The sequence below is a fragment of the Candidatus Nitrospira bockiana genome (assembly GCF_965152565.1).
Window position 1 is genome coordinate 3,382,998 of sequence record NZ_OZ224215.1, and the last position, 112,999, is coordinate 3,495,996.

Below are 112,999 nucleotides of genomic sequence, written 5' to 3' on the forward strand. Positions count from 1 at the left end.
GAGCGCCTTGCCGGCCTCGGGGCTGTTGGGATAGCCGTCGACGACCTGGCGCCAGACGGACGAAGCGCGATTGCGGTCCTTGAGGGCGAGATACGCGAACCCCTTCTTCAGCAAGGCGGCCGGCACCTTGTCGCTATGCGGATAGGCGGTCTTGACCCGATCGAATGCTTCGATCGCGCGGGCGTAATCCTTTTTGCCGTACAGACACTCGCCCAACCAATACTGGGCGTTGGCGGCGAGGTCCGACGTCGGATAGTCGGCGAGAAATTGCGTGAAGCCCTGCAAGGCGGCGTCGAAATCGCCGTGCTTGAACGTCGCGATGTGCCGGTCGTACACCTCTCTTGCTCGGACGTCCCGTGGCGACTGGCTGTGAGCACCCGGATCCGGCGGCGCGGGCTGTGGAACCGTGGACGGAATGCTGGCAGGCGCTGGAGCGGCCAAGGCGTCGCCGGGCCCCGACTGGGGGCGCGATTCCTCAACGGATCGCGGCGGCGCCTCCCGGGTGCTCCTCAACTGCAGGACGGCCTGATTCAGCGTGGCGAGTTGCGCATCCAGCCCGTGCAGGTTCTTCATCATTTCATCCAACCGTCGATCCTGCTCCTCCACCCGGCTGATCACCTGCCCGCTCACCGTTTCGAGCGCCTTGGCGACCGACGCAACACTCTTGTTCACATCGTTCAGATGCGCGGTCGTCGTTTTCGCGTCATTTTCCACCTTGGCCGTCAGCGCATCGGTCCGGCCCGAGACTTTGTTGCTGAGGTCGGCGAGGCGTTGTTCTTCCTGCACGAACTTCTCGCCCAACCCGGTCAAAGCCTTCTTGTAGTCGGCCAAGGCCTTACCATACTGAGCCATCTGCTCGGTGAGGGTGCGGCCTTGGGCCTCCAGTTGCTGGATGCGCCCTTCTCCGGCCGTCAGCGCCTTGTCCTGCTCATCCAGGCGTCCGCCCAGCGTCTTCACCATGGAAGCGACCGTGCCGTTCATGGCTTCGAGGCGGGCGTTCAGGCCGTCGATTCGGCTGGTGAGCCTCCCCACTTCCTCGTGGAGACGGTCCCGCTCGGCTTTGGCGGTGGACGCCTGATCACTTTGAGCCTTTTCCACGCCTGCAACGCGACGGGCCAGTTGATGCTCGACATCGTCGACCCGGCTGCGGAGGACGGCCAATTGGTGAGAATCCTTGTCCAAGCCCCCGCGTAGGGCGGGCAGTTCCTCCTCGCGCAATGCGGAGATCTCCTGGCTCAGGCGCGCACGCGTCTCACTGACGAGCTTGTCGATGTCCAGCTTGGCTTGTTTGACGGTCTGCTGCAGCTCTCGATCGCGCTGATCGAGCTGTTTGATCTGTTTCCCGAGATCCCCTTTGACCTGATTCAATTCGGCCTGTTGCGCCAAACATCCGGACAGCAGGAAACAGAGGAGCCCACCGATGAGCAGGCCAGGTCGACGACCCTGCGGCCGGTGAGGGCTGTGGCATCGGCTCACTGTCTCCCTCCTTCCTTTTCAAGGACCATGGATTACTGGGCTCGAACGGCCAGATGGCCGCGGCGGTTCTTCTGGTAGCACGCCTCATCACGCTCTTTGCAGAACGGCCGCTCCTTGCCATACGAGACCACGGTCAACTGCTGGGGGCTCACCCCCAACTCGACGAGGTATTTCTGCACGGCCTTGGCCCGCTTCTCACCCAGCACGAGGTTATAGGCGAGGGTCCCGCGCTCGTCGCAATGCCCTTCGATCATGATCATCTTACCGGGGTTGGCTTTCAGCCATTCCGCATCGAGCATCAGGGTCTGCTTGCCTTCATCGGTGATCTGCCAGCTGTCGAACCCGAAGAACACGTCTTCCAATCCCGCGGCCGCGGTGGCGATCTGCTCACGCTGCATCTCTTCGATCCGCCGGCGGCTCGCGTCGGCCGGTTCGGTCTTTGCGACCAGCATGTCGCCCGGCACCCGCTGCTCATCCGAGCCCTTGCTCGTCATCGGCGCGTGCGGCGGCTCGCTCGTCGACAACGAGGGAACCGGGGTCGCGGGCGAAGACTCGAGGCCCGAGGGCTCGAGGCCAGAAGGCTCGAGGTCCGGCGGCCGGTCCATCATGCGGGCTGAAGGCTCGCTGGATCGGGGTGCCGGGGACCCGACGGAGCCCGCATTCGGACTCGTCGCCCCCGACGGCGGGCTCGGACGCGAGGCGACCGTCTCTTTCTTGGCGCCCGGCTCGAACGACTTCGACCCGGATGTCGCCTGGATGGATTTGCTGCAGGCCGCAGCCGACAACAGCAGGAACCCGAGCACTCCGGTCACGAAGAACAGGGGATAGCGTCTGTACATAGGGGGCTCCTTCTTGCAAGTAATACTATCAGGGCCTCCACCGCCGTAGACCATACTACAGCGGCGACCAGCTTGGACTTGTATGGGAGACGCCGCCGGAAGTCAACCGTTCTGCGTCGGTCCCATCGCTGTTGATGATGTAGATGTGGCTTTTCCCTTCCGCCGTCGAGCTGAAGACGAGGTGGCGCCCGTCCGGCGACCACGACGGCGAGTCATCGACCCCGGGGCCGGAGGTGACGCGCACCCGTTTTTGCCCATCCGGGGTGATCAAGCAGAGTTTGTATTGATGCTGCTCGGTACGGCAGACGTAGGCGATCCATTGGCCGCGCGGGGACCATGCCGGCGCCGCATTGTAATCCCCCTCGAACGTCAGGCGCCGGACATTGGAGCCGTCCGCGCTCATGATGTAGAGCTGCGGGCCGCCGCCGCGGTCGGAAGCAAAGACGATTTCCCGACCGTTCGGCGACCACGACGGCGACAGGTCGCCCGAGGGATGCACCGTCAGGCGCTGCAAGCTTTTCGTGTTCGTTTCCATTTTGTAGATCTCGGAGTTGCCGTCCTGGCTGGTCGCGAACGCGAGCCAATTCCCGTCCGGCGACAACGAGGGGGTGATGTTCAAGCCCGGGAGCGCGACCAGCGTCCAGCGTCGGCCGGTGGCCAATTCCACCATGTCGATATGTTGCTTGGTCCGGTCCCGATAGGAGGTGAAGATCAGGTAGCGCCGGTCCAGCGACCAGCGCGGCATCAGATTCAGAAAGCCGTCGGCCGTCACCTGTCTGGGCCCGTACCCATCGTAGTCCATCACATAGAGCTCGCGGCTGCCGTTCTGTTCGGAGACGAACGCGATCTTGGTGCGGGCGATCCCTTGCTCGCCGGTGTACCGAAAGACCAGCTCATCGGCCAGGCGGTGCGCCATTTGGCGGATGACCGAGGGCGAGCCGACATAGCGGCGATCAGCGACGACGTCCCCGGTCCCGCCGTCATAGACGAAGCCGTCCAGGAGCAGATCAGGATTGCGCATCGAGAGCTTACCCCAGACGAGCACGGAGATCCCCTGATCGGACGCCAGGCGGAACAACTTCTTGTCGACAGCATCCCGGCCGGCGCTTCCATTCAGCTTGATGCCGAGCTTGGGCAGATCGGCGACGGCAAAGACGAGCGAGCGCCGGAGATCGGCGCGCAGCACTTCCGCCGCCTTGTCCCCCATCGTCTCCGGTTCACGTCCCTCTCGAAACCCCAGCACCCCGATTGGGATCTTTTGGAAGTCCGGCCGTGTCGCTTCCAAGAACACGTCTTCAGCTCCGGACTCCAAAATTCCGACCAGCGCACCGAAACAGACCAGATAACTCGCCAACACGATGATCCGCATACTCAACTCACTGATTCGCCAACTGTAAAACTGAAATGCGCGTCGAGGTATGCCTGCCCCATGTCCGACGGAAACGCCGGCAGCGGGTTGGCGGCGAGCACGGCGCGCTTCGCGGCCAGATCATAGTATTCGTTCCCCGAGCTCTGCTCGACGGCGATATCGCTGACGCGTCCGCTTCGTTCCAATCGAAAACGAATCACGACCTGGAGCGCGCGCCCCGCACTCTCCACCTGAGGGGCCACCCATTGATTACTGATGCGCTTTTGGACGAGCGCCAGGTAGGGGTTGCCCGCATTGACGCCAGGCAACTGCAAGCTCGTGACGGGCCCCTTTGTCGCCGGCGGCTTGGCCGCGACCTGCGGCTCGGGAGGCAGCAACCGTTGCGCCGGAGCCGGGGGCGGCGGAGGGGGTTGGGCGAGCTTCTGAAGTTGCTGCGCCAGCTCCTCGCTGACCGAAGCGCGCGGCGGAGCAACACGAGAGCGGGCCGGATCGGGCGCTGCCGGGGCTGGGATCGAAGGCTGAGGCACATCCAGCGCCTTGATGAGCTTCTGCACCTCTTCGTCGGTCCGGGTAGCCGCCTCAGGGGAGCCGGTGGGAAGCGGCTTGACCTCGCCGAGCTTCGGGACGTCCGGGAGGTTGAATCCGCGCAACACATCGCGGTTCAGCGCGGGGCGCGACGGGGGAGGCGGAGGCATGGGATGAACGCTATTCGGTTGGGATGAGCGGACGGCGGGGGGTGGAACCACCGCGGCAGGCGGCATCGGCTCGCGAACCGGAGGGGTCGATGGAGTGGCCGGCGGTGCGATCGTTTCCTTGACCTTTGGTATCGGCCTCGTCGGTGCAAGAATCGGTGCCGGCGGGGGAAGCCGGACGGGCTCGGGAACCGGCTTCTCCTTGGCGACCTGAGGCGTAGGTCTCGGCGCTGCCACAGAGTCGACCGGACTCGACCGTGTCGGTTCCACCGGCTTGGGTGCGGGCGCCTCGACCTTTGGCGTAGGCAAGGTGACGAGCGACACCTGGTAGCTGGCGAGCGGCCGCTCAGATTTGGACATGCGAAGCCCGCTAAGCGAGAGGAGGAAGACCACGTGAAGCACGAGCGAAACGGCGACCATCCACCGCATCGAAGCCGGGAGGCGAGAAGGCGAGCCGAACGACAGGATCTGCGACGTGTCGGCGGCCATCAATGCCTCCGATCGTTCACCGGCTCTTCGGTGACGCGCTCGTGCGCGGGCGCGTCCGTCACCATGCCGAGCTTTTCGATCCCCGACCGCTTCACCCCGTCCATCACCTGAACGACCGTTCCATACGGCACATCGCGGTCCGCGCGCAGATAAACGGAGACGTCCGCATTGCGCTCCCGGATCGATTTCAGCCGCTCTTCCAGATAGGCGAGCGGCACGGGATCCTTGTCCACATAGACCTTCTGATCGCGCTCGACCGTCAGAACGACCCGTTCTTCGGGCTTGATCGTGTTGCTGGAGGAGGTCGGGAGATTGATGTCCATGCCGCGGTACAGCATCGGCGCGGTCACCATGAAGATGATCAAGAGGACGAGAACGATGTCCACCAGCGGGATAACGTTGATCTCGGCTAAGAAACGGCGCCGGCGACTCTCAAACATCATCCCCGGATCCCGACCTGCTTCAGCCGCCCCTGCACGTAATTCAACAACTCAATGCTGAAGGCGTCGACGCGTGAAGCGGACTTGCGGATCCGGGCTAAGTAATAATTATACGCGATGACGGCGGGGATTGCGGTAAAGAGCCCGGCGGCCGTTGCAATGAGCGCCTCGGCAACGCCGGGGGCAACGGCGGCGATGCTGGCCGTCCCTTGCTTGCCGATCTCGCGGAATGCGTCGATGATCCCGAGCACGGTGCCAAGAAGACCAATGAAGGGCGTAATGTTGCCGGTCGTCGCGAGAAAGGGGAGATAGGCCTCCTGCCGTGAGATCTGTTCCTGGATCGTATGAGACACGACCCGGTCGAGGTATTGCCGATCGGGTGGGTCGTACTCCGCGGCCGAAGCGAAACTTTCCGGGCTGTCGCGCTCCGGTGCGACCCGATCCATGACGGTCGCGAAGACCGCGGCGCAGGCGCTCGCCGGGTGGCGTTTGGCATGCCGGCGGAGCTCCTCCTTCTCCTGCGATCGGCCATAGGCTTGAAGAAAGCGCTGATCCTCCTTGTCGCTGAGGCGGAATACGCGCCACTTATAAAGGATGATGCTCCAGGAGACGACGGAGAAAATCAAGAGAGCGAGGAGAACGACTTTCGACACTGCTCCAAGTGAACCGATAAGACCCATCGGACCGGCTTGGAACATCATAGGCGGTTAGCGGAACGCCTCCCGAGGGATGGCCATAACACCTTCATGCTGTGACACGATCGGAGGAAAGTGGCGGGGCCGACGGGACTTGAACCCGCGACCTCCAGATTGACAATCTGGCGTCCTAACCAAGCTGAACGACGGCCCCCCGTTTCATGAGGCAAGGATGATATCCGTGCAGGATCTGCAGCGAACTCGAGGCGACAGAACTCGGCTCTCCCTGACTCCACACTTCTCTTGCCTGGTAGGCGGAACAGGGATCGAACCTGTGACCTCTGCCTTGTAAGGGCAGCGCTCTCCCAACTGAGCTATCCGCCCAAGAATTCCTTAAGGCTGGTAAGCGTTTGCGGATACTATCAACTCCGCCCCCCCTTGTCAACAATCGTTCCGCCTCGTCGCCTCGTCACGTCACGCGCGGTCCCTCTGGGGCCCCGGTTCGCCGGCTCTTTCGAGGAAAGTATGCCGTGTGCAACCGCTTGAGGCGCGCCTGCTCCACCCGAGTATAGATTTGGGTAGTGGAAATCTTGCTGTGGCCCAGCATCGCCTGGACCGCGCGGAGATCGGCCCCATGCTCGAGCAGGTGTGTCGCGAACGAATGTCTCAGCATGTGCGGCGAAATCGGTTTCCGGACGCCGACTGATCGCGCCCGAGCGCGAAGGATCGTCCAAAAAGCCTGGCGCGTCATCTTCGTCCCCCGCCGGGTGATGAAGAGATGCGGCGAAGGCCGTCCTCTGAGCAGGGCGGGACGTGCCTGCTCGAGATACTCCTGAATCTTCCGCCTCGCATGATCGCCGATCGGTACGACTCGTTGCTTGTCACCCTTCCCCGTGGTGAGGACATAGCCGGCTGCGAGGTTGATGTGCCGCAACTCGAGGCCAACCAACTCGGACACCCGCAACCCGGTCGCGTACAGCAACTCGAGCATCGCGGCATCCCGCACCGCTTCCGGCTTCGTCCCGAGGCCCGCCTCGAGCAGTGCCGTCACCTCCCGCTCGGTCAGCGTCTTCGGCAACCGCTGCCATTGCCTCGGCGATTGCACGGCCAGCATCGGGTCTTCGGCGACTATGCCCTCCCGGGCGAGGAACCGGCAGAAGCCTCGGAGCGCGGCCATGCTCCTCGCCACGGAGGCAGGCGAGAGCCGCGACCGAGTCAGGTGATCGAGAAAGTCGCGGACCCGCGGGCGCGTCAATCCGGCCGCGTGCTCCACTCTTCGCTCGTCCAGGAACTGCTGGAGCCTCACCAGATCTCTCCGATAGGCCGCCACGGTATTGTCCGCCGCGCCACCTTCCAGCCGAAGCGTGGCCAAGAACCGATCGACGAGGCCGTCGAGCGGCCGACTCAAGGCATCGTACGGTCTATCGGCAGTGCGGTCGTTCACGCCATGCGCCCCCTGTCACTTTGGGGCGGGACTATACCATGAACTGCCGCATTGCGAGCACGGCGCCTGCCTTGACACCCCAAACGATCGTCTCCTATAGTGACTCTGTCCATGCTCGCCTGTGCTTACCGTTCCTTCACAAATCGTTTGCTCCCTCGATCGGCTCATTTGGTTTCCGGCATCCCAATCATTCGGAGGCGGCGCGCCGTTGGAGCAGCCGGAGCAGCGTGGCTCCTGCTGATCACGCTGTTGCTCCCACTGGCTCCCGGCGCCTGGGCTGTTGAAGCGGCCGAGGCCGGGAGGCAGTCCCCGGACAGCCCCCGATCATCGCTCGAACATGCCAAGGCATTGATCGAAACACACCAGGAAGGCGGGGCCATCCTCGCGCTCAAGAAGTTCCTCGCGTCGAGCCCTCGTCCGGACGAGGTGGATGACGCCTATTTGCTCATGGCGGCGGCCCTGATGGGGAAGAAGGACTATGAGGAGGCGCTCTCCTACCTCCATCAGCTCCTCGCCGAATTCCCGTCGTCCGAATTGACCGCTCGGGGACGCCTGATGATCGGCGCCGCCCACCTGGCCCTGGGAAAGCCCGACGCGGCGTTGTCGTCGCTTATCGAGGCCAAAAACACGATCGAGGAGCCGGAGTCCAAGCGGCAGGCCGTCAGAATGATCGCGGAGCTCTATGCGCAGAAGTCGGACTGGCTGCGGGCGATCCAGGCGTGGCTCGAAGAGCTCGCTTTATCCCCGCCCGACCAGCGCGCCGACTCCCGTGACCGGATCAAGGACGCGATCTTCGAGAAATTGGATCGCAAGGGACTCATGCGCATCCGCGAGATCTATCCGGCCGAATTTCCCGGCGACCTGGCGCTGATGCGCCTGATCGAGATGCAAAACGCCCAGGGCGAAGAGCACCTCGCCGAACGGAACATCCGGCTCTTCCTCGGTCGATTCCCGAATCATGAGTTCGCGCCGATCGCCCAGGACATGCTCACGGCGTTTGAGAACAAGCTGAAGGCCTCTCAGTTCCTTTTCGCCGCCGTCCTGCCCCTGTCCGGCAAGCTCCAAGCGTTCGGGATGGAAGCGCTGAATGGGATCCAAATTGCGATCGACAAGGCGCGCGATCACCTCGGCCTCAATGCCGTGGCGCTGCAGGTGATCGACAGCGAAACCGACAAGGCCGCCCTGAAGCTGGAGCTGGCCGACCTGCTCGAGGAGCGCCGCCCGCTCGCGGTGATCGGTCCGCTCCTGTCCAAGAATCTGCACGCGATCGCTCCGCTCTCGGAGCAGCACGTGACACCGTTCATCACGCCCTCGGCCAGTCTCTCGGACGTCCGCCGGCTCGGCCCGTACCTGTTCAGCACGGCGATGACCCAGCCGTTGCAGGCGCAACGATTGGCCGAGCATGCGATGACTCAGCTCGGCTACAAGCGTTTTTGCATCCTATATCCCGACACGCCATATGGGCATGAGTTGGCCGACCTGTTCGCCATGGAAGTGAAGAAGCGCGGGGGCGAGTTGATTGCCGTGGAAGCGTACAAGGAAACGGACACGGACTTCGCGAAACCGATTACCCGCCTCAAGGAAGCGGACTTGAAAAAATACGGCCAAGCGGTCACGACAAAGGCCACCAGACACGGGAAGCCCGTCACGAAGGTCCAATATACGCCCGGCTTCGATGCGCTGTTCCTGCCGGCCGACTTCAACCAGGTGGCCCTCATCGCCCCGCAGTTGCTGTTTTACGACGTGAAGGTGCCCTTGCTCGGAGGCAACACCTGGAACTCGCCGATGCTCACGAAGCTGGCGGACCGATCGGTGGACGGCGGCACGTTCGTGGATGGCTTTTTCATCGACAGCCCCGACCTGGCGGTCCGAGAGTTCGTCGATCGGTATCGAAAGAAATATCAGACCGACCCTTCTCCGTTTGCTGCACAGGCCTATGACGCGGCGCGAATCGTCGTGGAGGCGATCCGTAAGGGGGCGACGAGCGGGCGGGCCGTCTACGAGCAGCTCGTGCACAGCCGTGATTTTCCGACTCTCACCGGACCCGCTGGGTTCGGCCCGGGTGGGGCGCTCGAGCGGCGGCTCTATGTGATCCATATCAAGAACGGACGGCTCGTGCAGTTGAATTAGTGGGGTTCGTATGGATGGCTTGTCGCAAATCCTGTACACCGTGTCGTATCTCGCCCTGCCGCTGATGCTCGCCATCGTGGCCCACGAGTATGCGCATGGCTGGGTGGCCGACCGATTCGGAGACACGACGGCGCGGCTCCAGGGCCGGCTGACGATGAATCCCTTGGCGCACATCGATATCTTCGGCACGATCATCTTCCCGGCCTTGTGTCTGCTTGCCGGAGGATTTCTGCTCGCATGGGCCAAACCCGTCCCCATCAACAGCAGCCAACTTCGTCGCCCACGTCGCGACATGGCGATGGTGGCGGCGGCCGGGCCGGCCATGAATCTCATGATCGCGATTGCGAGCGCCCTCCTGTTTGCCGTGCTCTTCTACGTGGATCGGTCGTTGCCGGCGCAGATGAACGACGGCAATCCTGCGGGCTGGCAGGACGGGCTCGGCATGTTCCTGGTGCCGCTCGCCGTCATGGCGAAATACTCCGTGATGATCAATGTGGTGCTGATGGTCTTCAATCTCATCCCGATCCCGCCGCTCGACGGGGGCCGAATCCTGACCAGCCTGCTCCCCGCGCGATCGGCGATGGCCCTCATGCGGCTCGAACCCTACGGGATGCTGATCCTGGTGGGCCTCATCGTGTTCGACCCGCAACTGCACGTGATCCACGCCATCACCGGGACGCTGGTCGATGCGGTGGCCGGGACGATTTTCTCGACCGTCTTGGAGTAGAATCACGACATGCCGAAGCAGCGTGTGTTGAGCGGAATGCAGCCGAGCGGGCTTCTGCACCTGGGAAACCTGCTCGGGGCTCTGGAGAACTGGAAGGCCCTTCAGGACCAGTACGAATGCTTCTTCTTCGTGGCCGATTGGCACGCGCTGTCGACGAACTACGCCGATACCGCCCGGATTCGCGAGTTCACGCGTGAGATGGTCATCGATTGGCTGGCCGCCGGCATCGATCCCGAGCGCTCGACGGTGTTCGTCCAGTCGTCGAATCCCGACCACGCCGTCCTGCACCTGCTGCTCTCGATGATCACGCCGATCCCGTGGCTGGAGCGCAACCCCACCTATAAGGAAAAGCAGGAACAGATCGCGGACCGCGATCTTTCGACCTATGGCTTCCTGGGCTACCCTGTCCTGCAGGCCGCCGACATCCTGATCTATAAGGCAGATTTTGTGCCGGTCGGCAAGGACCAGCTCCCGCACTTGGAGTTGACGCGCGAGCTCGCCCGCCGCTTCAACAGCATCTATCGACCGCTCTTCCCGGAGCCCCAGGAGCTCCTGACGAGCTATCCGAAGGTCGTGGGTACGGACGGCCGGAAGATGAGCAAGAGTTACGGCAACACGATCAACCTGTCCGACTCCGAGCCGGTTGTCCGCCAAAAGCTCAAAACGATGGTCACCGACCCGGCGCGGGTGCGACGGACGGATCCCGGAAACCCTGACATCTGCCCGGTGTTTGATTTCCACAAGATCTATTCCCAACCGCCCGTGATCGAACGGATCAACCGGGAGTGCCGCACCGCCGAGATCGGCTGTATCGACTGTAAGAAACTGGTGGCCGATGCGATGGTGGCCGCGCTGTCTCCGATTTGGGACGCCAGGAAGGATTTCAGCAATGATCCCAAGCGCGTCGAGGAAATTCTCGACGCCGGCAGCCACCGCGCGAAGAAGGAAAGTCACCAGGTCTTGGAAGAAGTCAAAGAGGCCATGAAGATGTGACGACTATCTCCTTCGACATCCGGGACCACCCGACCGTACGGAGCGCATTCGGTCGCCATCGCCCGGACGGAACGAACCTCGACGGACCCATTTCGCCCTTTCGGCCCGCTTCTGAGTATCCAAAAGTCGTCTTGACAACCCCTCCTACCCTGAGTACGATGCCCTTCGTCTGCCGGTCGCAACTGTCGGCCGGCTTTTTTGTTTGTAGTGTAACGACTTCCGAGGTTCGTCGCGAAAGAGGAAGGCAACGATGGCTATTCGTATCGGCATCAACGGGTTCGGCCGCATCGGGCGAAACGTGTTGCGGGCTTCGCTCGGTGATCCGGACCTTCAGTTCGTGGCGGTCAACGACCTGACCGACGCCAAAACCCTCGCCCACCTTCTCAAGTACGACTCCGTCCACGGTCCCTTATCCGTCCCCGTCCAAGCCGGTGAGGACGAGATCGTCGTCGACGGCAAGCCGATCAAGATCCTGGCCAAGAAAGATCCGAAGGAATTGCCCTGGAAGGACCTCGGCGTCGATTTGGTCATCGAATCGACCGGACGGTTCACCGATCGTGAAGGGGCGAGCAAACATCTCTCCGCAGGCGCCAAGCGCGTCATCATCTCGGCGCCCGCCAAAGACCCGGACGTCACGATCGTCCTCGGCGTCAACGAAACCATGTACGATCCCGCGTCCCATCAAATCGTCTCGAATGCCTCCTGTACGACGAACTGCTTGGCCCCCGTCGCGAAAGTATTGATGGAGTCGGTTGGGATCAAGCATGGGATTATGACGACCATCCACTCCTATACGAACGACCAACAGCTCCTCGACCTCCCCCACAAGGATTTGCGGCGCGCGCGGGCGGCCGCGCTTTCGATGATTCCGACGTCGACGGGGGCCGCCAAGGCGATTCACCTGGTCCTCCCAGAGCTCAAGGGAAAGCTCGACGGCAGCGCGATCCGCGTCCCCACCCCGAACGTGTCGCTCGTCGATCTGACCGTGGAAACCGAACGGGACTGCGACATTGCGGCCGTCAATGCGGCCTTCCGCCGGGCCGCCGACGGCCCCTTGAAGGGCATCCTCAAATACTGTGAAGAGCCGATCGTCTCCTCCGATGAGAATGGTGACCCCCATTCGGCGGTGCTCGACTCGCTGCTGACCACCGTGCTGGATCGCCGGATGGTGAAGGTCATGGCCTGGTACGACAACGAGTGGGGATATTCATGCCGCGTGCGCGATCTCGCTAAGTACATCGCCGCGAAGTCTTGACGCTCTCACCCCGCGCCGATCGTCCGCTGCACCTTCTCGGACAGGGGCTCGGGTCCATGGTCGAGGAGGTCCCGCATGAACCTGAACAAGATGACGATCGACGCGATCAACCTGCACAATAAGCGTGTCATCATTCGGGTGGATTTCAACGTCCCGCTCGACGACGCGCACCAGATCACCGACGATACACGGATCCGGTCGGCCCTCCCCACGATCAACCACGCCGTCGATGAAGGCGCCAAAGTCATTCTCTGCTCCCATCTCGGACGTCCGAAGGGCAAGTTCGATCCCAATTTCAGTCTCGCGCCGGTTGCCAAGCGACTCCAGCGTCTCCTCGGCAAGGACGTGACGTTCGCGCCCGATTGCATCGGGCCGGTCGTCGAGACCCTGGTGGACAAGATGAAGCCCGGCGACGTGTTGCTGTTGGAGAATTTGCGCTTTCACCCGGGAGAGGAAAAAAACGACGAAGCCTTCTCGAAGGCCTTGGCCTCGCTCGCCGATGTCTATATCAACGACGCGTTCGGCACCGCCCATCGGTCCCACGCTTCGACGGTCGGCATCCCGAAATACGTGCCGGTGTCCGGCGCCGGCTACCTGATGAAGAAGGAGATCGAGTATCTGGAGGGCGCCGTCGCCAACCCCATGCGGCCGTTCGTCGCGATCCTCGGCGGCGGAAAGGTGTCGGGCAAGATCGGGGTCATCGAGAACCTGGGGAAGAAGGTGGACAAAGTCATCATCGGGGGCGGCATGGCCTTCACCTTCATCAAGGCCCTGGGCCTTGAAATCGGGAACTCGCTCGTGGAAGACCAAATGCTCGACTTCGCCAAGGGCGTCCAGGAACACGCCTTTTCTCGCGGAATCAAGTTTTACCTGCCAGTGGATTGTGTTGTGGCCGCCAGTCCGGAACCCGGTGCGGAGACCAAGATCGTCCCCGTCCAGGAAATTCCCAAGGGCTGGTACGGAATGGACATCGGGCCGGCCTCCGTCAAGCTGTTCAGTGAAGCCATTCAGAACGCCAAAACCATTCTTTGGAACGGGCCGATGGGCGTCTTTGAAAACGACGCCTATGCGCGAGGCACGATCTCGATCGCACACGCCGTCTCGAATGCGTATGCGTTGACGATCGTAGGCGGCGGCGATACGGCGCTGGCCGTACATCGCGCCGGAGAATCCGAGAACATGTCTTTCATCTCGACGGGGGGCGGAGCCACTCTCCAATTACTGGAAGGGAAGGAACTCCCCGGGCTGGCCGCGCTTCCCAACCGTCCGGCTTGACGGCCGTCCATATCCCGAGCAGGAGCCCCGGTGCGCCGCCCGCTCATCGTCGCGAATTGGAAGATGAACAAGACCTCGGCCGAAGCCGAGGGTTATATCCGGCGCCTCGCCTCCTTGATCCACCCGGATTCTATCGATCTGGTCCTGGCTCCGCCCTTCACCGCTTTGTCCACCGCCGCTGCCGCTGTGCCGAACAGCGGTTTTGAGCTGGCCGGGCAGGATGTCTTCTGGGAAGACAAGGGCGCGTATACCGGCGAAGTGTCTCCGGTGATGTTGAAGGAAATCGGCTGCGCCTATGTCCTCGTCGGGCATTCGGAGCGACGGCAGTGGTTCGGCGAGACGGACACCTGGGTGAACAAGAAGGTGGCGGCGGCGATCCGACACGGGCTCAAACCCATCCTCTGTCTCGGGGAACACTTGGCCGATCGAGAACAGGGCTTGACGGCCGCCGTCGTCAGCGGGCAACTCAAAAAGGGCCTCAGCGGTGTGACGACGGATGACCTGACCGCCATTGCGATCGCGTATGAACCGATCTGGGCGATCGGCACCGGCCGTGCTGCAACCCCGGACCAAGCCGAAGAGGTCCACCGTCTGCTCCGGGCACAGGTCTCGGTGCAGTGGGGCCAGGAGGCGGGCAACCGCATGAGAATTCTCTATGGTGGGAGCGTGACTCCGGACAACGCGGGTCGTTTTCTGGCGTCCCGTGAGATAGACGGGCTTTTGGTCGGAGGGGCTTGTCTCGATCCTGACTGCTTTGCTACAATCGCTCGCTCAGCCGAGCAGTTGGTGGTTCAACAAGGATAGGCCGGCATGTATACGCTCGCGGTCGTCATTCACGTCATCGTCTGCTTTCTCATGATCGCCTCGATCTTACTGCAAGCCGGAAAGGGTGCAGAGATAGGAGCGGCGTTCGGAGGGTCGAGTCAGACGGTCTTCGGCAGCCGCGGGCCCGGGACGTTCCTGAGTAAGGTCACGATCGCCGCGGCCGTCATCTTCATGATGACCTCGCTGGGGTTGGCCATCCTGTCGAAGGAGCGGACCTTCTCTTCGACGGTCATCGATCTCAACAAGAAAGAATCCGCTCCGGCCGCCCAGCCGGACGCGTCCAAGGAATCCACCCAACCGGCCGGGAACTCCGAGTCTACCCCCGCTCCTCGATAGGCATCCTTCCGACGGCAGCCTGGCGATCCACGGTGGGCCTGCTAAATGCGGGTGAGCCAGTCTGTATGGCGCGGATCCTCACCGCGTACGGCGGCGAAGAAGGCCTCCTGAAGCTGTTTGGTGATCGGCCCGGCGGCACCGGTCCCGATAGTCCTCCCGTCGATCTCACGGACCGGCGTCACCTCGGCCGCCGTCCCCGTCAGGAATACCTCATCAGCCACGTAGAGGTCGTCACGCGTGAACCGTTCCTCGACGACGGGCATCTTGCGCTCTCGGGCAAGTTGCATGACGCTGTCACGGGTAATCCCTTCGAGGATCGACGTCAGCGGCGTCGTCTTGATATGGCCGCGCCGCACCAAGAAGACATTCTCTCCCGTGCCTTCCGCCACATAGCCGTCAGGGTCCAACAAGAGCGCCTCGTCGTATCCCAACGCCTTCACCTCGCTTTTGGCCAGGATGGAATTGACGTACTGGCCGGACAGTTTCGCGCGCGTCATCGCCACGTTTACGTGGTGCCGTGTAAACGTGGAGATCTTGGCCTTGATGCCCTTGGTCAGCGCCTCTTCGCCTAAGTAGGTCCCCCAGCGCCAGGCGGCAATGGCCAGTCGAATGGGATTCTCCCCCGGATACAAGCCCATCACCCCATAGCCGATGTAGACGAGCGGGCGGATGTAGCAGGCGTCCAAGCGATTGACCCGGACCGTCTCGACGATGGCGTCGGCGACCTGCTTCTCATCGTACGGAATGCGAAGCATGCTGATATGCGCCGATTCGAAGAGGCGCTCGACGTGCTCACGAAGGCGGAAAATGGCCGACCCTTGGCGTCCGCTGTAGCACCGAATCCCTTCGAAGGCCGCGAGCCCATAGTGGAGGGAATGGGTCAAGACATGGACGTTCGCCTCAGCCCAGTCCACAAAGGTGCCATCCATCCAGATTTTTTGACTCGGTTCCAAATCACGCTCCTGTCGCGGTGATAAGTGAACCGACTATAGCAGCGGCTCGAAAAGGCCGTCAAGCCGCGCGCCGGTGACGGCCACGCTGACGGCTTGTCATTAAGCAAAATCCGGCGACGGAAAAGTTGATACCAAAAGACTACAAAGAGGCTCCTTCGCGACTCGTCCTCGCGTTCCAATCACGCGTCCCCGCTGGCAAACCCTCCGAGCCCGACGCGCGCTTTCCGCAACGGCCGACGACGGCTTTCTTGTCACCTCTGTCGCCACTGAAAGCGCATCACACGGGAGCCTATCACTTTTCAACTAGTATCGCTTGAAAATGGATTCTGGCACGCCCCCTGCTGCAGCTTCGTGAATCTACCCTAGGAGAAATGTGTGCCCTCATGACCCTGCGCAGACAACGCTTCGATTCTTCTCTCCTGTTCCTGAAATCGAGGCGCTCCAACCAAGAAGGAGTTGGCTATGCGGAAGCTTGATGGTTCCTTCAGGCCGGCAATACATCGCACAACAGTCAATGGAGGCGGTACAGCTCTAGCGGCGGCTTTTCTGACTGCGTTCCTTTCCGGCCTGATACTGATTCCCAACAGTGAAGCCGGGTGGGATTTTTCGGTTTCTGGCTTTGGCGGATACTCTTCTCCGTACAAAACGGACTTCCACTCCAAAGGCCCGCTGACAGACGTCACTGCGCTTGATATCTCTCTCGACAATTCGGCTGTATATGGAGGCAAGGTGACCGCTTGGACGACCGCAATGCGCCGAGGTCTCTGGGGCCTGGATATCGGAGCCGAAATCGACGTCACGCGCTTTTCGCCGAACATAAAGGAGCAGACAGCCGAGGCGCGGGGCTTCCTGCTCGGAGGCGTGCTTCCGCCTCGTGCCGTCGCAGCGACCGATATTTCAGCGACGATCATAGGCATTAACCTTCTAGCTCGAAAGCCCTTCGGTGTCTCGCGAAACTTCCCCATGGGACGCTGGTATCCTTACCTCGGCATTGGTGGCGGCGTGCAAATTGCTCACGCCACAGGAGCCAGATTGGATGACACCGATACCTCGCCTGTCATCCAAGTACCGGCAGGCGTAAAGCTCTTCATAACACGCCGCATCGGAGTATTTGCGGAGTATAAATACACACGAGCGACTCACACGTTTATGGATCAGAGCGGATTTTCTCGAGAGCTCACGATAGCGAGCAATAATTTCATCGGGGGCATTGCTTTTCACTTCAATTGAGCCGCAATTGAGCCGCGAGATTCAGGAAGGAGATGATCGCTCACTTCAGCCGTCTGCTACAAATGTCCGAGCACATTTCGCGAACGCCGTCCGCTCGGCGAGTCCCCTCAGCTTGACTCTGGCTCGAGCCTCATGTTAAAAAGCTCAGCTTCTCAGGGGGGATCATCATGTACGCGATCGTCGAGACCGGTGGCAAACAGTACCGGGTGCAGCCCGGCGGCATTGTTCGAGTCGAGAAACTGCCGGGTGAGGTGGGCAGCACCCTGGAAATCACCCGGGTGCGCCTTGTACAGGACGCCAACAACGGACTGCTCATCGGTCGGCCGTGGGTCGAGCGCGCGCGTGTGACAGCGGAGATCTTGAAGCAGGGTCGGACCCGCTCGATGCGGGTGTTCAAGAAGAAGCGCCGCAAGAACTACCGGCGCACCAAGGGACATCGACAGGACTTCACCGATGTCCGTATCACCGACATCCTCACAAGCTAGTCAGCATGGTAGGCTGCGTGCTCGATCTCACCCGGAACATGGCTAAGCGGTCACAGAGAGGGTCTATCGATGGCAACGAATAAAGGCGGCGGGTCGAGCCGCAACGGTCGAGACAGCAATCCACAGTATCGTGGCATCAAGGCGTACGGCGGTGAACGGGTCCGGGCCGGCAGCATTCTCGTCCGGCAACGTGGGACGCAATTTCATCCGGGGTTCAACGTCGGTCAAGGGCGCGACTACACGCTGTTCGCGCTGATCAACGGCGTCGTCACGTACGAAGGCCGCCCTGACCGTCGCAAGGTCAGCGTGTATCCAGCGTCCTGATCCTCTCTCGGTCTTCCTCTCAATTCGCCTCCTCAGAGCAACCCCCGTAGCCTGCGGGAGTGACGCCCTATGTTCGTCGATCAGGTTCGCATTTTCGTGAAGGCCGGGGCAGGCGGCGACGGGGCATGCAGCTTCCGCCGGGAAAAATATGTGCCGCGCGGCGGCCCCGACGGCGGCGACGGCGGGCACGGCGGCAACATCATCGTCGCCGCCTCCCGGCAACTCACGACCCTGCTCGATCTCCGCTATCAGCAACACTACACCGCGAAGTCGGGAGGACGAGGCGAAGGATCCAACCGGCATGGAAAGACGGCCCCTGATGTCGTGATCAAGGTGCCGGTGGGGACGATCGTCTACGACGATGAGACCGGCCAGCAGCTCACCGATCTCACCCAGGACGGACAATCCCACGTGGTCGCACTCGGCGGGCGAGGGGGGCGCGGGAATTCCCACTTCGCCACGTCAACGAATCGAGTTCCGACGCATTTCGAACACGGCACCCCCGGTGAAGAACGGTGGCTCCGTCTCGAGCTCAAACTGCTCGCCGACGTCGGCCTCGTCGGCTTCCCGAATGCCGGCAAGTCGACCTTTGTCGCCGCCGTGTCCGCTGCCCGCCCGAAAATCGCCGACTACCCCTTTACCACCCTGACGCCCAACCTCGGCGTCGTCTCCTGGGACGACGACCGCAGCTTCGTCATAGCCGACATCCCCGGGTTGATCGAAGGTGCACACGAAGGCAAAGGGTTGGGATTTCAGTTCCTCCGTCACATCGAACGCACGTTGTTTCTGTTGCACCTGATCGATATCTCCGAATGGGCCGGCGAGGATCCGATCATGAGTTTTGAGGTGATGCGGAAAGAGCTGGAAGCGTATAATGCCGCCCTGGTTCGAAAGCCGTTTGCGGTGGTCGGCACGAAGGTCGATATTAAAGGGGACGGGACCCGGTTGGCAGCCCTCCGTGCGTACTGCCGCGGGCGGCAGATCCGGTTCTTTCCTGTTTCGGCGGTGACCCGGGAAGGCCTCACCGGGCTCATTCAATTCGTCGGCAAGCAGATCGACACGATGAGGATGCGGTGCGAGACGAGCTCCTGACGCAGGCGAAGCGAATCGTGGTGAAGATCGGGAGCAGCCTGCTCGCATCCCGGGAATCGGGGCTGCAGCTCGACCGGATCGAGCAGCTCGCCGCTGATCTCGCCGGCCTTCGCCTGGCCGGCCGCGAAGTCGTGCTGGTGAGCTCCGGCGCCATCCTCTCCGGGATGAGCAAGCTCGGAGTGGCGACGTACCCCAAAAGTCTGCCGCTGAAGCAGGCGGCGGCGGCGGTCGGGCAAAGCCGCCTGATGTGGGCCTATGAGAAGGCGTTCGAGCGATTGGGCCTGAAGGTCGCCCAGATCCTCCTGACCCATCAGGACCTCGCCGATCGGCGGCGTTTCTTGAATGCCCGGCACACGCTCACCGCGCTGTTGGACTTCGGCGTGATCCCCATCGTGAACGAGAACGACACGGTTTCGGTCGAAGAAATCCGGTTCGGGGACAACGATACCTTGGCGGGTCAAGTCGCGCATTTGGTCGATGCCGACCTCCTCATCATCCTCTCGGATGTGGACGGCGTGTTCACGGAGGACCCGCGCAAGCACCCGGGTGCCCGGTTGATCCCGCTGATCGCGGAAGTGAACGCCGACATCGAGCGACGGGCGGGAGGGGCGAGCAGGGGGACCGGCGGGATGGCGACCAAGATTCAAGCGGCAAAGAAGGTGGCGGCCTACGGCGTGGCGACACTGATCATGAACGGAGAGACGCCCGGGCTGTTGCCGGGGATCTTCGAAGGACGTGAGGCGGGAACGCTGATCCTCCCCGGCGGGCGCCGGTTGCCGAGCCGCAAACATTGGATCGCGCATACCCTGCGACCCAAAGGCCAGTTGACCCTGGACGAGGGGGCCGTGGAGGCGCTGACTACGCGCGGCAAGAGCCTGCTCCCCTCCGGGATCGTCGCCGTCACCGGTGACTTCGACCCCGGCGACGCGGTCACGTGCCTGGACCCAAACGGCAAGGAGTTCGCCAAGGGCCTGGTCAACTTCTCGTCGTCCCGTCTGATGCAGATCAAGGGTCTCAAGACGGCCGACATCAAGAAACTCCTCGGTGACCAAGAGTACGACGAGGCGATTCATCGCGACAATCTGGTGTTGCTTTCGGCATAGCCCGCAGGGAACGATCGAACGCAACATCGCCCCCGGTCGGCTTCTCGATCACTGATCACTCACATTCGGCACGGACGCTATGCGGATCGGTCTGTTCGGCGGCACGTTCAATCCCATCCATCGCTGTCATCTCGAAGCGGCCGGAGAGACGAGAAACCGATTACGGCTCGATCGAGTCCTCTTCATTCCCACCGGAGACCCGCCGCACAAGCCGACCGCCTCGCTGGTCCCTGCCAGCCATCGGTTGCAGATGGTCAAGCTCGCGATCGCCGGTCAGCCGGCCTTCGGCGTCTCGGAAGTCGAGATCCGGCGGCCCTCCAAGTCTTATTCGATCGACACGATCCATGAGCTCCAGAAAGAGCTCGGTCCCGACGCCGAGCTGTTCTTCATCATCGGGCTCGATGCGTTTCTCGATCTGCCGACCTGGAAGCAAGCACCGGACCTCCTTCGCGCGTGCCACTTCGTGGTGCTGTCCCGCCCCGGCGCACAGTTCGCCTCGCTCTTGAAGATGTCGTTACTGCCCGCGATCGACCGCGCCCCGCTGATCGCCCTGGACACGCAACGGGCGCTTCAAGTGGACGTGTCGTTGCCGTCGGGAACCCGTCTGATTCTTCTGTGGATCCCACCGTGCCCGGTCTCGGCCTCCGAGATCCGATCCCACCTGGCGCGCGGCAGGGCGATCTCAAACCTGTTGCCGGCCCCTGTTGAATCCTATATAATGCAGCACAATCTCTATCGGTAGGAGGAGGCCAATCGTTTCGGAGTCGAAGGCGAAGGCCTTGGCCATTGCTCAGGCGTCGCTGGATAAAAAGGCCGACGACGTCCTCGTCCTCCACGTCGCACCCCTCACCTCGATCGCCGATTATCTGGTTTTGTGCTCCGCGGATTCCGACCGCCAAGTGCGGGCCGTCGCGGACCATGTCGAGAAGATGCTTTCCGACCATAAGATCAGGCCGCTGAGCGTGGAAGGCCTCTCGACGTCGCAGTGGGTCGTGCTGGATTACGCCGATGTGGTGGTGCACGTCTTCAGGACCGACGTCCGTCAGCACTACGCCTTGGAAAAGCTCTGGAGCGACGCCAAATCCCTTCGCATCCCCTCGGAGCGCGTGGCCCTGATCACGCCCCCCGCTGTCAGAAAGAGAGCAGCACGCCGCGCTAGCAAAGGTCGCTGATGCTTCGGCTGCTGTTCACGCTGTTCCTCATCGTCGTCGCCACCCTCGTCTACGGCTATTTCCGTGAGTTGAACCCCGGGACCATCACCATTCGTTTGAGCCCAACGGCGGTCTTCGATCTCAGCCCGGTCTCGCTCATCCTCATCTCGATGGCGATCGGGGCGCTGATCGTCATCCTGATGGTCGGCGTGCGGGAGACGCGCCATCTCATCCTGACGTGGCAGAGCAGCCGGCACCTGCGCCGCAAAGAGAAAGTCGACAGCCTCCATCGAGAAGCCGTGCAAGCCTTCGTGTCGAAACGGACCGCCGAGGCCATCGGACTCTTCCAGAAGGCTCTGGCGCTCGATCCCAATCACATCGACTCGCTGCTCTGGCTCGGGAACGTCTATCGCGCCGAGCAGAACTTTTCCGAAGCCATCCGGCTCCACCGGAAGGCGCGCACGATCGACGAAAGCCACCTGGAGGTGCTCTTTGCGCTGGCGAAGGACCTGGAAGGCGCCAAGCGGTTCGAAGAGGCGCTGCAAACCTTGCGGGAAATCCTGCGGCTGGACCCGGCCAACCTGACCGCGTTGATTCGAAAGCGCGAGCTCTATATGCGGCTGGAGCAATGGTCCGATGCGCTGGAGATTCAACACCGGCTCATGAAATCGCACCTGCCCGAGCCGGACCAGCGGGCGGAGGCGTCCGTGCTCGTCGGGATTACCTATGAAGTGGGACGCCAACTGCTCGAGCGCGGCCATCCGGAAAAGGCCCGTCGGTACTTTCGCGGCGCGATCAAGCGGGACAAAACCTTCCTGCCGGCCTACATCGGCTTGGGGGAGATCCTCATCCACGAGGGCAAAACCAAGAACGCCGCCGAGATCCTGGAAAAGGTCTACGCGAAGACGGGCAACATCATCCTGCTGCACCGGCTCGAAGAGCTGTACCTGGAGCTGGGGGAGCCGTCGGAGATCATCCGCGTCTACCAAGAGGCCATCCAGCGGCAACCCGGCGATCCGACCCTGAAGTTTTATCTGGGGAAGCTCTATTACCGGCTCGAAATGGTCGATGAGGCCTTCGACCTCCTGTCGACGCTCGAAGCGCCACAGGACCAGATGTCCGATTTCCACAAGATCATGGCCAATCTCTATCTGAGGAAGCATCGGATGGAGGAGGCGGTGGACGAACTGAAAAAGGCGCTGGGCTTTCGAAAACGCGTCGTCGTGCCGTACGTGTGCACGCAGTGCCGCCAGGAAACGGCCGAATGGTCTGGCCGTTGCCACGGGTGCGGCGCGTGGAACACCTATGTGGCGCTGCCGTGGGTCGACGCGAGCGCGGCCCGCGACGCCGGCGGGATGGTTGCAGCTCGCTCGGTTCCGTACCAGGGCCTCGCGTCGCCGTTTGAAACCGTCTGAGCCCCGAGCGGAACCGTACACCATCTGACGAACGGGAGTGACAGCGATATGAACGAGTTTCAGAGTCTTGCCGATAAGGCGCTTCGCGATGAGCTTCTCTCGCGGAGCGAGTGCCGCACCGTGCTGGAGGCGCCGGAGGAGCGACTCCTGGATCTGCTCCATGCCGCGTTCCGCGTCCGCGAACGGTACTTCGGCCGAAAAGTCCGCTTGCAGATGTTGATGAACGCCAAAAGCGGAGCGTGCCAGGAGGACTGCCACTACTGTTCCCAGTCGGCCATTTCCACCGCCGACATTCCTCAGTACGGGCTCCTGCCAAAGGCGCAGATGGTGGAAGGCGCACGACGTGCGGCGTCGGCGAAGGCGCAGCGGTACTGTATCGTGATCAGCGGCCGCAGTCCGCTCGACCGCGAGGTGGCCGAGATCGCCGAGGCCGTGCGGGTGATCAAGCAGGAGATTCCGATTCAGATCTGCTGCTCCTTGGGCCTGTTGGACGAGGGCCAAGCCAAACGATTGAAGGCGGCCGGCGTCGACCGCATCAACCATAACCTCAACACCAGCGAAGCCTACCACGACTCGATTTGCACGACGCACACCTTCCATGACCGTCTGGCGACGATTCGGCACGCCCGCTCCGCGGGGCTCGAAATCTGCTCGGGAGGGGTCATCGGCATGGGAGAAGGCAACGATGATGTGATCAATTTGGCGCTCGCGCTACGGGAGGTCAAGCCGGATTCGATTCCCGTGAACATGCTTCATCCGGTCGCGGGCACTCCCCTCCAACACCGCCAAGACCTGACGCCCCAGCGTTGCTTGAAGGTCCTCTGTCTGTTCCGGTTCCTGCATCCTCGGACGGAAATCCGCGTGGCGGGGGGGCGCGAATTCAATCTTCGGTCACTCCAACCGCTCGCGCTCTACGCGGCCGATTCCCTCTTCGTCGGCGGTTACCTCACCACCCCGGGCCAACCGGCTCCTGATGCCTGGCGCATGATCGAGGACCTTGGCTTCGAGGTCGTGGTCGACAATGGCTCGAGCGATCCGGACGAGGCCGCCGCCGTTCCCTCGCCGCTGCCCGTCCTGAAGGTCGAATAACCGCCAACTGCCTGGATTTCTCTACGTCATCGAGCCTCCTCGTCACAGACGCGACCGGGCCGATTACTCGTAACGGAGCCCCTCGGCGATGCTCTGGCGAGAGGCCCAGCGTGCCGGGATATACCCGGCCACGATGGCCGCGGCCAGCCCCAGCATCACGGCCTGCGCGAGAATCGAGAATTGCATGGAGAATTGGATCGTCCAGCCGAACGACTGTTTGTTGATGACGGTGATCAACAGGAAGGCCAGGGCGAGCCCGCCGACGAGGCCGAGCAGCGCTCCTAAGAGCCCGAGATACCCGGATTCCCAGAGCATCACCTGCCGAATATAGGCGGAGGTCGTCCCCATGGCGCGAAGCAAGGCGAATTCGCGGCGGCGCTGCAAGACCGACATGACGAGCGTATTGGCAATCCCGAGCAGGGCGATGACGATCGCGATCAACTCCAGAGCATAGGTGACGGCAAAGGTGCGATCGAAGATCGACATGATCTCGTGTCGGAGCTCGCGATTGCTCAAGACGACGAGCTGGAGGCCGCGCTCGTCTTCCCCGCTCCAGCCCACGATGTGCTCCTCGATGCGTCGGCGGACGGAGGCGAGGTCGGCGGACGGTTCGAGGTAGACCGGGGCGACGGTGAACGCCCGGTCCATCCAGACGCGCTGGTACAGGCTGCGGTCCATGACGATCTTTCCCCCGTCGGTCGCATAGTCGTAAAAGATGCCGAAAATCGGAAAGCCGCGGTCACCGGCAGGCGTCGCGAGCGTCACGGACCCGCCTGCGTGCAGCCCGAGCCGTTGCCCCAACACTTCGGAGATGATCACCCCGTCTTGCGCGACCGTCCGTTGGAGAATGTCCTCGGCGCGGCCGTTCGTGAAGAGATAGCGGCTTCGTTCCGCGTGGAGGGGCAAATCCCTTGAGACGAGCGACACCGGCCGGTCCCCAACTTGGACGCTCACGTCCCGATAGGTATCGACCGCCGCGACGCCGGGGACGGACGCGAGGACCTCGGCGAGCTCGGCCGGAAGGCGCTTGGCCAGTTGCCCCGATTCATGGGCATGCAGCCACGTGGCGGGAGCGACGATCAGGTCCGCCATCACGGTCTGATCGATCCACACTTGCACGGTGTCGCGAAAGCTTCCCACCATGGTTCCGACACCGACCATGATCGCCATCCCGACCATCATGGCTGAGATCGTCACGGCGTTTCGTCCGACCGCACGCCCGATTTGATCGGCCGCCAGGCGGGCGAGAAAGACCGCTCGCCTGGCGCCCCCGAAGCCGTTGCCGCTGCCGATTGCGAGCAGGAATCGGCTGAATCCATGGAGGCAGAGGGGGATCAGGCACGCGAGCCCCAGCAACAGCGCCAACGCCGCGGCGTAGCCGAAGAGCGGGATCCCATCGATCGGACCCGGCAGCGAGCATGCCCAGGCGGCGAAGAGCAGCACGAGGCCGACGGCCGCCAGCGGCCTGGCACGCCATCGTTGCACGACTTCATAATCGCCTGGGACGAGCGCGCGGGCGGGAGCGGTCCGGGCGGCGTCCAGGCTCGGCATCAACCCGCCGAGCACAGAGACGAAGACACCAAGCAGGGCGCCTTCCCACCAAACCCATCCCGGGGCATCGAGGACGAAGCCGAGCAACGACCGGTCGGCCTGGACCGCGTCGACGCTCACGTAGAGATCGGAAATCGTCCGGCCGAGCCGCGAGACGAGCGATCGGGCCAAAACAAGGCCGGCTACGCTCCCCGTGAGCCCGCCAGCCAAACCCAGCACCGCCGCCTCACCGACAAAGAGAAGCCCTACGCGGCGCCGTGAGAACCCCATGGCCGAAAGCATGCCGATTTCGCGGCGGCGCTGCACGACGGCGAAGGCCACGGTATTGTAGACGAGAAATAGACCGACGAGCAGGCTGACCGAGCTCAGAACCGTCAAGTTCAGTTGAAACGCCTGCACCATCCGCTCGACCTGCTCGGTGCGCGTCGACGGTCGCATGACGACCACGCCGGAGGGCAGCCGGGCTTGAAGGTCCGCACGAACCGACTCCACGGAGCGCCCCGCTCTCGTCACCACGTCGATGCGGTCCACACGTCCCACCAGGTCGAACAGCCATTGGGCCGCCGCGATATCCATGACCGCGAGCCTCTCCCAAGCCGAAGACCGCCCGGTGTCGGCTCCAACGATTCCCGCGATCGTGAGGCGATAGCGCCGGGCGCCCGCCACGATGTCGACTTCGGCCCCCGAATGGAGTCCCCAATCGGCGGCCAGTCGAGCGCCGATGAACACAGCCGTCGGGTCCAGCAGCGTGTTCAGACCAAGCGGACGATCACCGTCGCCGGCGAATCGGAGACGCTTCACGTCGGAGGCGTCGAGGAGATCGAGCGCGAGGATGGTCAAGACGCGGTGACTGGGCCGCACCGATTCACTGAGCACGCTTCCGCTCACCTGGAGCACCGGAGTCGCCGTCATCACGTCCGGATGCTGCCTCACGATCCGGATCAGCGCCTCGTCGAGCCCCAGCTCTCCTCCGGCGATCTGCAAGGTCGCTCGCCCCGCGACCGTCTCGACGGATTGCTCGAAGACGCGCAGCACCTCGACGTTCGCCGTACGCACGGCGACCGCGACTGCGACGCCGAGAGCGATGCCGACCACCGTGAGGGCGGTCCGGCCCGGCCGTGCGGAGGCGTGCCGCCGAATCAGCTCGAAATAGACGGGCCTCATAGTCAGCAGTGTTGAAGCGTGGTGTCAGCCGCGACCGAGCCGCACACGGCATCCTACTTACAACGCAATATTCAGGACGGAATGTTGCCGGTGGAGGTGTTTACAGGAAGCAGCGCGGTTTGTTAGACTGTAGCCGATGCCACGCTCACGGACGATGTCCAGATCCAGCGGAACGTCGAAAATGGACAAGGGAAGCCTCGCTCCGAGAGGCAACTCGACCCATACGCTGACGCCTCGACAAAAGGAAATTCTTCGGCTCGTGGCCCAGGGCCTGACCAACCGGGAAATCGCCGGGCACTTGGATATCAGCGTGCGCACGGTGGAGGTGCATCGCTTCAACTTGATGCGGCGGCTGCGCGTGCGCAATGTCGCACAACTTCTCCGCCAAGCGCTTCTCATGCGGCTCTTGCCGAAGAACTTCTCGACGAAGTAATCACAGCTCCTTCAGCTTTCCCCGACACGCTTCCACCGATCCATACCCCTTTTCACCGAGCATCGCGGACAGTTCCCGTTCGATCCGATCGAAGGCCCGGAGCCCTTCCTCCATCAAGACCGTGCCCACTTGCACCGCCGAGGCCCCGCACAGGAAATGCTCGAAGACGTCGGTTCCCGTCATCACCCCGCCCACTCCGATGATCGGCAGACGGCCGGCGAACAGTTTCCAGAATGCGCGCACGTTCGCCAAGGCGACGGGCTTGATGAGGGCGCCGCCCAAGCCGCCGAACCCGCCCTTCGGCTTGATCACGACCGTTTCCTTGTCCGGATCGACGATCAGACCGTTGCCCACCGAATTGATCAGCGACAAGAATTGCAGGTCCACCCGCTCGAGGACGCGCGCCATCGCGTCATGGTGGGCGGGGTCGAAGTAGGGCGGGAGCTTCACGCCCAGCGGGACGGACACGACCTCGCGGACGCGCTGGAGCAATCGCTCCGATGCCTCCAAGTCATAGCCGATCTGCGGTTTCCCCGGAATGTTCGGACAGGAGAGGTTGACCTCGACGAGATCAGGCCCGCTCTCGTTGATCGCGCGAGCGATGGTCACGAAATCCGCTTCGCACAACCCCGCCACGCTGGCGATCACCGGCTTTCCGTATCGCTTCAACTCGGGGATCAACTTGGCATAGGCGGCGTACCCCAGGTTGGGCAGGCCCATGGAATTGATCGAGCCGAGCGGAAAGCTGTGGTAGCGGGGCTCCGGATTGCCGGATCGCGCCTCCACCGTCATCGACTTCGTCACGATGGCGCCGGCTCGAGATGCCCCCAGCTCGTGAAGCTCCGTCTCGGTGACGCACCGGGCGCCGGCGGCGTTCATGATGCAGGACGGGAACCGAACGCCGGCGATGCTCGTGGAGAGGATGGACATGACGCACCGTATACCATACGGGCCCGCAGCGTCACAAGCAAGCCGCGAGTTTCCTCCTTGACAGCGGAGGTAGGGTCCCGTACATAGGCAGCATTCCTTTCTCTCGTCCCGAGGCGGCATGGATTGGATCGCGCTCATCCGTCGCGTGGGATATACAATTCTTCCCGGTGCATGCCGCCGCTGCGGTCGTTCGCTCGGGGACGATCCGGTCCCATTTTTTTGCCGCTCGTGTTGGGTCGGGGTCCAACGGATCACGCACCCGTGCTGCCCGTGCTGCGGTCGGCCGTTCGCCTCGCCGGAAGCCCTACGCCACAGCCCGACCCACCGCTGCCGTTCGTGCCGCGAGCGGCGCCCTTCTTACAGTCGCGCCTGGTCGGTGTGCCCGTACGCGCCGCCGCTACAGGATGCGATCGGCCTCTTCAAATATCACCGCAAGGTATCGCTGGCGGCGGCGCTCGGCGATCTCCTGTGTGAAGGGCTGGCGGAACTCGCGTCCCCCGATGCGATCATCCCGGTCCCGCTCCACGAACGCCGCTTGCGCGAGCGCGAATACAACCAGGCCTTGCTCCTCGCCGATTACATCGCCCGACGCCTCCGGGTGCCCGTCTCGTACGACAACCTCATCAGAACGCGTGAAACCGCGGCGCAAACGGAGCTGAGCCGGGCCGAGCGACTGAAAAACCTCCGCAGGGCCTTTACCGTCGAGCGGCCGGATGAAGTCGCCGGCAAGCGGCTCCTGGTCGTCGATGACGTGTTTACGACGGGCACGACGGCGAATGAATGTGCCAAAGCGTTACGGAAGGCCGGGTCGGCCGAGGTCGAGGTCGTCACGCTGGCTCGGACGGTATAGGGAGGGAGCGATGAGCCGATGAGGCCGAAAGTGGCCGGTTGTGCGACCCGGATCCTGGCTGCTGAAACCGATCGTTCCTCTGGGAGGAGAGCCATGCCGATCTACGAATACCGATGTACGGAGTGTCGAAAGCGATCCAGCATCCTCGTCCTGAGCCTGGCGAGCCAGCCGGCCCCGACCTGCCAACACTGCGGCAGTGCCAAGGTCCAACGATTGATGTCGCGATTTGCCGCCCCGAAATCCGAAGAGGCGAGGTTGGAGTCCCTGGCGGATCCGAGCCATTTCGGGGATCTCGATGAGAACGATCCGCAAAGCATGGCTCGCTTCATGAAAAAGATGGGCAAGGAGCTTGGGGAAGACTTGGGCGAGGATTTCGACGAGGCCCTCGGCGAGGCGCAGGGAGAGATGGCTGAATCGGATGCCACTGACATGGACTGACAGGGATTGTCATAACAAAATATTGACATTTCCTTCGCCTTTGCTACGATAAGGGCCTCGTGGAGCCTTCTCTTGCGCAAAGCACCCAGCCGATCGATGCCGAGAGCGACCGACGAACTGTTGACCGCTGCCGAAACCTGCCGCTACCTCAAAGTGACCTCGCGCACGCTCTATCGGTATATCCAGGAACGCCGGATGCCGGCCTTCAAACTCGGAAAGGAATGGCGGTTCGTGCGTTCGGACCTCGATCGGTGGCTGAGGCAGGGCGCGGTCTCACGAGGCAGACGGAAATGAGCCGGAGGGCCCGCCATGTTTGCAGGTGAATATCTCTGCAGGGTGGATGAAAAGGGACGCTTCCTCGTTCCTTCGCCGATACGGGAACGGTTGGAGCAGGAGGGCAACAGCGTCGTCTTCCTCAAGGGGACCGAGCAGTCCCTCTGGATGTACTCGGCGGCGGAATGGGAAAAGGTGCTGGAGCGAAGCAAGTCGAAGCTGGACGAGGATCAGAGCCGCTTGTTCATGCATTTCGTCGTGTCGGAAGTCGGCACCTCGGATGTGGACAAGACGGGACGCGTCCTGATTCCCGGCCGCCTGCGAAAGCACGTGCCGATGGATGACGACCTCGAGATCGTCTTGGTCGGCCTGTACCACCGGGTCGAAGTCTGGAATCCTGCCGAGTGGCGACGGTATCTCAGCCGGACCGAAGACAAGTACGAGCAGAACCTGAACAAAATTCTCAACCTTCTCTGATCCGAGTGCGCCGCTCCCCTCGTAAACGTCACACGCCGATTTCGCTCCGCCTCGTTTCCTACCGTGCCGCCGAATCGTCTCCGCCCTCCGGGATGTCCGTCCCGTTTCAGCCGGCTGACGCTCCGCGCCGTCGCGCTCGCACCAAGGTCCCGGCACCGATGCTTCTGGTCCCCGGCTCGACCCGGCCCGCGATCGTGACGGACTCCAGCTTGACCATGCACCTGCCCCTTCCGCCCAGCATCAACCATCAGTATGCGACGGTAAACGGACGGCGTGTCCTCTCGGCCGCCGGTCGCCGGTACAAGCTGGAAGTCGCTCGGCAACTGATGGTGGCCCTCTCGCAGTCGCCGGCTCGTGACGCCCTCTTGGCCACTTTCCGGTCCAAGTACCTGGCCCTTTCTCTACGCTGCCGCTTCGGCGCCCCCCTTCGCCGTGATCTGGACGGCGGGCTGAAGATCACTCAGGACGCGGTGTGTGAAGCGCTCGGTTTGAACGACAATCGGGTGTTCGAAGTCCACCTCTACAAGGATTTCAGCTCGACGTCCCCGTCCATGGAGCTGACGCTCAGCACGGCGCTCGCCGCCGAGCACGCCTGATCCACATCCGCGCCTCCCGGGCCGTCTCAAGATCTTTCTCCGATCGACCGATACACAGACAACCCCTGTCCCGATCCGAGCTATGACCCTGAAACGGATTTCAGTCGAGCAGGTCTGCCTCGGCATGTACATCGCCGCGCTGGATCGGCCCTGGTACCGAACACCATTCTGGCGGCATCGCTTTCTCCTACGCTCGGAGCGGCAGATCCAGAAGCTCAGGCGAAGCCGGGTCCGTGAAGTCACGATCGACCTCTCCAAGGGGCGCGACATCGAATCCTCTCCCGCACCGGCCACGTCTGCCGAGACACGGCGCCCGTCCCGCTCCCTCGTGCCTCGCCTGCCCGTAGCACCGCAGATGCCCTCGTTGCTCGACGAATTGACCGTGGCTCGAAGCGCACATCACCGGCTCACCGAGTCGGTTCGGGCGGTCTTCAGTCACCTCGAGGCCTCGGGGATCGTCGATCGTGAGCAGATCCAGGAAGCGGCCCGCGAGCTCGTCATCGTCACCCGCAGTTTGAATGCGTCCGCGTTGCTGATGGCCGTCAGCCGCCCGTCGGCGGTCGAGCCGTCCTTGAGCGACCATGCATTGACGGTGTCCAGTCTTGCCATGGTGCTCGGACACGGCCTCGGATACGACTTCATGAGCCTGCACCTCTTGGCGACTGGGGCGCTCTTGCACGACGTCGGGCTCTTGCAACTACCCCCGCTCCTTCGCTCGAGCGGCGCCGACGTGCCGGACAGGGACCGCGCGACCTTTGAGAGCCACCCGCGGCTGGGGGCGCTCGCACTCGAAACCCACGGCGATTTTCCCCCATCGGTCATCCGCATGGTCTCGGAACACCATGTGACACCGGACGGGCACGGCTATCCCAAGGAGTATTCGTGGGAGGCGACATCCGAAGCCGGCCGCGTGATCTCGGTCGTCGATCGGTACGATGAGCTGGTAAAGGGCGGAGGGCAGACGACCTCCTTCCCGCATCTGGTCCTGACCCGGCTGTGCCGAGACGCGCGCGCCAACCGGCTCGATCCACGTCTGGTCGCGCTGTTCATCACATGCGTCGGTCTCTACCCCGTCTCGACGCTGGTCGAGCTGAATACCGGAGAACGGGGCATCGTATCGGGTTTGTCGTCGAGCAATCTCGTCCGTCCGATCGTGACCCTGCTCCAAGATGCCTATGGAATCCGTTACACGCGGCCGATCCGCATCGATTTGGCTTCAGATGGCGATCGGACGATTGCACGCGTATTGGACCCGGAGAGCGAGGGGGTCGAACTCGAGGCGTTCGCCGGCAACGGCGGAGCATCGCCCCACGGCCTTCTGCCCGCGTCGTGACCGGTACGGAGCCGATGGAATCGAAGACGGCTACTCGCGCCGAAGGGCTTCGATGGGATTGAGGCGGGCGGCCTTGTTTGCCGGGTAGAGGCCGAAGAACAGGCCGACGGCGAGCGAAAAGGCGAAGGCGACCAGGATGGAATTGGGGGTAATGATCGTCGGCCAGCCGGCCAACGCCGTCGTGGTGCGGGCGCCGAGGACGCCGAACGCGATCCCCACGATCCCACCGACCAGGCCGAGCGTCATCGCTTCGATCAGGAACTGCATCAGAATATGACGGCGCTTGGCGCCGACGGCCATCCGGACCCCGATCTCCCGGGTCCGTTCCGTCACCGACACCAGCAGGATATTCATGATCCCGATCCCTCCGACCAGGAGCGAAATCGAGGCGATCGCAAACATCATCACCGTCAATGTCTCGCTGGCCCCCTCCTGCACCTTGCCGATGTCGACCTGGGTCCGAATCGTGAAATCGTCGGGTTGGTGCGGTTGGAGCCGGTGACGCATCCGCAGCATCTCGCGGATCTGCTCGGCCGCCTCCGGGAGATCCTCCGGACTGTTGGCAGACGCAAAGATCGCGCCGACCGTTCCCAAGAACTGAGTGCCCAACACCTTCCGCTCCGCCGTCGTAAAGGGGATGAAGACGACGTCGTCCTGGTCTGAGCCCTGTGCCGATTGCCCCTTCGGCGCCAGCACGCCCACGACGCGGAACGGAACGTTCTTGATGCGGATCGTCGAGCCCACCGGCTCCTCGCCCCGGTCGTACAGATTCTCTACGACCGTCTGGCCGATCACGGCGACGCGGGCCGCCGTGTCGAGGTCCGTCTGCGTAAGAGGCCCACCGACAGTGAACGCCCAATCTCGGATCGTCAAATAGCTCGGTGAGATGCCGTTGACCGGCCCGTTCCAGTTCCGATTGCCGTTGATGATCTGCATGACATCCCGCTTGGCCCAGCCCGTATCGGTGAGGAGCGGGATCCGCTTCTTCAGCTCCACGGCATCGCTGACCGTCAACGTCACCGCGCCCCCCTGACCGCCCCGCACCCCGCCGACGGTCGTCGCCCCCGGGAAGACGATGATGAGATTCGTCCCCATGCTGGCGACCTGGGCACGGACCGCCTCCTTCGCCCCTTGGCCGATGCTCACCATCGCGATGACCGCCCCGACCCCGATGATGATGCCGAGCATGGTGAGGCCGGCGCGCAGTCGGTTACGGCCGAGCACGCGAAAGGCCGTGAGCATCGTCATCGAAATGAACGTGATCATGCCGGGCCTACCCGAGCCGGAGATCCCGTGCGGCGGTCCGAAATCAATTGCCCGTCCTTGACGAGCAACTCGCGCGAGGCATAGGCCGCGATGTCCGCTTCATGGGTGACGACGAGGACCGTCAGCCCTTCATGCCGATTCAGGTCCGTCAAGACGTCCATGATCTCTCGGCTCGATTCGGTGTCGAGGTTGCCGGTCGGCTCATCCGCGAGCAGGAGCGCCGGGGTGGCCACGAGGGCCCGGGCGATGGCGACCCGCTGCTGCTGGCCGCCCGAGAGCTGAGAAGGACCATGCAGTTCGCGTCCGGCCAGCCCGACTCGCCGCAGCGCCTCCGCGGCCCGTACCCGCTGCTCGCGGAGCGGGAGACCGCGATAGAGGAGCGGAAGTTGGACGTTCTCCAAGGCACTGGTCCGGGGAATCAGATTGAAGTTCTGAAACACGAAGCCCACCTGACGATTCCGGATCTCGGCGAGCTCATCCTGGCTGGCCGTCGCGACCTCGCGTCCGTCGAGCCAGTACCGCCCTTTCGTCGGCGTATCGAGACAGCCGAGGATATTCATGAGCGTGGACTTCCCCGAGCCCGACGAGCCCATGATCGCCACGAACTCGCCTCGGTCGATCGTCAGCGTGACGCCGCGGAGCGCCTGCACCTCCACCGACCCAACACGGTAGATCTTCCACAGGTCTTGGCAGGCAATCAGAGGAGGCATGGACCGCCGCTCAGGTGACGATTCGGTCTGGAGGCTGTGGTCGGACGAAGGTGGTCACGAGACGACTTCAGATCTTGGGCGTTCCCTCGATCTCCGCCTCATGTGCGGAGCTTAGAGACCTCGGTCACGGCGCCGTTGCCCGGACCCGGCGCCGAAACCGGGAGGGAGATTGTCCGGCTTGCGGCTTCCCCGAGGCATCTCGATTCCCGTAATTACCGGATCGGATTCATGCAGGGCGTCCGTCACGATCTCTGTCCAACTCCCATCGGAGATGCCCACCTGGACGGGGATCGGCTCCGGGTCACCGGAGCTCCCCAGTCTCCAGACGCGTTTCTGGTCGTCGCCGTGCGCCCTCCCCGTGGCAGGCAGCACCGGACTCGTGCCGGTAGCCTCCCCCCGCTCCGATCTGGGAGTAAAACGCAGGGCGGCATTGGGCACCTTCAGCGCGTCATCCTTTTGCGCCACGATGATCGTGACGTTGGCCGTCATGCCGGGCTTCAGTCGGAGGTCGCTGTTGTCGACGCCGATGACAACGTCGTAGGTGACGACGTTCTGTACGTTGATCGGTGCATTGCGAACTTGCTTGACCTTGCCTCGGAACTCGACCCCTGGATACGCATCGACCGTGAACACCGCTTCCTTGCCGGCCGTCATGCCGCCGATGTCCGACTCGCTGACGTTCGCGTCCACTTGCATCTGCGTCAGGTCTTCGGCGATCAAGAAGAGGGTCGGGATCGAGAAGCTGGCCGAAAGCCGCTGCCCCACCTCCACTTGCCTGGAGATCACCGTGCCGTCGACCGGCGAGCGGATGACCGTGTACGTAAGATCGAGCTCGGCCGCCTCCAAGGCCGCCTCGCTCTGCTTCACCGCCGCCTCGGCCACCGCCAACTGTGCGATCGCCCCCTCGTGCGCGGTCAGCGCCGTGTCGACCTCCGCCTGAGAGACGAACTGTTGCTTCACCAGCGATTGCACCCGATCCAGCTCACGTTTGCGTTGCGCCAAATCCACCTTGGCTTTGATCAGCGCCGCCTTGGCATTCGCCAGGTTGGCGGCCGCCTGATCTCGTCTCGCCCGGTACGGAAAGGGGTCGATCCGCGCCACCACCTGCCCCTTCTTGACCAATGAGTTGAAGTCGGCGTGGAGGCTTTCGATCATCCCCGAGACCTGGCTGCCGACCTGGACGGTGGTGACGGGGTTGATCGTGCCGGTGGCGGTGACCGTGGAGACGATCGGGCCGCGTTCGATCGGAACGGTCCGATACCGAATCGGCGGCTTCCGTTCGCCGCTGAAAAATACGTACCCTCCGATGGCAAGGGCCACGGCCAGCACGCTGGCAATCCATATGAACTTACGCATTCGAACGAGGGTCCTGTCGGCTGCCGCCAAACGACATTCTACGAGGTTTGGAAGGAGTCCAGCAAGGTCGCGTCGGAACGAGGCGGGAGGACGAGGGCCTGCGCCGGGATGAGGGCAGGATGAGGAGAAGGGACGAACGTCGCCTTCAGCCGTGGCGGCTTGAGACGGAGGGCTACTGCGCCACCGTGATCCGGTCCTTCAAGAGGTCGAAGGTGGACTTCGGCATGACGTTCTTGGCCACCAATTCGCCTTTGACCTTGTACGGTCGGTTCGCGACCACCCGATCCGCCATGTCCTTGGTCAAGCCCAAAAACAGGACCATGTCGCTGGCCGACGCGGTGTTCACATTGACCGCGGAGAGGGCGGGAGAGGCGGGCGGCTGGGGCATGGACGCCGAGGGCCCCGCCGGAGCTGCGTCCGAGGCGGCCGGGGGCGGAGTTGAGGGGGCCTTCGGTGAGGACGGCGGCGTCGGTAAGGCGATCGCGCGCTCGCGCTCCTTCAGCTCCTTTTGATAGCGCGCGACGGTCGCCTTCAGCGTTTCGTTGTGCTTCTTGACGTCCTCGTACTCCTGCTTGAGGATCCGGTGTTGGGCGGTCAGATCCTTGACCTTTTGCTCCAGTTCCTTGGTCCGCGTATCGATGCTGGAGCGCTCCTTCTCCCGACTCTCCTTGATCCGCTGCAGCTCGGCGGCCACGAACTCCGTGTCCGCCGTGAGCTTGGCGTTGGCATCTTTGAGGCTCTTCACCTGTTGCTCGAGCGCGCTCTTCTGCGTTCGAATCTTCTCCAAGTCGGCGGCGGTGGCCTCTTTTTCCGCCACCGCCGCCAAATACTTGTCCTTGCCGACGCATCCGGTGGTCGCAAGAGCCGCAATCATCAGGCCGATCCCGCCGATCCCGAGCACCCGTTTCATCTCGTCCCTCCGCCTCTCCTGTTCACGATGATATCCGGTGTGGACACGACTCGAGCGAGGAATGACTGATGTGTAGTCCATGATCCCCCTTTTGTCAATAGCGTGGGACACAGCGCGCGACCGCGGTGGACTGGCGCGCGCATCTTGACTGGCCTACCGGAGTCTGTGATCATGCCGCCGCCTCATGGGGGAAGACGATGGCGGAACAGAGCGGAAGCTGGGGCCTTGAACTGGCGGCGATCCTCGGGCTCATCGAGGGTCTCACGGAGTTCCTCCCCGTCAGCTCGACCGGGCACCTCATCATCGCCGGCCACCTCCTCGGCTTCACCGGCGCCATTGCCGATACGTTCGAAGTCGCCATCCAGCTCGGTTCGATCCTCGCGATCGTCGTCTACGAACGCCGAAAGATCCTCGGCCTGCTGATCCAGGCTCGTAAGGAACAGGCGGCGCTGCGCGAGTTCGCACGGGGGCGACGGCCGGGACTCGGCGTGACCGAGCGGCTGGGCGCGGTGCTGGCGTATTCCATGCACGAGCATCGCAGCCTCTGGTTCTTGATCGGGCTGGGCCTCGCCTTTCTTCCGGCGGCCGCAGTCGGCTTTGTTGCGCACGACTGGATCGAACGGTACCTCTTTACCCCGGCCACGGTCGCCATAGCGCTGATCGCCGGCGGCTTGATCATCGTGTGGGTGGAACGCTCACGCCGACCCTTGCGGGTCACGGAGTTGGATCAGGTCGGCCTCAAGACCGCCTTCTTGATCGGGATCGCTCAATGCTGCGCGCTGTTTCCCGGAATTTCCCGGTCCGGGGCCACGATCGTGGGCGGTCTGATGGTCGGGCTGGATCGCCGGGTGGCTACGGAATACTCGTTCTTCCTGGCCCTGCCGACGATGATCGTCGCCACGCTCTACCAGATGCTGAAATCGGCCAGTCTGTTCACCCGCGAGGATCTGTTCGCCTTGGCGATCGGTTTACTCGTCTCCTTCGTCGTCGCCTGGGCGGTCATCGCCGCGTTCCTGGCCTTCGTCAAACGCCACACGTTGCGCGGCTTTGCCTACTACCGAATCGCCCTCGGCCTCATCGTGCTGCTGCTGTTTCAGTGAGGGAAACTCGAGCACATCAGGCGACAGAAGACCTGCGCCGTTCGTGCCGTCAGTCCGCTTGGTTGTTTCCGGCCGGCGGACAATGGCCCAACCGAGCCTCACGAGCGAGCCTGAGCTAAGGGGAAAGGATGAGCGACCTGGCTTCCGATACCGTCAAGGTGTTCGATACCTGGGTGACGGGGAAAAATGGGACCCTGCATTTCGACGTGATGACGACCGACGAGGAGACGGCGCTGCGGCTGGCCAAGGAGTATGTGAGGAACCTCGGCGAATCCGAAGGCTTGGTCACGACCAAGGCATGCCGGTTTTGCCACAGCGAGCCTCTGGTGTTCTTCTCAGCCGAGCAGCAACGGGAGCTCAAGGAGCGAGGGGGATTCATCGTGCGGATGCCGGTCTAGTCCGTACGGCCGCTCTGTTCGTTCCACCGACGGATTGTTCGTCACCGAGCCGACCAGCCGAGGCGACGGACGAAGGAATGATTCGAGCTACCGGTCTTGTTGTAACACGGGCTCGGCGTGGGGTTCTTTCTTGTCCAGCGCGAAGTGGAGAACGAGGAAGAAGACACCGACGCTGATCGCGGCGTCGGCGACGTTGAACGCCGGCCAGTGGTAGCCGTTGATGTAGAAGTCCAAGAAATCGATGACCTCGCCGAACCGGACGCGGTCCAAGAGGTTTCCGACCGCCCCCCCGAGGATCCCGGCAATACTCAGCTGGCCCACCCAGTCGTCCTCGCGGAGCCGAAAGAAGATCATGCCCAGCAGGCCCAACGCAAACAGCGAGGTCAGGCCGAAGAAGACCAGCCGAAACGCATGTCCGCTCGAGGCCAACAGCCCAAACGCGGCGCCCGGGTTCCGGATATAGGTCAGGCTGAAGAATTCCGGGATAATCGGGATGGACTCGTGCAAGCGCATGCTTTGCATGATCTGCACCTTGCTCAGCTGGTCGAGCACCACCGTCGAGATGCTGACCAGCGCAAGGATCAGATATCGACCACTCCCGTTCATCCCCCGATCGCCTCAATACATCGGTCGCACAGCGTCGGATGGTCCGGCCGGCGTCCGACCGATTCGCGGTAATTCCAACAGCGCTCGCACTTGCGGCCTTCCGCCGGCTTGACGTCCACCGTGACGTCCGGCCCGGCTCCTTGCCTCACCGTCACCTGGGACACGATGAACAGGCCGGGCAACTCGGCTTGATACGATTGTAACAAGGCCAGCTTCGCCCCGTCAGCCTGCAAGACCACCTGCGCTTCCAACGACGAACCGATCACCTTGTCGCGGCGTGTGCCTTCGAGCGCCGACTGCACGGTTTCACGAACCGCCAGCAACTGGTCCCATCGTTCGGTCAAGCCGCTGTCCACCCACCGGCCCTCGGCCTTCGGCATCGCCGTGAGATGGACGCTGTCGACCCCCGCGCGGGCGGATTCGGGCAGCAGGCGCCAGATCTCCTCGGCGGTGAAGCTCAGAATCGGCGCCATCACTTTCGTCAAGGCGAGGAGCACTTCGAGGAGCACGGTCTGCGAGCTGCGCCTGAGCGGCGAATCCTTGTGAAACGTGTAGAGACGGTCTTTGAGGATATCGAGATACACGGCGCTCATATCGACCGCGCAGAAGTTGTTGAGGGCGTGGAAGATCGTATGGAACTCGAAGTCTTCGTAGGCCTTCGTCACCCGAGGGATGACATCCGCCAACCGCGTCAACGCCCAGCGGTCGAGCTCCGGCAAGCGCTCGTAGGCGACGGTGTGCCTGCCGGGGTCGAAGTCGTAGAGGTTGCTCAGGAGGAACCGGCAGGTGTTTCGGATCTTCCGATAGGCCTCGATCAGGTGGTTCAAAATCTCGTGGGAGATGCGCAAGTCCTCGCGATAGTCCTGCGCCGCCACCCACAGCCGCAAGATTTCGGCCCCCGACTGCTTGATGACATCCTGCGGCGCGACGACGTTGCCCGCGGACTTCGACATCTTCTTGCCCTGCCCATCCACGACGAACCCGTGCGTGAGCACCGCCCGGTACGGGGCTCGGCCGTCGGTGGTCACGCCGGCCAGCAAGGCGCTGTGGAACCACCCGCGGTGTTGGTCGGAGCCTTCCAGATACAGCCCGGCCGGCCACCACCCGCGCGGTTTCAAGACCGCGGCGAAGCTCACGCCCGATTCGAACCACACGTCCAGGATGTCTCGCTCCTTCTCGAAGGCCGCGGCCCCGCATTGTCGGCAGACGGTCCCTGGGGGGAGCAGGTCTCCGGCGGACCGCTCGAACCAGACGTCGGCGCCGTGGACGGCGATGAGATCGGCGATGCGGCCGATGATGACCGGGTCCGCCAGCACCGCCCGACACACCGTACAGGTGAACCCAGGGATCGGCACCCCCCAGACCCGCTGCCGGGACAGACACCAATCGGGCCGATTGGCGATCATGCCGCCGATGCGATCCTTCCCCCAGGCAGGAATCCACCGCACCGCGTGCTCGATCTGGTCGAGCGATCGCCGGCGCAGGTCGTTCGTCTCCATCGAGACGAACCACTGCTCGGTCGCTCGGAAGATGACCGGGTTCTTACAACGCCAGCAGTGAGGATAGGCGTGCGAGATGGTGAGGGGATCCTTGTTGACCAGGACCCCCAGTTCTCTGAGCCGTGCGACGATCTTCGGGTTCGCCTTGAGCACGTGCTGCCCGGCGAATTCGGGCACCTGGTCGGTGAACCGGCCCTGGTCGTCCACCGGGGCCACCACGTCCAGCCGGCGGGCTTCGGGAAGCGAGGGATTGGCGGTCATGGCAAGGACATAGTCCTCTTGGCCATGCCCGGGCGCAATGTGCACACACCCGGTCCCTTGTTCCAGCGTGACGAAATCGCCGAGCAGAATCGGAGAGAGTCCATCGGACAGCGGCCGCTTGCACACGAACTTCTTGTCGCTCGGGGACAAGCGTGCGCCTTTCACCGTGCCCCCCTCGATCAGCGTATAGGCAAACCCACACGCTTTTGCTACGGACGCCAGCAACGATTCAGCGACGATATACAGCTCGTTGCCGACGCGCGCAAAGGCGTAATCATAGTCCGGATGGACGGCGACGGCCTGATTCGCGGGAAGGGTCCACGGCGTCGTCGTCCAAATGACGATCGAGACCCCCGTCACACCGGCATCGGGCTTAAGGGGAAGGCCCCAGCCGGCCAGTTCTTCGAGGCTGGCCTGGATGGGAAACTTCACGTAGATGGACGGCGAGGTATGATCGTCATACTCGACCTCGGCCTCCGCGAGCGCCGTCTGGTCGTAGGTGCACCACAGCACGGGCTTCAGGCCCTTGTAGACCCCGCCCGCCTCGACGAACTTGCCGAATTCCCGGACGATGGTGGCCTCGTAGGACGGATGCATCGTGAGATACGGATGCTCCCACTCGCCCAAGACGCCCAACCGCCTGAATTCATCGCGCTGAATCCCGACGTACTTTTCGGCATACTCGGCGCAGAGCTTGCGGATGGCGAGCGTGTCGAGCTGCGCCTTCCTGTCGCCCAGCTCCTTCATCACCTGATGCTCGATCGGGAGACCGTGGCAATCCCAGCCGGGCATGTAGGGCGCATGGTACCCCGCCATGGTCTTCGACTTGACGATGATGTCTTTGAGAATCTTATTGAGGGCGTGGCCGATGTGAATGCGGCCGTTGGCGTACGGCGGGCCGTCGTGCAGCACGTACAGCGGCCGGTGCTCTCGCCGTCCCATCTCTTGGATGCGTTCGTAGAGCCGCTGCGCGGCCCACCACGCCAGGAGCTCCGGCTCCCGCTGCGGCAGATTCGCCTTCATCGGAAAGTCGGTGCGCGGAAGGTTGAGCGTCGATTTGTAATCCATCTCGGGCTCTCCGCCGTCAGCGGCTCGGGGCAGGCACGCCGATCTCGCGCTGGCGCTGAGTGCTGACGGCTGGCCGCTGATCGCCGGGACCTTAGCTGATCGCCATCATCCGGTCCAACGCGATCTTCGCCCACGCCTTCTCGTCTTCGGGGACGACGATGTGATTGACCACGTGGCCTTCGGCCAGGTTTTCCATCGCCCAGCAGAGGTGGGGGGCGTCAATGCGGAACATGGTCGCACATTGGCACACGGTGGAGGAGAGGAAAAAGACCTTCTTGTCCGGTTGCTCGCGCTTGAGTCGATTGACAAGATTCAGCTCCGTCCCGACGGCCCAAACGGTCCCGGGCGCCGCCGCGCTCACGGTCTTGATGATGAACTCCGTCGACCCAACCAAGTCCGCCTTGTTGACCACATCTTCATGGCACTCCGGGTGGACGATCACCCTCCCCGCCGGATACTGCTTGCGGAAGTAATCCACGTGGGCCGGCTGGAACATTTGATGGACGCTGCAATGCCCCTTCCAGAGGATCAGCCGGGCCCGGCGAATCGCGTCCGCCGTCTGGCCGCCGTTTGGCATATAGGGGTCCCAGACGATCATCTGTTCGCGGGGCACCCCCATCCTGTTGGCGGTGTTCCGGCCGAGGTGTTCATCGGGAAAGAAGAGGATCTTCTCCCGGCGTGCCCAGCACCATTCCATGACGGCACGGGCGTTCGACGAGGTGCAGGTGATGCCGCCGCGTTCGCCGCAAAAGGCCTTGAGCACGGCGGCCGAATTCACGTACACGGCCGGCATGACGACTTCTTCGACCGGCAACAGGCGCCCCAAGGCTTCCCAGCAGTGTTCGACCTGCTCGATGGCCGCCATGTCGGCCATCGAGCAGCCGGCCGCGAGGTCCGGCAGGATCACGGTCTGGTTGGATCGGCTCAGGATATCGGCCGTTTCGGCCATGAAGTGGACGCCGCAAAAGACGATGAAGGGGCGCTCGGCATGCTGCGCGGCCAATTTGGCGAGCATCAGGGAATCGCCGCGGAAATCGGCATGCTCGATGACCTCGTCACGTTGGTAATTGTGGCCGAGCACCAGGACCCGCTTCCCCAAGGTGCGCTTGGCCGCAGTCGTCCGGGCAAACAACTCCCCGGCCGGAAGCGTTTGGTATTCGGCTAAGGGCAGTTGCGCCGGGACCAGGGCGTTCACGTCGGCTCCATTCTGAGGTCGTTTCGCTCGTCTCGTGTCTTGCCCATCCAACGGTATTCGGCCGCTGTGGGCAGCGAGAAAATGGGTTGTATTCTACGATAGGCATCGTGGGACAATCAATGAAGCTTCCGGCCCATTCCCCTTTTGCACTACGCTTGACAGGGGCGAAATCCCAATTGACAAGATAAAAAAACCGGGTGTACGATCCGCGCGATAGCTAGGGGAGCCTTTCGGCTGAGAGTCCGTACGGACAACCCTCAGAACCTGACCTGGGTAATGCCAGCGTAGGGAAGCGGACAGAGAGTAGAACGTCAACTTGAGCCGCACCCGAATCTGGTGCGGCTTTTTTGTTTGTAAGCCTGCGCGATTGCAGATCGGAGGATGTTATGAGTCATTCGACGGCCCTGAACGGCGGGAACGATGCGACGAAGGGAAACGGGCCCCGTCCGGACCAGACCAGGACGGTGACCGCCACTCCCTTCCCCGGTTCACGGAAGGTCTATGTCGAGGGGACCCGCCCGGGCGTTCGAGTGGCGATGCGGGAGATCTCGTTGACGCCCACCAAGCCGGCCAACGGAGGCGCCCCGATCGCCAATTCCTCGATCATTGTCTACGACACCTCGGGGCCGTACTCCGATCCCGACGCCGCCATCGATATCCGGGCGGGGCTTCCGCCGCTTCGCCTCGGCTGGATCGTCGACCGTCAGGATACGGAAGAGCTTCCAGGCGTGACGTCCGACTACGGTCGGCTCCGGGCATCCGATCCCAAGCTGGCCGACCTGCGCTTTGCGCACCTCCGCCGGCCGCGCCGGGCGAAGGCCGGGCGCAACGTCACCCAGATGCACTATGCCCGCAAGGGCCTCATCACGCCGGAGATGGAGTACATCGCGATCCGCGAGAACCAGCGCCGAGAGGCGTTGAGCGAGACTGGAGGGCGCAACGGGCATGGCGGCGGGGTGGAGCAGCATCCGGGGCAGGCCTGGGGAGCCGAGATCCCGGCGGTCATTACGCCGGAGTTCGTGCGCGATGAAGTCGCCCGTGGCCGGGCGATCATTCCCGCGAACATCAATCACCCGGAGAGCGAGCCGATGATCATCGGCCGCAATTTCCTGGTCAAGATCAACGCGAACATCGGCAACTCCGCCATCGCCTCGTCCATCGAAGAAGAAGTCGAGAAGATGATCTGGGCGATCCGGTGGGGGGCCGACACGGTGATGGATCTATCGACCGGCAAGAACATTCACGAGACCCGCGAATGGATCATCCGCAACGCCCCCGTGCCGATCGGCACCGTGCCGATCTACCAGGCCTTGGAGAAGGTGGGCGGCAGAGCCGAAGACCTGACGTGGGACATCTATCGGGACACGCTGATCGAACAGGCGGAGCAGGGCGTCGATTATTTCACCATCCATGCCGGCGTCCGGCTCCAGTACGTGCCGTTGACCGCGGGCCGCATGACCGGGATCGTCTCGCGGGGCGGATCGATCCATGCGAAGTGGTGCTTGGCCCACCATCAGGAGAATTTCGCCTACACCCATTTCGAGGAGATCTGCGAGATCATGAAGGCGTATGACGTGTCGTTCAGTCTCGGGGACGGTCTCCGACCGGGATCGATTGCGGACGCGAACGACGCCGCCCAATTCGCCGAGCTGGAGACCTTGGGCGAGTTGACCCGGATCGCCTGGAAGCACGACGTGCAGGTCATGATCGAGGGCCCCGGCCACGTGCCGATGCATCTCATCCAGGTCAACATGGAGAAACAGCTCCGGGCATGCGATGAGGCGCCGTTCTATACGCTGGGCCCGCTCACGACGGACATCGCCCCCGGCTACGATCACATGACCTCCGGCATCGGAGCTGCGATGATCGGGTGGTACGGCTGCGCCATGCTCTGCTATGTCACTCCGAAGGAGCATCTCGGCCTGCCGACCAAGGAGGACGTGAAAGCCGGCGTCATCGCCTACAAGATCGCCGCCCACGCCGCGGACTTGGCCAAGGGGCACCCGGGCGCCCAGGTGCGGGACAACGCCATGTCCAAGGCGCGGTTCGAGTTTCGTTGGGACGATCAATTCAACCTGTCCCTGGATCCCGACACCGCCCGGGCCTATCATGATGCGACGCTGCCGGACCACGCCGCGAAGCTGGCCCACTTCTGCTCGATGTGCGGCCCGCACTTCTGCTCCATGAAAATTACCCAGGACGTGCGGGAGTACGCGAGCAAGAAGCAGCTCGATGAGCAGCAGGCGCTCGAGATCGGCATGAAAGAAAAATCGGAGGAGTTCAAGAAGGCCGGAGCCGAGCTGTATCTCTAACGAGCGAGCGAAGAGGTACCGCCAAAGCCTGAGCCGACCCGCAGCCGCGGTGCCCCGAACGCCAAGGAGCCGTCATGGACAAGCCCAAGCCCGCCCCGTTGCGCGAACGCGACATCACCCGTCAGATCGCACGGGAGTACTACAAGGAATTCGATCAGCTCATCGAGAGTGACGTGATCGTCGTCGGGGCCGGACCGTCCGGGCTGATCTGCGCGCGCGACCTCGCCGCCATGGGGTTCCGGACGTTGGTGGTCGAGCAGGCGCTGGCGCTGGGCGGCGGGTTCTGGTCGGGCGGATACCTGATGAACAAGGCGACGATTTGTGCGCCCGCCCAGGCGATCCTGGAAGAGTTCGGGGTGCCGTGCAAGCAGGTCAAGGACTGCGAGGGCATGTACATCGTCGATCCTCCGCACGCGACGGGCGCGCTGATCGCCGAGGCGTACCGGGCCGGGGCCAAAATCTTGAACCTGACGCGGGTCGTCGATTTGATCCTACGCCGAGACGGCGTGCTCGAAGGCGTCGTCGTGAACAATACCACCGCGGAAATGGCCGGGCATGATATCATCCATGTCGATCCGATCGCATTGGAAAGCCGAGTCGTCGTCGACGCGACCGGGCACGATGCGGTCGTCGTCGACCTCCTGCACAAGCGTCGTCTGTACCAGCCGGTTCCCGGGAACGGCGCGATGTGGGTGTCGCGGTCGGAAGAAGATGTGATGGACCGGACCGGGGAAGTGTACCCCAACTGTTTCGTGGTCGGGCTCGCCGTCGCGGCGGTCTACGGCACGCCGCGCATGGGGCCTGCGTTCGGATCGATGCTGCTGTCGGGACGCTATGGGGCCGAATTGATCAAAAGGAAGCTGAAGAACGAATGAGCGTTCATTGATCAGCCTCCCGGCTCGCATGAGGAAGCGCCTCCGAGCGGACGGCCGGCTGCTGAGCGCCAACGGCGGGATGCCATGGATCTCCGTGATTTTCTGATTCAGGGCGAAGGCAGCGAAGAGGCCAAGAAGGAAGCGTGGCGTTATTTCCAGAAGGCGTACGAGCTGCAGATGAAAGGGGAGCTGGAGGAAGCCGTCTCCCTCTACAAACGGTCGATCGAGGCACACCCCACCGCCGAGGCGTACACGTTCCTGGGCTGGACGTACAGCTTCATGGGAAAACTGGACGAAGCGATCGAGGAGTGTCAGCACGCCATCGCAATCGACCCGGACTTCGGCAACCCCTACAACGACATCGGCGCCTATCTGATCGAGAAGGGCCAGTACGACGAGGCGATCCCTTGGTTCGAGAAGGCGATGCAAGCGCGGCGCTACGAGAGTCCGGCCTTTCCCCATTTGAACCTCGGTCGCGTCTACGAGCGGAAGGGACAGTGGTCGGACGCCATCGACTGCTACAAGCGCGCGCTCGCGTTGAATCCGAGCTACCCGCTCGCCAAGAAGGCCTTGGGCCGATTGATCGGCATGTTGAACTGAGCGTGCGATAGGGTGGAAAGGAGATCCATGGACCGAGGCTCGATCGTGGTGGCCGTGAGCGACGTCTTCTTCTACACGAAAATCCGGGACGCGTTCCGAGACGGGTACCAACTCGAGCGTGCGCGCACGCCCGGCGAGATCGTGCAGAAAGTCTCCACCCTCTCCCCGGCTGCGCTGATCGTGAACCTCAACGATGAGCGGCTCGAGCCGTTTCAAGCACTGACCGAGCTCCAGCAGACTCCCGGACGGCAACCGCTGCCCGTTTTGGCCTTCGCCAACCATGAAGAAGTGGACACCTGGCGACGGGCCAAGGAATTGGGTGTCGCCAAGGTGGTCTCACGCAATGAGTTCTCGGCCCGGACGCGCGGGCTGGTCGAGGAGATCCTCGGGCAGCCTTCGGTGGCCGGCGATCCGGGCGCGCGCCCTGATCGCTGAGCCCTGGCGCTGCTCACTCGCGTGACGGCATGAAATCTCTCCAGTTGCACGACGCACATGGGAAGCAGGGGGCGGTCTTTCACGAGGTCGCCGGCTGGAGCGTGCCCCGCCATTATGGCGATCCGCATGCCGAACACGCAGCCGTCCGCGACCGGGTTGGGATCGCGGACCTCTCGCACCGCGGTAAACTACGGGTGACCGGTGACGACCGGGTTACCTGGCTCCAAAACCTCATCAGCAACGATATTCGTCCGCTCAAGCCCGGCCAAGGCTTGTACTCGAGCTTCCTCAGTCATAAAGGCAAAATCCTGTCTTATTTTCGTGTCTACATGCTCGCTGATGCGGTCCTGCTCGAAGACGTGGGCGAGGTCGGAGACCGGACCTATCAGGCGCTGCGGAAGTTCTTGCTCTTCGGGACGAAGGCCAAGATGGAGAACGAGACCGAAAGCTGGGGGCTGCTGTTGGTGAGCGGACCCGGCGCCGCCGATCTGATCGAGCGGGCGTTTGCCGTGAATTGTGCACCCCTCCCCCTGCTTTCGTTCCTCACGGGTGAGTTCGATGGCCGGGAGGCGCTCTTTGTACGGACGGAGGAGACCGGTGAGGTGGACATTGAAATCCTCCTCCCCGCGGCCAGCCTGGCCTCGGCCTGGGAGCGGCTGTGGGCGCTCGGGGCGCCTGTGGGCTTACGGGCTTTCGGGACCGAAGCCCGGGAGGCGCTCCGGCTGGAAGCGGGGTTGCCGCGGCTCGGCGCGGAGCTGACCGAGGAGATCGTTCCGCCGGAGGCCAACCTCGAAGGTAAAGCCTTCAGCCTGTCCAAGGGCTGTTATCCGGGGCAGGAAGTCGTGGCGAGGATGGACACCTATGGCAGCGTCCGCCGACGGCTGGTCGCGCTCGTCCTGCACGACCCGGTCATTCCGGCCAAGGGGGCCAAGCTGTTCAGCGGCGAGCGGGAGGTCGGCTGGATCAGCAGCGCCGCCCACTCCCCGTCGTTCGGCTGCACGATCGCGCTTGGGTTCCCCTTGCGCGACTTCACGAGCCCGGGCACCGCCTTGGCGGTGGAGGTCGAAGGCCAGCGGGTCGACGCCACGGTGCGCCCGCTCCCGCTCTATCACCGAGACGGATCGTGAGCCATCCGCTGTTCCCCCTCGGTCGTCACGGCCGCTCGGGATGGCGGGCGACCGACACCGCCCGCTCGAAGTCCAGCAGGCTCTTCCGCTCCTCGTCGTCCAGGGCGAGCAGCAAGTGCGTCTCGTCGGCATGCATGAGCCGAAGGCTCAAGAACGGCTCCTCGCGACGCTTTTCACGGTTCTCCCACACCCCGTCGATCACCTGGATCTTATCCAGATCGCCCACCGACACGATATCGTAACGAAAGTACGAATCGCCGACGACCATGTCGTAGACGACCTTGCCGGCGGTCAGGACGAGGACGTTGAACCGACCCTGGTCCTCATACCCTTCGGGTAGATACCGGTTGATGTGGAGCTGAGCGATCTTTCGGTCGCCGATCGCCGCCCGAATCTTCTCCTTGAGCGCGGGATAGTCGACCTGCAGGGCCCGTTCATCGGGCGCCGTCGCCGACACGGCCGCGCTGCGCATCCGCTCGAACAAATCATCCGCTGTCATCAAACCTGCCATACATTCCTCTCCGTGACTCGCCTCTCCGTGACTCGAAGTCCTCAGGTCGCCTCGCGGGCGCCTGCGGCCGCCCAAAGCGCGTTCACCCTACGCGAGAGAGACCGTCGATTGCAAGGGATCAATCAGCGCCGTGTCGGCTCTCGAAAGTCTGCTCGTATCGAACGTGCCCGTCTCCGTCACGGATCGACACCCGCAACGTCTCACCGTCGACCGTGACCGCGCCGAAATTATCGAAGCCGCCCTCACTGTACAACGTGGCCGGCTTCAAATCCGGGTTCGGCGGAACCGGTCGGCCCTGCCGGGCGGACAACGGGCCGGCGATGAACTCGTGAAAGTCGGTCTGTCCATCACCGTCCGGATCATAGACGTTGACCTGCGTATAGTGGACGTCCCCGGCCAGCCAGACGATATTCCGCACGCCGCGCGCGGCGCCGACGATGCCCTGGAGCTCCGTGAGAAAACCCGTCCCGTCGGCGCCGCGCGCCCAACTGTCGTTGCCGGGCATGAGCAACGTTCCTCCCTTCGGATTCGACAGCGGGACGCTCGTCACGACGATTTTCCAGGTGGCGGTCGACTCGCGGAGCCCGTCGAGGAGCCATGCTCGTTGACGGCTTCCGAGCATGGTTTTGTTCGGTCCGTCGGGATGCGCGTTCGAGCTCCGATACTGCCTGGTGTCCAGGATGAAGAGCTCGAGGTGGCGCCCCCACCGGATCCGACGATAGAGCCGTCCCGGGTCATGCGGCGGCGTCCGGATCGGCCAATAATCGAGTAGGGCTTGCCGCCCGATCGGCATCTGGGGATCGAGCGGGCCCGAGAAGTTGTTCCGGACTTCGTGGTCGTCCCAGATGACGTAGATGGGGATGCCCTGCAGCAGTCGGCGCAGGCTCGCGTCTTCCCGTTGGTACCGGTGCTTCGAGCGGTACTCCTCGAGCGTCGAGGCCTGAAAATCGCTGCCCGGTTCGTTCGGCGGGGCCGAGCACCGTTCGTCCGCGTAGATCGTATCACCCAAGAAGATCATGAACGCCGGTGCGACCTCCCGGATCCGATCAAAAATCTCATAGCTTCGGCCGGCCGGCCGGCAGCGCTGCTGCCCGCCGAGATCGCCGCTCCAGACGAAGGTTACGGGAGCACGCTCATCGTTCGCAGGCGGGGTCTGAAAGGATCCGTCCGCGCCCTCGGGCGCGCGAAGGGCATCTTCGGGGGCGCCGGGTGGCCCCGTGAGCACGGAATAGTCGTACCGCCGGCCGGGCTGAAGGTCCTCCAGCAGGACCTTGGCCGTGTAATCGTGCTCGAACGTCGTCTGCACCAGCGTGGATCGAAGGCTTCGCTCCTCGCCGTCCGTCCACTTGACGAGCGCTTTGGCCGGACCGCTCGTCCGAAACCAAAGCAGCGCGGAGGCGCTCGTCACATCACCGACCGCGACCCCTTGGTTCAGAAGGTCCTGTCCGGGCAGCACCTCGGCGGCAAAAGGGCTCCCGGGAGGTAAACCAGGACGGTAAGACGGCCCGCAAGCGGACAAGAACGCCAGAGCCAGGGAAACCGCGGTCGCGCGGACCGCGGCTCTTCCGATCCCCCCCGAGCGCTTGGCCGCCGGAGCCGGGCCATCCGGACCGGACGCCCCCTTGCAACCGCTACGAATGGTCCGGCATACTTTCGCTCGAAGGCCGATCATCACCAGGAGTGAGCACCACCATGAGTGACGAACGTTGCATGATTACCGGCTGCCCGGGGCAGGTGTATGCCCCGAGCGGAACCGGTTCGCTCTGCAAGGATCACTTCATCAATTTCGTGACCTGGCGCCGCCGCCGCGGCCCCGGCATGTTTCACAAGTACGCGGCGATGACGATGGATGAGCGCGATACGATCGTGGCCGAGTGGTCGAAGACCGTGAAGGCCACCGAGTAAGATCGTCACGCGCCTCTCACCCCATGACCGGCGAGCCGTGATGGTGGATCATCAACCACCGGTCGCCGATCCGTTCATAGAGATTCGTCGCCAGGATCTGGCTCTCCTGCACGCTTTCCCCCTGCCGTGACGTGATGTGTTCCGTACAAATGACCCAGGCGATGTCCCCCGCCACCTGAACGAGAATCTCCGTCAGCTCGAACGTCATCGAGAACGTATTGTTGAAGATCAACACCCACGAGTCGCGGACCGCCGGCCAGCCGACCCGTTGGCTCCAGCCCGGGTGGATGCAGGTCACGTAATCCTGCTTCATCCACACGTCGTCCATGCGCGCGATGTCGAGGCTCTCGAAGGCCTCATAGAAGGCCTGATTCGCGCGCGTGACCGCCTCGATGCGCTCTTTGATCATGGCGTCCTCGCTCACGGCGCCATGATAGCGCAAGGTTTCCCTCGGTTGCACGGCCTTTTCGCGATCCCGCCGGCATCGCGCTCGCGGCACTTGGCGGTCCTTCGGTGGCTCATGCTATAACTCCTCATGCACCGCTACGTTCCGTCACGCCCCTTCGTCCCGCATCCCCTGTTCCGACATCCTGACTTCATGACCTTGGTCCCGCGGTCCTGGCCGCGCCGAGGACTCCTCGTCGGCGTTCCGAGCGAGCCTCGGATGTTCGTCGTGTCGCCGGACTCCCGTGTGCGGGGCTATTGCCACTGGCAGGCGAACCGATCCATCCGGCCCACCCTCGTGCTCGTGCATGGCCTTGAAGGCTGCAGCGAATCCCATTACATGCGGGGCATCGCCTCAAAGGCCTGGCGGGCCGGCTTCAACGTCATTCGCTTGAATCAGCGGAACTGCGGCGGAACGGAGCGCGACACCCCGACGCTCTACCACAACGGCTTGAGCGGCGATCTGCGCTCGGTCGTAGGGGAACTCACGGAGAAAGACGGGCTGGACGCAATCTGGCTCGCCGGCTATTCCATGGGCGGCAACCTCGTGCTCCGGATGGCGGGGGAAGCGGGCAATGGGTGTCCGGCGCTCCGCGGCGCGGTCGCGGTATGCCCGAACATCAATCCCGCCGCATGCATCGACGCCCTCGAGCGGCCACGGAACTGGATCTACCATCGCTATTTTCTAGAGAGCCTCAAGGCCCGCCTGCGCCGCAAAGCCGAACTGTTTCCCGGGCGATTCGATCTCGGGCCTCTTGCCCGCGTGCGAAGCCTGCGTGAGTTCGATCACCTCTATACGGCGCCGGACGGCGGGTTCTCTGGCTCGGCCGACTATTACGAGCGGAGCGGTGCCGGGCATCTGCTCGGTGGTATTTCGGTTCCCACGCTGATCATCACTGCTGAAGACGACCCGTTCATTCCGCCGTGGATGTTCCGCATTCCCGTGATCGAGCACCATCCCTGGATCACCCTGGTGCTCACGCGACACGGCGGGCACTGCGGGTTCTTTCAGCGGCCCACGGCCCAGGAAGACCCGTTTTGGGCTGAACATCGCCTGCTTGAATTCATCAGCGGGGAGGAGAAGAGGGGAGCGGCCCCGCGCGCCGGTCAGAGGTAGGGAAACGGGTCGCCCATGCGCCGGCGACCATGCGGATAGAGCGCGGCCAGATGCCGCCTCTGCTCCGGCGTCAGAACGGCTTCCGCGGCCCGCAGGACTTTCAACCCTTCGATCCGGACCGCCGTCTGTGCCTGTTCCGACTTGCGGACGGCCGCTTCGACGTCGTTCATCGGGACTTGGGCATCCTGGATCAGGGCCTGCACGTGGAGCTCCGCGACCATGAACTCGGCTTCCGACGCCAACCGCGCCTCCTCATAGGAGACGATCAAAGCTTCGAGTTGCGCCGCCTGCTCGCGGGACAGCTGACACTCTTTCTTCTTTCGTACCAACGCCTGCAGCACCTTGAGCACGAACTCATCGCCCTCTTGGTCTGAGTCGGGCGGGCTCGAATCGAGCAGCTCCCGGACCTTCGGGAGGAGCACTTCCGGGCTGAGCGGTTTTTGAAGAAAGAGCGCGTGTTCCTCCAAAATGTCTTCCCGCGCCAGCATGTCCTTGGGATACCCGGAAATGTAGAGGATCTTCGTGTCGGGGCGGAGGGACTCCAGGCGGCGTGCCAGTTCCCGCCCGGTCACGCCCGGCATCATCACGTCGGCAATCATCAGATGGATCGGACCGCGATGCCGTCCCGACGCCATCAAGGCGCCGCTGTTGAACTGCGCGTCCAGGACGTGATAGCCCTTCATCCTGAGCGTCTCGCTGATCAGCGCGCGGACCGTGTTGTCGTCGTCGACGACCAGCACGGTTTCGGTGCCCCCCGGCAGGTGCTCGAACGGCACGCGCGTCCGCGTCTTCGACATCGTGGTGTCCACCCCGCTCATCGCTACCAGTATAGTCGAGATTTGTATTTTTGCGACACGATCCGTGACGTTTGCACCGAACGATCCCTGGCAAGCCGCGCCGCGGCTGTTCGGGTTCATCCGGATGCCGTATTTGCCCTAAGGCACCCTAAGCGTTATACTTTCGCGCGATCATGGGCTCGGAGCAGAAAGCGCCACGGGACCTCGTACGCACGATCCTCGTCGTGGACGATCACGACGCGGTTCGCAAACTGATTGCCTCGGTCCTGGGGGGCCGCGGCTATCGCGTGCTCGACGCGACGGACGGCGAGCAGGCGATCCGGCTGGAGTCCCAGCATCCGGGCCCCATCGACCTCTTGCTGACCGATGTCCTCATGCCGCGGATGAACGGGCCCGATCTCGCCGATCGCTTCGTGCGGCTTCGACCCGGCATTCGCATCCTGTATATGTCGGGGTTCATGGAAGAAGCGCTCTTGAGACGGTTGGAGCTGCATCAGTGGAGCGGATTTCTGCGGAAGCCGTTTCAGCTCGAGGAGCTGCTGCTGAAGGTCCGTGAAGCCATCGACGTGGACCGCAACGAGTAGGCCGGGCCGATGATGATCGGCGGATCCTAGTCAGGAGAGACGGGTGAGACGACGATCTCCACGCGCCGGTTCTTCTGTCGGCCCGCCTCCGTCGCATTGTTCGCCACCGGCTTCGAGTCGGCGTAGCCCACCGCCGCCAAACGCTCCGACGCCACTCCCCCGGCCTCGAGGGCTCGCACCGCATTGACGGCGCGCGCCTTGGACAGATCTCGATTCGTTCGAAACTGCCTGGCGAGCTTCCCGCCGATGGGAATGCTGTCCGTATGACCGCCGACGGTGATCTGAGCATCGGGCAACGATCGTAATACGCGCCCGACCAATTTCAGCACGTGGATTCCAGCCGGCTTGAGCCGGGCCTCACCCGACTCGAAGAGCAGCTCGTCCGCAAGGTTGATCGTCCAATGGCCGTCCCGTCGAGCGAGCGCGATCGTCCCCGCCTCGATCTCCGACTCAAACAGTTTGGCGAGCTCCTCGAACGTCCTCGGGGCCTCGCCGTCGTCCTCACGGTGATCCCGGTAGCCGCGCGCCCGCTCGGCCGCCAGCTGTGCTTCCAGGTCCCGTACCCGTTTCTCCAACGCCGCCAGCCTTGCGTCGTCGGCCGGATATTGATTCTGGACAACCGGCGGGGAAGCTGAAGACCCGCCGAAGGAAGGAACACGACCGGAGCAACCGGCCAGGAGGGCGGCGCCGAACAGGAAGAGGGAAAGGATGCGCACAGAGGCGAGCTCCGTCTAGGTCTTGGCCTGTTGATCGCGGGGTGTCCGCCGCTGCCGGTAAGTATAGACGCTCCCCGGAATTCCGTGACCGTCTCGAGCGACTCACGCCTCCTTCACGTCCGAGGTACAGTACGCACACCGAACGGCCTTCAATGGGATGTTCGACAGGCAATAGGGGCAGGGCTTCGTCGACGGGGCGACGGCGGCCGCGGGCTCGGGCCGTTTCGTCCATGCATTCACCTGGCGGATCAGCAGAAAGATCGCGAATGCGACGATCAAGAAGTCAAGCACGGACTGGAGGAAGACGCCGTAGTTCAGCGTCGGCGCCCCGGCCTCCTTGGCTTTCGCCAACGAATCGTAGGGCTGCCCGCTGAGATTGACGAACAGGCTGGAAAAATCGACATGCCCGAGCATCATGCCGAGCGGCGGCATGAGGATGTCGTTGACCAGCGAGCTGACGATCTTCCCGAACGCCGCCCCGATGATGATGCCGACCGCCATATCGAGCACGTTCCCCCGCATCGCAAAGGCTTTGAACTCTTCGAGCATCGTCGCCTCCTTCCCTGGCGTCCCAGGACCCGGTCACCGTTTTCGTGCTGTATCGAAGGTGTACCCGAACGTCATCAGGTACAGATTGTCGGTGCTGTTGATGCCCGGCGGCGGATTGTTGTTATAGCGCGTCGTGAGTTGCAGCACGCTGACAAACCCTTCGAAGATCTTCAATCGAACACCGCTGTCGAGCGTGATATAGAAGTCCTTGAAGTTTTGGATGGATGGGTAGGCTTCGTGGAAGTGAAACAGGGTAATTCGCTCGTCGAGGAACGGCCAATTGAACTTGACGGACCATCTGACGCGGGTGGAGCTCTTGTCCGGGGCGATCTTGAAATCCTCGTTGAAGTAGGCGAGACCCGCTTCAGCGTACAGCGTCATATCGGTCAGGAGCGGGCTTTTCAAGTCGCCGGTATCCAGGATTTGATAGCCGGGGCCGGATGCCAGCGAGGTCCGGAGCTTCAAATCCTGGAACGTATCCTGCTCGAAATAAGCGGACGCAAACCAGTACAACCGCTTGGTGATGAAGAAGTCCAGCTTGACCGTGCCTCGGCTGTTGCGCGCGATCAAGCGCCCCTGGTCATCGCCGTAGATGTAGCGCCCGAGAATGGTCAGCCGCAGCGATTCGCTTCGACCGCTGAAGTCTCCGAGCAGGCTCCCGTTCCGCAAATGCGAATTGCCCGTCGTCTGCGAGAAGCCGATCGAGAGCGTGCCCGTGTAGACGACGGCCGGCTGCACCAGCGGATTGAGCGCCGCCACGGAGCCGAGCGGCACCGTCAGCGTCCCCTGCAGCGGTTCGGCTTGGAACACGAGCGATCCCGGCGGTCCCTCTTGGATGGTCCCGACCAGCACGGTCCCGTCTTTCAGATGCATGGGAATCGGTCGGCCGATCGACAGCTTTTCAACCTCGTCCCATTTCACGGTCACCTGATCGCCGGCGCCGAATCGGGTTTTGATCTTCAGCTCTCCATTGCTCATCTCCATGACTTCGCCGTAGAGCAGACTGCCGCCCTTGAGGGTGACGAGATCAGGCGGGGCTTGCGCCCACACTGCGCGACTGTCGAAGCACGACAGGAGAAGAATCAGCACGGCATAGACAATGTTCATTCAGCCCGTCTCCCGGGTGGTTGGATGAAGCACGGCCGACGGCCGGCGCCTCTCTTTACACAGGGCTTTCATAAAAGCAACTGGTAAGACCCCTAGGCGCGGGCCATGCGCGACGGGCCCGGTGCGGCAGGCTCGACAGCGATGCGCAGCCACGGGCAAGCGGCATCGCGTTCCGGCCGCGAGAGGACGAGGGTGAGAACGGCGCGGAGCAGTGACTGGAGAAGCGAATCCTGCAGGTCAGCCGTCGAGCTTCAGGTCCGGGGCCAGCTCCGACAAGCGCCGGTAGAAGGTCGCCCGACTCATGCCGAGCAGTCGGGCCGCCAGCGTCCGGTTCCCCTTGGCACGCTCGAGTGCCGCACAGAGCCGGGCTTTCTCATCGCACGGCTGGCCTTCGGGCGTCAGCATCAGGCCGATCGAGTCGAGAATCTCAGGGGGGAGATCTTCGAGTTGGATCGTGTCCGTCGCGCTCGTCAGCACGGCTGATTCGATCGCGCTCTTGAGCTCACGGACATTGCCCGGCCAGGCAAACTCCATGAGCGCCCGCATCGCCTCGGCGCCGACCTCGTGCACGCGTTTTCCGGTCGTGGCGCACGACTCACCCAGACAGGAGGTGACGAGCAGGGGAATGTCCTCACGCCGCTCTCTGAGCGGGGGTAAGTGGATGCGGGCCACGCGGATGCGGTACAGCAGGTCCGCGCGAAACGTCCCTTGCGCGACCTCTTGGCCCAAGTTGTGGTGCGTGGCGGCGAGGACTCGGACGTCCACCTTTCGCGGCTTGGCTTCCCCCACTCGGGTGATCTCTCGATCTTGCAGCACGCGAAGGAGGCTCTTTTGGACGGCCGGGGAGATGTCGCCGATCTCGTCCAAAAACAGGGTCCCGCCGTTGGCGGCTTCGAAGAAGCCTTGCTGGTGATCGTGGGCGCCGGTGAAGGCGCCCTTCTTGTGACCGAAGAGCTGGCTCGCCAGGAGCGACTCGGTCAACGCCGCACAATTGACCGCGATGAAAGGCCCCGCCTTCCTGCGGCTCAGCATGTGGATGGCCCGCGCCACCAACTCCTTGCCGGTGCCCGTCTCGCCTTCGATGAGGACGGTCGTGTCCACTTTGGCGAAGGCTTGAATCTGTTCGTAGACGTGCCGCATCGCCTTGCTCTGCCCGACGAACTCCTGGAACTGTCCTTTGTCCCTCAACTGGCGCCGGAGCTGCTGGACGGTCTCCGCCTGGTCGCGCAGCGCTTCCTCCGCTTCGCGTCGGCGGTCCAGGTTCCGCACCGCCTGTTCGGCCACGGCCACTCTCACCTTGAGCAACTCGAGCGAGACGGGCTTCGCCACGTAGTCATTGGCTCCTGCGCTCAGCACCTTCTGCAGATCGCCGGGCTGGTCGCACGCCGTGATCACGACAATGACGCTGCGGGCCCCCTTGGGATGGCTTCGGATCAGCCGGCACAGCTCCAACCCGTCCATCCCGGGAAGCCGCCAGTCCAACATCACCAGCGAGTACTGCTCGCCCTGATAGACCGCCCAGCCGGTCTCGGCGTCCGCGCACGTCGTCACCTGATGTCCGCGGTGGAGGAGCACCTTCTCGATCAGACGCCGCATGTCGTCGTCGTCCTCCACAACGAGCGCTTTGAACGCATCACGCCGATCCGGCTCGGTTCCCTGGGCCTCCGGGTCGTCCACCCCCGCCTCACTCATAGACCACCTCGATGCGGTCAAGATAGGCCGTCAGTCCTTCAATATCCCGCATGATCACTTCGAGGTTCTTGGACATCGCGGCCTCTTCCATCGAAGACCCGATATCGGAAATCGCGGCAAAGCCGTACCCGGCGCCGTCGCCGCGCATGCGATGGCCCAACGTCCGGATCGTCTCGAAATCGTGCTCGGCGACGGCGGCCTGGAGACGCCGCACATCGTTCCGTCGATTCTCGAGAAACCCGGGGATCAAGTCCTTGAGGTCGGGATCGATCACCACGCGAATCCTGTCCGTCGGTCTCCTGTGCTCCATGCTCACACCACGCTCCTCGCATGCTCGGCAATGGCGGCCAGGAGGGTCGCCTTCCGAATCGGTTTTGTCAGATGGGCCGTACACCCGGCCGACATGCTCTTTCCTTCCTCGTCTTTCATCCCGAACGCCGTCAAGGCGAGAATGGGAACCGGGGCCCGCCCCTGCTCCCGCTCCCATTGGCGGATCTTCGCCGCAGCCGTATAGCCGTCCATGACCGGCATCTGTATGTCCATCAGGACCAGGTCGTACCGGCCGGCTTGAAACAACTCCAGCGCCAACTGTCCGTTGTCCGCGTGATCGACCGTACAGTTCGCCTGGCGGAGATAGGATCGAATCAACAGGCGGTTGTCGGGAGAGTCTTCCACCAACAGAATCTTGAGGGGCGCCCCTGCAGGAGCGACAATTGGCGGGACATACGCCGGGGCGGACCCCAAGCCGTGTGGGCGATTCAGCGCGATCATGATCGCCTTTTTCAGATCGGACCGGCGGATCGGCTTGACGAGGTAGCCTCCCAGTCCCAATCGATACGACTTGGCGATGTCTTGAGCGCGACTGTCGCTGGTGAGCACCATGAAAGCTGTGCCGGCCGCAGCGTACCGCTCTTGCACCCTCTCCACGACGTCGAATCCGCTCAGGTCAGGCATGAGGCAGTCGAGCAGGACGAGCCGATATGGACGATCGGCTTGTCTGGATGTGAGCGCCGCCAGCGCCGACATGCCGTCGGCCGCCTCCGTGACCGCTGCGCCCCAAGACGAGAGGGCCTCCCGCAGGATCAACCGATTGACGGCATTGTCGTCGGCGATCAAAACCGGCATCCCGGTGAGATCGAGCTCCGCGTGGCCTGCTCTCGGATCGAGCTGCGTCTGGCGGCCGAAGCGAGCCGTGAAATAGAACGTGCTGCCCCGCCCTTCCTCGCTTTCGAGCCAAATCCGCCCGCCCATCAACTCGACCAGTCGCTTCGAAATCGTGAGCCCGAGCCCCGTGCCCCCGTACCGTCGGGTCGTGGAGGAGTCGGCTTGGGTGAATCGCTCGAAGACGAGGGCCAGCTTGTCCTTTGGGATGCCGATGCCCGTGTCGCGGACGATGAACCGGAGCAGGCCGGCGTCCGCGGCTCCGGGCTCCGGCAGCACCCTCAGCTCCACTTCCCCTTGTCCCGTGAACTTGATGGCGTTGCCCAGGAGGTTCAACAGGATCTGGCGGAGCCGGCCGGGATCCCCGACGAGGTCCACGGGAACGTCCGGCGCCACCGAGCAGGCGAGCTCGAGGCCTTTTTCAGCGGCACGGAGCGCCATCATTTCCGCCGTCTTGTCCACGACATCGCGCAGGTCGAAGTCCACCTGCTCCAGCTCCAAGTATCCCGCTTCGACTTTGGTCAGGTCCAAGATATCGTTGAGGAGATTGAGGAGATTCATCCCCGCCCGCCGGAAAATTCCGACGTACTCTTGTTGTTCGGGCGTCAGCGACGTTTCCCACAGGAGGTCGGCCATCCCGATGATCGCATTCATCGGCGTTCTAATCTCATGGCTCATGCTGGCCAAAAATTCGGTTTTGGCAAGGCTCGCCGCCTCGGCGGCATCCTTGGCCTTGCGTAACTCCTCGACCGCCCGTTTCTGCTCCGTGACGTCCCGGGAGACGCTCATCACCCCCACCACCGTTCCATCGGGATCGCGCAGCACCGATGCGGATTGGAAGCTGAGAAAGAGGCTGCCGTCCCGGCGCCGGCTGCGCACCTCCCCCACGTGCCGCCCGGCTTTGATCGTCTCCTCCATGACCGCGAGGCCGGCCGCCGGCTCGGCATACAGCCGATCCACGGACTGCCCCAAGACCTCGGCGGCGGCGTAGCCGAACGATTCCTCGGCCGCTCGGTTGAACTCGATCACACAGAAACGGGTATCGACCACGATGATCATGTCGAGCGAGCTGGCGATGATCTTACCGGCCAGTATCTGAGCGCGGTCCAGGGCCTGCTGCGCGGACTTTTGCTCGGTGATGTCCCTGTAAACGGCCAGCCAGACCGGTCCATACTCGTAGTGGTCAAACGACGACACACTGGCAAAGCACCAGAAGGCGGTCCCGTTTTTCTTGCGATTACAGATTTCCCCCTTCCAGACGCCGTTGGCCTTGAGGGCCGCAATGATTTCCCGTACCCGCTCGTCGGGGGACTGTTCTGTCGACGCATTCAGGACTGCGACGTTGCAACCGATCAATCCGCCGCGTTCGTACCCAAACATCGTTTCCAATGTCCGGTTCGCATAGACGATGGTCTCATCCGAGACCCGGACGAGGAGGACCCCTTCCGCCATGTGGCTCAGCACTTCACTATGGAGTCGCAGCTCTTCTTCGGCCAGCCGCCGCGCGGTGATGTCCTCGGAGATGCCCAACAGGTACTGCGGCTTCCCGGCATCATCGAGAATCGGTACTTTCTTCGTATGGAGCCAGCGCCGGCCGTCCCATTTCGTCTGGATCGGCTCGACCGGGATGTCGATCAACTCTCCTCGCGCCAAGACCTCGCGGTCCTTGACGGTGAAGAAGTCGGCTTCCGGCTTGGGAAAGAACTCATAATCGCTCTTCCCCAGCAATTCATCGCGGGAATAGCCCAAGAGGTCTTCGGCGGCCTTGTTCACCTGAATGAAACGGAGATGCTCCGCGTCCTTCACAAAGACCATGTCGGGGATGTGTTCGACGATCGCCTGAAGAAGCGAATGAGTGCGATGGGCGGCCTCGGCCGCCCGCTTGCGGTTCCGCTGTTCATGCGCGAGTGCGACGAGGTTCGAGACGGCCGCCGCGAGCACCTGTTCATCCCCACGCCAACGACGGGCCGGTCCCAGATGCTGGTGGCTGATCACGCCCTCCACCTTCCCGAGCAGATGGATAGGGACATCGAGCACCGAGGTGATCCCGAGCGGACGATGGATCACCTCCGCCATCTCGGCCGTGCGTGGATCTTGCGCCACGTCGTCGGCCGCGATCAGCCCGCCGCCGGTCAGCGCCTCGAAGTACCGGGGATAGCGAGCGACGGGCAGCAGTTCTCCCGACGCGTGCCGCTGTGCGCGCGCATCGAAGATGTCCGCCGCTTGGATCGACCGGTGATCGTCGGTATAGAACCAGACGCCGACGCGGGCCACATTCAGGATCCGGGCGGCTGTTTCCGCGACCCGCCTGATGGTCGCCGGGAAGTCCCCTTCGAGAACCTCCGCTCGGGTCAGTGCGAGGAGCCCGGCCAGTTGCTCGACCAGGTGCGCCGACTGCTCGAACCGCCGCTCCTCCTGCGATCGGGGGCCGCACCCGGCGGCGACCTGACGGAGTCTCCGCCAGAAGGACGCACCAGGGCTCACGCCGTCCCTCGCTCCGTCCCCGCCCCCCCGGACAGCAGATCCGGAAAGCGATCCCGGGCGCATTCGATGCAAATGCCGTGGCTGAATTCCGCCTCGGAGTGTTCGCGAATGTACAACTCGACTTGCTGCCACGAACCTTGGTCATTCTGCACTTTCTTGCAATACGAGCAGATCTTGATGAGGCCGCGGAGCACGTGAATCTCCTGGATGGCCTGCTGTAGCTCGAGGTTTTTCCTAAGGAGATCCTGCTCCCGCGCCTTGCGCGCATCCGTCTCGCGCTTCAACGCGAGGGCCGAGCGGACCCGAGCGAGGAGCTCGATTCTTCGTACGGGTTTCGTCATATAGTCGCCGGCCCCGGCTTCGAAGGCGTCCGCGAGGGTATGGGGATCGTCGGTAGCCGTGATCATGATGACCGGTGCCTCCTGCAGCGGAGTCTCGCGCTTCAAGCGTCGGCACAGATCGATCCCGGTCATATCTCCCAAGTTCACGTCCAGGAGAACGAGGTCGATGTCCGCCTCTCGCGGCACCAGCGGATTACAGACGCGGTGCAGGGCGTCCAGGCCGGACGCCGCCACCACCAGCTCCTGATAGCCGGCCGACACCAGCAATCCGCAGAGGAGATGCCGCGAGTCTTCGGAGTCGTCGACGATCAGGATCCGCATTGGATCGGGATTCGTGGCCGCCTCCCCTATCGCGACTGCCAAGACGCTACCCGCGTCATCTCGCCCCAGACGGCGTTCTTCCCGGCAAGCCAGCGGAAGAGCCCGATGAGGCGCCACGCGGAGTTGAGTTGACGGTAGCCGACGTTCTCCAGGATCGCGACGGCGAACAGCACGAGCACCTGTTTGGGACTGCCGTACATCTGGAAGGAGAACTCCTCGAGCAAGAGAGCGCTGGCGGACAGGACCATGCCCAGGCCGGCCTCGACGATCACGAATCCCACGACGGCCTCCGCCGACGCGATCCCAAGCCAGAAGCAGAAGGCTGTAAAGACGTACCCGGCCACCACGAGGACAGGGCTCAGGAATTCGAAGAGGACGGCGAAAGGAAAGGCCAGCCACCCGACGGCCCCTCCTTTGGGGTGGGCGAGCAAGTCCCGATTCAACGCCAGGCTTTCGCAGAGCCCGTGCTGCCAGCGGATCCGCTGGGTCCGCAGCGTCCGGAGGTCTTCGGGCGCCTCCGTCCAACAGATCGGGTCTGGAATGAACGTGATGCGATACGGGGTGCCGGTCAAGCGTAAGCGACGGTGCAGCCGCAGGACGAGCTCCATGTCCTCCCCGATCGTCTGCGGTCGATAGCCGCCGACCGAGACCACCGCATCCTTCCGAAAGAGCCCGAAGGCTCCCGAGATGATCAGCATGGCATTGAGCGGTGACCAGCCCAAGCGGCCGAAGAGAAATGCACGAATGTACTCGACGACCTGGAACAAGACCCACGGGTTCTTGGGAAGGCCGACACGAACGAGAAACCCGCCCGTCACCTCGCAGCCGTTGGCGATGCGGATCGTTCCCCCCGCCGCGACCGTCGTCGGGTCATCGAGGAAGGGCTGCACCACGCGCTGGAGACTATCGCGCTGCAGGATCGAATCGGCGTCGAGACTGCAAAACAGATCGTATCTGGAGAGATTGATGCCCGCATTGAGCGCGTCCGCCTTGCCGCCGTTGTCCTTGTCGACGACGCGGAGCTGTGGGTGGATCGTCGAGGTATAGACGCCCCGAACGGGCTTGGTGGGCAACTGCGTCTGGTACACTTCCGGGAAGCGAATCAACCCGAACTCCCGGATCAGCACGTCGAGGGTGCGGTCCTTGGACCCGTCGTTGATCACGATGATCTCGTACTCGGCATAGGTCAGTTGAAGCAGCGAGCGGATCGAGGCGGCGATGGTGGCCTCTTCGTTATAGGCGGGGGCGAGGATACTGATCGGCGGCTCGAAGCCCGTGTAGCCTTCGGGCAGCCGATCGAGGCTACGTTCGGGAATGTAACGGACCAATGAGATCAATGAGACGATGTCAAGAAACACGTACCCGGCCGCCAACGCCATGAAATACATGAGAAAGATCCACTGCCAGAGACCTATGAAGCCGGCCGAAACCAGGGGGCTGCCTCCTCACCGTTGGTCACACGAGGCGCGACGAATCATGGACGTAAGGACAATTCGGTACGAGGACCATACTGCGGCCGGCCGAGTGCGTCAAGGCAAGAGCGGCCCGAGGCCCGTCCGTATTGTTCACCTGTCGACCAGACCCTTGCTAAGTATAGCGGGCCCCGCGCATTCCGAGGAAGCCATTGCCATACGAGGCCGCTTTCCTGGCGAGATCCGCGGACTCGACGTCGCGTGTTCGGTCGATGCCCCCTCTCGGGTCGCATTCAAGACCGATCCTCCGGTCGAGCCTCGCGCGGTGCCCAAGTGACGCGTGCGGCTCGCGTGAGTATAGACTCGGGACCGTGGCGCACCCGGCTGGTCGTCGCGGTGATGTGCGGGGCGATGGTCCTTGCCGGCCCGACCTGGGCACAGGAACCGTCCGCCGAAGTCGTTTCTCCCGAGGTGCTCCTCCAGCAAGCGCAAGCACGTGAGGCGGCTCAGGCCTACGACGAGGCCATCGCACTCTATCGTCGTTATCTCGACCACCGGCCGGAGGATGACGAAGCCCGGGCGGCCATAGCACGCGTGCTCTCGTGGCAGGGGAACTATGGGGCGGCGATCGCTCTCTATGAGGACATTCTCTCCCGCCGTCCAGTCGACCATGATGTGCGCATCGCCCGTGCCCGTGTCACCGCGTGGCAGAAGCAGTGGCGTCGGGCACAAGCACTGTACGAGGAGGTCCTCAGGGACGAGCCGACCAATCAGGAGGCGAAACGCGGACTTGCCGATGTCCTATGGTGGAGAGGGCAACGCCTCGAGGCGTTGCGCCTGTATGAAGCGGTCTATGCGGTCACCGGCGAGGCCAACCTCGAAGCCCGAATCCGCGGCATCCGGGAAGAGCTGACGGCTCTGACGCCGGCGCAGGCCCAGCGTGCGCCGGTCGGCTCGACCACGGAGCTGCCGTCCATCCCCTTTCGCGACTACTACAAGCTCGGCTACAGTCACTTCACCTACACGAATCGGGTACCCGACGAGCGCGCCGGCCGGGTCGAAGTGGGCAAAGCGATCGGCGCACAGACGGTGGTCGGCCGGCTGGACCATGTGAACCGATTCGGCTTCCAGGACACACAGGTGTCGGGCGAGCTCTACAGCCCGTTCTGGGAGAAAGCGTGGGGCTATGTGGCGGCCTCGGCGGCCGTCGATGCCGATTTCTTGCCCGGCTGGATGCTCGGTGGGGAACTGTTCCAAGGATTGGGGGCCTTGCACCGAGGTCTCTCATTCATCGAGCCCTCGTTCGGATATCGACACATGGTATTTCGCGCCGCGTCCATCGACCTGCTCACGCCGGGGCTCACCGTGTACCTTCCCTACGATCTCTGGCTCACGGAAAAGCTGTACTACGTGCCCGACACCGGTGCGATGACGCTGTCCTCTCAACTGACCTGGCGACCCACCGACCGTGTCCAGGTGTTCGCGTCGTACGGGTTCGGCACGGCGGGAGAGCGGATCACGGCGACGCAGGATTTCACGAGGGTCTCGAGCCGCATCACCCAGGGCGGATTGATCGTTCCGATTTCATCCCTGCTCTCCGCCGAGGCGTCCGTGTATTACGAGGACCGCAGCATCCTCTATATTCGCCGTGGAGGGACCCTGAACCTGATCTACCATTGGTAGTCGCCCATGTCCTCCATGCGTCCGCTTGACGCCGGAGGACGTGCCTGCGCCCGTGCCGCCGCCTCGATAAACGGCACCAGGATGTCTCTGGCCTGCGGGTTGGTCTGTGCCGCTCGAATCGCAGACAACCGCGTCGGCGTCATGAACGGCAATTGGGCGAGCGCTTCAGCCGCTCGATAGCGCACCTCCCATTGCGGATCTCGCAGCAGCGGGAGGAGCCGATCCACATCCCCGTCCACCCCCATCTTCCCGAGCCCCCTGGCCGCCTCGGCACGGACCTTCCCGTTGTCGTCCGCCAGGAGACCGCGGACGAGCAACAGATCGTGCGGATCGGCAAAATGCCCGATGAGCTTGAGACACGCCACCCTGACCGCGGGGTCCTTGGTCTCCCTGATGAGAGCCCTGATTCGAGGCAATGCAGCGGCGCACTTCGTGACTTCAAGGTAATGAATCAACCGGACGGCCATCTCCGGCCGCGCCGTCGCCGCCGCTTCGGCCAACGGCTTCGCGATGGCGTCCTGCCCGGCCTCCGACAGAAGGCTCGCGACTTTTGCCGGAGACCAGTCGGCCCGGGAGGCCAGGAGCGGGGTCAAGATCGGCATGGCCGCCGTGGCATCGATATGGATCATTGCGCGGGCGGACGCCAACGACACCACATGATTCTTCGAAGCGGCCAGCACCGCGAGCTGTGGCCAGACGGAACGATCGCGCAAGTGTCCGAGGGTCACGATCGCGATCAACCGATTCGCGATGCTCGTGTGCATGAGCAAGCGCCTGGCCGCCTGATCCATGCCCGTGGATCGAGCCAGCTCGTTCAAGCCGCTCATCTTGTCCTCACCGAGCAAAGATTGGTGGAAGTAATTCCAGTAATAGAGAAAGATCGGCGCGTCCTTCTCGCTCACCGCGGGGATGGAGCGCGGCGTCTCGGCCAGGCTCTGAACGAAAATCGGGCGCCACAGGTCGTGGAAGCGCTTCCGGCGACGTGCACGATGGAGGTTGGAAAGTTTCAGAATGAAGACGCCGGCCAGGATCGCGGGGATCAGGACGATCTCGGCGACCCCGACGGCGTAGACGAGGCGTACCACCGCATCGGTCGGTGAATCCATCAAAGACCCGCGACGGTGATCAAGGGCCGGCTTTGAGAAAACGCCGCAGCCGGGCCATCAACTCCTTCGGATTGAACGGCTTGACGACGTAATCGTTCGCTCCGGCGTCCAGCGCCCGCACGATATCCCGCTCGCCCGATGCGGCGGTCAGCATGACGATGGGCACCGTCCGCCAAGACTCTTGACCCCGCATGTACGTCACGAGGTCCAGCCCGCTGTGGAACGGGAGCATGACGTCGAGGAGCACCAGACGCGGAGGCGCCATGGTCTCGATGAGCGCCCGTGCTCGACGCCCATCGACGGCGACTGCGGTCTGGTACCCTTCACGTTCGAGGAGAAAGCGAAGGAGCGAGACCATGTCCTCATCGTCCTCCACCACCAGGATGTGGGGGTGTGCGTTGGGAACCTCGCCGGCCATCACCCCACCCTTCGTGGATGCCGCGCCAACCGATTGACCAGCCAGACACCGGCCAGGATCAAGACGATGCCGCCCACCTCTTTCCGGTCGATGCGATCCCCCAGGATGGCGGCGGACAACACCAGGGCCGAAACCGGAATCAGGTTCACGAAGATGCCGGCCCGGGACGGCCCGACCCCGCGGACGCCGTACAACCAGGCCTGCTGCCCCATCGCGGTCGCGAACACGATGAGGTAGAGCAAAGCCGCCCATGAAGACGCGGCGACGGTCCCGAGCCCGTCCGCCAGCGCCTTCTGGTCGGTCCACAGCAGCGGCACTTGCCACATGGTGGATGACAGCAGCGTCGTCCAATTGACGGTCAGCGGCGACAGCCGCTCCATGATGCGCCGGCTGCCGATCGTATACAGCGCCCAACTGACGAGACCGAAGACGATGAGCAGACCGCCGAGCCATGGCTGCTCCCCCGCTGCTGCGCCCTCCCCGACGCCGGAGACCAACGCAACGCCCACGAACGAGACGAGGCACCCGGGCAGGACGAGACGAAACGGCACGTCCCGAAGCAGGATCGACGACAGAAAGGCCGTGATGGTGGGGCTGGCCCCGATGATGACGCTCGCCGCCGCGGCCCCGAGATGTCGCAAGCCGAACAAGGTCAACAGATGGTTGCCGAGCACGCCGAAGCCGAGGGCGGTGAGCACGAGGAGGTCACGGCCGGAGATTCGCGTCGCCGCAGCTTCCCGCCACCACCACAAGGGGATCAACAGGCACAGGGCGCCGACGCCACGAAGGACCGACACTTCGACCGCCGAGAAGGCTCCCAACGTGATCTTCTGCCCGACGATCGACCCGCCCCACAGAACGGCGGCCGCGGTCAGTGCGCTGTACGCAAGAAAGCTTGACCGGTCTTGCATCAGCCGTCAAACGTCAAAAAAATGTCCTTCTGGATCGTCGACCCAGAAGGACGGCGTCTCGAGCCGAGACTCGGGAGAGGCCCAGGCGGCGGCATTGGCGCGGCTTATAGCAGCGGCGGATCGAGCAGTCAAGGGATTTCTTTGATTCAACGCGGTGTTACATGGCCATGGGATCTGGAGCAGGACGCCCGGTGAGAACGACTCCTCCTTGCCATCGACAAAATATCCGTGCCTGCGTACACTGCACCGTTGCCGCCCGATGGGCCTCGTGATGGAGAGCCGCCGATGAAGACCCTGGCTACACTCGCTCCCTTGACCGCCCGGCTGCGCGAGATTCAGCACCTCAACAGTACCGCCTCCCTGCTGTCGTGGGACCAAGAAACCTACATGCCTCCCGGCGGCGGCGAGGCCAGAGCCGAGCAGATCGCAACACTCCAGACTTTGGCCCACGACCGGTTGATCGGTCCCGACATCGAACGGCTGCTCGGACAGTGGGTCGATCCGGCCACGGGTCAGGCGTCCGACGCGGGCGGAGAGCCATGGGATGAGTCGGCTCGAGCCCTCTTGCGGGAAGTCTGGCGGGATTTCAGCCGGGCGAAGAAGCTGCCCTCGGACTTCGTGAGCCGGCTCGCCCGTGAGACGTCGATCGCCCAGCAGGTATGGGCCGAGGCGAAACAGAAGAACGACTATCAGCTGTTCCTCCCGCACCTGCGGACAGTGCTCGCGCTCAAGCGGGAAGAGGCGGACTATCTGGGATATGCGGACAGGCCTTACGATGCCCTGCTCGACCACTACGAGCCGCGGATGACGGTCTCGCACCTGCAACCGATCTTTGCCGCGCTGAAAGCCCGCTTGGTGCCGTTGCTGACCCGAGTGCTGCAGTCGGACGTCAAGATCGACGACGGGGTCTTGTTCCAACGGTACCCGGCCGACCGCCAGATCGAGTTCGGCAAGCTGGTGTTGACCGCCATGGGCTACGACTTCCGGCGCGGGCGCCTCGACCTGTCGGCGCACCCGTTCACGACCTCCTTCCATCCCACCGACGTCCGGGTGACCACCCGGGTGTACGAGCAGGAGCTTCCCGCTTGCCTGTTCAGTTGTATTCACGAGGGGGGGCACGGCCTGTATGATCAGGGATTGGATCCGGATCGGTATGGGACGCCGCTCGGCGAGGCCCTCTCGTTGGGGATCCATGAAAGCCAGTCCCGGCTGTGGGAGAACTGCGTCGGGCGGAGCCGCCCCTTCTGGCGGTGCTTCTATCCGATGCTCCGGCAGGTGTTTCCCGAGCAACTGGACCACGTGGCGCTGGACGACTTCTACGCGGCGATCAATCGCGTCAAGCCGACCCTGATTCGCGTCGAAGCCGACGAGTTGACGTACAATCTCCACATCATGCTGCGGTTCGACCTCGAACAGGACCTGATCGAAGGGCGGGTCCGGGTGGAAGATCTGCCGTCACGGTGGAACGAGAAGATGCGCGAGTACTTGGGCATCTCGGCGCCCACCGAGGCGGACGGCGTGCTCCAGGACGTCCATTGGTCGCTGGGTGCGTTCGGCTATTTTCCCACCTACACGCTCGGCAATCTGTACGCCGCCCAGTTGTACGGACAGGCCCGCCGTGAGATGTCGCACCTGGATGCGGAGATCGAGGCGGGACGCCTGGTGGTGCTCACCAGGTGGCTCAACCAGAAGGTCCACCGGTGGGGGCGTATGTTCACCGCAGAGCACCTGATGCAGCGGGTCACCGGCGCCGCGCTGACGCCGGAGCCGTTCCTGCACTACCTTGAAACGAAATACGGCGAACTGTACCGATTGGGAGGATAGAGGCGACGATGAAGCCGCTCGCCGGATACCTGCCCCCGTTTTTTGGAGCGGCGACCGCCTTCTTGCTCCGGCCGAGGCCCGGCGGTGTCCGCTGAGCGGCGAGAGAGTTTTCGTCTGTCTACGACGATGCCCGTCGGCATCACGCTCGCCTCATCCGAGCAGGAGCCGCCGCTCGCGGAAAGCAGGATCAACATCAGCGCCGGCGGGATGGGCTTCCTCACCGCCAACCGGTACGGCGTCGGGGATCTCTTGCGGGTCGTGCTGGATCTGGGCCAGGGCTCGATCCTACGGGCGCAGGCCAGAGTGCTGCACTCGGATCCGCTCCCCCGCCTGCCCACGACTCGGCGTATCGGGGCGCGGTTCGTCGACCTCCCGCCTCATGATGAAGACCGGCTCGTCCGCTGGATTCTCCGGCGACAGGCCGAGCACCTGAAAGACCACTATGCGGTCTAGATCGCCGAGGCCCCCGAGAATCTGGCTTACCCCTGGATCAGGCGGGCGCGATGGACTGTGAGCGGGACTAGTAGCCGAGGGTGGCGTTGATGCGTGCGAGCACCGAGACCGGGATCAGGAACTCGCTTTTCGTCTCGATCCGGCTGGGGACGAGCAGGATCGTATGGAAGGAGACGTCGCGGATGGCGATCTTGAACTCGGGTTGCGCCGGCGTGCTGATCTCGACCGCCTCGACGGATTTGGTGATCGCATCGGTGTCCTGCGTCCCATAGTGGCCCACCACCGCGCGGAGAATCTCGATCACCTGCGCATTCGTGTCCGCCTGATCGCCCTCGGTCTTGTCGACCGCCTCGAGAACCAACTCGATCGCCTTCTCCGCCTGCTCGGTCACGCTGAAGTTTTCGACCCGCTCCTTGCGCCGCAACGACGTCAAGTCGTTGTCCAGATCCTTACTGAAGGCCCCGTAGGCGTACCGGAAGAACTCGAAGTGCAGCCCTTTCATCCCCTTCGCGAACATCTGCAACTCGCACAAGAAGGCGAGTTGCTGGAGCTTGACGTCGTTGAGCAGCCCATGCGGCTCGGCCAACTGGAGCAGATACAGCAGGAGCACGCGGTCCACGGTGATGTGGTTGGGCTTTCTCATGACAGGTTCAGGTTAAGGTTGAGGTTAAGGCAGAGCCAAAAAAGCAACGGATGGCTCAGCCTTAACACTTCCTCAACTTCCTTAACTTCCTCAACCTGAACCTCAGCCTCAACCTTCACTTAATCTCCGCCTTTAGGCCCTGGGCCATCACGATGGTCCTATCCAAGTTGTACGTGATGGCCTTGGGATGGGTGATCACGGGAAGCAGGCCGGCGGCGGACGGGATGAGGTTCCCGGACTGCTTCACCCCCCCGAACGGCATCCGCACACCGGCCCCGATGCACGGCAGGTTCCAGTAGAAGATGCCGCACTTCATGTGCTCCTCGGCATACTTGGCCTTCCGATAATCCTCAGTGATGATGGCGCCCGACAAGCCGTACTTGGTGTCGTTGTACACGCGGACGGCCTCTTCGATCCCGCGCACCGGGACGACCGCGACGTGCGGGCTGAACGCCTCCTCGGTCAGGCAGACACTGTCTGATCGCCACCGCCCCCGATAGACGAACGGCCTCAACCAGTAGCCCTTGGACGTCGGCGGGGGCTCGTTGTTGCGATCGAGGAGGATCTCAAATCCCTCGCGGCGCGCCATCTCGTTGAACCGACGCCCCTTTTCGACCCCCTGCTCATTGATCATCGCGCCATAGAACGCATGCTCGTCGAGGGGATTGCCGACCGTCACCCGTTTCGCCGCCGAGACGAATTGGTCGGTGAAGCGATCGGCGACGCGTTCGTCCACGAGCAAACGGCCGGCCGTGACGCACCGTTGTCCGGCCGTCTTGAAGGCGGACAGCACGCTTGCCGACACGGCCATGTCGAGGTCGGCGTCATCCATGATCAGGACGGCGTTCTTGCCGCCGGTTTCGATCGTACAGACCTTGTCCGCATGCGTGGCGACTTCCATTTTGATTTGACGCCCGACTTCGTAGCTGCCGGTGAAGAGCACGACCTGTGTCCTCGGATGCGAGACGAGGCGGCTGCCGACCGCTTCTCCCGTCCCTTGGAGCACTTGAAAAACGCCCGCCGGCACGCCGGCTTGTTCGAAGTACCCGGCGATCTTCGCGCCGCACAGGGGCGTGTACTCACTCGGCTTCAGGATCACGCAGTTCCCCACGACCAAGGAGAGGCCCGTCAGCCAGAACGGCAGCGCGATCGGGAAATTCCATGGCGTGATCGCGACCACCACCCCGCGCGGCTCCGACACTTCGAAACAGCGCTTGGTCGGCACCTCGTCGGCCAGCACCTTGCCGTACTGCCCGATGTGCCCGTAGGAGAACGCATACTCGGCGGTATGGATGGCTTCGATGACGTCCGCCCGAGCCTCGTTGATCTGTTTGCCCGCCTCATGCGCCACGACTTGCGCAAGCGATTCCTTGTCGGCCTCCATCAGCTTCGCGACCGCGAGCAGGGACTCGGCTCGCTTGACGAGCCCCAGCGCCCGCCAGCCGTCAAACGCCGAGGCGGCCGCGGCCACGGCGGCTTCCACGTCCTCGGCCGTCGACTGGGGGAACAGTCCGAGGACCTCATCCGGGTTCGCCGGATTCCGGCTTTCGAACCACTCCGTCTTGGGCGCGGTCTGCCACTTCCCATTGATGAAGTTGTCCACTTTCGCAACCGCCATCGTTCCCTCCCGGCCTGCCCGGTGAACCCGGTGAACAAGGCCTCTGTTCAGACTATAGTCGCTCGAAAAGGACGGGGTCAATGCAACGGCACCCCTGATGGCGGGCAAAGTCCGTCGCGGTACCGCCGTCCGACGTGCTGTAGCGTTGCGACGCTGGCTTGACCGCGACCCATCACTTGTCTTTTAATACTCACACGTATGAAAGAGCCGATGGGGGCCGGGGTGTCCAAACATTCAAAGGAAATCGAGGTCCTCAAGGACCACCTGGCCAAGCACCAGCTCAAGCTCACCCGCCAGCGAGAACAGATTCTCAACGTGTTCCTGAAGAACGAGCACATCACGGCGGAACAGATGTACCGCCAGCTCTCCAAGAAGGACCCCCACATCGGGCTGGCCACGATTTACCGGACCCTCAATCTGTTCTGCGAAGCGGGCCTCGCGCAGGCGCGGCACTTCGGCACCCAGACGCAGTACGACAACGTCAGCCACAAGGGCCACCACGATCACCTGATTTGCACGTCCTGCGGCAAGATCGTGGAGTTCGAGAATTGCGACATCGAGCGGCTCCAGGAAGAAGTGGCGCGCCGCAACGGCTTTACGATCGAAACCCACCGCCTCGAGCTCTACGGTCTCTGCGCCGGCTGCCGCCATTGACCATCGTCCACTTTTTTTGGTATCGTTTTGAGAGAACAAATCAATTTCATTTTCAGTCCCCGAACGGCCGGCGGGGGCGGAAACGGGGTAGGACGTGTCGGAATCCCGCATCACCCAGCGTATCCATCTGCCGGCCCTCCTGACGGCCCTGGTCTCGCTGTCGTTCTTCCTGGCGGTCGACAGCTTCGCCGCTGACCGCCTGGTCGTCTACTCAGGGCGCGCGGAACGCTTGATCAAGCCGGTCCTCGACGCCTTTCAAGCAAAGAGCGGCATCCAGGTCGATCTGCTGTCCTCAGGCACGACCGAGCTCGTCAACCGGCTCCAGGCCGAGGGGGAACGGACGCCCGCGGATGTGTTCATCACGAACGATGCCGGGAGCCTCGAGCGGGCGCGTGAGCTGAAACTCCTCCTGCCCCTGGATCCTCAGGCCTACGACGCAAAGATCCCGGCCGCCTTTCGTGCACCGGATAACAGTTGGGTGGGGATCTCGGGGAGATTGTGGGTGATCGTCTACAATTCGACACTGGTCAAGCCTGACGACATCGGGTCGATCCTGGACTTGGCGGACCCGAAGTGGAAGGGAAAGATCGCGATTCCGAACGCGGGAAGCGAGTACTTGCAGGCAGGCGTCTCCGTGATCAAGGCCGTGCACGGCGATCAGCGGACGCAACAATTCCTCCACGGCCTCAAGGCGAACGCAGGGAATCAGGTGTACGGGAAAAGCTCCCAGATCGTCGAGGCCGTGGCCAAGGGGCAGGCGGCGGTCGGCATCGTCAACCATTACTACATCTACCGATATCTGGAGGCGCAGCCGCACGCGCCGATCGCCCTGCTGATGCCCGATCAGCAGGAAGGGGGCATGGGGGTGATCCTCAACGCCGCCGGGGCCGGCATCGCGGCCCACAGCCGCCATCCGGAGCTTGCGAAGCGCCTGGTCGATTTCCTGATCTCGCCCGAAGGACAGAAGATGTTCGCCGACCTGAACAAGGAGTATCCGCTCAACCCGCAGATCCAGCCTGATCCCGCCCTGCCGCCGCGGCAGACCTTTCGCGCCGCGACCGTCCCGCTCGTCCGGCTCGGCGAACTGCGTGAACCGACCATGGGCTTGATCGAGCAGGTCGGGCTCCGCTGAGTCGCGCTGATGACCGCCGCCCTACGCCAAATCCTGCCGTCTTCTCTTTCCCTCCTGGGCGTCTCGGTCGCCGTGTTCGTCTTCCTCCCGCTGCTCTACATTACGGCTCTGGCGCTCTCGGCCCACGCGGACGTCTGGGCGCGGCTCTGGCATACACGCATTCCCGAGCTGTTGTCGAACACCGGCACCCTGGCGGTCGGTGTCTCGATCGGGACGTTGCTGCTGGGTGTGTCGCTGGCCTGGCTCGTCGTACGGTTCGACTTTTGGGGCCGCGGCCTCTGGCAATGGGCGCTCGTCCTTCCACTGACGATGCCGACATACGTGCTCGCCTACGTCTACACCTATCTCTTGGGCGTCGGGGGGCCGGTCGAGCAGGCCTGGCGGACGCTCGCTGGGCCGGACGCCAAGGTCTTTCCGCCTCAGAGCTTCGCCGGCGCCACACTCGTGATGACGCTCGATACGTTTCCCTTCGTTTATCTGCTCACCCGGGCGGCCCTCCTCAACCTCAACGTGTCCTTCGAGGAGGTGGGGCGGGCGTGCGGCCTCACCCGCCTGGCGATTCTCTCCCGTGTGACGCTGCCCCTCGTCAGACCCGCCATCGTGGCCGGGCTGTCGCTCGTCCTCCTCTACGTGGTCTCGGACTTCGGCGCCGTCTCTCTGCTCCGCTACCAGACCTTCACCTATGCCGTGTATCAGCAGATGACGGGCCGATACGACCAGGCGGCGGCTTCCGTGCTCAGCGTCCTGCTCGTTCTCGGTGCGCTGATCTTCCTGGCGGCGGAACGGTGGTTCCGAGAACGGAGCCGGTTTTATCAAACGACCGGCCGCTACCGGGTGGCCCCGCGAAAGAGGCTGGGGACCCCCGGCGGCGTCTTGGCCGCCGGCTACTGTGCGGGCGTGGTCGCACTCTCCTTTTTGATCCCGGCCTTTCTGCTCGTGAAATGGACGATCCTGGCAGCCGGGGAAGGCGCCATCGACGATCGGTTCCTTGGCTTCATCTGGAACAGCACGCTCCTTTCGAGCCTGGCGGCCACCACCGCGGTCCTGCTGGGCACGCCCCTCGCGTATTTGGCGACACGACGCTATTCCACGTTCAACATCCTCTGTCTGCAGGCGGCCTACGCGGGCTATGTGCTGCCCGGGCCGGTCGGTGCGCTGGCCGTGCTGATGCTTTTCTCGCATCTCGCTCCATTTTGGTATGGGACGATCCTGGTATTGGTCGTCGCGTATGTCGTACACTTTCTTCCCGCCGGCCTTCAGACGATGGAGCCGGCGCTGCAGCAGGTGACGCCGAATCTCGAGGAAGCGGCCCGCAGCTTGGGGCTCACGCCCTGGCAGTCCCTGCGTCGCGTGACCGTTCCTCTGGTGCGCAGCGGTTTCATCGTGGCGTGGGTCCTGGTCTTTCTCCAGTGCATGAAGGAGCTCCCGGCGACGCTGCTGCTCCGCCCGGTGGGGTTCGACACGCTCGCGGTTCGCGTCTGGCTCGAAGCCAGCGAAGAGTATTTTCAGCTCGCCGCCCCGGCCGCGTTGCTGATCGTGGTGATGACACTGCCGGCCTTGTTGCTCTTGGTCGCCAGGGATTGGCGTGCGGCCTGAGGCGGCCACGGCGACCCGTATGAGCCAGAGAACCGGCCGCCCTTTGTCTGGAATGACACCTGGGACTGACGTACGGACCGCCATGGCACCGCAGTCGGCCAATCGCGCGACAGTCCTGGAAGTATCAAAGATCTCCTGTGCCTATGAACCCGGGCGGCCGGCGATCGTCGACATCTCGCTGTCGGCACAGGAAGGGGAGATTCTCTGCCTTCTCGGTCCTTCCGGATGCGGAAAGACGACCACGCTACGAGCCATCGCCGGCTTCGAGGCGGTCGTGGCGGGAGAGATCTACCTGCAAGGGCGACTGGTCTCAAGTCGGGACTTCCTGGTGCCGACGGAACACCGCCGCATCGGCATGGTATTCCAGGAATACGCGCTGTTCCCGCATCTGCGCGTGGCGGACAACATCGCCTTCGGCCTCGGTCACCTCCCCCAGGCTCAACGGCGGGCGCAAGTGGAGACCATGTTGGCGCTGGTGGGGCTGACCGGGTTGGAGCGACGCTACCCGCACGAGCTGTCGGGCGGTCAACAGCAACGCGTGGCGCTGGCCCGTGCACTGGCCCAGAAGCCGGTCCTGCTCTTGCTCGATGAGCCGTTCAGCAACCTCGACCCCGATATGACCGGGAAGATGCGCGAGGAGCTCTTACAGCTCCTGCGCCACACGAACACGACCGCGCTCCTCGTCACCCATGATCATGAAGAAGCCTTTGCCATGGCGGATCGCATCGCGGTCCTGAACAACGGGCGCCTGGAGCAGTTCGACGTGCCGGAGGCGATCTATCACACCCCGGCCACCCCGTTCGTCGCCGATTTCGTGGGGCACGCTGATTTCATCCCGGGGACCGTGGTCGATGGGAAGGTCCTCACGGAGCTGGGCGAGTTCCCCACCCAGAGTCCGACCGCGTCGGGAACGTCAGTCGTCGTGATGATCCGCCCCGATGACATCCATATCGTGCCCCACGAGGACGCCAGCTCCAGAATTCTTGCCCGGCAGTTCCGCGGCTCCGAAAATCTGTATACGATCGCACTGCCGTCGGGCCGGCTCATTCACAGCAGCGAGGCCTCGACGAGCATCTACCCGGTCGGGACCGCGGTCGAGCTGACGATCATTGCGACCCACACCGTGTTGTTTGAAGAGAAGAATCTGGCCTCGCCGCCATGACCGTCCTGTTCGAAGAACAAATTGCGATTGACAGGGCCGGCTCCTTTTTGCTTATGGTACTGGCTTCACATTCACCGGGAAGCGGGATACGTCGATGGAAGCCTTGAAAGACGCGGTCGATTACGGAGTGATTGGATTGCTGATGGCGCTCAGCGTGTGGGCCGTCGCGGTCGCCGTCGAGCGGTGGCTGTTTTACCGGCGGGTCGACGTCACGCAATATCCCAACCAACAGGTGTTCGAGATCACGCTGACGAAACGGCTCGTCGTGATCGGCACCGTCGCGGCCAACGCCCCGTACATCGGCTTATTGGGCACGGTGCTCGGCATCATGTTGACCTTTCACACGATGGGAACGTCGGGCACGATGGCCGTGACGACGATCATGATCGGCCTGAGCCTGGCGTTGAAGGCGACCGCCGTCGGGCTTCTCGTGGCCATCCCCTGCGTGGTCATGAACAACGTGCTTCGCCGGCGGGTCAACGAGCTGATCACGCTGTACAAGGTCCAACATGGATCGTGAGCTCGATCAGATCAACGTCATTCCCTTGGTCGATGTCATGCTGGTTCTCCTCGTGATCGTACTGACGACGGCCACGTTCATCACGACCGGACATATCCCGGTCGATCTGGCGAAGGCAAAAGAAGCCGGAGACCGTAAAGATGTGCCGCTGGTCATCACGCTCACGGCGGACGGAGGGCTCTTTCTCAACGACCAGGCGGTTTCTGAAGATGGGATGAAAGCGCTGCTGAGCTCTCATCCGCGCGAATCCCTGGTGCTGGTGCGGGCGGATCGCGTCACCGTCTTGGAGCGTTTCGTCCAAGTTGTGGACGACGTCCGCGGGCTCGGGTTCAAGCAGGTGAGCTTGGAGGTCGTGCGGTCATGAGCACACTGCCGTTGCTCCACCTTCATGACCGCCGCCAGTCCCTGCAGGGCTGGGGGATTTCACTGGTTCTTCACGTTGGGGCCTTCGTGGTTGCCATGGTCCTCGTCGCCGACCTGAGATTGTCTCCTCAGCCGGAGCCCTTCCATTGGGATGTGGCGCTGGTAGATCCTCCGGCTAAGTCGGAAGCCCATCCTCCGTCGGAATCGACTCCACCTCCCTCGCCACCCGTTGCTCCCGCTCAGGTCCAGAAGCAGCCGGTCGAGCACCAGCCGGTCCGGCAGGTGCAGGTTGCGAGGCCGGTAGAGCAGACAGAGCAGATCGTGCAACAAGAGGTGAAGACCGTTACCCCGATCGTTAAGACCGTCCAACAGCCGATAGAGCAGCGCGCCCAACCGATCACTCCGCCCTCGCCGGTGGTGACCCAGCAGGTCCAACCGCTCCAAGAGGCCCCTCAGCAGACGGTCACGGAATCACCCCTTCAGCAGGCTGTGCGAGAGAGCCGTCCCGTCGAGCACCGGGTCGTGGCCGAAGCCCAACCCGTCGTCCAACAGTCGGTCACCCATGCGGAGGCCGTAGAGGCCGCTGAATCGGTTCGCCCCCAGGAAGCCGCCGTGGTGTCAAAGCCCGTGACGGAGGCGACCCCATCCGAAGTGGTCGAATCGGTGGCCGCAGCCGTTCACACCCCGGCCCCTGTTGCATCCGCGCCGTCCGTTTCAGAGAGATCCGTGGTCGAGACGACGCCGGCACCGGTGACCGCTCCTCAGGAAGCGCCGGTCAAGGAAACGGCGTCGGTGGTGGCCCGGGAGCTGCCAGCCATGGAGCACGCGCCGGTCGAGCAAAAAGCGGTTCGTTCAGCCCCAGCGACCAAAGCCGACTATCAATGGCTGGTCGAGGCTCTCTGGAACCGGGTCATGCAGCTCAAGCGGTATCCCTACATCGCCCGGCTGAATCGGTGGGAAGGACAAGTCGTGCTCCGCGCCGTCATCAAAGCAGACGGCACGGTCGCCGAGTTGGAAATCGCCAAAAGCTCGGGGCACACGATTCTCGACAAGGATGCGATGGAAGTCATTCGTCAAGCGTCGCCGTTGAAGCTGAAACACCCGTTGGGAAAGCCTCAGATCGTGGTGAACGTGCCCATCAGCTACACCTTGCAATAGCGCGGAGTCGCGGGCGTTGGTGCGCGGTCGATTCCTAGCATACTGAGTCGTCGTCGAAGGAAGGATTGTCCTATTGTTTGCAGATCCACCCAGACGGATCTGCTCATGGTCGGGGGGAAGGTACAGTGAAGACACTGCCGTTACTGATGAAATGGTCCATCGTTCTGTTGGCTGTCTGGTCGGCGGTGGGGGCGCCACCGAATGCCTGGGCGCAGAACAAGAGCGAGAAGAGCTTCACCGCCGTCGTGACCGATGCTCAAGGACTCGAGACGGAGGTCAAGAATTTTCTCTTCTATTGGGAGGAGAAGGTCAGCGAGACGGCCTTTGTTCCCCATGAGCTCAAACAGGTCCCCGTCAAACGAGGTACCTCGACGGTCAACGTCCGCTTCGAGACGATCAAACAGATCGACGTGAAGCCAAGCGAAGACAAGGCTCCTCCCGTGTTCCTCATCACCCTCGGGAACGGCAAGAGCGGCGAGTTCGCCCTCGCCATCATGGGGAGCTTCAAGGGGGAATCCGATTTCGGCGAGGTGGAGTTTCCCGCCCACAGTGTGAAAAAGATCATGTTCCGGTGAAGTTCGGGAGCAGTCGCTTCCCGACCACGCCACCGGCGGAGCGTGCACGCCGCTCGTCGGCTCCGTCACGGAAATGCCGGATCGGGAAGCTGAGACTGTCTCACCGGCACGAGGTCCTCCGAGAGGACTGAGCTCGCGACCGCTTAGCTGCCTTCTTTCTTGATCTGCTCGCTCAGATAGTTTTCCAAACCCACCTGTTTGATCGTCCGCTGCTGCGTCTCGATCCAATCGATATGCTCTTCCGACTCCTTGATCATGTCTTCCAGCTTGTGACGCGTCGTATAGTCGCCGACCTTTGCACAATGATTGATGGCCTCCTGCAGGAGCTTGACGTCCTCCTGCTCCAGGGCCAAGTCGGCGTTGAGCAGCTCGGGGATGCTGTCCCCGCCCTTGACGGTTCCGAGCCGCTGCATGTCCGGCTTGCCCTCGAGGTAGAGAATGTGGTCCATCAACTGGGACGCATGATCGACTTCCTCGGTCCCGCGTTCCCTGAACTCATGTCTCAACCGCTCATAGCCCCAGTTGTCGCACATCGAGGCATGGAGCAGATACTGATGCAGCGCGGTCAGTTCCGCCGTCAGGACTCGGTTCAACAAATCGACAACACCCTCTTTCGGCTTCATGGCTTCCCCCGCAGCTTGGTCGGTTCAATTCCGTCCACGGCAACCGGCCTGAATCGATCTCACGATTCCTTCTTGATCTGTTCGCTGAGATAGTTTTCGAGCCCCACCTGCTTGATCGTCTCCAATTGCGTCTCGATCCAGTCGATGTGCCCGTCGACGTCCTTCACCATGTCCTCGAGAAGGTGACGGGTCGTGTAATCGCCGACCTTCGTACAATGGGCGATTGCCTCGGTATGGAGCTTCAGCATCTCCTGCTCAGCCCGAAGGTCGGCCTTCAACTGCTCCGGGACCGTCTCGCCGACCTGCACCGTCCCAAGCCGCTGCATGTTCGGGACCCCTTCCAGATAGAGGATGTGCTCGATCAACTCCTCGGCATCCTTCATCTCATCGAAGCTCCGCTCCCGGACTTTGTGGTGGAGGCGCTCGTAGCCCCAGTTTTCACACATCTTGGCATGCACGAAGTACTGATTGATGGCGGTGAGATCCGCCGTCAGAATCTTGTTCAATTGCTCGACCACACCCTCTTTGGCCTTCATGACTCCCTCCTTGCGTAAAGGCCCACGACTCGGCGCGCGGAGGCGCTCGTCCTGTACCGATTGCAACACAGCCCCCGGGGCCGATTCAAGCACAATACGTATTGCGAGAGATTTTGAATTTCGTTGTTGCCGAGGTTGAGAGTCGCTTTCAAGCGCGAGCGCCCGGAGACTCTCTAGTCGGAACTCAGGCGCAAAGAAAAAAGAATCAGCGGGCAAGGACCTTGACGATCAGCAAACACGACGGCGAGGGCACCGTGAATGACTACAGCGGAAGTCTAAGTGGGCACAACCCCTTCAAACGAGGTGGAGGCATCGCGGAACGGTTTGGCCTTTTCCACTCACTTTCACTCGCCTATGTCCCTGGGTCAGTGAGGATCAGTCGCGCCTTCAATCCCGAGGAGATGCGCAGGCGCCCTTCTCGATCGACGATGATCGCTTCGACGCCCGGCAGTCGTTCGACCAGGTCCATTCCACGGTCCGGGCCCATGACAAAAATGCCGGTATCCAGCCCATCGGCCACGACGCCTTCCTTGGCCACCACCGTCACGCTTTGGCATCCGCGCGCGGGTTGGAGCGTCCGCGGATCCAAAATATGGTGGTATCGTACGCCGTCGCGTTCGAAGAAGCGCTCGTAGTCCCCGGCCGTGGAGATCGCTTCGTCGCGAAGCTCCAGGCGGCCGAGTAAGGCCCCCTCCTGACGAGGATGCTGGATCCCGAACACAAAGGCCTCGCGATCCGGAGGTTGACCGAAGGTCTTGATGTCTCCTGAGAGCGCAACGACCCCCGCGATCGCGCCCGCTCTCTGCATGGCCGTGACCGCATAATCGGCGGCAAACCCCTTGCCGATCCCCCCGACGTCGACCCGCATGCCGGCCCGCGTCAGAAAGGCCGTGCCCGTGCGGAGATCGAGTTGAAGCCCCGCGAGATCGATGATCGGGTACAGGCGCGCGAGTTGTTCCGGGTCTGGTATGCGGGCCTGTTCGGTCACGCTCCAGGCGTCGATGACCGGCCCCATCGTGATATTGAATGCTCCGTCTGTGAGCCGGGCCATCTCGAGGGAGCGCTCGAGCAGGGCAAGCGTGTCAAGGCTCAGCGAAACGGGTGCTCGGCCAGCCGCTGCGTTCAGCCGGGAAATCTCGCTGGTCGGGATCCATGTACTGAGGAGCGCCTCCAGGCGACGGATCTCGGAGAAGGCGGCCCCCGCCGCCTGCTGAGCCGTGGCGTCATCAGGCGCCACCGCCGTGACGAAAACCAAGGTCCCCATCAACATCTGGCTCCGCTTGACGACCACGGCGTCCGCGGCCGCCGATGGCGCGAGCCCTGAGAACAGGAATGCAAGCAGCAGGAAACAGGAAGCGCGGAGCGGGGGGATCACGGCAAGCGCGGCTGTGGGTGCTCGGCGAGCAGGGGGGCCGAACGCTCCTCGGCCGGACGGCCGGGCGCCATCAGCGGGCGGCGCCGGATCCACAGCTCGTAGAGGGGCACGAAAAAGAGTACGAGGAACGTCGCGGCGAGCAAGAGATCCCCGAGCAACATCGTCAGCGCAAACACCGGCGAGAGATAGCGAATCAACCACGGCGAGATGAGATCGAGAAAGATGGCCGCGAAGGAGGCCCAGGTGGTCCACACTTTCGTCCGCGGCTTGGCGTCAGTCAGGTAAAGCACATGGATGAGGATCAGATAGAGGACGGGCATCGTGAACAGATGGAAGTGAGTGATTTCCGCGAGCTCCCGAAACGACATGGGCTCCCCATAGGTGGCGTCGGAGCCCAGGTAATGGTCGGCGACCTGGCGTGGGGACAGCTCCGTCATGCTGTGGGCCCAAAAGAATGAGAACCCGAAGGCACCCAGCATGAAGAGGAGGAACATGGTATAGATCAATCGGATATGCCGATCGCTGTCGCGGAGCTTGAACCGAACGTTGAAGTTTCGCATCAGCGTCCGAACATGTCGTCGAACATCCGGCCCAAGAAGCCTTTTTGCGCCCGCCTGGCCTGCACCGTGTCGCTCCCTTTGCCGAGCGGTTTGAGATAGAACTCATCCACCAAGACGAGCGTCCGTTTCACTCCCGCGTTGAGTGAACGCACCGACATCGTGGCGCCCGTAATGTTGATGATGTCGCGATTGATGCGGATGGGATCGAAGACGGTCTTGCCCTCGTATTGGGCATTGAACCGCTTGGTGCGCACCTCGGATCCTTTGGCCTCCCGGTACACAAGAACCTCGAGGTTGGTCACCTCGCCCTTTTGGTCGACCCCGACCATATACGTGATCGCTTTGTGCTTGCCGATCGTGTTTTGCACGACCGCATATCCGTCGACCTCCGCACCGGTCTTCCCGATGTACACTGTGAATTCATTTTCAGGGAAATGCCATCCGATGCGCTCCTCGACCATCTTCTTTTGGTCGGGGCTCAGGCGCAGAATCTCCTGCCCGATCCGCTCCGACTTGGGAAACATGAGGCGCGCGGCTTCATCCTCCGTCAAGAACACTTCTTCCTCGGCCATCTCCTGCGGGGTCAGATATCGACCTAGCTCGGCATCCCACACCCGCTCCGACGACGCCGGCCCGACGTTTACGACGCCGACGAGAAGGACGACCGTCGTTATGCGGACTGCGCGTGTGAGCATCCTTGGTCCTTCAACTTAGAGTTGATGCGCCCCATGACCGAGGCCATCGCCTGTTCGGACGGTTCGATGGGCCACCAGCGGGTGGCCCCGCTGCTCACCCCTCCCTTGAGATGCCAGCGCTCTCGGTTTTCGGTCACATTGACCTCAGTGACGTCGTTGAGCCGCTTCAGCGTTACGATCATTCGCGCCCGCTCCTTGTCGTCGAAGGCGTTTCTCCGGAACACGCCGAACCCCCGCTCCGGAGCCGCCATCTCGGTCCACCCGCTTTCGATCACCCCGCGTTCCTTGTCTTTGACGGCCAGCGGTCTGTCCTTCATCGTATCGAGCGCCGCTTGCCAGACCATGTCATACGGGCAGACGACATACTGCTCTTTCGACAGTCCGGCGCAACCGGTCAACATGACCGACAGGATGATGGCTGAGAACGTCCTCAACATCGTATGCACCTCTTTAGAAAAAAACGGGGCGGCCCGGAGGCCGCCCCTGTGAACGCACAGCTGCTCCCGAAGCTAACGAGAAACGATCAGAAATAGGTCGCGGCCGACAAGAGAAAGGCCGTGTCGTGGATGCGTTGATTGTTGACGCTGATCTCCTTTGGACTATATTGAAAATCTGCCTTGAACACCGTGTCCTCGGTCGGCCGGAAGTTCAACCCGAACGTGACCCGCTCACGCTCGTTGAACCCATTCGTTGTAGCATTCTGATTGGTGTTGATCTGATCCCACCGCACGACGGCCGTAAACGTGGAGATTTCCTGCCGGAAGAAGCTCGGCGCCATCCGGGTCATCCACTCAGGCAAGAAGTGATAGCGGCCTTCGATGTAGTAGCCGTGCATGCGCTCTGGGCAGGGATTCCCCGTCAACGTGCCGGCCCCTGAACTTCCGAACGTCGTCGATCCAACACAGGTGGTCCCGTTGAGATTGCGGGCATTGTCCTGCATGTAAACCCAAACCGATTCGCCGACCAACTCAAATGGTCCGCGAACAAAGGTCCAGTCCACGGCCCAGATGCCCATCTTACGATCGCTGAACGGATCGTACGTGCCATAATACCCGGAGCCGCTGACCTCTAAGCCCAGAAACGGGCTGAATGCAAGACGGCCGACGACGGCCTTGCCGCTGTTGTTGTCTAGCCCATTGCTGACATTGGACTTGCGCTGCCGGGTGTTTCGTAGGCCGTTGATCTCGTTGACCTGAGCCGTACAGGCAAATGTATTGGCCGAGGTGCTGCCGGCTGGGCAGCCATTGTTGCCGACGTTGGAGTTGAACCCGTTGGATCCCGTAGTCACATAAAACTCGTAATCTAGTTTCGAACGCCGCGACGGGTACAGGGTCCCGTAGAAGCCCGCGCCGGTTTCCGCCATGACGACGGGCAGAATGAACTGGCTCACGAGCGGCCGCTCGGTGAGATCTTGGAGTGGTGCGTCATGCAAGAGGTTGAACTTGCCGATCGGCAAGAGGATGATGCCCGCGCGCAAGTTCACCATGTCGTTGACGAGATAGTCGATGGTCGCAAATTCCAGGCTGATTTCGTTCTGACCCGTGTTTGCGCGGATGCCATGCTCGATTTCCAACTCGGATGCGAACTTCACGTGTTCGCTGATGTCTCCATAAATGAACGGGACGAACCGATTGACTTCCATGCTCGGCACGCCGACCGGGCTCGTCCCAGTCGAGTTTGGGTGTCCCCGGCGCGCCCGGCTGATGAACTCGAAATCCATGTACCCGCCGACGATGGCCTTCGGGTTGGCGACGAAGGGACGGGCATAGATCAATTTACCGGACCCTTGCATGATCGACCCGTACTTGCGCTCCGCCCCCTGGCCTTCTGCGCCTAACTGCTGCACATTGGGCGCCTCTCCCGGCCGTGTCGCCGGGGGCTGCCCCTCCACTTCGCGCTCGCGCGCCTCGTGCCGTTTCATGTCCTCGATCGTCTGTTCGAGACGCTGCAGACGCTCTTCGGTCGTCTCCGCGACGGCGACGCCCGTTTGTACCGCCAAACACACGACGATGAACCCGTACCACAACCGTCCCATGCTCCCCTCCTGTAGGTGATAGTGCCGATGCTTGGGACGCTGCGGTCCTCTGAATCTTCCGACGTGCTCTTGCTACACCTCGTGCCTCTCGTTAAACAGCCGGTCTCGGCGCCGGACTCGGCGTCACGTCCACCATCGCATCAAACGGAATCAAGACCAATCGCTTGCACCGCTTGCATTTCAGCTCGACGCCGTTCGTGCGTAGTTTGGCGACGAGGTGCCCGCAATCGCAGCGGGCCTCTTCCCCGTGCAGATCTGGTTGACATTCATTCATACGTGAAGGGTGTAACGCGGATAGAATGAAATTGAGAACGAATATTAATATTGAAAACGGGGACCGAATGTCAATAGAAATGTGAGTCCGGCGCCTACTCTTTTTTCATTGGCCAGGGAAGAAACGCCGGGGACGGGAAGAATCCGGTCCTCTGGGAGGCCAGTGGCCGCCATAAGAAGATCCGAGGCGCATCAATAGGGAAATCCATTGGCTCTCGAATCCGTCATCTTCACGTGAGGCGGATCAGAGCGGCAGCAGAGCGATCATGATGTGTGGTGGCGGCGGAACCACCAGAACCGAGGGTAGGGCGGCACTTCGAAGATACGGGTTTCGACAGTCGCCGGTGTGAGCAATGCGGTCGACAGAGGCCGCTCCGAGAGCACGGGATACCCCTGCAGTGCGTCGCGGACTTCCGCTTCCGGCTGGGCCACGGCTGAGAGCAGGACGCTTCGATTGTACTGGGGCGATTCGATCCCTAATCGCCACGTCCCGACATAGGTCACCTGTCCCTCCTCGACGTGAAACTTCGGCGCGAGCCCTGCCATGCCGAGGAACGCCCCTTCCGAGATTTGAAGACGGCTGAGCTCGTAATCTCCGGCGGGAAGGGGCAGTACGAACCAGGAATCGGCATCCTGCACGTCCACGCGATACCGTTCATCCGTACGGCTGTTCACCAACTCGAAGAACCGCAGTTGCGGTTCGAACCATCGCGTGGTCGGGCCCATCAGCACCGTCACGACACGACCGACGACGATCGCTTGCCGCTCGGATGTTTCGGGCAAGGCCGTAGGGACGGCAGGAAGAGTAGCGACGCAGCCGACCAGGCCGGCCAACAAACCGAACGTGAGGACGACGTTCGCTTTCATGGCTCACCCTACCATACTCGGGCTTGCCGTCGCAGCAACCCGCATGGTTCCCACCTCAAAGCAGAAATGATTTGACAGCGACCCGGCCCGCCGTTTATACTGAAAATGATTTTGAGAAGCAATATTAATTTAGCCGACTCACAAAGAGCCAAAAGTGATGGCCAAGACCCGCACCACAGGCAATGAGGTCCGTTGTCATTGTGGCCAACTGCTGGCGCGCCGGGGCCCCGGCGTCGTGGAGATCAAGTGCAGACGTTGCCGGAGGGTCATAACCCTGCCCTTCAAATCAGGGAGGCGCTGATGTGGTAGCCCCTGCTCCTGTCCTGAAATTCGAGGCCACAGGACTCCACGTCCAGAGCCCAAAGCCACACCCGGTTTTGGGCTTTTGTTTTGTTCAGGGAGGATCGATCATGACAGCAGATGATGCTTCGGTCTCGGCGCTCGATCGACTGTTCCAGTCCATGCCACCGTCGGACGACGAGGCGCTTCGCCGTCTGACGGTAGCCCTGCGAACCCACGATCCCCGCGCGTATGCGCACGGCATCAGGACCGCGGAGTACGCGGTCGGGTTCGCACACCGGCTTGGGTTGTCGGGGACGGCGCTCGTGGAGCTTCATCTCGCCGCGGTCTTCCACGACATCGGAAGGCTGACGCTTCCTCCCGAGCTGCGTGAGAAGGACGGGCCTCTGACCGCGGAGGAATATGCCGCGATCCAAAGCCACCCGCGAGCGGCCATGCACCTGCTCGCGCCGTTCTCCTTCCTCCGAGGGCCGGCGCTGCTCATTGCCCACCATCATGAGCATTGGGACGGGTCGGGCTATCCCTATGGGCTCCGAAGGGAGCTTATTCCGTACGGCTCGAGAATCCTGGCGGTCACCGACATGTTCGAGACGCTGCTCTCTCAGGAGAGACCCGACGCTCGACGGACGCCTTCGCTGGCGCTGCGCATGCTGCACAGCGTCGCGGGCTCCCAGCTCGACCCAAGTCTCGTTCCAGTCTTTGAAGCTTGGGTTGGGGAACACCTCCATCTCCTCCGGTTCGAGCTTACCGGCGACGAGGTGGCGACAGGGCAGGCGGTGCCACCTGCCCATCCGGGCGGAAGCCCTCGTTCCTCCGGGCTTCCGCCCTTTCCATCCCGGTGTGGCGTCGCTCTTGCGGAAACCTCCTGCCGACCGCGCCATCAACAGGAAGCAGCGAAGCTGTGGAGGTCGCCATGATTCGCGTCGGTTCCCGACCGCCCCTTGTTCGCATCCCTGCCCTCGCCGGAGGGACCCTACGGTATGTCGCGCTCCACGAGTTTCGGCATCGATGGGTCCTGCTCTGTTTCCTCCCGCAGCTCACCTTGGCCGATGCGCTGAGGATCGCCGGGCAAGCCGGATTCGGCCCGTCGGCTGAGAGCTCGGCCGACCTCATTGCCGTGGGAGACGACGGCGCGCTCCTCACCGAGGACTGGGCGCATCATGCCGCGCTCCGCGACCTGGTCCTAGGGGCGGATCCCATCGGGCGCCTGCATCGAGCCTTCGGTGTGGCGTGGGGAACGGCGCCGCGGCGCTGTCATAGCTTCGTGATCGACCCTGAGGGGATGCTCCAATTTTTCATGGTGCACGAGCTGAGAGGGCACGGCCTCGGGACACTTGCCGAGATCCTGAAGGCGGGCTTCACTCGATCCAAAAGAGGCGAGGATCTCGAATCTGAAACGCACACGTAGCAGCGAGCATCCCGGCGGGACCATTCCTGCCGAGAGGCCGAGCGGTCTTCTCGAATGAGCCCTGATGGCTGAAAGGAAGAGGCCCATCATGCGAATCATCGAGTGCTTGCGCTGCCGGCAACGGGCGCTGATGCCGACCGGCGGCTTCTGGCTTTGCGGGGAATGCGGCTATGCGATCACCTACGCCGCGCTGTGCGCGGAAGCCGGCGGTCACACGGCTCGCCCGTTACGAAAGCGGTCCCACGAACACGGGACGAGGCCGAAATGAGGCGCCGTACGGCAGGAGGAGTCATGACGCCGAGAGGATGGGATGATGAGGACGGCGTGGTCCTGAGCTTGGCTATTTCACTGGGATTGCTCGCCGTCAGCGCCGCCGCGTTGTGCGTGTGGAGGCTGCTCTAGCGTGAGGAGCCACCGGGTCCCATGGCCGATCGCCCGATGGGCCCGGCGCAGAGGCTTCTGTCAGGCCGATTCCTTGTACCCGCACTCCTCGTTCCGGCACTGCACGCTCGTTCCGGCCTGCTTGCTGTACTTCTCCACGAGAAACGGCGCTTGGCAGTTGGGGCACGGCTTATTGACCGGACGATCCCACATCGCAAACTCGCACGTCGGGTAATTGGTACAGGCGTAGAAGGTCCGCCCCTTCTTCGTGCGCTTTTGAGTCAGGTCTCCGCCGTCCTGCGGACATTTCACGCCGAGCGGAATGGGTTTCGTCGTCTTGCACTCGGGGTACGCCGAACAAGCCAAGAACTTTCCGAAGCGGCCGGTCTTGATGACCATCGGAGAGCCGCATTTCTCACACTTCTCATCGGTCGTGATTTCCTGCTTCGCGACGATCTTGACCGTCCCGTCCGGCAACCGCTCGAAGTTCTGCGTGTTCTTGCACGGCGGGTCTTCCTTGTAGCCGGGACAGGCGAGGAATTTTCCGTTCCGTCCCCATTTGATTTCCATCATCCGCCCGCACTTTTCGCAGGGGATGTTGGTCGGGGGCTCGACGATGTCCTTGGGGCCGGCAATGTTCTGCGCCTTCTCCATGTCCTTGGTGAACGGTTCGTAGAACTCCCGAACGGCGTTCACCCAGGGCTTCTCACCCTCCTCCACCTCATCGAGCTCCTTCTCCATCTGCGAGGTGAACTCGACGTCCAAAATGTCGGGGAATCCCTTGACGATGAAGTCGTTGACGATGCGACCGGTCTCCGTCGGTACGAACCGGCCGTCGACCTTGTCCACGTACTTGCGCTCTTGAATGGTCGAGATGATCGACGCGTAGGTCGAGGGACGGCCGATGCCTTTTTCTTCGAGCTCCCGAATCAGCAACGCCTCATTGTAGCGAGGGGGCGGCTGCGTGAAGTGTTGCTTGGAGAGCAGACCGGTGACCGTTTGCCCTTCCTGCTCGACCAGACGCAACCGCTCGCCTTCCACGAGCGGAGGAAGCTGCCGGTCGCTCTCGTCCTCGGACTCTTGCGCGGTACCTGCGGACGGCGCCGCCCCGGACTCCAGATCGGTTCCCTCGCGGTAGACGATGGTATGTCCGGGGAACTTCACGACGGTTCCGTTCGCCCGGAACAGGTACATCTCGGACGTCGCAACCGGCCGGCAATCCACCCGGGTCACTTCCAGCACGGCGGGCGTCATCTGAGACGCCACGAAGCGATTCCAGATGAGCTTGTAGAGCTGATAATGATCACGCTCCAAGTACTGCTTGATCGACTCCGGATCACGGTGGACCGACGTGGGCCGAATGGCTTCGTGCGCTTCCTGGGCCGCTTTCTGGGTCTTGTACACATTGGGGGACGCCGGGAGGTAGTCGGTTCCGAATCGCTCGCGGATGAGGCCGCGCACCTCCTCCATGGCCTCGTTCGACACCCGCGTCGAATCGGTACGCATGTAGGTGATCAGGCCGACGGGGCCCTCCGCCCCGACGTCCATTCCCTCGTACAACTGCTGTGCGAGCATCATGGTCTTCTTGGGTGTGAACCGCAGCTTGCGCGCGGCCTCCTGCTGCAGCCGGCTCGTGATGAACGGAGCGACCGGATTGCGTTTTTTCTCTTTGCGCTCGATCGACTGGACGACGAACTCCTGCCCCTGGACCGCCGCGACGATCCGCTCGGCCTCCTGCGCATTGCCAATGACGGCGTCCTGTCCATTGATGCTGTGGAGCTTGGCGGCAAACGGCGGCGGATGCGTGCCGGCCAACGTGGCGGTAATCGACCAGTACTCCTGGGGACGGAAGGCCTCGCGTTCACGCTCGCGATCACAGATCAGCTTGACCGCGACGGACTGGACGCGCCCCATGCTCAAGCCGCGCCGGACCTTCTTCCAGAGGAGTTGGCTCCCCTGATAGCCGACGATGCGGTCGAGCACGCGGCGGGCCTGCTGCGCATTGACCAGCCGCATGTCGATCTGCCCGGGCGACTGCAGGGCACGCTTGATCGCGGCCTCGGTGATCTCGTTGAAGCGGACGCGATAGATCCGGCCGTCCTTCTTCGACTTGCCGCGGATCTCCTCGGCGATGTGCCAGGCGATCGCCTCCCCTTCGCGGTCCGGGTCGGGGGCGAGGTAGACCTTTTCGGCTTCCTTGGCCTTCTTCTTGATGTCCGACAGGACCTGGGACTTTCCTTTGATCGTGACGTACTGCGGCGTGAAGTCGTTCTCCAGATCCACGCCGAGCTTGCTGGTCGGCAGGTCCTTGACATGGCCGACCGACGCCATCACGGTGTACCCTCGTCCCAGATACTTGGTGATCGTTCGCGCCTTGGCCGGCGACTCGACGATGATGAGCGATTTCCCCATTCTCACTCCCTGATGGCTGTCTCACAAAGCGGCCACATCCTCTTCCGCCCGTGATTGTACCGTACATTATAGCCGAACATAACATTGCCCCGGTAATTGGCGCAGTAGGCCCTTTAATTCCAGAGAAAGCAATAGGCCGGAGACTTCGGCCGGGGTCAGCCCGGACCGCTCGATCAGGGCATCGATGTGCGCCGCCTCCCACGAGAGGAACCGATAGAGCATCACTTCCTTGCCTTCGGGTTCCGGTCGCTGCACCTTGGCCGATTCAGTCCGTGCTTCCACTCGTGCGCCGATCGCGGCGTCGAGCTGCGGGAGGAGCTCCTGCAGCACGTCTTCCACCCGCTCGACGAGCGCCGCGCCCTGTTTGAGCAGCGCGTGCGGACCCCGGCTGGTCTCCGCTTTGACGAACCCCGGAACGGCGAAGACCTCCCTCCCCTGATCGGCCGCCAGCCGAGCGGTAATGAGGCTTCCGCTCTGCAATGTCGCCTCCACCACGATGACCCCGAGGCACAGGCCGCTGATCACGCGATTTCGTCTGGGAAAATGGTAGCTGTGCGGCGGTGCCCCCAGCGGCAACTCCGACAGGACGGCGCCGGCCGATTCGATCTCCCGCCGCAGCGCGCGATGCTCGGACGGATACGTCTTGTCGACCCCGCATCCTAACACGGCGATCGTCCGCCCCTTCGCCTCGAGCGCGCCGCGGTGAGCCGCGGCATCGATGCCCCGCGCCAACCCGCTCACGATCGTGAAGCCGAGCGACGCCAACTCACGGCTCAGCTCGAGCGTGAACGCGCGGCCGCCCGGCGTCGCCTTACGCGATCCGACGACCGCAACGGCATGTCGGTCTTCGGGCCGGAAACCGCCGCTCATGTACAGGATGGGCGGGGGGTCCGGGATCGACTTCAATCGGGCCGGGTACTCAGGGCTCGAATAGACGATCCACGAGAACGGCGACGACTCCAGCGACGCGAGCTCTTCATCGATCGCGCGGCACGTTGCGGCATCCGGCCCGCTTCGAATCGCGCGCGCGAGCGACGGCCCCACCCGGTCGACGGCCGCCAGTTGGTCCGGGGCCGCGCTGAAGACGGCCTCCGGGGAACCGAAGGCGTCAATCAAACGGCAATAGCTGGCGTCGCCCAGCCCGGGCACCGCCCGCAGCAGCAACCAGGATCGGAGGGGTGAGCGATGGGCCATGAGCGATGGAGAGGTCAGCGACGGGGTGGAACCCGGCGGTGGGCCGTGAGGCCGCCCGGCTCAAAGCAGGACCAGATCATACTGCTCGAGATGCAAGGTTGGATCGGCTTTGACGACGATCTTCGTCTTGGATTCCCGCTCCAGATCCTGGACCCCCTCGTACTCGTCATCGAGCAGGAGCGACGCGACGCCGGGATGCGCGCCGACGACGACGGTGCGGTCGGCGGCTTCACTGCCGAGGCGGCGGATATCCCGAAAGACCTCGTAGGCGACCGTCACCGCCGATTTCGTGTAGCCGCGGCCTTCGCAGTAGTGGCACGGTTCGGACAGCGTTCGCAGCAGATCTTCGCGGACCCGTTCCCGCGACAACTCAATGAGCCCCAAATCGGAGATCCGTGAAATCCTGATCTTGGCCTTGTCGCTCGACATGGCCTCGACGAACGCCTGGTAGACCTTTTCCCGATTCTTCTCACGCTCCATGTCAATGAAGTCGATGATGATGATCCCGCCGATCCCCCGGAGCTTGATTTGATAGGCGATCTCGCGGGCGGCCTCCAGGTTGTTCTTGAGGATCGTCTCCTCCTGATCGCGCTTGCCGACGAAACGGCCGGTGTTCACGTCGATCACCGTCATCGCCTCCGTGTGGTCGATGACGATGTGCCCCCCCGACTTGAGCCAGACCTTGCGGTTCAAAGCCCGTGAGATCTCCATCTCGATCCCGAGGTGGTCGAACAGGCTTTCATCCTTGTCATAAAAATGGATGCGCGAGGTCTGGTCCGGCATGAACCTCCGCACGAAGTCCTTCATGGCTTCATATTCTTCGCGGGAATCGACCCACAGCTTCTCCACCTTGCTCGTGAACAAATCGCGGATCACACGAAAGGCCAGGCTCAAATCGGTGTGAAGCAGGCTCGGGGCCGGCAAATGCTCTCGCTTTTTCAGGATTTCCTGCCAGAGAACGTTGAGGAATTCGACGTCCGATTGCAGGTCCTCTTCCTTCACGCCTTCGCTGACCGTCCGGACGATGTACCCGTGCCCTGGTTGCCGCAATCGCTTCATGATCTCCTTGAGGCGCGCCCGTTCTTCGTCCTTCGGAATACGCCGGGAGACGCCGATGTGTTCGACGTTCGGCATGAACACGAGGTACCGACCCGGCAAGGAGACATAGGTCGTCACCCGAGGCCCTTTGGTCCCGATGGGCCCCTTGGAAATCTGCACCATCAGTTCCTGACCTTCCTTCAGCAGCTCCTCGATCGGCTTGCTGGTCTGGCGCCGAGGACGCGGCATCTCCGGCCCCTTGTCGTCATCCTCGGTTTCCAGCAGCGTATCCCCGGGCTCCGTATCGATCGCCAGATCGGAAACGTGCATGAAGGCCGCCTTCTCCAAGCCGATGTCGATGAAGGTCGCCTGCATTCCCGGCAAGACCTTGACTACTTTTCCCTTGTAGATGTTCCCGACGAAATCCTTGTGCTTCGCGCGGTCTACGTAGAGCTCGGTAACCTGATTGTTGTCGAGCACCGCCACCCGCGTCTCTTCGCGGGTGACGTTGATGGCAATATCTCTTCCCATGCCTGTCCTCCGCAATCCACGGACGCGAGGCGGCTCCCCTCACTCGACATCGGCCTCGGCCGGGGTCCCGCCTCGCTGTCCGACAGATTGCTCATAAGATGATCCTAGAGTCAATGCGGAACGATGTCGCGCCGTTAATAAAACAGCGTCAGCCGGCGCCGCTTGACGTTCAGCAGCAGCCCGAGGGCGGCCAGCGTCATCACCGTCGCGCTTCCCCCATAACTCATGAGCGGCAGCGGAATACCGACGATCGGAACGATGCCCGCGGTCATCCCGATGTTCACGACCGCGCAAAACCCGATCATCGCCGTCACCCCGGCCGCCAACAAAGCGCCCAACACATCCTTCGCCTTCAACGCGATCTCCAACGAGAGCACGATCAGGCTGATGAAGAGCGCCAACAACACGACCACCCCCAAGAATCCCCATTCCTCCGCATAGACCGCGAACACGAAGTCGGTATGCCCTTCCGGGAGGAATTTCAGTTGGCTCTGCGTCCCCCCATACAAACCTTTCCCCAGCAATTCGCCGGCCCCGATCGCAATCCGGGACTGCAGGGCATGATAGCCTTTCCCCCCGGTGTCGTAATCGGGGTTCACGAAGGTCATGATCCGTTCACGCTGGTAGTCATGCAACGATCCCCACACCATCTCCCAGGCAAACGGGAACAGCATCAGCGAGAACAAGAACAGGATCCCGACCGCCTTCGAGCGGATGCCGACGACGAGGAGCATCGCCGCGTATACGGCAAGAAAGCTCAGGCCGCTGCCCAAGTCCGGCTGTTTGATGATCAGCAACAGCCCCGGCATCATCATCAGCCCGGGCAGGACGACGCGCTGGAGCCACCCCTCACGGTTGGTTTTGGCGTAATAGCTGGCCAAGACGAGGATGAGGACGAGCTTAGCGAACTCCGAGGGCTGAAACGCAAAGGGGCCGATCGGGATCCACCGCTGCGCGCCGCGGCTGGACTTGCCCATGACGAGCACCACGGCCAGGAGCACCAGCACGAGGCCATAGAGCGGATAGGCGAAACGGGCGATCGTGTGGTAATCGATCGCCAGCATGGCGACGAACGCCGCCGAGCCGATCAGAATCCAAACGAGCTGTTTCACGTACAGCGGCAGCCCGGGCCCCGCCTGATTGTAGGTGGCGCTGTAGATCGAGAGGACGCCGAGCGACAGGATGCCGACGATGACGGCCAAGAACCGCCACTCGAAGTGGTCGGGCTTCCGGCTGTCGATCATGCGATCGATCATAAGGCCCCTCGCTCCGGCAGCTCCCCCCCGATCGACGAGGGCGCAAGGGTGCCGGCGGCGGCCTGATCGAGCGGGCGGAGCTTGACGAATTCCTCGATCAATTGCTTCGCGAGTGGAGCGGCGGCAGACCCACCGTGCCCCATGTGCTCCACCAGGACCGCGACCGCGATACGGGGCGACTCGGCGGGGGCATAGGACACGAACCAAGCGTGGTCGCGATACTTCTTGGGAATCTCCTCCTCTGGACCGGTCCGTAACGCCGCCGTCTGGGCCGTGCCGGTCTTTCCCGCAATCGCCACCAGCGGTGATTTGGCTCTCGTGGCGGTTCCATGGGTGACGACGCCCGCCAGCCCGTCCTGAATGACCTGAAGCGTCCGGCGGTCAACCGCGAGCCGGCCGTCGAGCTGCGGCGCGACCTCTTCCAACGCTCCGGTCGCCCGCCGCATGAGCCCGCGAACGAGCCGCGGCCGGTACGCGGACCCATCATTGGCCACGGTGCCGATCAGGTGGGCCATTTGAAGCGGCGTGACGGTCACATAGCCCTGCCCGATCGCGGCCGAAATGGTTTCGCCGGGATACCACTGCTCATGCCGCACCCGTTCCTTCCAGGCCGTCGAGGGGACGATCCCGGTTCGCTCCGAGGGCAGCTCGATTCCGGTTTCCTTACCCAGACCGAACTGGTCGGCGTATCTGGCGATGGTATCGATCCCGAGGCGCTGCCCGACCGTATAGAAATACACGTCACAGGAATGGACCAGCGCATCGGTGATGTCCATCAGACCGTGTCCCCCCGCTTTCCAATCCCGAAAGACCCGCTTCCCGAACTGATAGCCTCCGACGCAGCGGATCTTCGTCGACGGCTGCACGGTGTCGGTTTCCAGGGCTGCGGCCGCCATGACGATCTTGAAGGTGGAGCCGGGAGGATATTGACCTTGTGTGGCACGGTTCGTCAACGGATGGCGCTCGTCCTGAACGATCGCCTCCCATTGTTTCCCGGTCAACTCCCTGGACAGGACGTTCGGATCGAACCCCGGCCGGCTGGCCATGGCGAGCACCTCTCCCGTCGTCGGGTCCAGCGCCACGATCGCGCCGGCCTCCTCCCCCAAGAGGTCTTCGGCCAGCTTCTGCAAACGCACGTCGATCGTCATGTACAAATCGTCTCCGGCCTCCGGTTTCTGCACCATCACGACCCGCTTTTCGTGGCCCATCGCATCGACCTCGACCACCTTCTGCCCGGGACGGCCGCGCAAGAACCGATCAAAGCTCTTCTCGATCCCGTACTGCCCGACGATGCTCCCTTGGTGGAGGTCCGGCGAATTTTCCCGTTCGAGCTGCTCGGCCGAGACCTCGCCGACGTATCCGGTGACGTGACCGGCGATGAGGCCGGCCGGATAATTCCGCTGGAGCTCGGCCTGAATCATGACCCCCGGAAGGTCGAGCCGGTGGGATTCGATCAGGGCGGCTTCCCGCAGCGTCAAGCCGTCCTTGATCTTTCTCGGTAAGAGCTTGCCGCCCCGTACGGACAGCTTCCTGCGAATCATGTCCTCCTCGAGCCCGAGGAGCTTGGTCAGCCCTTCGATGACCTGCTCGCGATCTTTGACGTCCTCGAGCGAGACGTACAAGGTGAAGCTCGGGACGTTGTTGGCCAGCAGCTCGCCGTGCCGGTCGTAGATCAATCCGCGGGCAGGCTCGATCAAGACCGAACGCGTCCGGTTGTTGTCGGAGAGGTTGCGATAGTAGGCGCCTTCGTAAATCTGGAGATGCCACAGCCGTCCGCCCAGGAGCAACAAGAAGAGCAGAATCAGCAGGCGAAGAATCGACAGGCGGCGGTGCACCTCACGGAGTTCGCTGTACGGCTCGAATTCCCGCATGAATCACGATCGCCCGAACAGATGGATTTCCTCGCCGAACACATCGTCGCGCGCCCTCCGGGCAGGGAGCACGAAATAGATCAGAGCGCCCAGGACCGCATTGAGAAACGCCTCTGGAAGGATGATCGATTGCACCGCGTCCAGCCACAGCGAGGGGCTGTCCCCGATGCGCGCGACCAGCCCAAAGACGACCCCCGACAGGATGGAAAGGATCCCCATCAGCACGAAGACCGTGATTACGGTCGCGTTCGCGAGATGCCGGCCCAGCAGACCGGCAAGAAGCCCCAACGCGCCCTTGGTCATCACATTGAGCCACAGGGGAGTCGCCGAAAAAAGGTCTTGAATGAAGCCGAGCCCAAGGCCGGCGAGCGCTCCCTTGGACTCCCCCTTCAGAAAACCGATCAAGAATACCGCGATGAAACATAGGTCGGGACGGACCCCGAGCAGAGTGGCGTGAGGCAACACCGTGGCTTGCAGCGGGACGAGCCCCAGAAGGACGGCTGCATACAGACCCCGCTTCACCTCATCTCTCCTTCGCACCGCCGGAGTCGACCACGTCCCGCGGCACCGTGATGACGAGGACTTCTTCGAGCTTGGTCATATCCACTTCCGGGAGAATCTGGGCCGATTGGAACACTTCCCCCTCTTCTTTCTGCATCGATTGGATCGTCCCGATGGCGATGCCGCGTGGAAATCCACCGGTCAGACCGGAGGTGACGACGAGGTCGCCGACCCGGACGTTGGCCAGGAGCGGCAGATACTTGATGCGGGCGCGTCCGTCGAGCGTCCCTTCCACGATTCCTTCGTCGCGGGTACGCTGCACAATTCCCGTGATGGCGTTGTTCGGGTCGGTGACGAGCAGCACGACGGAGGTGGACGGCCCCGCCTTCACGACACGCCCCACCGCGCCCGCCGGCGTCATCACCCCCATCTCCGGTGCGATGCCGTCCCGCTCTCCCTTGTTCAAAATGACCCCGCGATACCAGTTGCTGGGGTCGCGCCCGATGATCTGCGCCGCAACGGTCTGCGGGGCGAACCGCTCCTTGAATTGCAACAGGCCGGCCAAGCGCTGCCCGGCGATGGCCCACTCACGAAGCTCGCCCTGCTGAAGTCGGAGTTGCTCGAGCTCGCGCCGCAACTGGCGATTTTCCTCGCGGACCTGCCGCAACGCCACATACTCTTGCCAGACGTCGGCGAGGCTGCGTTGGAAAGACGCGAGGCCTTCCAACGGGAAGGACACCAGGAAGGACGCCGGACGACCGACGCTTTGCAGAACGTCACGGGTGTGTTTCGGCAGCAGGAAGATGACCGACAGCAGCAACGCCAGCAGCAGGAGGATCAGCCGCGTGGCGCTCGAGAGCGAGCGAAGCATGATAGGTCAACCTGGGGGTGGGACAACCTTACCGGGAGGTGCCGCATTGGGACATCACAGAGACCTTTCGGAGGAGGTCGAGTTCGTCGAGGATTTTCCCGACCCCCAGGACGACGGAGGTCAGGGGATCGTCGACCGTAATGATCGGCAAGTTCGTTTCCTCTCGGAACCGCGTGTCCATTCCCTTGAGCAGCGAACCGCCGCCGGTCAGGACGATGCCGCGATCGATGATGTCCCCGGCGAGCTCCGGAGGGGTATTTTCGAGCGCCACCTTGATCGCGTTCACGATCGTCCCGATCGGCTCCTGCAGCGCTTCTCGGATCTCGGCGTCGTCGATCACCAGCGTCCGGGGAATGCCCGAGATCAAATCACGCCCCTTGATCATCATGGTCTTCTTCTCTTCGAAGGGATAGGCCGATCCGATTTCGACCTTGATCCGCTCGGCCATGTGCTCGCCGATGAGGAGATTGTACTTCTTTTTCACGTAATTCATGATGGCGTCGTCCATGCGATCGCCGGCCACTTTCACCGATTCGCTGTAGACGATCCCGCCGAGCGAGATCACCGCGATGTCGGTCGTCCCGCCCCCCACGTCCACCACCATGTTTCCAGACGGCTCGGTGATCGGGAGCCCGGCTCCAATGGCTGCGGCCACCGGCTCCTCGATCAGATACACCTCACGCGCGCCTGCCAGCTCCGCCGAGTCCCGGACCGCCCGTTGCTCGACCTGAGTGATCCGACTTGGGACGCCGATGATGATCCGCGGCCTCACGAACGTGCTCCGGTTGTGGGCCTTGTTGATGAAATACTTGAGCATCTTCTCGGCCATTTCAAAGTCGGCAATGACGCCTTCTTTCATCGGCCGGACCGCGGTAATGTTCCCGGGCGTCCGCCCCAGCATCTTTTTCGCCTCGGCGCCGACGGCCAGGACCTTCTCGGTCTTTTTCTCGACGGCGACCACCGACGGCTCATTGAGCACGATGCCCTTGCCGTGAACGTAGACCAGTGTGGTGGCCGTGCCCAGATCGATGGCGAGATCGTTTGAAAACCAGCCTAAGACGTCACCGGCAAATCCCACTCTATCCCCCTTCCTGACGCGTCATCCATGGTCCAGGCCGGAGTTCCGGCCTTCGATCAATCGTGATAGTCCAGCTGGCCGCTGTTGAGGACCTGCGTGTGAGCCAGCTCATCCCCGATGCGCAGTCCTTGCTCATTGCCGATGATCAACAGTCCTTCCAACGCGACGATCGCGATCGCCGCCAACCAGCCGATGTAAGGCACGGAGAAGAGGAGGTACGCAAGGGCGAGAGGCAAATTCCGAATAATGGAGTCCTTGAAACTCGCAGCGTCTTGGCTCCGGAGGTTGATGGTTTGGAGCCCCGTGAGGCGCTTGCCGATGCTCCGTCCACCTATAAAGCCGTCCGCGATCAGTACGTATGTCAACCCGGCCAACCAGCCGACAGGGGGAAGGAGCTTCCCGGCTGCAACCACCAAAATGCCGTCGACGAACTTCGCGATAAACCTATTTAAAAGTTCCGCCTTGGGGTAAATTCCGCGTGTGAAACGGCGTGTGTCCGACCCCTCCTCTCCCAACATCACCACCCATAATTGGTGATCGAGTATAACAAAAATAACTTGAGGGTCAACAAGTTTCAAGCACGCGAGCTCATTGTACCCCAATCATCCCGCACCTGTCCTGCCGCCTTCGAAGTCTCGATGCCCCTTCGGCGGACTCCGCCATCCCCTGGCTTCAGGTCGGACAGCCGTCCGGGAACCTACCCTTGCCTTTGGCCTTCCGGGCCGGTAGAATTTTTCCCCGGTTGACGAAACTCTGGAGACACCATGATCAAACTCATGCGCGAAGCGGCACACCGCTATCCCTGGATCCTCCAGTCCTTGATGGCCATCCTGGCGATCGCGTTCATCGTCGGCATGGGCTGGTGGGGGTTCGGCAATACCGAACCGAATGCGATTGCATCAGTCGGCGACCAGAACATCAGCCGCGATGAATATCGACGGGCGTATGAGAATACCTACCGCTTCTACAAGGACAACGTTCAGGGCGACTTCAAAGAAGAGATGCTCAAGCAGTATGTCCTCGACGGCTTGATCGAAAGCCGGCTCTGGACGATCGCGGCCGAGGAAATGGGCGTCACGGTGACGCCCGAAGAGCTCCGAGACGACATTCTCAAGCGGCAGGATTTTCAGCGGAACGGCAAATTCGACCCGGACCTCTACACGCGCTTGCTGGCTGCCAATCGTCTGACCCCGGCCATGTATGAGTCACTGCACGCCACGGATCTCATGCGCGAAAAGGCACGGAGGATCGTCCGCGAGGCCGTCGCGCTGACGCCGAGCGAGATCGCCGAAGCTCAGAGCTTAATGGCCAGGCAGTCACAGATCGAGGGCGGGAACCAGTCGCCGCAGACCAACGAACGACTTCTCCAAGACTTCCTCTTCCAGAAGCAACAACGCGCCTTGATGGCCTACACGCAAGCGTTGAAAGCCAGGGTCCCGATCCAAATCCACAAGGAGCTGCTTTGAAAGCAGCCTCAGCGGTCAGCCGTCAGCTTTCGGTTCGGGAAGGGTGGTATGACTGAGCTGATAGCCGACGGCTTCCTCCGATCGCTTCTTTACAGGATCAACATCGCATCCCCATAGCTGTAAAACCGGTAGCGCCGGGCGACCGCTTCCCGATAGGCGCTCCGGACGCGGTCGAGCCCCGCAAACGCCGAGACCAACATCACCAGCGTGGTCCTCGGCAAGTGGAAGTTGGTGATCAGGGCGTCGACAACCCGGAACCGGTAGCCGGGAATGATGAACAGTGACGTCTCCCCGGTGTAGGGCCTGATCGTCCCTCCGTCGTCCGCGATGGCTTCGAGCGTACGGACGACCGTGGTTCCGACAGCGACGATCCGGCCGCCGGCCGATCTCGTCCGCGTGATCGCGGCCGCCGCTTCCATCGACACGTGCACGGCCTCCGGCAACATGGGATGGTCCTCGACGTTCGTCACGCGGACCGGCCGGAACGTGGCCGGACCGACATGGAGCGTGATGCTCACCGTGTGAATTCCTGCGTCCCGCAACCGCCCGACGAGCTCCGGCGTAAAGTGGAGGCCGGCCGTCGGCGCGGCGATGGACCCCTCTTCCCTGGCAAACATGGTTTGATACCACTCGGTATCCGCCTTCTCCGGTGCACGCTTGATATATGGAGGGAGCGGCATGCGGCCAAGGCGCGCGAGCAGCTCCGGGAGAGGCACCGCCGATCGAAGCCTGATGATCGTGCCGGCGGCACCCGACTCCACCACCTCACACGACGCATCGGCTGACAGATCGATGACCTGTCCGGCCTTCCCTCCTCCTTTCATCAGGACCTGCCAGCACTCCCCGCCCAAGGCCTTGACCAATACCAGCTCCACCCTTCCACCGCCGGGTCGCTTCCGCCCCGTGAGCCGGGCCGGCACGACCCTGGAGTCGTTGACGACGAGCAGATCACCCGGCGACAGGAGCCCAGGCAGATCGCTCATGGAATGATGCGAGCAGGCGCCGGTGGCGCGCGAGAGGTGCAGCAGGCGCGCACGGTCGCGCGGCTCGACGGGCCGGTCGGCGACCAATGCCGGGTCGAACGGCAGATCGAATTCGGACAGGAGCATTACCGAGAAGGGGGACGTGCGGCCACGGTCGCAGCGGGTCGAAGGTCCGTTCCTGGAAAATAATATCGCAGAATGGTCTCGAAGCCGTAGCCTTGCTCGGCCAGCTCTTTGGCGCCCCATTGGCAGAGCCCGACCCCGTGGCCCGAGCCGCGGCCGGATAGGACGAGATGCCTCCCCAGCGCTTCAACCTCGAACTGCGTGCTGGGAACCAGGCTATAGCCGACGGCCTTGCGGAAATCTTGCCCGCGAAGGATCAACTCGCCTTGCGAATGGAGGATACGAATCTTGTCGACCCGGCCGGCCGGACTGTAGAGATACGGGGTCAGGCTCACGATCGTTCCGATCGGGATGCCTTGCTTCCGAAACGACCGCTCCAACTCATGGACCGGCAGCTCGACGCGCCATTGATAATACGGTGAGTTCATGTCGAACGGGCAATCCACTCCCTTCAGGTACGGCAGATCCTTGGACCAGACATAGAAGGCGTCTTCAGTCGGGCCCGCCGCGGTGGAAGAGAAGGCGGCCAGGATCGGGGCATTGTCATGGGTCAGGATCAAGCCCCGCGTGGCTTCCACCGCCTGCTGTACCCGTTCATCCACCCCCTGACGGCCACGGTAGACTTGATCCTGCGTTCCGGCCACGAGGTCATATTCGCGCCCGCCGTTCATCATCCGCTGGTAGAGCGCATACGTGCGGGCGGCGACGGCCTGCACTTTGAGGGCTTCGGGGTGCCAGGCGGCATTCATTTCCGCCGGTACCACACCCTTGACGTACTCTTCCACATCCAGCTCATTGACCACCAGAAGCCCGGCCGGGCGCCGGATCAGGATGAGCACACCGGGAACCGCCATGGAGGGACCCGGCGGCTCGCTCGCAGCCGCGGACGATCGGCCCTTTGCGCCCGAGCCGGTACGTGGGCCTACGCCGATCCTCACCGTCACATCGCCACGATAGCCCCGGAACGCCAGCGTCTGCGACCGCATCCGTATCCCGTTCACGACTGTTCCGGTCGGACCGGTGGAAATGGTCGCTGCCCCCTTGATGAACCGCTCGTCCCCGTTGGCGAAGCGCACGATGAGGCCGCGGTCGGCCTGAAGGCCCAGGCGAGAGACCCCCTCCGCGAGCAGGACACGGATGGAGTCCTGGGCCCACACCGATGGGGTCCAAAACAGACAGAGCGTCACGGCAACGACCAGACGGCTCACTAGCGCCTCAGGAAGGCGGAGAGGACGTACAGCACGATGCTCAGCACGACGCTGATCACCAGACTCGTCGCCAACGGGAAATAAAATGTGAAGTTGTCTCGTTTGATGGAGACATCGCCTGGCAGCCTGCCGAGCCAATCCAGCCCGCCGGGGAGCGTCGGAGATTTGCTGAGAAGCGTGAAGAGGGCGCCCAACAGGATCAGGACGATCCCGAGGAGGGTGAGGGCTTTCCCCAGGTGGCCCCATTCAGGCACGGTCACCTCGTCAGCAATTCGGCGATTTGCACGGCGTTGGTCGCCGCTCCCTTTCTTAGATTATCCGCGACCACCCATAGGTTCAAGCCGTTGAGGATCGACTCGTCCTCACGGATGCGACCGACGTAGACCTCGTCTTTTCCGGCGACGTCGAGCGGCATCGGATAGATGCGATGCGCGGGATCGTCATAGACCAGGACGCCCGGTGCCGTCGATAGGAGGGCCCGCGCCTCATTCGCAGTCAACTTGCGCTCCGTCTCGACGTTGATCGATTCGGAGTGCCCGATGTAGACCGGCACGCGGACGGTGGTCGCCGTCACTTGGATCGACGGGTCCCCCATGATCTTTCTCGTCTCGTTGACCATCTTCATCTCTTCCTTCGTATAGCCGGTCGGAAGAAAGTCGTCGATTTGGGGAAGACAGTTGAAGGCAATTTGGTAGGGGTATACCTTGGGCTCGGGGGCGCGAAAGCTCAGGAGGTCCCGGCACTCCTCCATCAGCTCGTCCATCGCCTCCTTCCCGGTGCCCGAGACCGATTGAAAGGTCGTCACGACGACCCGTTTCACGCGTACGGCATCGTGCAGGGGCTTGAGCGCAACGACCATCTGGATGGTCGAGCAATTCGGATTGGCGATGATATTCTGATGCCGGCCGACGTCGTACGGGTTGACCTCCGGCACGACCAACGGCACCGCCTTGTCCATCCGCCAGGCCGAGCTGTTGTCGATCACGACGGTTCCGGCCTTCGCCGCGATCGGCGCATACTCTCGACTCACCTCCGCGCCGGCGGAGAACAGGGCGATATCGACGTTCGCGAACGACTCGTTCGTGAGCTCACGGACGACCACGTCGGTCCCGTGGAAACGAACCGTCCCGCCGGCGCTCCGCATGGACGCAAGTGGCAGCAGGCTCTCGACGGGAAACTTCCGCTCTTCCAACACCTCGATCATTTCGGCGCCCACGGCTCCCGTGGCCCCGACGACCGCCACTCGATACGCTGACTTCTTCCTGAACATGTCTGCTCCGGTGCCGTCCTCGGCCGCTACGCGGAGCCGATGGCACGAATGCGGTGATTGAACGTGTCGGCGATGAAGATACGCCCCGACGGGTCGACTGCGATGCCGAAAGGATAGTTCAAGCTGGCGGCGAGAGGCAAGGCGCCGTCCCCGGCATAGCCGGCCTGTCCGGCGCCCGCGACCCGGGTGATGATCTTCTTCTGGCGATGCCAGCGGCGGATCAGGTGGTTGTCCGAATCGGTGATCAAGAGATGCCCGTCGCGATCGAACGCAATCCCGTACGGCCGGGAGAGACTCGTGGAGAACTCGGTCGGCGCGCCTTGGAAATGGTAGGTGGTCCCGTCTCCCGCCACCGTACTGATGATCCCGGTCTGCAGATCGACGCGCCGGATCCGCCCGTTGAACGTGTCCGCGATATACAGCGCCCGGTCCGGACCGACGGCAAGCCCGCTTGGCCCGGACAGCGCCGATTCGGCGGCCGGCACCCCGTCGCCGGAATAGGCCGCCTCCCCGGTCCCGGCGAGCGTCGTGATGATCCCCGTCACGAGGTCGACGCACCGCACCCGATGATTGCTCTGATCCGCGATGAACAGACGGGGTCCGTCGCAAACGAGCGCGGTTGGGTCATGGAGCGCCGCCGCAACGGCCGGCCCGCCGTCTCCGCCGAAGCGATGCTGTCCAGTCCCCGCGATGGTGGTGATGATGCCCGTTTGGACGTCCACCTTTCGAACCCGATGGTTCATCATGTCGGCAATATACAGGGCGCCCGATTCGTCCACGGCGAGGCCGGAAGGAAAATTGAGCAGCGCCTTGGTGGCCGGCCCGCCGTCTCCGGCAAACCGGACTACCCGCGTCGGTGCTCCCACCATGAACCGAACGGTTCCGCTGAGATCCTTGACTTGCGTGTACGGCCGCATCAGCTCGGCGGGCCCACCGAGCGGATCGTCATCCAGGTCGTCGCTGTCGACACGGTCGTGGCCGGCCGTCTCGTCAGCCTGAGCGGTACTGAAGCCCGCGACGGTCGTGATGATTCCGCTCCCCATGTCCACTTGTCTTACGACGTGATTCTCCGAGTCGGCGATGTAGAGGTACCCGCGGGGATCGACGATCACACTCTTGGGCTCGTTCAGGCCCGCCAGAGCGGCCGGTCCCCCGTCGCCGGCATAGCGGGGTTCGCCGTTTCCCGCGACCGTCACGATGAAACCTGGTTGCAGCGACACCATCTCGGCGCTATCCCTCGGTCACGTTCTTGAGGATCGCCTCGCCCATCTCGACCGTCCCGACCACCTGACAGCCCGGACTTTGGATGTCCCGCGTCCGATACCCTTGCTCAAGCGTGCGCACGATCGCCGACTCGACCGCTTGCGCCTCCTTCTCGAGATGAAATCCATACGCAAGCATCATCGCCGCCGATGCGATCGTCGCGATCGGGTTGGCGACGTTCTTCCCGGCGATGTCGGGTGCGCTGCCATGGATCGGTTCGTAGAGCCCAACCCGGGCGCCCAGGCTCGCGGAGGGCAGCATCCCGATCGAGCCCGTCAACATCGCCGCCTCGTCGCTCAGGATGTCCCCGAACATGTTCGTGGTGACGATCACGTCGAACTGCTTGGGGTGACGGATCAATTGCATGGCGCAGTTGTCGACGTACATGTGGCTCAACTCCACATCCGGGTAGTCCTTGTGGACTTCGGTCACGACACGGCGCCAGAGTTCCGACGACTCGAGCACGTTCGCCTTGTCCACCGAGGTGACACGCCGACGACGCTTCCGAGCCGTTTCGAACGCGACCTTGGCGATGCGGCGAATCTCCTCGGTCGTATAGACCTCGGTATTGATCCCCCGTTCGCCGCTCGGGGTCTTTTCGATGCCTTTCGGCTTCCCGAAATAAATCCCGCCGATCAGCTCCCGCACGACGAGCAGATCGATACCGTCGATCACCTCTCGTTTCAGCGTCGACGCGTCAGCGAGCATGGGGTAGAGCTTCGCAGGCCGCAGATTCGCGTAGAGGCCGAGCTCCTCTCGAAGTCCGAGCAGCGCGCGCTCGGGTCTCAAGCTGTAATCCAACCCTTCCCATTTTGGCCCGCCCACGGCGCCGAGGAGGACGGCGTCGCTCTCCTTGGCCAGCGCGAGCGTGGCTTGCGGCAACGGCACGCCGACCTTGTCGATCGCATGTCCGCCGACATCGCCGCTCGCAAACTCGAAGGTATGGCCAAACCGCTGCGCCACCGCCTTCAATACTTTTACCGCCTCGGGCACGATCTCCCGCCCGACACCATCACCCGCCAGCACCGCGATTTTGGCTTTCAACGCTCGTCTCCTTGTGACGCGAACGGCGATCGTCCCCACGGGTCACACCGATCCGACTACTCCCCGATCTCTTCGTCCTCGGCGCGCCATGGCGGATCGACGAGGCACAAGAACTCGACTCGCTCGGCCCCGGTGTTGTCCACCCACTGCTCGACACCCGGCGGCACGTAGACGGTGGTTCCCGTTTCCACTTCAGCCGCCTCCCCGCCGGCATGAAACACCCCTCGACCGGACAGGAAGTAGTAGACCTCGCTGGACGTCAAGCGATGGCGCTTCGACCTCTTGCCGGGGTCCAGAAAGCCGTGCGCGAGACTGTACCCGATCCTGACCGGTCCCCGGCTCGGGTGCAGCAGCTCTCGCAGACGCGTATCATCCCCGGCCAGAAACTCCTTACACTCCGCCAACTTCCTGATGAGCATGGTCGACCGGTGGCAAAGAGGGAGCACTGTACAGCGCACCCCGCACTCAAATCAAGCCGATCTTCTGCGACGGATCCTGGTTCTTCGCGGCCCAATACGCCAACTTGTTGAGCGCGTTGAGATAGGCCTGCGCGGACGCGACGATGATATCGGTGTCCGCGCCGTTGCCGGTGACGGTCTTCCCGGCCTCCTCCAGTCTGACGGATACTTCACCTTGGGCGTCGGTACCCCCGGTGATGGCCTTGACCGAGTAGCTCAGCAAGCGGCTCCTCGTCTGGGTCATGGCAGCGATCGTCCGGTACGCCGCGTCCACGGGACCGTCCCCCGTCCCGGTGTGCTTCACCGGCTGCCCGTTGACGAGCAATTCGACCGAGGCGGTCGGGACCCTTCCGGTCCCGCTTTCCACGACCAGCGATTTCAACACGTAGGCTTCGTGGATCTTGGCGATTTCTTCGGAAATGATGACCTCGAGATCTTCCTCGTAAATCTCCTTCTTCTGGTCGGCCAGCCGCTTGAATCGGTCGAACGCATGATTCAACTCGTCCTCCGACAGCTTGTATCCCAGCTCCTCCAGCCGCTGCCGGAAGGCATGCCGCCCGGACAGCTTTCCCATGACCATCTTGCTCTGGACCAGCCCAATGCTCTCCGGGCGCATGATCTCGTAGGTGCTCTTGTCCTTGAGCAACCCGTCTTGATGGATCCCCGAGGTATGGGCGAAGGCGTTGGCCCCGACGATCGCTTTGTTCGGTTGAACCATCATGCCTGTAATCTTGCTGACGAGGCGGCTGGTCTTGGAAATCTCCTCCGTCCGTATCCGGGTGTCGGCGCCATAGAAATCTTTCCGGGTACGAAGGCCCATGACGATCTCTTCCAGAGACGCATTGCCCGCCCGCTCACCGATGCCGTTGATCGTACATTCGACTTGGCCGGCCCCTTCGGTGACGGCCGCCAGGGCATTGGCGACCGCCAGGCCCAGATCATTGTGGCAGTGCACCGAGATGACGGCCCGCTCGATGTTCTTCACCCGCTCCTTGATCGTCCGGATCAGCCGCCCGAATTCTTGCGGAGTGGCATAGCCCACCGTATCGGGAATATTCACGGTGCCGGCGCCGGCTTCGATCACGGCCTGCAACACCTCGCAGAGATACGTGGGGTCCGACCGGCTGGCATCCATCGGCGAAAACTCCACGTCCTCGACGTAGCCGCGCGCATGCTGAACCATCTCCACCGCCCGCTTCAGAGCTTGATCTCTCGTCATCCGAAATTGGTACGTAAGATGGATATCGGAGGTCGACAGGAACGTGTGGATGCGGACTTTCGGTGCCCCCTTCAATGCGTCCCAGGCACGGCTGATGTCTTCCGGCCTGGCCCGTGCGAGGCTGCAGATCGTCGGACCTTCGACCTCGTTCGCGATCCGCTTGACCGCCTCGAAATCCCCGGGGGAGCTGTAGGCGAAGCCGGCCTCGATGATGTCGACGTTGAGCCGAGCCAATTGCTTGGCGATCATGACCTTTTCCTCGACGTTCATGCTCGCCCCCGGCGACTGCTCCCCGTCACGCAACGTGGTATCAAAGATTCGAATCATCCGTGCCATGGCCCACCTCCTCGGAGATCCCTCATCACAGCAGGTTGCTCACAACGGTCCTCGACGCCGATGGGCAACGTGCGAGCACGCGGCTGCAACTGTTCGGCAACCTGAAAAACAAAAGCCTTCGCCCTGCCAGGGACGAAGGCCTCTTCAGCACCCCGTGGTACCACCCTGCTTCGGCGACCGGCCCAACCGCTCGCCCTTCATTCGGATCCGTCTCGTGGATCATCCGGGGTCCATTACCGCCATCCCGCTTCACGGACCCGGCTCAGAGGCGAGTTCGGCGCCCAGTGGGCTGGTTCGCACCATGTCCGCCATGTTCCGAAACGACGGCTGTCCGGAACGCGCAACGGACCACCAGCTCTCTTGATTCCGCTGGAATTGCCTACTACTCCTCGTCGTCGCCGCTACTCTTTATTTTCCAATGCCGGTTGCTCGCCGCTCCCCCGCTTACCCAGCGCTTTTCCAATCAGCCCGACCCCTTTTTCCACCGGGCCCAACAACGCATACGACGCAAACACCACGAACAGCATCACCTGCGGCCACGCGATGACCAACATGAGTACCAGGACCGCCCATACCAGATAGTTGAAGTGATGCCCGTCTTTGAACTTGAGGTCCTTGAAGCTCCGGTACTTCACGGTGCTGACCATGAGGAAGGCCAATGCCAGCGTCATGATCAGGATGAGGAGCGGCTTCACCTCGGCCCCCATCCGCACGATATGGTGGTCGAACACGACGAGCGTGGCGATCACGCTCGCCGCCGCCGGAATCGGGAGCCCCGTGAAAAACTTGCTCTCGCTCGTGCTCGACATGACGTTGTAACGGGCCAAGCGGAGCGCTCCGCACGCCACGAACGCGAACATGACCGCCGACCCCATCATGCCGTGGGCGCTGAGCGCCCAGGAGTAAATGAGGAGGCCGGGCGCCACGCCGAACGACACGAGGTCGGCGAGCGAGTCGTATTCGACGCCGAACTGGCTCGTGCTGTTCGTCCACCGCGCCGACTTTCCGTCCAGCATGTCGAAGACGACGGCGACGAGGATCGCGATCGCGGCCGCCATGTAGTTGGCGTTGAAGACGGCAAGAATCGAAAACAGCCCGCTGAAGAGGTTGCCGGTCGTCAAGAGATTCGGAATCAGATAGACGGCCCGCTTCCGTTTCCCCTCTTTGTCTTTGATGAAAGCCCGACTTCGCTTCATGAGCGCTCCGCGCATGTCGCCTCCATGGCGATCGGCAACGTCGCCAACAGATCCTGGCCGCCCTTCACCCGATCACCGACCGCCGCGCGCACGGCACTGCCCTTGGGCAGGAACAGATCCATCCTCGACCCGAAACGAATCAACCCGTATCGTTCTCCGCAGGTCACCCGATCGCCGGACGCCACCCAACAGACGATGCGTCGCGCAATCAAGCCGGCGACCTGGACGCAGACCACCTTCGCGCCCGTGGCCGCCCGGATCACGAGTGCGTTCTGTTCATTGCTCAAGGTCGCCTCGGGCCGATTGGCCGCAATGAAGCGACCCGGCTGGTACACCACATCCTCGACCGTGCCGTCGCACGGGACTCGATTCACGTGGACATCGAACACGTTCAGGAAGATACTGATTCGCGTCGCGTCGTCCTTGAGGAACCGTGGCTCGTACCCTTCTTCGATCGCGATGATCTTGCCGTCTCCCGGGGAGACAACCGCACCTTCGGTACATGGGCTCACGCGGCGTGGATTCCGGAAGAACCAGGCCGTGAAGAGCGTCAGGCCTCCGAGGACGGCCGCCGGGATGCCCCACCCGGCGAGTCCCGCCAACACCCCTGCGCCGCCCAATCCGGCAACGAAGGGGAGCCCCTCCCGGACGATTGGTATGCCGACCGCACGATCCGCCATGCTCGACTGGTCAGTTCTTGCTCCGATCGACGAGCTTCTCTTTCTTGAGCCACGGCATCATACTCCGTAACCGGGCCCCCACTTCCTCGATCGGATGTCGCTCTCCCTTTGCCAATAACGCATTATACACCGGCCGGTTCGCCTGGTTCTCCAACACCCACTCCTTGGCGAAGCGACCGCTTTGGATCTCCTCGAGGATCTTGCGCATCTCCCGCTTCGTCTCGTCGGTGACGACCCGCGGCCCGCGTGTCACATCGCCGTACTTGGCGGTCGTGCTGATCGAGTACCGCATGTTCGCGATCCCGCCTTCGTAAATCAGATCCACGATCAACTTCACCTCGTGGAGACACTCGAAATACGCCATCTCAGGTGAGTAGCCCGCCTCGACCAACGTCTCGAAGCCGGCTTGGATCAAGGAGGTGAGCCCGCCGCACAGCACCACCTGCTCTCCGAACAGGTCCGTCTCCGTCTCTTCCCGGAACGTGGTTTCGATGACGCCCGCGCGGCCCCCGCCGATCGCGCTCGCATAGGCCAACCCGACCTGCCGGGTGTTCCCGCTCGGGTCCTGATGGACCGCCAACAGGCACGGAACACCGCTGCCTTTCGTGAACTCGGATCGCACGAGGTGCCCGGGCCCTTTCGGAGCGACCATGAACACGTTCACGGCGGCCGGCGGCACGATCTGACCGAAATGGATGTTGAAACCATGCCCGAAAGCCAGATAGGCGCCCGACTTCAAGTTCGGCGCGATGTCGTTCCGGTAGATCGCCGCCTGCGCCTCATCGGGTGCCAGGACCATAACGACGTCGGCGCCTTTCACGGCGTCCGCGGTCGGCATCACCTTCAACCCGCTCTGCTCCGCCTTACGCCACGAGGCGCCTTCGCGCAGCCCCACGACGACGGTCGCCCCGCTGTCCTTGAGGTTTAGGGCGTGGGCATGCCCCTGACTGCCGTATCCGATGATCGCCACCCTCCGACCGCGGATTTCCTGCAGATCGGCATCCTTGTCATAATAAATTTTCATCATCTACAAACTCCTGCGTGAGACGTGAACTTAGAATCGCTGGAACGGGCTCGGAAGGTTACTCTTTTGCGACGCGCTTGGGTTGCTGGACCGCGGGCCGGATCGGCTCCCGGGCGATCGCCACGCGTCCCGTCCTGATCAACTCCTTGATCCCCAGCGGCTGGAGGAGATTGATCATCGCTTCGACCTTCTTGACATCCCCGGTGACTTCAATCGTGTAGGTCGTCGGCGTGGAGTCAATGACGTTCGCCCGGAAGATATCCGTGATGCGCAGCGCCTCCGCGCGATCCTCGGGACGGGTATGCACCTTGATCAAGGCCGTTTCGCGCTCGACGAATTCGGTTTCGTTCAGGTCCACTACCTTGATGACGTCGATGAGCTTGTTCAATTGCTTGACGATCTGCTCGATGATCCGGTCGTCGCCGGTCGTCACGATGGTCATCATCGACATGGTGGGATCGAGTGTCGGCGCGACGGACAGGGTCTCGATATTGAAGCCGCGGCCGCTAAACAGGCCGGCGACCCGCGACAGGACCCCGAATTTGTTTTCGACGGTCACGGAAATGATGTGTTCCATCTCAGAACCAATGATGAGTGCCGAGTGATGACTGACGAATGGAAGAAAGCCTGAATTCTCCACTCATCATCCGTCATTAAGCCGTGAGTACGGTATCCTTGTCTTCGGGCGGCATCTTGGCCCCCGAGCCCTGCTTCTTCTTGAGCTCGGGCGGATCGCCGAGGATCATCTCGTGATTGCAACCGCCGGCAGGGATCATTGGGTAGCAGTTCTCGTGCTGATCGACGGGCACATCCAACAGGACGGGACGATCGATCGAGATGGCCTCCTTGATCACATCGTCCAACTCCGACACTTTCTCCGCGCGCAAGCCGACGGCCCCATAGGCTTCGGCGAGCTTGACGAAATCAGGCGTCACGTCGAGGTAGCTGGAGGCATAGCGCCCTTCGTAGAAAAGGTCCTGCCACTGGCGCACCATGCCGTGGAAGCGATTGTTCACCACCACCACCTTGACCGGCAACTTGTGGACGACCGCGGTCGCCATCTCCTGCATGTTCATCTGCACGCTGCCGTCTCCCGCCACACACAAGACAAGCCGGTCGCGAAACGCCGCTTGCGCCCCCAGGGCAGCCGGGAAGCCGAAGCCCATGGTTCCCAGACCGCCCGACGTCAACCAGCGCCGCGGCTTCGCGAGCTTGAAATACTGCGCCGACCACATTTGGTGTTGGCCGACATCGGTCGCCACGATTGGATCGCGGTCCTTGGTCAGCTCATACAGCCGTTTGATGACGTGCTGGGGTTTGATCGGACCGTTCAAATTCTGCTCGTAAGTCAGCGGATGCGCGCGACGCCACTCGTTGATCTGATCCCACCAGGGCTTGCGCAGATCCTTTTGATCGCCATTCACGGTCGCTTTCAAGACGTGAATCAACTCCCGCAGCACCCGCTTGCAATCCCCGACGATGGGAATGTCGACGTGGATGTTCTTCTTGATGGAGGTCGGATCGATGTCGATGTGAATGATCTTGGCATGCGGACAGAACTCCGACACCTTGCCCGTGACCCGGTCATCAAAGCGGGCACCGACGGCGATGACCAAATCCGAATAGTGAACGGCCATGTTCGCCCAGTACGTCCCATGCATGCCCATCATGCCCATCGAGAGAGGATGCTCGCCCGGAAACGCGCCGAGCGCCATCAACGTCATGTCCACGGGGATCTGACACATTTCGGCCAGTTCGAGCACCTCTGCCGAGGCTCCGGAAAACACCACACCGCCCCCGACGTAGAGGATCGGCTTCTTCGCCTTGGCAATGGCTTCGGCCGCCTGCTTGATCTGCCATTTGTTCCCGTCATAGGTCGGATTGTATCCGCGCACCGACACGGACGCCGGGTACTTGAAATCGGCCTTGTTCATCGACACGTCTTTGGGGATGTCGACCAGCACGGGGCCTGGGCGGCCGGTCGTGGCGATGTAAAAGGCCTCCTTGATCGTGACGGCGAGGTCATTGACGTCTTTGACGAGAAAGTTGTACTTGGTACAGGGACGGCTGAGGCCGATGTTATCCGCTTCTTGGAACGCGTCGTTCCCGATCATGCTGGTCGGGACCTGGCCGGAGAAGCAGACGAGCGGCACCGAATCCATATAGGCATCTACAAGCGCGGTCACGACATTGCTCATGCCGGGCCCCGAAGTGACAAGCGCGACCCCGGGCTTCCCGGTGGCTTTCGCATACCCTTCAGCCATGTGTCCGGCACCCTGTTCATGCCGCGTTAAGATCACCTCCACGTCCTTCTGCTGATGCAAGACGTCGAAGATCTTGAGGACGACCCCTCCGGGAAGTGCGAAGATCGTTTTGACCCCTTCCTGCTTGAGGCACTCAACGAAAATTTCGGCGCCCGTGAGCTTCATCGTCATCC

Annotated in this window: 112 protein-coding genes, 2 tRNA genes and 1 riboswitch (1 of these 115 running past the window's edge); of the genes, 48 read left to right on the plus strand and 66 right to left on the minus strand. The window is 62.8% G+C overall.

Annotation, left to right across the window (positions count from 1 at the left end; genetic code table 11):
- The 9 genes from ybgF to xerD form a co-directional block, all read right to left on the minus strand.
- Positions 1 to 1,476, minus strand: partial view of a tol-pal system protein YbgF gene (ybgF, locus tag ACWHYV_RS16480; protein WP_447977586.1) — the 5' portion only. Its footprint begins 33 nt before the window's first position; the window shows 1,476 of its 1,509 coding nt (coding positions 1-1,476); it begins with the start codon at positions 1,474 to 1,476; the stop codon falls past the left edge of the window.
- A gap of 32 nt (positions 1,477 to 1,508) precedes the next feature.
- Positions 1,509 to 2,315 carry a peptidoglycan-associated lipoprotein Pal gene (gene pal, locus ACWHYV_RS16485; protein ID WP_447977587.1) on the minus strand — a complete coding sequence of 269 codons (807 nt, stop codon included), beginning with the start codon at positions 2,313 to 2,315 and terminating at the stop codon, positions 1,509 to 1,511.
- Positions 2,316 to 2,370: 55 nt separating this feature from the next.
- Entirely contained in the window at positions 2,371 to 3,684 is a 1,314-nt protein-coding gene (gene tolB / locus ACWHYV_RS16490; RefSeq protein ID WP_447977588.1) for a Tol-Pal system beta propeller repeat protein TolB, read from the minus strand.
- A 2-nt stretch (positions 3,685 to 3,686) separates the two neighbouring features.
- Positions 3,687 to 4,865, minus strand: a complete 1,179-nt coding sequence (locus ACWHYV_RS16495; RefSeq protein WP_447977589.1) for an energy transducer TonB — start codon at positions 4,863 to 4,865, stop codon at positions 3,687 to 3,689.
- A complete protein-coding gene (locus ACWHYV_RS16500; protein WP_447977590.1) occupies positions 4,865 to 5,308 on the minus strand; it encodes an ExbD/TolR family protein in 444 nt (147 codons plus the stop codon). Before ACWHYV_RS16500 ends, ACWHYV_RS16495 begins: the two co-directional genes overlap by 1 nt.
- Positions 5,305 to 5,958: a MotA/TolQ/ExbB proton channel family protein gene (locus ACWHYV_RS16505; RefSeq protein ID WP_447977591.1), complete on the minus strand. Its 654-nt coding sequence runs from the start codon at positions 5,956 to 5,958 to the stop codon at positions 5,305 to 5,307. The genes ACWHYV_RS16500 and ACWHYV_RS16505 overlap by 4 nt, the downstream gene beginning before the upstream one ends.
- 118 nt (positions 5,959 to 6,076) lie before the next feature.
- Positions 6,077 to 6,154: transfer RNA gene (locus ACWHYV_RS16510), tRNA-Asp, on the minus strand.
- A 94-nt stretch (positions 6,155 to 6,248) separates the two neighbouring features.
- Positions 6,249 to 6,324: transfer RNA gene (locus tag ACWHYV_RS16515), tRNA-Val, on the minus strand.
- Between the two features lie 85 nt (positions 6,325 to 6,409).
- Positions 6,410 to 7,384 carry a site-specific tyrosine recombinase XerD gene (xerD, locus tag ACWHYV_RS16520; protein WP_447977592.1) on the minus strand — a complete coding sequence of 325 codons (975 nt, stop codon included), beginning with the start codon at positions 7,382 to 7,384 and terminating at the stop codon, positions 6,410 to 6,412.
- A 249-nt stretch (positions 7,385 to 7,633) separates the two neighbouring features.
- On the opposite strand from xerD, the gene ACWHYV_RS16525 reads away from it, so the two are divergent.
- The 7 genes from ACWHYV_RS16525 to secG all read left to right on the plus strand — a co-directional run bounded on the left by ACWHYV_RS16525 (position 7,634) and on the right by secG (position 14,925).
- On the plus strand, positions 7,634 to 9,514 hold the full coding sequence (locus ACWHYV_RS16525; protein WP_447977593.1) for a penicillin-binding protein activator: 1,881 nt from the start codon (positions 7,634 to 7,636) through the stop codon (positions 9,512 to 9,514).
- 10 nt (positions 9,515 to 9,524) lie between these two features.
- On the plus strand, positions 9,525 to 10,241 hold the full coding sequence (locus tag ACWHYV_RS16530) for a site-2 protease family protein (RefSeq protein ID WP_447977594.1): 717 nt from the start codon (positions 9,525 to 9,527) through the stop codon (positions 10,239 to 10,241).
- Positions 10,242 to 10,250: 9 nt separating this feature from the next.
- A complete protein-coding gene (trpS, locus tag ACWHYV_RS16535; protein ID WP_447977595.1) occupies positions 10,251 to 11,234 on the plus strand; it encodes a tryptophan--tRNA ligase in 984 nt (327 codons plus the stop codon).
- Between the two features lie 250 nt (positions 11,235 to 11,484).
- Positions 11,485 to 12,489: a type I glyceraldehyde-3-phosphate dehydrogenase gene (gene gap / locus ACWHYV_RS16540; protein ID WP_447977596.1), complete on the plus strand. Its 1,005-nt coding sequence runs from the start codon at positions 11,485 to 11,487 to the stop codon at positions 12,487 to 12,489.
- Between the two features lie 75 nt (positions 12,490 to 12,564).
- The gene (locus ACWHYV_RS16545; protein WP_447977597.1) at positions 12,565 to 13,764 is read left to right on the plus strand and encodes a phosphoglycerate kinase; all 1,200 of its coding nucleotides are present in this window, start codon (positions 12,565 to 12,567) and stop codon (positions 13,762 to 13,764) included.
- 30 nt (positions 13,765 to 13,794) lie between these two features.
- Positions 13,795 to 14,568 carry a triose-phosphate isomerase gene (gene tpiA, locus ACWHYV_RS16550; protein ID WP_447977598.1) on the plus strand — a complete coding sequence of 258 codons (774 nt, stop codon included), beginning with the start codon at positions 13,795 to 13,797 and terminating at the stop codon, positions 14,566 to 14,568.
- 6 nt (positions 14,569 to 14,574) lie between these two features.
- Positions 14,575 to 14,925, plus strand: a complete 351-nt coding sequence (gene secG / locus ACWHYV_RS16555; RefSeq protein ID WP_447977599.1) for a preprotein translocase subunit SecG — start codon at positions 14,575 to 14,577, stop codon at positions 14,923 to 14,925.
- A gap of 41 nt (positions 14,926 to 14,966) precedes the next feature.
- Here secG and ilvE read toward each other — a convergent pair whose 3' ends face one another.
- Positions 14,967 to 15,854 (minus strand): branched-chain-amino-acid transaminase, encoded by an 888-nt coding sequence (ilvE, locus tag ACWHYV_RS16560; protein WP_447980738.1) that lies wholly within the window; start codon positions 15,852 to 15,854, stop codon positions 14,967 to 14,969.
- A gap of 486 nt (positions 15,855 to 16,340) precedes the next feature.
- On the opposite strand from ilvE, the gene ACWHYV_RS16565 reads away from it, so the two are divergent.
- The 9 genes from ACWHYV_RS16565 to bioB all read left to right on the plus strand — a co-directional run bounded on the left by ACWHYV_RS16565 (position 16,341) and on the right by bioB (position 23,767).
- Positions 16,341 to 17,108 (plus strand): outer membrane protein, encoded by a 768-nt coding sequence (locus ACWHYV_RS16565; protein WP_447977600.1) that lies wholly within the window; start codon positions 16,341 to 16,343, stop codon positions 17,106 to 17,108.
- 167 nt (positions 17,109 to 17,275) lie between these two features.
- Positions 17,276 to 17,593, plus strand: coding sequence for a 50S ribosomal protein L21 (gene rplU, locus ACWHYV_RS16570; RefSeq protein ID WP_447977601.1), 318 nt, complete (start codon positions 17,276 to 17,278; stop codon positions 17,591 to 17,593).
- A gap of 69 nt (positions 17,594 to 17,662) precedes the next feature.
- On the plus strand, positions 17,663 to 17,917 hold the full coding sequence (rpmA, locus tag ACWHYV_RS16575; protein WP_447977602.1) for a 50S ribosomal protein L27: 255 nt from the start codon (positions 17,663 to 17,665) through the stop codon (positions 17,915 to 17,917).
- 69 nt (positions 17,918 to 17,986) lie between these two features.
- Positions 17,987 to 19,009 (plus strand): GTPase ObgE, encoded by a 1,023-nt coding sequence (gene obgE / locus ACWHYV_RS16580; protein WP_447977603.1) that lies wholly within the window; start codon positions 17,987 to 17,989, stop codon positions 19,007 to 19,009.
- Entirely contained in the window at positions 18,991 to 20,112 is a 1,122-nt protein-coding gene (gene proB, locus ACWHYV_RS16585; protein WP_447977604.1) for a glutamate 5-kinase, read from the plus strand. The genes obgE and proB overlap by 19 nt, the downstream gene beginning before the upstream one ends.
- A 79-nt stretch (positions 20,113 to 20,191) precedes the next feature.
- Positions 20,192 to 20,854 (plus strand): nicotinate-nucleotide adenylyltransferase, encoded by a 663-nt coding sequence (nadD, locus tag ACWHYV_RS16590; protein ID WP_447977605.1) that lies wholly within the window; start codon positions 20,192 to 20,194, stop codon positions 20,852 to 20,854.
- 37 nt (positions 20,855 to 20,891) lie between these two features.
- On the plus strand, positions 20,892 to 21,284 hold the full coding sequence (gene rsfS, locus ACWHYV_RS16595) for a ribosome silencing factor (protein ID WP_447977606.1): 393 nt from the start codon (positions 20,892 to 20,894) through the stop codon (positions 21,282 to 21,284).
- Positions 21,284 to 22,678, plus strand: a complete 1,395-nt coding sequence (locus ACWHYV_RS16600) for a tetratricopeptide repeat protein (RefSeq protein ID WP_447977607.1) — start codon at positions 21,284 to 21,286, stop codon at positions 22,676 to 22,678. Before rsfS ends, ACWHYV_RS16600 begins: the two co-directional genes overlap by 1 nt.
- A gap of 48 nt (positions 22,679 to 22,726) precedes the next feature.
- A complete protein-coding gene (bioB, locus tag ACWHYV_RS16605) occupies positions 22,727 to 23,767 on the plus strand; it encodes a biotin synthase BioB (RefSeq protein ID WP_447977608.1) in 1,041 nt (346 codons plus the stop codon).
- A gap of 63 nt (positions 23,768 to 23,830) precedes the next feature.
- Here the strand turns inward: bioB and ACWHYV_RS16610 are convergent, their stop codons facing one another.
- Positions 23,831 to 26,482 (minus strand): FtsX-like permease family protein, encoded by a 2,652-nt coding sequence (locus ACWHYV_RS16610; protein ID WP_447977609.1) that lies wholly within the window; start codon positions 26,480 to 26,482, stop codon positions 23,831 to 23,833.
- Positions 26,483 to 26,636: 154 nt separating this feature from the next.
- Between ACWHYV_RS16610 and ACWHYV_RS16615 the strand changes: the two genes are divergently transcribed.
- Complete coding sequence (locus tag ACWHYV_RS16615; RefSeq protein ID WP_447977610.1) at positions 26,637 to 26,915, plus strand: response regulator transcription factor; 279 nt, start codon at positions 26,637 to 26,639, stop codon at positions 26,913 to 26,915.
- On the opposite strand, the gene ACWHYV_RS16620 is transcribed toward ACWHYV_RS16615, so the two are convergent.
- The gene (locus ACWHYV_RS16620; RefSeq protein ID WP_447977611.1) at positions 26,916 to 27,845 is read right to left on the minus strand and encodes a dihydroorotate oxidase; all 930 of its coding nucleotides are present in this window, start codon (positions 27,843 to 27,845) and stop codon (positions 26,916 to 26,918) included.
- Positions 27,846 to 27,963: 118 nt separating this feature from the next.
- Here ACWHYV_RS16620 and ACWHYV_RS16625 point away from each other — a divergent pair, with 118 nt between their 5' ends.
- The 6 genes from ACWHYV_RS16625 (at position 27,964) to ACWHYV_RS16650 (ending at position 31,812) form a co-directional block, all read left to right on the plus strand.
- Positions 27,964 to 28,695, plus strand: coding sequence for a phosphoribosyltransferase family protein (locus tag ACWHYV_RS16625; RefSeq protein WP_447977612.1), 732 nt, complete (start codon positions 27,964 to 27,966; stop codon positions 28,693 to 28,695).
- Between the two features lie 93 nt (positions 28,696 to 28,788).
- Positions 28,789 to 29,133: an FmdB family zinc ribbon protein gene (locus tag ACWHYV_RS16630; RefSeq protein ID WP_447977613.1), complete on the plus strand. Its 345-nt coding sequence runs from the start codon at positions 28,789 to 28,791 to the stop codon at positions 29,131 to 29,133.
- A 72-nt stretch (positions 29,134 to 29,205) separates the two neighbouring features.
- On the plus strand, positions 29,206 to 29,427 hold the full coding sequence (locus ACWHYV_RS16635; protein WP_447977614.1) for a helix-turn-helix domain-containing protein: 222 nt from the start codon (positions 29,206 to 29,208) through the stop codon (positions 29,425 to 29,427).
- 15 nt (positions 29,428 to 29,442) lie between these two features.
- Positions 29,443 to 29,883: a division/cell wall cluster transcriptional repressor MraZ gene (locus ACWHYV_RS16640; protein WP_447977615.1), complete on the plus strand. Its 441-nt coding sequence runs from the start codon at positions 29,443 to 29,445 to the stop codon at positions 29,881 to 29,883.
- Positions 29,884 to 30,041: 158 nt separating this feature from the next.
- A complete protein-coding gene (locus ACWHYV_RS16645; protein WP_447977616.1) occupies positions 30,042 to 30,479 on the plus strand; it encodes a RusA family crossover junction endodeoxyribonuclease in 438 nt (145 codons plus the stop codon).
- An 82-nt stretch (positions 30,480 to 30,561) separates the two neighbouring features.
- A complete protein-coding gene (locus ACWHYV_RS16650) occupies positions 30,562 to 31,812 on the plus strand; it encodes a DUF3391 domain-containing protein (protein ID WP_447977617.1) in 1,251 nt (416 codons plus the stop codon).
- 30 nt (positions 31,813 to 31,842) lie between these two features.
- On the opposite strand, the gene ACWHYV_RS16655 is transcribed toward ACWHYV_RS16650, so the two are convergent.
- The 4 genes from ACWHYV_RS16655 to ACWHYV_RS16670 form a co-directional block, all read right to left on the minus strand.
- Positions 31,843 to 33,078: an ABC transporter permease gene (locus tag ACWHYV_RS16655; RefSeq protein WP_447977618.1), complete on the minus strand. Its 1,236-nt coding sequence runs from the start codon at positions 33,076 to 33,078 to the stop codon at positions 31,843 to 31,845.
- The gene (locus ACWHYV_RS16660; protein ID WP_447977619.1) at positions 33,075 to 33,788 is read right to left on the minus strand and encodes an ABC transporter ATP-binding protein; all 714 of its coding nucleotides are present in this window, start codon (positions 33,786 to 33,788) and stop codon (positions 33,075 to 33,077) included. Before ACWHYV_RS16660 ends, ACWHYV_RS16655 begins: the two co-directional genes overlap by 4 nt.
- Before the next feature lie 111 nt (positions 33,789 to 33,899).
- The gene (locus tag ACWHYV_RS16665) at positions 33,900 to 35,144 is read right to left on the minus strand and encodes an efflux RND transporter periplasmic adaptor subunit (RefSeq protein ID WP_447977620.1); all 1,245 of its coding nucleotides are present in this window, start codon (positions 35,142 to 35,144) and stop codon (positions 33,900 to 33,902) included.
- Positions 35,145 to 35,316: 172 nt separating this feature from the next.
- On the minus strand, positions 35,317 to 36,054 hold the full coding sequence (locus ACWHYV_RS16670; RefSeq protein WP_447977621.1) for a helix-hairpin-helix domain-containing protein: 738 nt from the start codon (positions 36,052 to 36,054) through the stop codon (positions 35,317 to 35,319).
- Between the two features lie 197 nt (positions 36,055 to 36,251).
- Between ACWHYV_RS16670 and ACWHYV_RS16675 the strand changes: the two genes are divergently transcribed.
- Together ACWHYV_RS16675 and ACWHYV_RS16680 are read left to right on the plus strand one after the other, a co-directional pair.
- A complete protein-coding gene (locus tag ACWHYV_RS16675; protein ID WP_447977622.1) occupies positions 36,252 to 37,154 on the plus strand; it encodes an undecaprenyl-diphosphate phosphatase in 903 nt (300 codons plus the stop codon).
- Positions 37,155 to 37,282: 128 nt separating this feature from the next.
- Positions 37,283 to 37,552 carry a DUF2024 family protein gene (locus tag ACWHYV_RS16680; RefSeq protein ID WP_447977623.1) on the plus strand — a complete coding sequence of 90 codons (270 nt, stop codon included), beginning with the start codon at positions 37,283 to 37,285 and terminating at the stop codon, positions 37,550 to 37,552.
- Between the two features lie 87 nt (positions 37,553 to 37,639).
- Here the strand turns inward: ACWHYV_RS16680 and lspA are convergent, their stop codons facing one another.
- The 3 genes from lspA to nadA form a co-directional block, all read right to left on the minus strand.
- Positions 37,640 to 38,158 carry a signal peptidase II gene (gene lspA, locus ACWHYV_RS16685; RefSeq protein ID WP_447977624.1) on the minus strand — a complete coding sequence of 173 codons (519 nt, stop codon included), beginning with the start codon at positions 38,156 to 38,158 and terminating at the stop codon, positions 37,640 to 37,642.
- On the minus strand, positions 38,155 to 40,986 hold the full coding sequence (gene ileS / locus ACWHYV_RS16690) for an isoleucine--tRNA ligase (RefSeq protein ID WP_447977625.1): 2,832 nt from the start codon (positions 40,984 to 40,986) through the stop codon (positions 38,155 to 38,157). Before ileS ends, lspA begins: the two co-directional genes overlap by 4 nt.
- A 91-nt stretch (positions 40,987 to 41,077) precedes the next feature.
- Positions 41,078 to 42,172: a quinolinate synthase NadA gene (gene nadA / locus ACWHYV_RS16695; protein WP_447980739.1), complete on the minus strand. Its 1,095-nt coding sequence runs from the start codon at positions 42,170 to 42,172 to the stop codon at positions 41,078 to 41,080.
- A gap of 218 nt (positions 42,173 to 42,390) precedes the next feature.
- Positions 42,391 to 42,489, plus strand: a riboswitch (TPP riboswitch).
- Between the two features lie 78 nt (positions 42,490 to 42,567).
- On the opposite strand from nadA, the gene thiC reads away from it, so the two are divergent.
- From thiC to ygfZ, 5 genes are all read left to right on the plus strand, one after another.
- Positions 42,568 to 44,493 (plus strand): phosphomethylpyrimidine synthase ThiC, encoded by a 1,926-nt coding sequence (thiC, locus tag ACWHYV_RS16700; RefSeq protein WP_447977626.1) that lies wholly within the window; start codon positions 42,568 to 42,570, stop codon positions 44,491 to 44,493.
- A gap of 74 nt (positions 44,494 to 44,567) precedes the next feature.
- Positions 44,568 to 45,368, plus strand: a complete 801-nt coding sequence (locus ACWHYV_RS16705) for a sulfide-dependent adenosine diphosphate thiazole synthase (RefSeq protein ID WP_447977627.1) — start codon at positions 44,568 to 44,570, stop codon at positions 45,366 to 45,368.
- 84 nt (positions 45,369 to 45,452) lie between these two features.
- Positions 45,453 to 45,968 (plus strand): tetratricopeptide repeat protein, encoded by a 516-nt coding sequence (locus ACWHYV_RS16710; RefSeq protein ID WP_447977628.1) that lies wholly within the window; start codon positions 45,453 to 45,455, stop codon positions 45,966 to 45,968.
- A gap of 27 nt (positions 45,969 to 45,995) precedes the next feature.
- Positions 45,996 to 46,403, plus strand: a complete 408-nt coding sequence (locus ACWHYV_RS16715) for a response regulator (RefSeq protein WP_447977629.1) — start codon at positions 45,996 to 45,998, stop codon at positions 46,401 to 46,403.
- 29 nt (positions 46,404 to 46,432) lie between these two features.
- Positions 46,433 to 47,530: a CAF17-like 4Fe-4S cluster assembly/insertion protein YgfZ gene (gene ygfZ / locus ACWHYV_RS16720; protein WP_447977630.1), complete on the plus strand. Its 1,098-nt coding sequence runs from the start codon at positions 46,433 to 46,435 to the stop codon at positions 47,528 to 47,530.
- Between the two features lie 25 nt (positions 47,531 to 47,555).
- Here ygfZ and ACWHYV_RS16725 read toward each other — a convergent pair whose 3' ends face one another.
- Both ACWHYV_RS16725 and ACWHYV_RS16730 read right to left on the minus strand, forming a co-directional pair.
- Positions 47,556 to 48,029 (minus strand): hypothetical protein, encoded by a 474-nt coding sequence (locus ACWHYV_RS16725; RefSeq protein ID WP_447977631.1) that lies wholly within the window; start codon positions 48,027 to 48,029, stop codon positions 47,556 to 47,558.
- A 130-nt stretch (positions 48,030 to 48,159) separates the two neighbouring features.
- A complete protein-coding gene (locus tag ACWHYV_RS16730) occupies positions 48,160 to 49,497 on the minus strand; it encodes an alkaline phosphatase D family protein (protein WP_447977632.1) in 1,338 nt (445 codons plus the stop codon).
- A gap of 236 nt (positions 49,498 to 49,733) precedes the next feature.
- On the opposite strand from ACWHYV_RS16730, the gene ACWHYV_RS16735 reads away from it, so the two are divergent.
- On the plus strand, positions 49,734 to 49,946 hold the full coding sequence (locus ACWHYV_RS16735) for a hypothetical protein (RefSeq protein ID WP_447977633.1): 213 nt from the start codon (positions 49,734 to 49,736) through the stop codon (positions 49,944 to 49,946).
- A gap of 16 nt (positions 49,947 to 49,962) precedes the next feature.
- Here ACWHYV_RS16735 and ACWHYV_RS16740 read toward each other — a convergent pair whose 3' ends face one another.
- Positions 49,963 to 50,445, minus strand: coding sequence for a nuclear transport factor 2 family protein (locus tag ACWHYV_RS16740; RefSeq protein WP_447977634.1), 483 nt, complete (start codon positions 50,443 to 50,445; stop codon positions 49,963 to 49,965).
- A gap of 36 nt (positions 50,446 to 50,481) precedes the next feature.
- Here ACWHYV_RS16740 and ACWHYV_RS16745 point away from each other — a divergent pair, with 36 nt between their 5' ends.
- On the plus strand, positions 50,482 to 51,507 hold the full coding sequence (locus tag ACWHYV_RS16745; protein ID WP_447977635.1) for a YheT family hydrolase: 1,026 nt from the start codon (positions 50,482 to 50,484) through the stop codon (positions 51,505 to 51,507).
- On the opposite strand, the gene ACWHYV_RS16750 is transcribed toward ACWHYV_RS16745, so the two are convergent.
- Positions 51,498 to 52,304 carry a response regulator gene (locus tag ACWHYV_RS16750; RefSeq protein WP_447977636.1) on the minus strand — a complete coding sequence of 269 codons (807 nt, stop codon included), beginning with the start codon at positions 52,302 to 52,304 and terminating at the stop codon, positions 51,498 to 51,500. The genes ACWHYV_RS16745 and ACWHYV_RS16750 overlap by 10 nt on opposite strands.
- Positions 52,305 to 52,477: 173 nt before the next feature.
- Here ACWHYV_RS16750 and ACWHYV_RS16755 point away from each other — a divergent pair, with 173 nt between their 5' ends.
- Entirely contained in the window at positions 52,478 to 52,888 is a 411-nt protein-coding gene (locus ACWHYV_RS16755) for a response regulator (RefSeq protein ID WP_447977637.1), read from the plus strand.
- A 26-nt stretch (positions 52,889 to 52,914) separates the two neighbouring features.
- On the opposite strand, the gene ACWHYV_RS16760 is transcribed toward ACWHYV_RS16755, so the two are convergent.
- The 8 genes from ACWHYV_RS16760 to ACWHYV_RS16795 all read right to left on the minus strand — a co-directional run bounded on the left by ACWHYV_RS16760 (position 52,915) and on the right by ACWHYV_RS16795 (position 62,647).
- Positions 52,915 to 53,604 carry an OmpA/MotB family protein gene (locus ACWHYV_RS16760; protein WP_447977638.1) on the minus strand — a complete coding sequence of 230 codons (690 nt, stop codon included), beginning with the start codon at positions 53,602 to 53,604 and terminating at the stop codon, positions 52,915 to 52,917.
- A gap of 102 nt (positions 53,605 to 53,706) precedes the next feature.
- Positions 53,707 to 54,153, minus strand: coding sequence for a large-conductance mechanosensitive channel protein MscL (mscL, locus tag ACWHYV_RS16765; protein ID WP_447977639.1), 447 nt, complete (start codon positions 54,151 to 54,153; stop codon positions 53,707 to 53,709).
- Positions 54,154 to 54,186: 33 nt separating this feature from the next.
- Positions 54,187 to 55,260, minus strand: a complete 1,074-nt coding sequence (locus ACWHYV_RS16770) for a DUF481 domain-containing protein (protein WP_447977640.1) — start codon at positions 55,258 to 55,260, stop codon at positions 54,187 to 54,189.
- A 237-nt stretch (positions 55,261 to 55,497) separates the two neighbouring features.
- A complete protein-coding gene (locus tag ACWHYV_RS16775; protein WP_447977641.1) occupies positions 55,498 to 56,952 on the minus strand; it encodes a sigma-54-dependent transcriptional regulator in 1,455 nt (484 codons plus the stop codon).
- On the minus strand, positions 56,945 to 57,262 hold the full coding sequence (locus ACWHYV_RS16780) for an Hpt domain-containing protein (RefSeq protein WP_447980740.1): 318 nt from the start codon (positions 57,260 to 57,262) through the stop codon (positions 56,945 to 56,947). Before ACWHYV_RS16780 ends, ACWHYV_RS16775 begins: the two co-directional genes overlap by 8 nt.
- A gap of 2 nt (positions 57,263 to 57,264) precedes the next feature.
- A complete protein-coding gene (locus ACWHYV_RS16785; protein ID WP_447977642.1) occupies positions 57,265 to 60,597 on the minus strand; it encodes a PAS domain S-box protein in 3,333 nt (1,110 codons plus the stop codon).
- Complete coding sequence (locus ACWHYV_RS16790) at positions 60,594 to 61,301, minus strand: response regulator (RefSeq protein ID WP_447977643.1); 708 nt, start codon at positions 61,299 to 61,301, stop codon at positions 60,594 to 60,596. The genes ACWHYV_RS16785 and ACWHYV_RS16790 overlap by 4 nt, the downstream gene beginning before the upstream one ends.
- Positions 61,286 to 62,647 (minus strand): glycosyltransferase family 2 protein, encoded by a 1,362-nt coding sequence (locus ACWHYV_RS16795; RefSeq protein ID WP_447977644.1) that lies wholly within the window; start codon positions 62,645 to 62,647, stop codon positions 61,286 to 61,288. The genes ACWHYV_RS16790 and ACWHYV_RS16795 overlap by 16 nt, the downstream gene beginning before the upstream one ends.
- Positions 62,648 to 63,022: 375 nt before the next feature.
- On the opposite strand from ACWHYV_RS16795, the gene ACWHYV_RS16800 reads away from it, so the two are divergent.
- Positions 63,023 to 64,354, plus strand: coding sequence for a YaiO family outer membrane beta-barrel protein (locus ACWHYV_RS16800; RefSeq protein WP_447977645.1), 1,332 nt, complete (start codon positions 63,023 to 63,025; stop codon positions 64,352 to 64,354).
- Here ACWHYV_RS16800 and ACWHYV_RS16805 read toward each other — a convergent pair.
- The 3 genes from ACWHYV_RS16805 to ACWHYV_RS16815 are packed head-to-tail and all read right to left on the minus strand — an operon-like array spanning position 64,342 to position 66,789.
- Entirely contained in the window at positions 64,342 to 65,460 is a 1,119-nt protein-coding gene (locus ACWHYV_RS16805; protein ID WP_447977646.1) for a HEAT repeat domain-containing protein, read from the minus strand. The two genes, ACWHYV_RS16800 and ACWHYV_RS16805, sit on opposite strands and share 13 nt — an antisense overlap.
- A 19-nt stretch (positions 65,461 to 65,479) precedes the next feature.
- Positions 65,480 to 65,878, minus strand: coding sequence for a response regulator transcription factor (locus tag ACWHYV_RS16810; RefSeq protein ID WP_447977647.1), 399 nt, complete (start codon positions 65,876 to 65,878; stop codon positions 65,480 to 65,482).
- Positions 65,878 to 66,789 (minus strand): DMT family transporter, encoded by a 912-nt coding sequence (locus ACWHYV_RS16815; RefSeq protein ID WP_447977648.1) that lies wholly within the window; start codon positions 66,787 to 66,789, stop codon positions 65,878 to 65,880. Before ACWHYV_RS16815 ends, ACWHYV_RS16810 begins: the two co-directional genes overlap by 1 nt.
- 285 nt (positions 66,790 to 67,074) lie before the next feature.
- On the opposite strand from ACWHYV_RS16815, the gene ACWHYV_RS16820 reads away from it, so the two are divergent.
- Together ACWHYV_RS16820 and ACWHYV_RS16825 are read left to right on the plus strand one after the other, a co-directional pair.
- A complete protein-coding gene (locus tag ACWHYV_RS16820; RefSeq protein WP_447977649.1) occupies positions 67,075 to 68,613 on the plus strand; it encodes a carboxypeptidase M32 in 1,539 nt (512 codons plus the stop codon).
- Between the two features lie 84 nt (positions 68,614 to 68,697).
- Entirely contained in the window at positions 68,698 to 69,066 is a 369-nt protein-coding gene (locus tag ACWHYV_RS16825) for a flagellar brake protein (protein WP_447977650.1), read from the plus strand.
- A gap of 67 nt (positions 69,067 to 69,133) precedes the next feature.
- Here the strand turns inward: ACWHYV_RS16825 and ACWHYV_RS16830 are convergent, their stop codons facing one another.
- Together ACWHYV_RS16830 and ACWHYV_RS16835 are read right to left on the minus strand one after the other, a co-directional pair.
- Positions 69,134 to 69,709 carry a hypothetical protein gene (locus ACWHYV_RS16830; protein WP_447977651.1) on the minus strand — a complete coding sequence of 192 codons (576 nt, stop codon included), beginning with the start codon at positions 69,707 to 69,709 and terminating at the stop codon, positions 69,134 to 69,136.
- A gap of 115 nt (positions 69,710 to 69,824) precedes the next feature.
- Complete coding sequence (locus ACWHYV_RS16835; protein WP_447977652.1) at positions 69,825 to 71,327, minus strand: aldehyde dehydrogenase family protein; 1,503 nt, start codon at positions 71,325 to 71,327, stop codon at positions 69,825 to 69,827.
- Between the two features lie 198 nt (positions 71,328 to 71,525).
- Here ACWHYV_RS16835 and ACWHYV_RS16840 point away from each other — a divergent pair, with 198 nt between their 5' ends.
- From ACWHYV_RS16840 to ACWHYV_RS16875, 8 genes are all read left to right on the plus strand, one after another.
- Positions 71,526 to 71,981, plus strand: a complete 456-nt coding sequence (locus ACWHYV_RS16840) for a Fur family transcriptional regulator (RefSeq protein ID WP_447977653.1) — start codon at positions 71,526 to 71,528, stop codon at positions 71,979 to 71,981.
- Between the two features lie 94 nt (positions 71,982 to 72,075).
- Positions 72,076 to 73,113 carry an extracellular solute-binding protein gene (locus ACWHYV_RS16845; protein ID WP_447977654.1) on the plus strand — a complete coding sequence of 346 codons (1,038 nt, stop codon included), beginning with the start codon at positions 72,076 to 72,078 and terminating at the stop codon, positions 73,111 to 73,113.
- 9 nt (positions 73,114 to 73,122) lie between these two features.
- Complete coding sequence (locus ACWHYV_RS16850; RefSeq protein WP_447977655.1) at positions 73,123 to 74,709, plus strand: ABC transporter permease; 1,587 nt, start codon at positions 73,123 to 73,125, stop codon at positions 74,707 to 74,709.
- Positions 74,710 to 74,791: 82 nt separating this feature from the next.
- Entirely contained in the window at positions 74,792 to 75,871 is a 1,080-nt protein-coding gene (locus ACWHYV_RS16855) for an ABC transporter ATP-binding protein (protein WP_447977656.1), read from the plus strand.
- A gap of 94 nt (positions 75,872 to 75,965) precedes the next feature.
- Complete coding sequence (gene exbB / locus ACWHYV_RS16860; RefSeq protein WP_447977657.1) at positions 75,966 to 76,391, plus strand: TonB-system energizer ExbB; 426 nt, start codon at positions 75,966 to 75,968, stop codon at positions 76,389 to 76,391.
- Positions 76,381 to 76,755 carry a biopolymer transporter ExbD gene (locus ACWHYV_RS16865; protein WP_447977658.1) on the plus strand — a complete coding sequence of 125 codons (375 nt, stop codon included), beginning with the start codon at positions 76,381 to 76,383 and terminating at the stop codon, positions 76,753 to 76,755. Before exbB ends, ACWHYV_RS16865 begins: the two co-directional genes overlap by 11 nt.
- Complete coding sequence (locus ACWHYV_RS16870; RefSeq protein ID WP_447977659.1) at positions 76,752 to 77,912, plus strand: TonB family protein; 1,161 nt, start codon at positions 76,752 to 76,754, stop codon at positions 77,910 to 77,912. Before ACWHYV_RS16865 ends, ACWHYV_RS16870 begins: the two co-directional genes overlap by 4 nt.
- 125 nt (positions 77,913 to 78,037) lie before the next feature.
- Positions 78,038 to 78,487, plus strand: a complete 450-nt coding sequence (locus ACWHYV_RS16875; RefSeq protein ID WP_447977660.1) for a hypothetical protein — start codon at positions 78,038 to 78,040, stop codon at positions 78,485 to 78,487.
- Positions 78,488 to 78,630: 143 nt separating this feature from the next.
- Here the strand turns inward: ACWHYV_RS16875 and bfr (ACWHYV_RS16880) are convergent, their stop codons facing one another.
- The 8 genes from bfr (ACWHYV_RS16880) to ACWHYV_RS16915 all read right to left on the minus strand — a co-directional run bounded on the left by bfr (ACWHYV_RS16880) (position 78,631) and on the right by ACWHYV_RS16915 (position 85,451).
- Entirely contained in the window at positions 78,631 to 79,110 is a 480-nt protein-coding gene (bfr, locus tag ACWHYV_RS16880; protein WP_447977661.1) for a bacterioferritin, read from the minus strand.
- 59 nt (positions 79,111 to 79,169) lie between these two features.
- Positions 79,170 to 79,646, minus strand: a complete 477-nt coding sequence (gene bfr / locus ACWHYV_RS16885; RefSeq protein ID WP_447977662.1) for a bacterioferritin — start codon at positions 79,644 to 79,646, stop codon at positions 79,170 to 79,172.
- A 352-nt stretch (positions 79,647 to 79,998) separates the two neighbouring features.
- A complete protein-coding gene (locus ACWHYV_RS16890; RefSeq protein WP_447977663.1) occupies positions 79,999 to 81,021 on the minus strand; it encodes an FAD:protein FMN transferase in 1,023 nt (340 codons plus the stop codon).
- Entirely contained in the window at positions 81,018 to 81,581 is a 564-nt protein-coding gene (locus tag ACWHYV_RS16895; protein WP_447977664.1) for a hypothetical protein, read from the minus strand. The genes ACWHYV_RS16890 and ACWHYV_RS16895 overlap by 4 nt, the downstream gene beginning before the upstream one ends.
- Entirely contained in the window at positions 81,581 to 82,276 is a 696-nt protein-coding gene (locus ACWHYV_RS16900) for an FMN-binding protein (RefSeq protein WP_447977665.1), read from the minus strand. Before ACWHYV_RS16900 ends, ACWHYV_RS16895 begins: the two co-directional genes overlap by 1 nt.
- A complete protein-coding gene (locus ACWHYV_RS16905; RefSeq protein ID WP_447977666.1) occupies positions 82,252 to 82,713 on the minus strand; it encodes a hypothetical protein in 462 nt (153 codons plus the stop codon). Before ACWHYV_RS16905 ends, ACWHYV_RS16900 begins: the two co-directional genes overlap by 25 nt.
- A gap of 86 nt (positions 82,714 to 82,799) precedes the next feature.
- Positions 82,800 to 84,311 carry a hypothetical protein gene (locus ACWHYV_RS16910; protein ID WP_447977667.1) on the minus strand — a complete coding sequence of 504 codons (1,512 nt, stop codon included), beginning with the start codon at positions 84,309 to 84,311 and terminating at the stop codon, positions 82,800 to 82,802.
- A gap of 537 nt (positions 84,312 to 84,848) precedes the next feature.
- Positions 84,849 to 85,451, minus strand: coding sequence for a hypothetical protein (locus tag ACWHYV_RS16915; protein WP_447977668.1), 603 nt, complete (start codon positions 85,449 to 85,451; stop codon positions 84,849 to 84,851).
- A gap of 410 nt (positions 85,452 to 85,861) precedes the next feature.
- Here ACWHYV_RS16915 and ACWHYV_RS16920 point away from each other — a divergent pair, with 410 nt between their 5' ends.
- The 3 genes from ACWHYV_RS16920 to ACWHYV_RS16930 all read left to right on the plus strand — a co-directional run bounded on the left by ACWHYV_RS16920 (position 85,862) and on the right by ACWHYV_RS16930 (position 87,427).
- A complete protein-coding gene (locus ACWHYV_RS16920; RefSeq protein WP_447977669.1) occupies positions 85,862 to 86,668 on the plus strand; it encodes an HD-GYP domain-containing protein in 807 nt (268 codons plus the stop codon).
- Complete coding sequence (locus ACWHYV_RS16925; RefSeq protein ID WP_447977670.1) at positions 86,665 to 87,159, plus strand: hypothetical protein; 495 nt, start codon at positions 86,665 to 86,667, stop codon at positions 87,157 to 87,159. The genes ACWHYV_RS16920 and ACWHYV_RS16925 overlap by 4 nt, the downstream gene beginning before the upstream one ends.
- Before the next feature lie 88 nt (positions 87,160 to 87,247).
- Positions 87,248 to 87,427, plus strand: coding sequence for a hypothetical protein (locus ACWHYV_RS16930; protein ID WP_447977671.1), 180 nt, complete (start codon positions 87,248 to 87,250; stop codon positions 87,425 to 87,427).
- Positions 87,428 to 87,621: 194 nt separating this feature from the next.
- Here ACWHYV_RS16930 and topA read toward each other — a convergent pair whose 3' ends face one another.
- The 9 genes from topA to ACWHYV_RS16975 form a co-directional block, all read right to left on the minus strand.
- Positions 87,622 to 89,952, minus strand: a complete 2,331-nt coding sequence (topA, locus tag ACWHYV_RS16935; RefSeq protein WP_447977672.1) for a type I DNA topoisomerase — start codon at positions 89,950 to 89,952, stop codon at positions 87,622 to 87,624.
- A 66-nt stretch (positions 89,953 to 90,018) separates the two neighbouring features.
- The gene (gene dprA, locus ACWHYV_RS16940; RefSeq protein WP_447977673.1) at positions 90,019 to 91,146 is read right to left on the minus strand and encodes a DNA-processing protein DprA; all 1,128 of its coding nucleotides are present in this window, start codon (positions 91,144 to 91,146) and stop codon (positions 90,019 to 90,021) included.
- 60 nt (positions 91,147 to 91,206) lie between these two features.
- A complete protein-coding gene (locus tag ACWHYV_RS16945) occupies positions 91,207 to 92,715 on the minus strand; it encodes an Rne/Rng family ribonuclease (RefSeq protein ID WP_447977674.1) in 1,509 nt (502 codons plus the stop codon).
- A gap of 134 nt (positions 92,716 to 92,849) precedes the next feature.
- Positions 92,850 to 93,971 carry a rod shape-determining protein RodA gene (rodA, locus tag ACWHYV_RS16950; protein WP_447977675.1) on the minus strand — a complete coding sequence of 374 codons (1,122 nt, stop codon included), beginning with the start codon at positions 93,969 to 93,971 and terminating at the stop codon, positions 92,850 to 92,852.
- Positions 93,968 to 95,842, minus strand: a complete 1,875-nt coding sequence (mrdA, locus tag ACWHYV_RS16955) for a penicillin-binding protein 2 (RefSeq protein ID WP_447977676.1) — start codon at positions 95,840 to 95,842, stop codon at positions 93,968 to 93,970. Before mrdA ends, rodA begins: the two co-directional genes overlap by 4 nt.
- A gap of 3 nt (positions 95,843 to 95,845) precedes the next feature.
- A complete protein-coding gene (gene mreD / locus ACWHYV_RS16960; protein ID WP_447977677.1) occupies positions 95,846 to 96,364 on the minus strand; it encodes a rod shape-determining protein MreD in 519 nt (172 codons plus the stop codon).
- A 1-nt stretch (position 96,365) separates the two neighbouring features.
- Complete coding sequence (gene mreC / locus ACWHYV_RS16965) at positions 96,366 to 97,214, minus strand: rod shape-determining protein MreC (protein ID WP_447977678.1); 849 nt, start codon at positions 97,212 to 97,214, stop codon at positions 96,366 to 96,368.
- Between the two features lie 28 nt (positions 97,215 to 97,242).
- Positions 97,243 to 98,292 carry a rod shape-determining protein gene (locus ACWHYV_RS16970; RefSeq protein ID WP_447977679.1) on the minus strand — a complete coding sequence of 350 codons (1,050 nt, stop codon included), beginning with the start codon at positions 98,290 to 98,292 and terminating at the stop codon, positions 97,243 to 97,245.
- Between the two features lie 56 nt (positions 98,293 to 98,348).
- Positions 98,349 to 98,870, minus strand: a complete 522-nt coding sequence (locus tag ACWHYV_RS16975) for an RDD family protein (protein WP_447977680.1) — start codon at positions 98,868 to 98,870, stop codon at positions 98,349 to 98,351.
- A 186-nt stretch (positions 98,871 to 99,056) separates the two neighbouring features.
- On the opposite strand from ACWHYV_RS16975, the gene ACWHYV_RS16980 reads away from it, so the two are divergent.
- Complete coding sequence (locus tag ACWHYV_RS16980) at positions 99,057 to 99,758, plus strand: SurA N-terminal domain-containing protein (RefSeq protein ID WP_447977681.1); 702 nt, start codon at positions 99,057 to 99,059, stop codon at positions 99,756 to 99,758.
- Positions 99,759 to 99,847: 89 nt separating this feature from the next.
- On the opposite strand, the gene queA is transcribed toward ACWHYV_RS16980, so the two are convergent.
- From queA to ilvB, 13 genes are all read right to left on the minus strand, one after another.
- The gene (queA, locus tag ACWHYV_RS16985) at positions 99,848 to 100,867 is read right to left on the minus strand and encodes a tRNA preQ1(34) S-adenosylmethionine ribosyltransferase-isomerase QueA (protein WP_447977682.1); all 1,020 of its coding nucleotides are present in this window, start codon (positions 100,865 to 100,867) and stop codon (positions 99,848 to 99,850) included.
- Positions 100,867 to 102,072 carry a SpoIID/LytB domain-containing protein gene (locus tag ACWHYV_RS16990; RefSeq protein ID WP_447977683.1) on the minus strand — a complete coding sequence of 402 codons (1,206 nt, stop codon included), beginning with the start codon at positions 102,070 to 102,072 and terminating at the stop codon, positions 100,867 to 100,869. The genes queA and ACWHYV_RS16990 overlap by 1 nt, the downstream gene beginning before the upstream one ends.
- A complete protein-coding gene (locus ACWHYV_RS16995) occupies positions 102,072 to 102,326 on the minus strand; it encodes a DUF2905 domain-containing protein (protein ID WP_447977684.1) in 255 nt (84 codons plus the stop codon). The genes ACWHYV_RS16990 and ACWHYV_RS16995 overlap by 1 nt, the downstream gene beginning before the upstream one ends.
- Positions 102,327 to 102,328: 2 nt before the next feature.
- Positions 102,329 to 103,342, minus strand: a complete 1,014-nt coding sequence (locus ACWHYV_RS17000) for an aspartate-semialdehyde dehydrogenase (RefSeq protein WP_447977685.1) — start codon at positions 103,340 to 103,342, stop codon at positions 102,329 to 102,331.
- A gap of 26 nt (positions 103,343 to 103,368) precedes the next feature.
- Positions 103,369 to 104,565: an NHL domain-containing protein gene (locus ACWHYV_RS17005; RefSeq protein WP_447977686.1), complete on the minus strand. Its 1,197-nt coding sequence runs from the start codon at positions 104,563 to 104,565 to the stop codon at positions 103,369 to 103,371.
- A gap of 7 nt (positions 104,566 to 104,572) precedes the next feature.
- Positions 104,573 to 105,649 (minus strand): 3-isopropylmalate dehydrogenase, encoded by a 1,077-nt coding sequence (leuB, locus tag ACWHYV_RS17010; protein ID WP_447977687.1) that lies wholly within the window; start codon positions 105,647 to 105,649, stop codon positions 104,573 to 104,575.
- 56 nt (positions 105,650 to 105,705) lie between these two features.
- Entirely contained in the window at positions 105,706 to 106,068 is a 363-nt protein-coding gene (locus ACWHYV_RS17015; protein WP_447977688.1) for a cupin domain-containing protein, read from the minus strand.
- A 46-nt stretch (positions 106,069 to 106,114) separates the two neighbouring features.
- Complete coding sequence (locus ACWHYV_RS17020) at positions 106,115 to 107,662, minus strand: 2-isopropylmalate synthase (protein ID WP_447977689.1); 1,548 nt, start codon at positions 107,660 to 107,662, stop codon at positions 106,115 to 106,117.
- 401 nt (positions 107,663 to 108,063) lie between these two features.
- Positions 108,064 to 108,873: a CDP-diacylglycerol--serine O-phosphatidyltransferase gene (gene pssA, locus ACWHYV_RS17025; protein WP_447977690.1), complete on the minus strand. Its 810-nt coding sequence runs from the start codon at positions 108,871 to 108,873 to the stop codon at positions 108,064 to 108,066.
- The gene (locus tag ACWHYV_RS17030; RefSeq protein WP_447977691.1) at positions 108,855 to 109,538 is read right to left on the minus strand and encodes a phosphatidylserine decarboxylase family protein; all 684 of its coding nucleotides are present in this window, start codon (positions 109,536 to 109,538) and stop codon (positions 108,855 to 108,857) included. Before ACWHYV_RS17030 ends, pssA begins: the two co-directional genes overlap by 19 nt.
- 10 nt (positions 109,539 to 109,548) lie before the next feature.
- Complete coding sequence (gene ilvC / locus ACWHYV_RS17035) at positions 109,549 to 110,562, minus strand: ketol-acid reductoisomerase (protein ID WP_447980741.1); 1,014 nt, start codon at positions 110,560 to 110,562, stop codon at positions 109,549 to 109,551.
- A 58-nt stretch (positions 110,563 to 110,620) separates the two neighbouring features.
- Positions 110,621 to 111,139, minus strand: a complete 519-nt coding sequence (ilvN, locus tag ACWHYV_RS17040) for an acetolactate synthase small subunit (RefSeq protein ID WP_447977692.1) — start codon at positions 111,137 to 111,139, stop codon at positions 110,621 to 110,623.
- A 76-nt stretch (positions 111,140 to 111,215) separates the two neighbouring features.
- Complete coding sequence (gene ilvB / locus ACWHYV_RS17045) at positions 111,216 to 112,991, minus strand: biosynthetic-type acetolactate synthase large subunit (protein ID WP_447977693.1); 1,776 nt, start codon at positions 112,989 to 112,991, stop codon at positions 111,216 to 111,218.
- Positions 112,992 to 112,999: the final 8 nt, after the last annotated feature.

Bases quoted from the DNA above. Each gene is read 5' to 3' on its own strand.
- pal (WP_447977587.1), bottom strand. From the start codon at position 2,315: ATGTACAGACGCTATCCCCTGTTCTTCGTGACCGGAGTGCTCGGGTTC.
- tolB (WP_447977588.1), bottom strand. From the start codon at position 3,684: ATGCGGATCATCGTGTTGGCGAGTTATCTGGTCTGTTTCGGTGCGCTG.
- ACWHYV_RS16495 (WP_447977589.1), bottom strand. From the start codon at position 4,865: ATGGCCGCCGACACGTCGCAGATCCTGTCGTTCGGCTCGCCTTCTCGC.
- ACWHYV_RS16500 (WP_447977590.1), bottom strand. From the start codon at position 5,308: ATGATGTTTGAGAGTCGCCGGCGCCGTTTCTTAGCCGAGATCAACGTT.
- ACWHYV_RS16530 (WP_447977594.1), top strand. From the start codon at position 9,525: ATGGATGGCTTGTCGCAAATCCTGTACACCGTGTCGTATCTCGCCCTG.
- trpS (WP_447977595.1), top strand. From the start codon at position 10,251: ATGCCGAAGCAGCGTGTGTTGAGCGGAATGCAGCCGAGCGGGCTTCTG.
- gap (WP_447977596.1), top strand. From the start codon at position 11,485: ATGGCTATTCGTATCGGCATCAACGGGTTCGGCCGCATCGGGCGAAAC.
- ACWHYV_RS16545 (WP_447977597.1), top strand. From the start codon at position 12,565: ATGAACCTGAACAAGATGACGATCGACGCGATCAACCTGCACAATAAG.
- secG (WP_447977599.1), top strand. From the start codon at position 14,575: ATGTATACGCTCGCGGTCGTCATTCACGTCATCGTCTGCTTTCTCATG.
- ilvE (WP_447980738.1), bottom strand. From the start codon at position 15,854: ATGGATGGCACCTTTGTGGACTGGGCTGAGGCGAACGTCCATGTCTTG.
- ACWHYV_RS16565 (WP_447977600.1), top strand. From the start codon at position 16,341: ATGCGGAAGCTTGATGGTTCCTTCAGGCCGGCAATACATCGCACAACA.
- rplU (WP_447977601.1), top strand. From the start codon at position 17,276: ATGTACGCGATCGTCGAGACCGGTGGCAAACAGTACCGGGTGCAGCCC.
- rpmA (WP_447977602.1), top strand. From the start codon at position 17,663: ATGGCAACGAATAAAGGCGGCGGGTCGAGCCGCAACGGTCGAGACAGC.
- obgE (WP_447977603.1), top strand. From the start codon at position 17,987: ATGTTCGTCGATCAGGTTCGCATTTTCGTGAAGGCCGGGGCAGGCGGC.
- nadD (WP_447977605.1), top strand. From the start codon at position 20,192: ATGCGGATCGGTCTGTTCGGCGGCACGTTCAATCCCATCCATCGCTGT.
- ACWHYV_RS16600 (WP_447977607.1), top strand. From the start codon at position 21,284: ATGCTTCGGCTGCTGTTCACGCTGTTCCTCATCGTCGTCGCCACCCTC.
- bioB (WP_447977608.1), top strand. From the start codon at position 22,727: ATGAACGAGTTTCAGAGTCTTGCCGATAAGGCGCTTCGCGATGAGCTT.
- ACWHYV_RS16610 (WP_447977609.1), bottom strand. From the start codon at position 26,482: ATGAGGCCCGTCTATTTCGAGCTGATTCGGCGGCACGCCTCCGCACGG.
- ACWHYV_RS16615 (WP_447977610.1), top strand. From the start codon at position 26,637: ATGTCCAGATCCAGCGGAACGTCGAAAATGGACAAGGGAAGCCTCGCT.
- ACWHYV_RS16620 (WP_447977611.1), bottom strand. From the start codon at position 27,845: ATGTCCATCCTCTCCACGAGCATCGCCGGCGTTCGGTTCCCGTCCTGC.
- ACWHYV_RS16625 (WP_447977612.1), top strand. From the start codon at position 27,964: ATGGATTGGATCGCGCTCATCCGTCGCGTGGGATATACAATTCTTCCC.
- ACWHYV_RS16630 (WP_447977613.1), top strand. From the start codon at position 28,789: ATGCCGATCTACGAATACCGATGTACGGAGTGTCGAAAGCGATCCAGC.
- ACWHYV_RS16640 (WP_447977615.1), top strand. From the start codon at position 29,443: ATGTTTGCAGGTGAATATCTCTGCAGGGTGGATGAAAAGGGACGCTTC.
- ACWHYV_RS16645 (WP_447977616.1), top strand. From the start codon at position 30,042: ATGCTTCTGGTCCCCGGCTCGACCCGGCCCGCGATCGTGACGGACTCC.
- ACWHYV_RS16650 (WP_447977617.1), top strand. From the start codon at position 30,562: ATGACCCTGAAACGGATTTCAGTCGAGCAGGTCTGCCTCGGCATGTAC.
- ACWHYV_RS16655 (WP_447977618.1), bottom strand. From the start codon at position 33,078: ATGATCACGTTCATTTCGATGACGATGCTCACGGCCTTTCGCGTGCTC.
- ACWHYV_RS16660 (WP_447977619.1), bottom strand. From the start codon at position 33,788: ATGCCTCCTCTGATTGCCTGCCAAGACCTGTGGAAGATCTACCGTGTT.
- ACWHYV_RS16665 (WP_447977620.1), bottom strand. From the start codon at position 35,144: ATGCGTAAGTTCATATGGATTGCCAGCGTGCTGGCCGTGGCCCTTGCC.
- ACWHYV_RS16670 (WP_447977621.1), bottom strand. From the start codon at position 36,054: ATGAAACGGGTGCTCGGGATCGGCGGGATCGGCCTGATGATTGCGGCT.
- ACWHYV_RS16675 (WP_447977622.1), top strand. From the start codon at position 36,252: ATGGCGGAACAGAGCGGAAGCTGGGGCCTTGAACTGGCGGCGATCCTC.
- ACWHYV_RS16680 (WP_447977623.1), top strand. From the start codon at position 37,283: ATGAGCGACCTGGCTTCCGATACCGTCAAGGTGTTCGATACCTGGGTG.
- lspA (WP_447977624.1), bottom strand. From the start codon at position 38,158: ATGAACGGGAGTGGTCGATATCTGATCCTTGCGCTGGTCAGCATCTCG.
- ileS (WP_447977625.1), bottom strand. From the start codon at position 40,986: ATGGATTACAAATCGACGCTCAACCTTCCGCGCACCGACTTTCCGATG.
- thiC (WP_447977626.1), top strand. From the start codon at position 42,568: ATGAGTCATTCGACGGCCCTGAACGGCGGGAACGATGCGACGAAGGGA.
- ACWHYV_RS16705 (WP_447977627.1), top strand. From the start codon at position 44,568: ATGGACAAGCCCAAGCCCGCCCCGTTGCGCGAACGCGACATCACCCGT.
- ACWHYV_RS16710 (WP_447977628.1), top strand. From the start codon at position 45,453: ATGGATCTCCGTGATTTTCTGATTCAGGGCGAAGGCAGCGAAGAGGCC.
- ACWHYV_RS16715 (WP_447977629.1), top strand. From the start codon at position 45,996: ATGGACCGAGGCTCGATCGTGGTGGCCGTGAGCGACGTCTTCTTCTAC.
- ygfZ (WP_447977630.1), top strand. From the start codon at position 46,433: ATGAAATCTCTCCAGTTGCACGACGCACATGGGAAGCAGGGGGCGGTC.
- ACWHYV_RS16725 (WP_447977631.1), bottom strand. From the start codon at position 48,029: ATGACAGCGGATGATTTGTTCGAGCGGATGCGCAGCGCGGCCGTGTCG.
- ACWHYV_RS16735 (WP_447977633.1), top strand. From the start codon at position 49,734: ATGAGTGACGAACGTTGCATGATTACCGGCTGCCCGGGGCAGGTGTAT.
- ACWHYV_RS16745 (WP_447977635.1), top strand. From the start codon at position 50,482: ATGCACCGCTACGTTCCGTCACGCCCCTTCGTCCCGCATCCCCTGTTC.
- ACWHYV_RS16750 (WP_447977636.1), bottom strand. From the start codon at position 52,304: ATGTCGAAGACGCGGACGCGCGTGCCGTTCGAGCACCTGCCGGGGGGC.
- ACWHYV_RS16755 (WP_447977637.1), top strand. From the start codon at position 52,478: ATGGGCTCGGAGCAGAAAGCGCCACGGGACCTCGTACGCACGATCCTC.
- mscL (WP_447977639.1), bottom strand. From the start codon at position 54,153: ATGCTCGAAGAGTTCAAAGCCTTTGCGATGCGGGGGAACGTGCTCGAT.
- ACWHYV_RS16770 (WP_447977640.1), bottom strand. From the start codon at position 55,260: ATGAACATTGTCTATGCCGTGCTGATTCTTCTCCTGTCGTGCTTCGAC.
- ACWHYV_RS16775 (WP_447977641.1), bottom strand. From the start codon at position 56,952: ATGAGTGAGGCGGGGGTGGACGACCCGGAGGCCCAGGGAACCGAGCCG.
- ACWHYV_RS16780 (WP_447980740.1), bottom strand. From the start codon at position 57,262: ATGGAGCACAGGAGACCGACGGACAGGATTCGCGTGGTGATCGATCCC.
- ACWHYV_RS16795 (WP_447977644.1), bottom strand. From the start codon at position 62,647: ATGTATTTCATGGCGTTGGCGGCCGGGTACGTGTTTCTTGACATCGTC.
- ACWHYV_RS16805 (WP_447977646.1), bottom strand. From the start codon at position 65,460: ATGGATTCACCGACCGATGCGGTGGTACGCCTCGTCTACGCCGTCGGG.
- ACWHYV_RS16810 (WP_447977647.1), bottom strand. From the start codon at position 65,878: ATGGCCGGCGAGGTTCCCAACGCACACCCCCACATCCTGGTGGTGGAG.
- ACWHYV_RS16815 (WP_447977648.1), bottom strand. From the start codon at position 66,789: ATGCAAGACCGGTCAAGCTTTCTTGCGTACAGCGCACTGACCGCGGCC.
- ACWHYV_RS16820 (WP_447977649.1), top strand. From the start codon at position 67,075: ATGAAGACCCTGGCTACACTCGCTCCCTTGACCGCCCGGCTGCGCGAG.
- ACWHYV_RS16830 (WP_447977651.1), bottom strand. From the start codon at position 69,709: ATGAGAAAGCCCAACCACATCACCGTGGACCGCGTGCTCCTGCTGTAT.
- ACWHYV_RS16835 (WP_447977652.1), bottom strand. From the start codon at position 71,327: ATGGCGGTTGCGAAAGTGGACAACTTCATCAATGGGAAGTGGCAGACC.
- ACWHYV_RS16840 (WP_447977653.1), top strand. From the start codon at position 71,526: ATGAAAGAGCCGATGGGGGCCGGGGTGTCCAAACATTCAAAGGAAATC.
- ACWHYV_RS16850 (WP_447977655.1), top strand. From the start codon at position 73,123: ATGACCGCCGCCCTACGCCAAATCCTGCCGTCTTCTCTTTCCCTCCTG.
- ACWHYV_RS16855 (WP_447977656.1), top strand. From the start codon at position 74,792: ATGGCACCGCAGTCGGCCAATCGCGCGACAGTCCTGGAAGTATCAAAG.
- exbB (WP_447977657.1), top strand. From the start codon at position 75,966: ATGGAAGCCTTGAAAGACGCGGTCGATTACGGAGTGATTGGATTGCTG.
- ACWHYV_RS16865 (WP_447977658.1), top strand. From the start codon at position 76,381: ATGGATCGTGAGCTCGATCAGATCAACGTCATTCCCTTGGTCGATGTC.
- ACWHYV_RS16870 (WP_447977659.1), top strand. From the start codon at position 76,752: ATGAGCACACTGCCGTTGCTCCACCTTCATGACCGCCGCCAGTCCCTG.
- bfr (WP_447977661.1), bottom strand. From the start codon at position 79,110: ATGAAGCCGAAAGAGGGTGTTGTCGATTTGTTGAACCGAGTCCTGACG.
- bfr (WP_447977662.1), bottom strand. From the start codon at position 79,646: ATGAAGGCCAAAGAGGGTGTGGTCGAGCAATTGAACAAGATTCTGACG.
- ACWHYV_RS16895 (WP_447977664.1), bottom strand. From the start codon at position 81,581: ATGCGAAACTTCAACGTTCGGTTCAAGCTCCGCGACAGCGATCGGCAT.
- ACWHYV_RS16900 (WP_447977665.1), bottom strand. From the start codon at position 82,276: ATGCTCACACGCGCAGTCCGCATAACGACGGTCGTCCTTCTCGTCGGC.
- ACWHYV_RS16905 (WP_447977666.1), bottom strand. From the start codon at position 82,713: ATGTTGAGGACGTTCTCAGCCATCATCCTGTCGGTCATGTTGACCGGT.
- ACWHYV_RS16910 (WP_447977667.1), bottom strand. From the start codon at position 84,311: ATGGGACGGTTGTGGTACGGGTTCATCGTCGTGTGTTTGGCGGTACAA.
- ACWHYV_RS16915 (WP_447977668.1), bottom strand. From the start codon at position 85,451: ATGAAAGCGAACGTCGTCCTCACGTTCGGTTTGTTGGCCGGCCTGGTC.
- ACWHYV_RS16920 (WP_447977669.1), top strand. From the start codon at position 85,862: ATGACAGCAGATGATGCTTCGGTCTCGGCGCTCGATCGACTGTTCCAG.
- ACWHYV_RS16925 (WP_447977670.1), top strand. From the start codon at position 86,665: ATGATTCGCGTCGGTTCCCGACCGCCCCTTGTTCGCATCCCTGCCCTC.
- ACWHYV_RS16930 (WP_447977671.1), top strand. From the start codon at position 87,248: ATGCGAATCATCGAGTGCTTGCGCTGCCGGCAACGGGCGCTGATGCCG.
- topA (WP_447977672.1), bottom strand. From the start codon at position 89,952: ATGGGGAAATCGCTCATCATCGTCGAGTCGCCGGCCAAGGCGCGAACG.
- dprA (WP_447977673.1), bottom strand. From the start codon at position 91,146: ATGGCCCATCGCTCACCCCTCCGATCCTGGTTGCTGCTGCGGGCGGTG.
- ACWHYV_RS16945 (WP_447977674.1), bottom strand. From the start codon at position 92,715: ATGGGAAGAGATATTGCCATCAACGTCACCCGCGAAGAGACGCGGGTG.
- rodA (WP_447977675.1), bottom strand. From the start codon at position 93,971: ATGATCGATCGCATGATCGACAGCCGGAAGCCCGACCACTTCGAGTGG.
- mrdA (WP_447977676.1), bottom strand. From the start codon at position 95,842: ATGCGGGAATTCGAGCCGTACAGCGAACTCCGTGAGGTGCACCGCCGC.
- mreC (WP_447977678.1), bottom strand. From the start codon at position 97,214: ATGCTTCGCTCGCTCTCGAGCGCCACGCGGCTGATCCTCCTGCTGCTG.
- ACWHYV_RS16980 (WP_447977681.1), top strand. From the start codon at position 99,057: ATGATCAAACTCATGCGCGAAGCGGCACACCGCTATCCCTGGATCCTC.
- queA (WP_447977682.1), bottom strand. From the start codon at position 100,867: ATGCTCCTGTCCGAATTCGATCTGCCGTTCGACCCGGCATTGGTCGCC.
- ACWHYV_RS17000 (WP_447977685.1), bottom strand. From the start codon at position 103,342: ATGTTCAGGAAGAAGTCAGCGTATCGAGTGGCGGTCGTCGGGGCCACG.
- ACWHYV_RS17005 (WP_447977686.1), bottom strand. From the start codon at position 104,565: ATGGTGTCGCTGCAACCAGGTTTCATCGTGACGGTCGCGGGAAACGGC.
- ACWHYV_RS17015 (WP_447977688.1), bottom strand. From the start codon at position 106,068: ATGCTCATCAGGAAGTTGGCGGAGTGTAAGGAGTTTCTGGCCGGGGAT.
- ACWHYV_RS17020 (WP_447977689.1), bottom strand. From the start codon at position 107,662: ATGGCACGGATGATTCGAATCTTTGATACCACGTTGCGTGACGGGGAG.
- pssA (WP_447977690.1), bottom strand. From the start codon at position 108,873: ATGCGCGGAGCGCTCATGAAGCGAAGTCGGGCTTTCATCAAAGACAAA.
- ACWHYV_RS17030 (WP_447977691.1), bottom strand. From the start codon at position 109,538: ATGGCGGATCGTGCGGTCGGCATACCAATCGTCCGGGAGGGGCTCCCC.
- ilvC (WP_447980741.1), bottom strand. From the start codon at position 110,562: ATGAAAATTTATTATGACAAGGATGCCGATCTGCAGGAAATCCGCGGT.
- ilvN (WP_447977692.1), bottom strand. From the start codon at position 111,139: ATGGAACACATCATTTCCGTGACCGTCGAAAACAAATTCGGGGTCCTG.
- ilvB (WP_447977693.1), bottom strand. From the start codon at position 112,991: ATGAAGCTCACGGGCGCCGAAATTTTCGTTGAGTGCCTCAAGCAGGAA.